The sequence below is a fragment of the Companilactobacillus miaonis genome (assembly GCF_036913615.1).
In the GTDB taxonomy this organism is placed as follows: Bacteria; Bacillota; Bacilli; order Lactobacillales; family Lactobacillaceae; genus Companilactobacillus.
In genome coordinates this window covers 1-106,136 of sequence record NZ_JAYKTX010000011.1, presented here as the reverse complement: position 1 = coordinate 106,136, position 106,136 = coordinate 1, and the positions used below count along the sequence as shown (strand labels likewise).

Below are 106,136 nucleotides of genomic sequence, written 5' to 3'. Positions count from 1 at the left end.
AAACAAAAGGTATGTCCCCCCGTGAATACAGGGAACATACCTTAGTAATTTAAAAAATATAATTTTGTCTAACTTTTCTGTTGCACTTCAAGGTTTCCCTTTTTGGAATCCTTATTTTTTTAAACTTCATATTCAATTTCATATGGCAACTGTTCACTATCATATGTTGAAATAGTATATTCAATTAAATCACCATTAATATTAAATCCTTTTCTAATACGTTGTAATGCTAGTGCATCATCTTTTTGAAGGATTTTTTTCTCTTCATTGTTTAAGTTGACTGCACAAAACGAATCTTTAAAACTATATGGTTCTTGACCATTATCCTTCATAAATTTATATAGTGACTGATATTCCAACTTAGCTGTATCTTCATCGATATTAATATCAGGTAAATAATGCTTCACAATGATAAACGGTTTATTATCAAACGAATACAGTCTTCTAATAAACGTTATATTTCTATTTTTAAAAACATTTTTAAGTGGTGTATCATTGGAATTCAAATTTTTAACTTCCAAAACTTTTTTTGTCAAATCTCCTTGTTCATTCACGATTGAAGAATATGATCTTGCTTTAGATAACTTATTAAATAGATTATTACTAATAACTCGAGTTCCAATTCCACTCTTTTTTCTTAAATAACCCTCAGCTACCAGTAACTCTACAGCCTTACGGACGGTAATTTTACTAACTTCGTAAGTTTGTTCTAATTCATTTTCAGTTGGAATTAATGATCCAAGTTCATAAGTACCTGATAAAATATTTTTCTTAATATCATCAGCAACTTTTTGATATAAAATTTGTGCTGCCATAATTATTGTCTCCATCTATTTGATATATTCATATAACATTATATTATTATTAATTTTATCAGAGCTACAAATTTATTAAAGTGTATCTGAACTAATATTGCAATAACGCTTATTCTACTAAAATATATCAATAGTGAAAAGGAAAACTAATTATATAAGTAGCGCTAATGGCTTTTTCGATTTTCTGATTGACCCGAATTTTCAAGATATCTGATTTTTCATCCAATAAAAATACCTCACCATTTATTTTGATGAGGTATTCATAATGCTTATTATGAATTTAGAGAATACAGCCAATTATTTATTGCTTATTAATAATATGAGTAAACTCATATTTGTTTTTATACAAAATCAACTTTAGTAGAACATTTTTATCTATCAAATACGCATTCTAGATTCCACGTACCTTTTCTTAATTATTTACTTTGTTGTTCCAATTTATAAGCTTTATTATCCATACGTTTGAACCATGGATACCATAGTAGCGGCGAAAGTACCAATTGAATAAGAAGTTGCATAACAATAATTGAGATACTTCCCTCCACAGCCGCATGGAATCCTAAAGGTAGCCCAAACACAGCCTGAGAGCCAATAAATCTAGAAACAATACCCATTTTAGTTAATACATAGGCGATAATTAAAGCAATTGAATTATTAGTAATAAAAGGAACTGCCAAATCAAAATTTAATACTAGAGGTGTACCAAAAATTACAGGTTCCGTAATACCGAATAAAGCTGGAACGATTGAAATACGTCCTAATTCTTTATATTGTTTACTCTTTGCGGTAAAGGTCATTAATAATACTAAGCCAAGTGCTAAGCCGCCCCAACAAACAATGTGGAAAAAGGCACCTCCAACAATATTGGGTAGTGGTTGACCCTTAGATGCAGCATTAAGATTTTGCATATCCATCGCCAACCATACGGGAGTTACAAGAGGATTGATTACATTTGTTCCATGAATACCAAAGAACCAAAGAATCTGCATTAACAAACTTACAAATACTGCAGACCAAATTGATCCACCAATATTATTCAATGGTGTTTGAATCAAAGAGAATATCATTTGATGAACGCTTCCCCAAGATGTCAATGCAAATAAGAAACTAATAACGCCAAACAGAGAACCAATTACAATTGCGGGAATCAAAGCACTAAAAGCCTGTGATACCATTGGTGGAACACTTGATGGCATTTTAATTGTCCAACCATGTTGTCTAATATAGGCATAAATTCTACCTACAATCAAACCAGTTATCATAGCAGAGAAAACGCCTTGTGCCGATAACCATGTGGTAGGAATAGCAGCAACACTACCACTCTTTTGTGTAATCTGACCTAAAGGAGTCAAAATCAAAAATGACATAATGGAAATAATACCAGCCATAGTACCATCATCATTTTTTAGAAAATAAGGTACTAAATATTTAGCCATTAAAAATGCAATATACAAGGCCATTGCACCAATTGTAAATGTATTAATTGCATTAAGGACATTAGTCAATGCTACAATCTTCAATTTAGAAGTTGCTAAATTTACAAGAATTGCAACGGAACCTAAAATAATAGGTCCTAAAGTGGCCATCATTGCAGCCATGATAGTTTGTAAATATTTATTTGCACTAATTTTTTCAAGTGTTGGCGTAATTTTTTCAAAGAATCCTTGAATTTTATCTTTCATTAATTTTCCCCCCAAATTACTGATTACTTAGTATTTATTAAAAACAAAAATTAATCGTATTATTGAATAGAATCATTTTAATCATGTATGAAAAAACATTTATTAAATAAAATTATTATTTAGAAAAGTTAAAATAATTAATTGCATTATTAACTGATATATCTTTTAAAATATTTCCTAAATAATCTTCATCATCTGGTAATTGACCTTCAATTACCCATTGTCCAATTAATTGGCAAAGAATCCTTCTAAAGTATTCATGTCTTGGATACGAGAGAAAACTTCTTGAATCTGTTAGCATTCCAACAAAGTTCCCCAATATTCCATTCTCTGCGAGTGTTATCAATTGCTTACGCATGCCGTAATACGTATCATTAAACCACCATGCAGCTCCTAGCTGTATTTTTCCTCTAACTTCAGACTGGAAACATCCAATTAAGGCAGCTAGAGAGAGCCAATAATTAGGATTTACTGAATATATAATAGTTTTAGGTAATTTTTCCTCATTATTGAGAGCATTAAGCAAATCTGAAATTGGATCAATAATATTTTCATCATTTATTGCATCACCACCAGAATCAGGTCCTAATTTAGTGAATAGACGTGTATTGTTATTTCGAGATGCTAACAGATGAATTTGACAAGTCCAATTAAACTCATGATAGATTCTCATCAAATCTACCAATAAACCGAGATGATATTTATCAATCATTTTTTGAGTAATTTCTTTATTATTTACTTTTAATGAGAAAATTTGATTCATTTCATCTCTAGATGGTATTTTTCCTTTAAGAGTTGAAAGACTGTGATCAGATAATCTACATCCCATTTTGTTAAAATACTTTACTCTTTCCTTTATGGCAGTAATCAAATCAGTATACGTTTCAATTTTATTTGAGACAGAATCACCGAGTTTTTCCATGTATTGATTAAATGAATCATTCTCAATTGAGATAATTCTATCTGGCCTAAAAGCTGGAAGGACATTAAACTTGATATTTAAATCTGCAATTTCTCTATGATAGTTCAAACTAGAAACCGGATCATCGGTTGTACAAATCGTTTTTACATTCATTTTTTCAATAATATCTCGTGGACATAAATCGGATTCTCTTAATTTTTTATTGGCTTTTTCCCATATCTGTGAAGCATTTTTACGGCAAAGACGTTCATCTATGTTGAATATTCTTTTTAATTCAAGATGAGTCCAGACATACAACGGATTCCCAATACTTGATTCAATCGTATCTGCCCAGGCGTAAAACTTATCATAGTCATCCGCTGATCCTGTAATAAGATTCTCATTAACACCATTTGCACGCATCAATCTCCATTTATAATGGTCTCCACCTAACCAAGCTTGAGTAATGTTTTTGAATGGTTTATTTTCAAAGATTTCTTTCGGTTCAAGATGACAATGATAATCAACTATTGGAAGTCCTTCAACATAATTGTGATAAAGTCTTTTAGAAACATCATTATCTAATAAAAAATCATCGTCTAAAAACATAATTCTCTCCTAACTATGTATGTTTATTACAAAGAATTACTAATTATTGGATTTTTCAATTGATTCCCATAATCCCAATAGATATGACGCCCCAAGCGCTCGGTCAAACAATCCGTATCCTGGTCTACCAGTTTCTCCCCAAATCATTCTTCCATGATCAGCACGAATATAACCATTAAAGCCATTGTCATACATAATTTTAAGTGCCCTGTACATATCTAAGGAACCATCCGATGAGAGATGAGATGATTCATAAAAATCCTTATCGTTTCCTAAATATTTAATATTTCGTACATGGGCAAATGGAATTCTATCTCTTTTACAAAATTCAGCTAATATTTTATATACATCGTTATTCGGATCTTCGGCAATAGACCCAGTACATAAAGCAATTCCGTTTGAAGGGCTATCAACAACATTGCAAATCCAATCTAAATCATCCCTATTTTTTACAATTCTAGGTAAATTAAAAATTGAATATGGTGGATCATCAGGATGAATTGCCATTTTAATTCCAACTTCTTCACAAACCGGAATAATCTCTTTTAAAAAATATGCTAAGTTTTCCCTTAATTTTTTATTATCAACATTTGCATATTCTTTAAATAGCTTTTTAACATGTGCCAATCTTTCTGGTTCCCATCCAGGAAGTGTATATCCATTACTTGAAGCTTCCACTTCCTTAATAATTTCTTCTGGCGATTTATCAACTCCTGCTTTTTCAAAGGCCATAGTAATTGATTTATCAGAAAGGACATAGTTGAGATCTGTTTTAATCCAGTCAAATATTGGCATGAAATTATAACAAATAACTTTAACACCGTATTGAGCAAGGTTTCTTATTGTTGTTTTATAATTTTCAATATATTTATCCCTTGTGGGAAGTCCAATTTTTATATCGTCATGAATATTTACGCTTTCAATCACTTTAAGCGTTAGACCAGCATCTTCTACCTCTTTTTTCAATTTAGCAATATCTTTTTTCTCCCACACTTCTCCTACCGGAACATCGAATAAGGTGCCTACGACACCTCTTACTCCAGGAATTTGTTTGATATCTTTTAAACTTATTTTGTCATTTTCTTTTCCGTACCATCTAAATGTCATTTCCATTGTTATCTATTTCCTTTTTCATTGAGAACCATATTTAATGTTTTACGTATTTCGCCTTTATTGGAATTCATTTTTTCAAAGTAAGCTATAATCTTTTTAGCAAGGCCTAGCTCCACTAAGTCACTTCCAAAAATCGAGTTATTTCTTAAAATCGAATTTAAAACAACTTGAATTTTATTATCATCGATGATTCCAAATTCAATTTTCTTCAATTCCTTACTCAAATCTTTAAGTAAAGGATCGGAACTAAGTTTCATTTCTTTTCCTTGATCGTCAATCGCCATTAAGTATCTAAACCAAGCAGCAATTACAAGCGGAATAAAATTCAGTTCATCTAGTTTTCCAATTTCTGAATATTTTTTAATAGTTTCACCAAAGCGAATTGATATTTTCTGAGAAGTATCTGTCACAATTCTTTGTGGCGTATCAGGAATGTATGGATTTGGCAACCTTTTATTGATTACCTCCGAAAGAAAATTCTCCGGATCAATTATTTCTGGACTAGTAACAACCGGAAGTCCTTCTTTAAAACCAATATTCTCTACCAGTCCTCGTAAATCATCATCCTTCATCTCTTCTGAAATTGAATCGTAATTTAATAGGCAGCCAAAGATAGCTAAGGCCGTATGTAAAGGATTTAAGCACGTTGTTACTTTCATGGCATCGGCTTTATCAACGGTTTGTCTGTCAGTCATTATTACCCCAGCTTTTTCCAAAACTGGTCGTCCATTCGGAAAATCATCTTCAATAACTAGATAATGTGTCTCTTCTGTATTTACAAAAGAAGCAATATTTGTTCCCTTTTTTGTATGAATTATTTTCGTATTCTTAATTCCTGAATCTTCTAGTATTTTTTGAACTTTTGTTGATGGATTAGGAGTAATTCTATCAATCATAGTCCAGGGGAAAGAAACTTTAGTTCTATCTTTAATAAAGTCTACGAATTTTATGCTAACAAGGTTTCTCTTGTTCCACTCACTAACGATGTGCAAAATACTCGTTCCCAATTTTTCTCCGTTATGGGAAAAATTATCAGTCGAAACCAGTGCTATTGGGTACCCACCAGCTTTAAAACGATCATAAAGTAATGATGCTAAAATTGACATTGTATGGTGAACATTGTCCGGACCAGCGTCCATATCCCTTTGAACGATTGGTAAAATTTTCCCATCGGCATCAGTAAGTGCATATCCTTTTTCAGTAATAGATATAGTAACCATCTGAAGACTTGGATTTTCAAAAATCTCTTTTACTTTTCTAAATTCATTCTTTTCTGATGGGTTTGCATAATAACTATCAGAGACTGAATTAATAAGTTTTTTTTCAACTTCACCATTACTTTTCATAACAACTTGCATAAATTCATTGTTCAAATTATGATAAGCTTTTTCTATGATTTCTTCGTCAAAAGTCTCACAAACGATAATTCCAGTATTTGAAAATTTATTTTCAATTAAATTCTGAGCAATTTCCGCATGGAATCCTCTAAATAAGTTCCCTCCACCAAAATGTACCCACTTCGGATTACGTCTGGAATTTTCTATAATACTTTTTTTATCGATCATATTTCCCTCGGATTCCCCTTTTCTTATCATTTAAATTAATTGACAATACACTACTTGCTTTAATCAAATATTTATCCTGATTTGTATAGATTTCAAAACAAATGATTTTCACTCTAATTTTTTGTTATTCAGACTAAATTTAATTCTTGTAATCGATTACAAGAATTATGCTATCATATCGATTGCCCATGTAATATAACTAAATACATCCATATAGCACAAAACCAACGATTTATATTTTCCTACCATTTTAAATTCATTTTCTTAAAGGATGGAAACTAAACCATACTGCTTTACACTTTAAAAAATATTATTGATTCTTTAGCAAAAAGAGAGAGCATCCCAAAGTTAAATTTTTGGGGTGCTCTTTTTAATTTTTATTATCCATTTTTTAGTTTATAAACGACTTTATTAATCTACTTATTATCTAGACAGTAATCTCTATATAAAAGTATAGGAAAACCGACAATTTCTAATCGCCATTTTCCTATGCTTTATAACTGCCATTTACATTTAATATCGTTAAATATTCTCCCACCGATCTTTTAGCAAAAATGCGGCTTCTTTAGGCTGTCTTTCTCTTGTGAAGATTCCTTTTTTATTACCATTAACTCTTCTGATACCTTGACTAGTTTGAAAGTCCGCAAAATTCCATACCAACTCACCTTGAATAAATGGGTATTTATCAAATACATCAAAATACATCTTTAAATATTCATTTTGATATTCTTGACTCCACATAATACTTGGCAATTTATGTTCACTAACAAGATTATCAGTCCCAAATTCAGTAAATACAAATGGTTTATTTAATTTCTCTTTTTTCCACTTATTCATCTCAGCTTCAAATTCTATCTGAGAATCATCTACGGCTTCCCCTCCATCAATATACCAGCCATAATATCTGTTCAAACAAATAAAATCACACAATGGATATACTTTACACGTATCTGGTTGACTATTTTTTTCTAGAGCACCAGTGCAAGGCCTTTTTTGAGGATCTGCTTTTCTAGCAACTGAAAAGATATCCTTAAAATAATCGTATGCTGGTTGACTAGTTGTTTCAGGTTCATTGAAAAGACTCCAAGAGAATACTGAAGGATGATTTTTATCTCTTTTTATCATTTCCTTTATTTGTTGTGAATGATTTTTCTTCAATTCAGGAATCGTTTTAGTTGAAAAGAAATTAGTGAATTTTCCTTTACCTGCATCAACAAAGTTTTGAAATGATCGCATCATTCCTACTGCAGGAACCTCATCAATGATTAAAAATCCTTCTTCATCAGCCAATTGATACCACTCTTCTGCATATGGATAATGACTTGTTCTGAAACAATTAGCATTTGTCCACTTCATACATTCAAAATCCCTTTTAACTATGCTCCAATTGAATGATTTTCCTAGAATATCAAAATCTTCATGCTTTCCAAATCCTTTTAAATAAACTGGCTTATCATTGATACATATCTTATCGTTTTTAATTTGAACTGTTCGCAGTCCAATTTTGCTCTCATACTGATCAATAATGATATTTTTTTCAGACAATATGATTTTAAATGTATATAAATAAGCATTTTTCACATTCCACAAATGCGGTGCCTTCACAAATAATTTACCACTAGCCCCCTTAGAAACAGCAACTATCGTTCCATCAGTTTCACAAAGTTCAACTTTAACATCGCCATCGTCAGCAACTATATTATAATTAATTTCTGCTACATTCTGGTTGAGTTTAATAGAAGTATCAAAATCTTTAATTGATTTATTTGGCAAAGACACTAACCATACATTTCTTTGAATTCCAGAATAATTAAAAAAGTCAAAATAAGGTCTTGCTATCTTACGCCCACTTTTTAAAACCTGTGTAGTCCCAACGGGCAAAGTATACTCACTTAACTCATTATTCATTTTGATAACTATTTTATTGATACCATTTACATTAATTGACTCACTAATATTTGCAACAACTGGTAAAAATCCTCCTTCGTGTTCGGTAATTTTTTTGCCATTACAATAAATAATTCCACGATGCGTTAAACTACCAAATCTTATAAAAGTTTTATTTTTCTCCCATCCTTTGGGCACATAGAAATCAATCTCATACCAAAAATCTCCAGTGTAATCGCGTTTTTCCTTTTGAGTAAATAAATCGGAAAAGCTTCCTGGAACGGGCATTTTAATTGCATCGTTGAGCCCTTTATTCCAATTTTCTTTAAGTCCAATACCATTAGGATCAAACTTAAAGTCCCACATACCATTTAAAGATTTACTTTCTCTGTATCTGTTATCACATGGATATAAAACTGATTCTGTCATATTACAATGCTCCAATTCGATTTATAATTACTTTTATATCGGCATTTCACTTGCTTTTTTACTTTCATAAAGACAGGCAATACAATGCTTTAAACTATTAATAATTGAGTACAAAGGTTATGCTATCATATCAATTGATGATGACATATGACTAAATATATTTAAATAGAATAAAATATATAATACTGAGAGGATGGTTCAATGAAATTAGAAGACGGATTAAAAATCATGGGAATCATATTAGATGTACCAATCAAATTATTGAATTCCTTTGAATCGCTTGAAAATGAATTACAATTAATATTTTCAAAAAATTTATTTGATGGTTTCAATTCCTTTGGAAAAAAAGAATATATTATGAATCAAGTTATGAAAGCAAATATTTCCTCCTCTATTCAGATTGAGAGCTATCTCAAATTAAAAATCTTAATCGTAAAATTGGAAGACAATATTTTTATTTTGTTAGGCCCCTATGTTGAAGACATTTTAAATAAATTTGAATGTTCCATGTTACTTAAAAATAATGAGTTAAATAGTAAAAAAAGAGATTCATTATTATTATGGAATAATAATTTCCCTGTACTTAATAAAAATTTTTTAAATGATAAGCTATCGCTCATCATAAAAAAAACTTCTACATTTGGTACTATCAAGGTAACAAATGATTTAATTCTGATCAATGATGACTACCAACCATCGGCGATTGATGAAGATGATGAATTCTATAAAAAATCTATAATTGGTCGATATGAACAAGAGAGGAAGTTTATGTCTGCAATTCGAAAAGGAAATAAAGAGATTGCTATTAAACAATGGCATATTTTGCATGACTCAGTTAGACCCATAAAAGAATCTGACGACGCTATCAAGATGGCTCAAGCCTCGGCAGCAGTTACTAGAACTATAATACGAATAGCTGCCGCTTCAGAGGGTATTTCTCCTGTATTAAACGATAAAATCACTCGTGAGAGTTCAAAAAAAATTAGAAACTCATCGTCCATAAATCAAATAAATAAAGAACATGTAAATTTGATTAATACATATTGTGAAATAATCAAAAGTAAACACGAAAATGACTTAAGTGTTTTAACTGTCAGCATATTATATTTTTTGAATAATAATTTTACACAAAAATTCGAAATAAAAACCATTGCACAAGAACTCAATATATCTGAAAATCATCTGATCCAACAATTTAAAAGAGAAATGAAAATGACCCCTAAACGCTATGTATTAAATAAAAGATTAAAACTATCAAAAAAACTATTACGGGAAACTCATAAAAAAATCGTTGATGTTGGTTATGTAGTAGGTTTTGAAGATTCAAGTTATTTTAGTAGAATTTTCAAAAAATATGAAGCTTGTACACCTACTCAATACCGTATTAAAAATCAATATCCTAATTATTGAAAAACTTTACTATAAATACAATTAATCATTTTAATAAAACACGTTGGTTTAACAAATTGATTCTTTATTGCCTATTTATTTCGACATATCTAATTTCTTTTAGATAAACTTCATCTAAATTATCATTGCTTTGTGCAAAATTGCCTAAGATAACTCCAGTAAAAGTACCTGAAATTTCTGACGATAATAAATTAGTATTTTGATAACCTAAATCAAATTTTTGAGCATCAATTATTGCTTCAAAATAATAGTTTTTCTCATCAGATTCTATTTTTAAATTAACATTTTTTATGGAATTCACCTTAAACGATTCTATGATTTGACTGATTGAACCGACACGAACCTTCAGATTAATTGTCGATTTCTTCATATCTACATATAAATCGTAATGATAATCTTTTGACATAAAAGCTGTTATTCCAAATTTTATAAAATTATTACTTCCAACTTCAAAATCACTTTCATATGATACTTTAAGTTCAGATTGTCTTATTCCCAGAAAAGTAACATCTTGAGTAGTATCTAATGTCCCCTTTGAGGCTTTTAATTTTAATCCCATTTTTTTGTTTAGAATATAATTTTCTGATTTTCTATCTCGCAAATAAATAAACCTAACTGGTATTTTACTTACCTTAGAGAAATCAATTAAAATATTATTGCTTTCTCGTTTTTGCGGGTTTAATAAAGGTCCTTCCATCTCCTTATAAACATGTCCATTCCCATTAACCGTCGGCCAATTATTATCCCATTCAACAGGTGCTAGTAGAGTTTCTCTTCCAATAAAATGGTAATAAGCATGATGCCCTATCCGTCTTATTCCCAATGCAACTAACCAATAATTCCCATAATTATCTTTAAAGAAATCAGCATGTCCTACACACTGAATCTTGATTCCTGTACTTCTATTACTTAAAATCGGATTTTGTTTATCCCCTTCATATGGACCATCAATATTTTCACTTCTAAAAATAGTAACCATATGTCCATATTCTGTACCCCCCTCTGCTAGAAGAAGATAATACGTCCCGTTCTTCTTATAAACATGTGGAGCTTCCGGTGATTTTCCACCAGTTCCTGTAGATATTAATTTTCTATTACTCAAAAGCTTTCCCGTTGTAATATTTATTTTTGCTTGATAAATTCCTTCCTTCTCATTTTTTCCAGAAGTCCCTTGTACATACACAGATCCATCATCGTCAAAAAATAACGATGGATCTATTCCTACCCAATTTTCTACCTCTATAGGATTAGACCAGCCAAGATTAGGATTCAATGTTGATACAATAAAGTTTCTCATAATTGATACATTTGTATAAATCACATACAATCTCTTTCCATCTGTTCTAATCGTTGGAGCATACACACCACCTGATACACCACTACTTTTTAAATCAATTTGTTCTCGTTTATTAAGAACATACCCTAACTGTTTCCAATTAATAACATCCTCACTAACAAAGATTGGAATACTTGGAAAATATCCAAACGATGAATTTACCAAATAAAATTTATTTTTGAATTTACAAACACTAGGATCAGGATAAAATCCCTTAATAATAGGATTCTCATATTTCATAATTTTCTTACCTCTATTTTCGTCTATTTTTAACTGATATTTTGTAATAAAAAAGACTCCTTATTCAGGAATCTTTCTCATTATTTCAAATTAAACGTTGCAAAGTCTTCCACATCACTGTTTGGACCAATGAATATATTAAATTCACCCGGTTCAACAGTTAGTTTATTATCCAATCCATAAAAGCTAAGCATCTTTTTGTTAATTTCAAAATTAACAGTTTTAGTTTCATTTGGATTCAAAGTAACTCGCTCAAATCCTTTCAAGCTCTTTACAGGTTGAACGACCGATGCAAATTTATCTTGTATGTACATTTGAACGACTTCCGTAGTATTTCTATCGCTCATATTTGTTACATCAATACTTGCAATTAAGTTATCTGTCATTTCCAATTCTTTAGAAGATAATCGTAAATTACTATATTTTACTTTACTATATGAAAGCCCATATCCAAATGAATATAAAGGATCATTTGGAATATCAATATACTTAGACATAAATCTACTGCTATGTGTTGACGTCTTCACAGATCTACCTGTACTAAATTGACTGTAATAGATTGGTAATTGTCCAACAGCGTATGGAAAACTCATTGATAATCTACCAGATGGATTTGATTTTCCAAAAATAATATCTGCCAAAGCATTCCCACCCTCAGTTCCAGGGAACCAAGCTTCAATAATGGCGGATACTTTTGGCTCTACGTCAGTCAGTATCAAGGGACGACCACTAATACAAATTAAAATTATTGGCTTATTCAACTTACTTAATTTATCTAATAGTTCCAATTGATTATCTGGAAGAGTCAAATTACCTCTACTACCTGCTTCACCACTCTCAATAGTATGTTCTCCTGCAGCAAATACAATGATATCTGCTTTCCTAGCTGTTTCAATAGCATCCTCATTATTCTTTTCCTCAATTTCTTTTGAAGATACTACATGATCAATTTGCTCGCTATTTAACCCCATACTTCTAAAAATAGATTTATTTCTCAAAATATCAGTACCCTTAGATGTAAATAAATTATCAGAGTTCAGATATTTTTTAAAACCATCTTCAATAGTAACGGTTGCTTTTCTATCACCATGTACAGCCCATAGTCCCAAAAGTTCATGTTCGTTTTCATAAGGTCCAATAAGAGCCACTTTCTTGTTCTTATCAAGCGGTAACATATTGTTTTCATTTTTAAGAAGAACCATTGCTTCTGTTGAAACTTTTTTAGCTAATTCTCTCTTCTCAGGAGTCATAATCAATTTTTTCTCTAATTCTTCAGATGAACCACGATATGGATCTTCAAACAATCCTAAGTCATTTTTTAATTTAAGTACTCTCCAAACAGCATTATCAATCTTACTTTCATCGAGTTTTCCTTCAGTAACTAGTGGCTTTAATTCATTTGCATAACATGGAGATTTCATATCAATATCAACAGTTGCTTCCAAAGCCAATTTAGAAGCTTCCTGGTTATCCTTTGCAAATCCGTGTGCAACTAATTCTGCAATGGCCGCATAGTCACTAATAATCACTCCATCAAAATTCCATTCTTTACGTAAAATATCTTTTAAAAGCCATTTATTACCAGTTACAGGAACACCGTTTAAAGTGTTAAAAGAGGACATCACCATTTTGGCACCAGCATCAACAGCTGCTTTATAAGAAGGCAAGTAATACTGTCTTAGTCTATTTTCTGACATATCTGTTGCATTATACTCTCGACCGGATTCAACTGCGCCGTATGCAGCAAAGTGTTTAACACAAGAGACTAATCCATACTTTGGTAAATCTTCCTGTAATCCTTTTACCATTGAGGCAGCAAATCTTGAATTAAGATATGGATCTTCACCCGTTGATTCCAAAGATCTGCCCCACCTTGCATCTCGGGCCAAATCAACCATAGGCGCAAATGTCACTTGATTCCCACTAGCATAGGCTTCCTCAGCAGTATTCCTATAAGCTTTTTGTATCAAATCTGGATTCCATGTTGCACCAAGTCCCAATGGAATCGGATAAATTGTTCGAAACCCATAGACAATATCCGACATAAATATCAATGGAATAGGGTGTTTCTTACCTTTTAAATATGCATCCTGAATCCTGTGTGTTTCCTTTGCTCCAACAACATTCAACACAGATCCACACAATTCAACTGCATCCTTCGTAATTCCAAGCTTTTTTTGTGGACCAACTGAAATATCCTTAGCACTAAAAAATTCACCAGACAATTGAATCAACTGACCAATTTTCTCTTCTATACTTAAACTATTCAATAATTCTCGTAACTTACTTTCTTCCATTCTTGAAACTCCTCAATTATTTACTTTGTTGCTCTAATTTATAAGCTTTATTATCCATATGCTTAAACCATGGGAACCATAGTAATGGTGAAAGAATCAACTGTATAAATAATTGTAAGATAATAATAGATACATGTCCTTCAACAGCCGCGTGGAACCCTATTGGTAGTCCAAATACTGCTTGAGCTCCGATAAATCTGGAAACGATACCCATCTTAGTTAACACATAAGCTACAATTAATGCGATCGAATTGTTGGTAATAAAAGGAACTGCCAAATCAAAGTTTAATACTAGGGGTGTACCAAAAATTACAGGTTCCGTAATACCGAATAAAGCTGGAACGATTGAAATACGTCCTAATTCTTTATATTGTTTACTCTTTGCAGCAAACATCATTAAAAGTACTAAACCAAGTGATAGACCACTCCAAGTAATAATATTAAAGAAAGCTAGTCCAACGATATTTGGTGGTGTTTGACCTTTAGCAACAGCGTTCAAATTTTGAACATCCATCGCTAACCATACAGGCGTCACAAGGGGATTAATTACATTTGTTCCATGAATACCAAAGAACCAAAGAATCTGCATTAACAAACTTACAAATACTGCAGCCCAGATGGAGCCACCAATATGATTCAATGGTGTTTGAATCAATGAGAAGACCATTTGGTGAACACTTCCCCAAGAAGTTAATCCAAACAAGAAACTAATAACACCGAATAGTGAACCAATTACAATTGCTGGAATCAAGGCACTAAAAGCCTGTGATACCATTGGTGGAACACTTGATGGCATTTTAATTGTCCAGCCATGCTGTTTGATATAGGCATAAATTCTACCTACAATCAAACCAGTTATCATGGCAGAAAAAACACCCTGCGCCGATAGCCAAGTAGTAGGAATAGCAGCAACACTACCACCTTTTTGTGTAATCTGACCTAAAGGAGTCAAAATTAAAAATGACATTATAGAAATAATACCAGCCATAGTACCATCATCATTCTTTAAGAAGTAAGGTACTAAATATTTAGCCATTAAAAATGCAATATACAAGGCCATTGCACCAATTGTAAATGTATTAATTGCATTAAGAACATTAGTCAATGCTGCAATCTTCAATTTAGCAGTCGCTAAATTGATAAGAATTGCGATGGATCCTAAAATAATAGGTCCTAAAGTGGCCATCATTGCGGCCATAATAGTTTGTAAATACTTATTAGCACTAATTTTTTCAAGTGTTGGCGTAATTTTTTCAAAAAACGCTTGAATTTTATTTTTCATTAATACTATCCCCCAAAAATAATATTTTATTACTAATTGCAGAAAGCTTACTATCTAATTTAACAACTGTCCCCCTTTATGTTATGTAAAAAAATGCTCTTGCTTATAGAAAGTATACCTAATTTTCAACATATCTTTTTAAAAGCTTTTTATTATTAAATATTTTCTCTAAGCACTGATATATATGTAATAATTTCTTAATTACAAGCATATTGTAAAACGATTTCATTAATGCAACAATGAAATTAGCAAACATAAATTATGTAATTTTTTGACATTAAGGAGGAATCTGCTATGACCTTAGAACATGAATTTATAAAAAAAGAAGGTCCTTTACCTTTCCATACATTTACTTTTCGTGCAAAAGATACTAAAAGGATTATTCCTCAACATTGGCATCAGAGCACTGAATTGCTTTATTGTATAGAAGGAAACTTAAGTGTATTGATTAATCAGAAATCATATCTACTGAAATCAGGAGACATAATCGTAATTAATCCTAATACTGTTCATTCCACACACAGTCCAACACATAATCACGTACTGTGTCTTCAACTCCAATACTCATTTTTAAGTGACTTAACCAATCATCAATTTAACCATGAATTTTTATTTTCCCTTAATACTGCCATTAGACCTTGCAATTCTGTCCTTTATATCCGTGAACAACTATTAAAATTAGTTCATTATGTAGAAAATCCAAAAGAAGATAGTGTCAATGGCTTAGCGGATTCCATAGAAGAAGAATCTATTGTATTTAAAATTATCAGTAACCTTATTCGATATAATTCATGTAAAATAAAAAATCAAAACAATAACAGTGTTTTACCTCCTCTAAAACTTATGAATGATTTAACCAACTACATTAACGCTCATTTTAAAGACAGAATCACTTTACATGGATTGGCAAAACATTTTGGTTATTCAGATAGTTATCTATCTCGTATATTTGCTTCTAATTTTGGAATGAATTTTCATGATTTTTTAAATTCTGTCAGAATGAATGAAGCAGTAAGCAAATTAAACAATCCTAATTACACTATCGATCGTATTGCTACTGAGTGTGGTTTTTCTACTTATCGAAATTTTTATAATACTTTTATTGGCATTTATCAAATCACTCCAACAAAATATCGAGATAGTTACTTATAATTTTTATTAAATTTCTCTTAATTGATTCTTTCAGAAAAAAATTTATTATTTAACGATATAAAAGCCAAAATAGATGCATTCTCAATTTCAGTAACTCAAAACTAAAAAGTATCTAAAAATGGATGACCCCCAAAGGGAATCATCCATTTTTATTATTCATTTAATTTCAAAACCAAACAACCATACTTCTCCAAATGAATCTCCGTCCCAACAGTAGATCCATCCTCAACATTAATACTTTCACATCTCGTATGAACGACCTGTTGATCCTCCGAGAAATTCATTAGGAAATAATACTTAACACCATTTTTGATTCTAACTTGGCAAGAAACTTCATATTTTGGATCTAGTACAAAATCATTTGCTAGATGTAGTTTCTCAATAATTGGACGATAAAATTCTTTCAAAAAGTCTCGTCCTAATCTAGTTGCTAAATAATAAGTAGTTCCTTGACCAAATTCATTTTTAACTACTGCAGGAGTACCTTGATAAAAATCATCCTGATACTTTGCTAAAACCTTGGCAGTAGTAGTTTCAATCACTTGATTGTAATCTTTTGTTACATAACTTTTATCTCCAAATTCAACATGATTATGTTGTTTGGGATAGAGGGTATCAATTTCTTTAGTTTTAATTCCAAATAGTTCACGTAATTTAGTTGGTAAGCCATTCAAGATAACTCGATCGTATTCATCAGCCATACCTGTAAAGTAACTGCCCACTAATGTACCACCGGCTTTAACGAATTTTTGTAGCTTCATAACGGTGTCATCGCGATACATATACATGATTGGAGCAATTATTAAATCATATTTAGTAAAATCATCCTCACCATTGACAATTTCACAGGCAATATCTTGTCCCCAGAAAACAGAATAGTGTTTTTGTAAAGTCTGGATTCCTAAACGAGTTGGCCGACCGAAGGCACCTCCACGATTGAAAGCCCAATTGCTCTCCCAATCATAATAAATTCCAACTTTTGGCTTTTTAATTGCACCTCTAATCTCTGCAATGCTCTCAAGTTTAGAACCATACTGAGCGACCTCTTGGTAAACTCGATTCTCACTAGAACCATCATGTCCAATCACGCCACCATGAAACTTCTCCGAATTGCCTTGTGCTTGGCGAATTTGAAAATAGAGCGTACTGTCCGAGCCATGAGCAATCTGCTGAAAACTACTCAAAATATTCATACCAGGCCGTTTTGCCTTGTTATATTGTTGTGAATTAATACAACTTGGTGTCGATTCCATAATCAAGAATGGTTTATGTTTCAAAGAATAGAAACAATCATGTGTATAGGCGGATTTCATGGCCGTTTCAGCCAGCGTTTCGTAATCGTTATGCCAAGCTGGATAACTGTCCCAGCTGACAACATCGACATGTTTAGCAAACTGACTATAGTTAAGGCCAGTGATTGGATAGTAATCACCCTTGTCTAATCCTTCTGCCATGAAGTTAGTCGTGATGGGAATATCCGGTGTAATCTCTCGAAGTGGTTTACATTCAGATTCGTAAAAATCAATCGTCATAGCGGTAACAAAACGCTTCCAGTCCAAATCCATTCCATGTACTTTCGTTTCCCCTAAGGGATTGGGTGGTAACACTTGACTCCAATCACTATACATTCCACTCCAAACCCTTAGATACCAAGCTTTATTCAAATTATCCAAAGTTTGATACTTATTTTGAAGCCATTTACGCCAGTTTTCTTGGCACAAGTCACAGAAACATTGCCCGCCGAATTCATTTGAAACGTGCCACATCAAAAGGGCTGGATGCTTACCGTAACGCTTGGCTAGCATAGTATTGATTTTTTGTGTTTCACGACGATAAATTGGTGATGAATAACAGTGATTTTGTCTGAATCCATGCGTATGACGACGACCGTATTCATCCACTTGATTAACTTCTGGATATTTTTGACTCATCCATTGGGGACGACCGCCACTTGGGGTTGCCAAGATAACGTGACCACCCATTTGATAAATGTCATCAAAAATTTTGTCCAACCATTCGAAATGATATTCGCCCTCATGCGGCTCAATTGAAGCCCAGGAGAAAGTTCCCAGCGTTACGGTATTGATCTTAGCTCTTTTCATCAATTCCAAATCTTGTTTGAGAATCTCTGGCTGATCCAGCCACTGTTCCGGATTGTAGTCGCCACCGTATAAAAATTTATCCATGACTTCCTCCTAACTCTTCAAATAAAACATGAATGATTGATAATCTCCGCTGACTTGAGCGGTCTCCAGATTGGCACCGTTAAATTCGAATGGCTCTAATAAACCAATATTCTTCAATACTCGTCCACTAATGTGTTCATTTCCAACTAAGTAATGTTTGTTATCACTCAAAAACGGAACTTTCAAATGTCTGATTACGGAAGAATTTGGACGTGCTAATTTACGGTAAAGGCCAATAAAGGTTTCACTTTGATCATCATTAACTACACCAAAACTAACTTCATTAGCATCTGGATCAACAGTTAAGAGTTGTTGGAAATGCCCATGCAACAACAATTGACGATTCTGTTTATAAAACTCAACATTTTCCTTGATAGCTTTTTTCTCATCATTGTCTAATTTGGTCAAATCTAACTCGTAACCTAGTGGTCCAAAATCACTGACCGTTTGACGAATTGCCAAGGGTGTGATGCGTTTTACTTGGTCATTTGGAACAGCAGAAACGTGATTACTAAACGTTGACAATGGATAAGCTAACGCAGTTCCAGTCAAAATATCGAGCTTCTCAATAGCGTCACTATCATCACTTGGCCAAATTTGAGGACTGTAAAAGAGAATCCCCAAATCAAATCTACCACCGCCACCAGAGCAGCCTTCAATTAAAATATTAGGAAAATCTGATAGAATCTTTTGATAGAGTGCATACACACCCAAGATGTATCGGTGGAAGAATTCACCTTGAGGGCGACCTAGTTTCTTCAAATATGGTGAATATGCCTCAGTAATATTACGATTCATATCCCACTTGATGTAATCCAATTTAGTAGCCGCAATAGTGGGTTTCATTTGCTTATAAACTGCATCAACTACCTCTGGATTAGCAAAATCTAAGACATACTGACCGCGGCCGATTCCCACACGTTTGTATGGATGACGGACGACCCAATCTGGATGTTCTTTGTACATTTTTGTGTCCGGTGAAACCATTTCAGGTTCAAACCAAAGGCCAAATTCTAAGCCCATCTTGTGAATCTTTTCAGCAAAAGGCTGCATTCCATCAGGGAATTTCGACTTATCTACCGACCAATTTCCTAGTGAAGAACGATCATCATCACGGTGACCGAACCAACCATCATCAAGCACGAAGCATTCCATTCCTAAATCCTTACCAGCTTTAGCCAAAGACAGTAATTTATCTTCATTAAAATCAAAGTAAGTAGCTTCCCAGTTATTGAAAACGATTGGACGTTTGGCATCTTTCCATTTGTGGTCAATCACATGATTTTCAGCGAAACCATGCGTTTCAGTCATCAAACCATTGAAGCCTTCCCCACTATAAAACAGCACTGCTTCAGGAGTTTGGAAAGATTGTTCCGGATCAAGTTGCCATTCAAAGTACTTGGGATTGATGCCAATTGATAATCTGGCCTTATCCCACTCGTTAACTTCAACTTGACTGAGAAAATTGCCCGAATAGATTAAATTGGCAGCATAGATATCACCCGAATTTGTGTCTGCGTGATTGCTAACTAAGGCGACAAACGGATTCTGTTGATGACTAGAGGCTCCTTTGAGTGATTCAACTGATGTAACGCCTTGTTCAATATGTCGACGTTTAATATGACGCTCTTTCAGCCAAGCTCCTGACAAACTCAGAAAATCATAATCAGCTGTTGGCAGCGTTATAACGCCACTCATCATATTCTTGATTGAAATTTTTTCAGAACCTAAGTTGATTAATTTTTGACTTCGAACAATGGCCCCATTGTCCGCAAAAATCGTAAAGTATTCTAATAGTCTTAATTGATGTTCAGTATCTTCTAACGTAATTACTAAGGTTTCAGAATCATTTCTTGCATAACTAGTAGGAAAACTTAAATCACGTTGCTTGGTATTTTCGATGGTATAACTTTGATAATGAAAGTCCAAATACCAAGGTTCATCTGCTTTAGAGACATCGATAGCGCCAATTCGATAATCAGACGATCCATAGACTGGATATTCTGACTCGTGATCAGCCAAAGTGAAATTCTTGATTTCTGGTGAATATTTAACCGTTCCGGCCGATTTACTATTATGTTGTAATAAGTATTTCAAATCATCTTCTTCTATGTCACCTAGGTTTTTTCCATAGTAGAGATGTCCTAATTGCTTATTTTCCATAATGTAAAATAGATAACTAACTTTGTCATTGTGCAAATGAAATATATTATTTGTTACATCAATCATGCGAAATACGTTCCCTTCTACTCTCATGCCCCTTAGTTAATTGCTAAATCGTCTAAATACTGCATTCTCTTTTTAACCCCACGGTTATAGAAAAATTTATAGAACAATTCTATTAACATGAAATTCGTCTGATTTCGTGCATTATTGAAAGTATTTTTTTCTGAATAGACCAAATATTTTTTACCGTGTTTATTAGTTTCAAACTTATATGTTTGTAAAATTGAGCCGTCAGGTTGTTCTGTTTCAAATTGAAAAAGCTTATTTTGCTCAATATCCTTAACAGTCATCGTATTTGTGGTAGCGAGTTTTTTCATCTTGGTCGTTAATTTTGCTTTAATACTAGTACCTTTTTCTAAGTGTCTAATTCTGGGATCCATACGTTGAAAGTACTTCAACTGTTCATCAATTAGTGTTTGGTATAGATCCGCTTGATCAGCATTATATGAATATTTAAATTTCAACGTATCGACTCTCATAATATCCTCCTAGTCAGTAGCGCCAGCTTCTTCTTGTTTAGCTGTTTCACGCTCTTCTTTCAAGAACTCATTATCCATTGTCTTCAAGAATGGAATCCAAATTAAAGTCATGACGACAACGTCAACAATTTGTAGAATAGCACCAGCAATTGATCCGGTTCCTAGCCAACCTGCTAAGAAGATAGGCGTCGTCCAGACAACTGTTGCACCAATTGGCCGTGGTACTAATCCAACTGCAATTGCAAAGTAAGAAATTGTTGTTGAAGCGAGTGGAGCTAAAATCCATGGAACTAACAAAACAGGGTTTAAAACAATAGGCAATCCATAAGTCATAGGTTCTGAAACATTAAAAATAGCTGGAGCAAAAACAGTTCTCATAGTAGTCTTCATACGAACTGACTTAGCTAAGAAGAAAGCAAAGACAATCGCACAACCTAGTTGCATACCTTGGTTAACGAAGACACCCATGAATGTTGTGTTGATAATATGTGGCAATTCTGCAGCACCGGCTTTGTAGGCATTGTAGTTTTCAATAGCCAAAGCACCCATAATAGGGTCAATGATTGAGTTAACAAGTAATGTACCATGAACACCAAACGACCAGAATAGTTGTGTAAAGAAGACGGCAACTAGAACAGCTGGAAGTGTACCACCTAATCCCATAAGTGGTTGTTGTAAAATTTCGTAAACAAAGTCAACAGCGTTACCCCATGAAGTGAAGGTAAAGATGTATCTAATAATATTGAAAAGAAGCAAAGGAGCTGCACCAGGAATGATAGCAACGAATGATTCAGCAATCATTGGAGGAACTGAAGCTGGCATCTTGATTGTGATGTGAGCTTTACTAATAGCACAATAAATCTTTGTAGCAACGATAGCAGTAATAATACCAACGAACATACCTTGAGCACCAAGGTCATTAATGGCAATAAATGAGCCTAATTTCTTATCAGTACCAATAGGTAGTAACATCAAGAAACTTGATAGTGAAATTGCACCGGCGAAAATCTTTTGTTGACCCTCATGTCCGGCTAGTTGATATCCAATACCAAAAACGATGAACAAAGCTGAAACTGACATTGTAGCGTTACCAACTGGTCCAAAGAAATTCGTTAGAAAATCGTTAAACCATTGTGGTAAGAATTTATCGAACGCAAATGTAGTTGGTAAATTTTGTAAAATAACCATGATTGATCCAAACATTGTGGCTGGAAAAGCTAACATGAATCCATCACGTAAACTTAGAAGATATTTATTGGCTCCGATTAACTCGGAAATCGGACCCATCTTCTTCTGGAATGCATCTAAAAAGTTTTTCATTCTTATGATTCCCCTCTTTAATGTTATGTAAACGTTTACAATGATTACTATAACTGTTTAGTTAACGTTTACACAAGTCCAAATAAAAAAATATTTGAAATTTTTTCTAAATCTCAAATATCTTCAAAATCATTTTCTAATTTTTGTTAAATCTAAAACTGAATCTCTAACTTTCAAGTCACTTGCACACACAATTTGAATTGGCATCTTTCGATTACCAATCATTTTCTCACGAGCTACTTTTACAGCAATTCGTCCCATCTCTTCTGAATCCATTTTAATACTAGAGAGTGTTGGAGTAAGATAGCGATTCATTTCAACATCATCAAAACTAACAATAGAGATATCATCAGGAATCTTCAAACCGGCATTGTTAATAGCCTTATAGACCCCCATAGCCATTGGATCACTGGCAACAACGATAGCAGTTGGTAGTTCTTTTTCTTGTAATAATTTACTTGTCATTTTCAAAGCATCTTCCGCTTCCCAATGCCCAATATTAGTATTGATATATCGATGCAACCCATGTAAATCCATCCAACTTTCATAAGCGACCGCCCGAACTTCACGACGACTGTTGATTCGACTACCATCAACATTAACAATACTACTGCGGCCACCCACGAAAGCAATGTTCCGATGTCCATACCGATACAACAAATCCAGAACCTTAAAGGTCTTATCAGTAAAATCTGTTTGAATTCGATCAAATCTTTCGTCACTAATATAATTATCCACTAGTACCAAATTTTTATTACGCTGCATTACCATATCCATAGCTTCTTCGGTCATTTGACCGACCATGATAATAGCTCCATATCGAGACAATTGATCCCAATCTTTATCAGTATCACGCATCCCAAAGACTTTGCTAACTTGCAATCGCCACTGGGCAGCTTCCTCTTCAATACCACGATGAATGGCTAGGAAATAAGGATCTCTTAATTCACTTTCGCTGTTGTGACGCAAAATTAGCCCAATCGACATTTCTGAGTTTGTCCGACGTGGACTCTTTAAGTTTTTCTCTTTTGAATAATGCAATCGATTAGCAATATCAATTACCCGTTTACGAGTGTTTTCATTGATACTAAAAGTTTTGTCATTATTTAAAATCCTTGAAACACTAGCAGCTGATACTCCCGCCATTTTAGCAATATCTCTTATACTTGCCATTTATTTACCTCAGTCATCAGTAATTGTTTACATATGTTTACTATATTCTTATTGTTGATCGTTTGCAAAGCTTTAAATAAAAATAACCATGATAAAAAAGTTCAAAGTAAAGATTCAATCTCTACTTTGAACTTTTTTAATTATTTGTCTTAACGCTTGTTAAAAACCTATATTTAAACAAATTTTTCCAATGGATAACTTAAGTCATAACTTCCTGCCTTTAGTCTTTCCTCTTCACCTGATTTAAATCTAATAATTCCAGTAGATTTAAATGGAACATCAACATGCAGCGAGATAACATCTTCGAAAACGGTCCAATCTAACTTTGCTAATCCATTTGGTGTAATGTGACTTACACTTGAATTTGTAATATTTCCACCAGGTCTTGGGGCAATTGAAAATTCTCTCCATCCAGGTTTAATTGCCTTTAACCCACCTACAGTACTATAAATCCAATGTGTAACTGAACCCAAAGCATAGTGATTAAATGACGTCATTTCTCCAGGGTTTACTTCTCCATTAGGAAGTAATGAATCCCATCTTTCCCAAGTTGTAGTTCCACCCATTTTAATTTGATACATCCAACTTGGACATTTATCAGATAAGAACAGCTCGTAAGCTCTGGAAATATGATTTGTTTTTAAAAGTGCATCTAATACATATGGTGTCCCTGCAAATCCAGTAGCTATAGTATTTCCAGCTTTTGAAATTAATTTATCCAATCTACTTCCAGCTATTTCTAATAATTCTGGAGAATCATCCAAAATACCAAATTCTATGGCCAAAGAATATGCACATTGTGTATCTGATGTCATATATCCATTAGATTTAAAGAATCTATTTTTAAACCCAATTTTTGATTTATCAGCAATCTTTTTATAATATTCTGAGTCTTTCAATCCCAATTGAACATTCATTTCGGACAGTATTGAACAACTATTAATAAAGAATGCTGTTGCAACTAGTTCCTTTTGTGTCATTGCTTTGACTGGTTCATCTGGAGGTGCTGTCGGATCCAGCCAATCTCCCAACTGCCCAACATCATAAGCTGGTTTTCTATCCCAAACTCCATCATCAGATAAATATGTAATAACTTCATCAACCCATTTTTTTGCTAATGGATAGTGACGTTTTAGTACTTCCTTATCCCCTGAATTCATATAAATTGCCCATGGAACGATTGTTGCTGCATCTCCCCAAATAGCAAGTGCGCTTATAACCTTCCATCCAGCAAATGGCATATACGGCGTATATACTGGTAAAGTACCAAATTTATCTCTCTCATAGCCAACATCTTCTAGCCAATTTGATAAGAATCCAGTTGTATCATAAAGATCACAAGCAGTTGGTGCAAATAAGGCTATATCACCAGTCCAACCTAATCTTTCGTCTCTTTGCGGACAATCTGTAGGAATTGAAACAAAATTAGATCTCATTGACCACAATGTATTATTGTGTAATTTATTTACCATATCATTTGAACAATTAAATTGCCCATTTTGTTTCATTTCAGAATGATAAACTTTGGCAACTAAATCATCCTCTGTTAAATCGCCTTGCCAACCAATAATTTGAGCATATCTAAATCCGTGCATTGTAAATTTAGTTTCCCATGTTGTATCTTTGCCAGAAGAAATAAATTTATCCTGTTGAATCCCACGTCTTAAAGGTCTAATTGCAGGTGTTCCATCTGGATTCAGCACTTCAACATGATTAATAATTAATTCTTGTCCTTCACTCAATCCATGAATATTAATACTAATCCTTTGAGTACAATTTTGACCAAAGTCAACTATCCATCCTTGATCATTTTTAATAATTGAAACAGGTTTATGAATGCCATCCATTCTAATTGGCAAGTCTTCCGCAAAACACATTTTCCCACGATCAAAAGGAACTTCTGCAACGTCCTGCCAATCATCCATTTCAAAATCAGAATCTAGCCAACCGTTTATATCTTTTCTTTGGTCAAACCATTCTCCCTCATAAATGTTTGATCTAGCAATTGGCCCTATTGTGGCTTTCCATTTTTCATCATAAGAATTAGAGGCAATAGTGTATTCATTATCATTCTCATCAATTACATGTAATTCAGCATAAACGCCGATTTTGTCTCCATAATAATTAACTTGTCCTCCAACTGGCCCCGTTCTACCACGATACCATCCATCTGCTAGCCAAAATCCTAAAACATTTTTCCCTTTATGCAAACTGTTCGAGATATCATATGCTTCTACTTTTAGACGATGATCATAATCTGTCCATCCAGGTGTTAAAACGTCTTCTCCAATTCTGTTACCATTTGCTTCAGCTTCTACTAAACCTAATGAAGTTAAATAAAGTCTTGCATACTTGGGGTTTGACGATAAATCAAATTCTCTTCTAATTATTGGTTGAGGTCGATGATCTGTTTTACCAGTACATTCTGGATAACCAATGAATCTTCCTTCAAAAACAAATTCATTTAATATACCAACATCAAACTGAAGTTTATCAGACCATTCATTACGGTCATCATCGACTTTTATACTAACATTTACCAATTCTCGATCTAAAAGTGGTTTTATTGGCCATGGTAAATAGTTATTTTTGTTCCCATCAACTTTAACAAATTCTTCTGTTACTTCTTTGCCAGGTAAATGATGATCAATTTTAATTACTACTTTAGTATCATCTTCAATATTCTCAGAATATTTCCATGATAACCGCGGTACATAAGTATTAATTCCTAATCTATTACCTAGATAATTTTCAACCTTTAATTCAATCGGCCTTACTCGATTATTACTCATAGCTATTACTCCTATCTTTTGAAATAACTACTCTTCAACACCATTGTTCTTTTGAGCTCTCATCATAATGATAGCTGCAATTAAGTATAGAATTACTAATCCTGAAAATACCCACATAGTAGTTTGAATTCTAGCAGGAATTACTAATGCTGGTGTAACAAATGCGAACAATGCACAGGCTAATCTTGAAGTACCATTAATAATACCTTGGATAGATGCTCTAACGTCAACAGGGAATGATTCTTGTGTCCAGACTTTATACATAGCTTCACCAGCTAGTGCACCACCAACAGTTGTGAATACATTGGCTGTAATAATACCAGTTAGATGAGTACCAAATAATCCTAAGATTACATATGCAACGAAACTAATAAGTGAACCAACGATAAAAGCAGGATTTCTAGACTTACCACTAGAAACTTTTGAGAACCAAGCTGTTACTAAAATACCAACGAATCCAATAACAACACCAGATCCTGTTGCAATACTTTGTGATGCATGTGCTTTAACCAACATAAATGTACCAAATTGTCCCCAAGTATTTGCTAATAAATTCCAAAGAACATAGAACAACATGATAAGTGAGAAGTAACGTAAATATTTCTTATCTGATCCAAATAGAACTTTAACAACTGAAGCTTTTGGCATTTCCTCTTTTTCATTCTTCAATTCATTCCAACGAGCATCACCAGCAATATGAAATTGTCTAAATGTAGGTGAGAAAGTTCTCCATGCCCAAGTAATCAGAGCTACTAATGTTAATACACCAAATACAATTCTAGCACCTAAATCACCTTGTACTTTTGACACAATGAAAGCGGCGGCGACGGAAGACATCGCACCAATTTGCCAATATACTTGTGTAAAGGCTACTAACTTATTAGAAATTTCTTTATCTGGTGCATCATGCGATACAACCGCTAAAGAGACTGGTAGATCCATACCTGATGTGAATCCACAAATCGTAACACCACAGACTAACATCCAAAATCCATTAGATAGTACACATAGTGCTGCACCAATAGCATAGAACAAATTAATCCAGTTAAACGATTTTATAAGTCCAATGGATTCAGCAATTTTCCCTCCAAAAAGTGATCCAAAGGCAATTGCAAACGTCAAGATACCTGAAATAATACCTACTTGACTATTTGTTAATTGAAGACCCTTTTGCCAAACTGTAATAGTTGAAGCTAAAGTTACGATAATACCGGATCCTAACATTGATCCAAATCCAGCTGCATTAGATAAAGGTCGATAATGTTTTAGTAATTGTGTTTCATTTGAATTATCCATAATTCCCTCCTAATTATTAAAATAATAATATTATCGCTTACTTTTAATAAATGATTTCTATTACTTTTTCCCTATAAATATCAAATATAATATAATCTGAATCTCGTTTTACAAATTTAATACCTGATGGTAAATCCGAACAAACTGCAGAATTATCGTATACAGGATTACCATTAATAATGATTTTTTCGTTATTCAATTCTTTTGGAACATTTATTCTCACTTTTTTTATTTCCGATGGAATCTTTACAATTATTTTTTTCGTTAAATCATTTTCTATTGATACTGAAAGTCGTCCTTTAGGTGTATTTATTGACCCTTCGAGTGATTTCAAACTTGCTAGATGTGGACGAATTTCTAATTCCTCATATCCTGGCTTTAATGGCGTTATCCCTAAGTTATACTTGTATGCCATAGTTAATGGGCTTCCAGTCCATGCATGATTTCGTGTACCCTGTGAAGCAGTCCAAAATTCCCAAAGAGTTGGAAAATAATCTAAAACCATTTCCTTATATCTTTTCTTAGTCCGTTCCATTGCTTCCTTATCAGCATTAAGTATATATAAGGCTTCTAGTACATATTTTTCCATATATGGACTTGATTCAAAACGATTTTTAAATATTTCGATTAAATCGTTTCTATGTTTACTTTCAAAAAGTCCAGTATACACAGCCAAAGCATTTGCCCGATCATCTAGAAGCTCATTATCAGTTTCTTTATAATAACCGTGCTTTTGCAAATTCCAATAATTTGATTCAAAATTTTGCTCAATAAGCTCAATTCTGTCCTTGATAAATGCATATTCTGGTTTATCTTCAATACCCAAAACTGACAATATTTTCAAAGTATTTTTACATGCAGCATAATACCAACATTGATCAATAATCTCAGTATCTGAATGGTAGCCCCAATCATCCCAATCCCAAGTTCCAGTTCGATGCTCAATTTTTTTGTTAAGAGAATCTACTTTCCACAGACTTAGATAATTTATTAATGATTCATATCCATCGATTAATGGCTGCTTATCTCCAGAATATTGATAGTATTGCCAAAAACTATGTACAAATGCTAATGATTGCATTGGTAATTCAAAACACTCAGTTAATTTCTTTTCCTTAGCTTCCAAAGTGAGAGTACCATTTTCATCTAAGATTTCACCATGTTCCAATCCATTTGGTACGGTAGATGGCAAAACGCCTGATTTATGCTTAAAGTGTAACGCTTGATTAATTGCCTTTTTAAATAGAAGACCCGCGTTTTTATCCATTCCATAAAATGCCATTTGCATTTCATTAACTGCATCGCCAATCCACTGGGCTCTTTCTCTATCTGGACAATCCATAAACGTATCTCTCATAGTTACCAACAGGGTGTCATAACATTTTCTGAATAACTTATTAATGAAATCATCATTACTCTTAAAAGTACCTGGATTCTCGATCCTATAAGTTGACGGTCTATATCCTAATTCAATAACTTTCACATCATTTGGTATTTCAAAATAAATTTGATATCCATTAATCCATCCCAACGCTTCAAATGATTGAATTCCTTTTTTAGTTACATATAAATGTCGAATTGAATCTCCATTATTTGCCATTTCATTCCATGTATCTGAGTACATTGAAATTCTTTTACCTTCTGGAGCATCTACTTTTAAAAATGGAGTTCCTTGTAAATTTGTCTTATTAGTAATCGTATATTTCGTAATACCCTTAATTGGATCATCGATACTCATTTTCCAAGTATTTAAACCATTTTCTTGATCTTTAAAAATAACTACATCTTTTACATCCAACTGTGGTATTGGTCGAGGCCATAACTCTTTAAATGGTCTAGGATGTGCAATTGAATTGTCCCATTTAGTTTCATCAAAGGTAATATCTTGCCATCCTTGTAAAGCATCTTCAGCATAATAATTAATATCAGGTTCCGCTAATCTATAAGACTTGTCTTTTTGAGGTATTGGTTCATGATAAGCAGGATTCTCAATAGCTTTCCATGATTCATTTGAAACAAGCTCCTCATATTGTGGTGAATCTACACTAAATAATAATCCCGGCGTACCACTGTCAAAGAAACCATATCCATTTTTTCCAAAATAAACTGCAAGAATTGCAATTGTATTTTCCCCTTGATTTAAATACTTACTAATATCAAATGAATCAAAATATATTCCTTGTGGAGATGGTCCATTTTTTACTTGACCCTCAAAAACAACCATTTGACCATTAATCCACAACCAATATTTTGAATCGACGGCAATTTTAACATTCAGGCTTTCAGGAATCTTATTTAATTTGAATGATTTTCTAAAATTTACCCATTGCCCTGGCTTTACTTTTACATTTGCCCAAATCCACTTTCCATTAATGTCCTCTTGAAGTGGAGATGCTAAATCATGGTTAACAGAAGTAATACAGTCATTCATACTTGATATCCTCCCAATTTAATTATCAGAACAAAGAATTTACAAAAATTCTTTATTTGGTTGAACAGAAAATCTTTTACTCAATTCAATAAGGTTATTATCATTGATGGAATTTATCATTCTTCCGCCATGCATTTTTATTATTGAATAAATGCTAGCGGCTTTTTCTACGGTCTCAATTAATCCAAAAGTCTCATCTAAGTCACTGCCAACTGCAAAAGCCCCATGATGTGGCCATAAAACAATTTTATATCGTGTAAGTTTATCTGCAGTTGCTCGTCCAATCTCATTAGTACCTGGTGTCATATATGGAATGATTCCAACACCTTCTGGAAAAACGACTATTGATTCAGCTTGCATTCTCCATAAAATTTGACTGAATTTTTTTTCTTGCAATGGTAAAGTAAACGACATTGCTATTAAATTCGTTGGATGACAATGCATGACACAACGTTTATCAGAATTATTTTTTTGAAGTTTACAATGCGTCATTAAATGTGCTGGAAATTCACTTGTAGGTTGTCCACCATCAGTGAAACCCCATAAAAGATCGACGCTCTTTCCATCTTTTGCAATTTGAACTAAACCTAAATCTCGTTCCGGAAAGCTTGAAATATTTCTAAAATATTTTCCTGTTCCAGTTACTAAATAGTACTGCCCAATTACCTCTCTTGCATCAAAACCAATTTTGATATTTCTGATAATAGTACTTACATCTGAGTAATTACTTAAATCTTTTGAATCAATTCTTAAACTGATATTCCCCCCATTCCTTTCATCCCAATTATGGTTATATGCTTGGGATGTTATATCTTTCATTTGGTTAACAAAATCTGATTCTAAAAATGGCTTCATGCTACTTTTTACCTTCGCCCTCTTCTAATTTCTTTTAGACAAAACATCATTGGTATAGTTCTTCACATCGCTTACCCAATCAGAACCTGCGGGTACTCCATTCAACTGACAGAATCTATCCCAAACCGCACTTACAGGATAAGTTTTGAGTTGTTCCGTAACAATTAATCTCTTCGTAAAATCATAATTAGATTCGGATTCCTTTAATTGATCCACTGGTGTAAGTAGTGATTGTAGTAGAGACTTTTGTGTTTGTCTTGCACCAACAATCCAAGCAGCAATTCTATTAATTGTTGCATCAAAGAAATCAAGTCCAATATGAGTTCTGTCAATATAATTATCACGAATCAACGAATCAGTAATTTTATGCAGCATATCATCCAAAATAACGACATGATCGCTATCCCAACGCATTGGTCTAGAGACGTGTAGCATAATACCTTTTCCAAATGGCAAATAGGAAGAAAACTTATCTGAAACATCTTCGGTAGGATGCCAATGACCGGAATCAATTGTCCATAATTTTCCTCTACTAATGGAATAATTATTATAAAGTAAATGAGATCCGACAGTGAAGGCTTCAATACCAGGGGCAAAAAGTTTTCCTTCGAACGATTCGATAGTATTTTCCTCAGGGTATTTTTCAGAAATAATTTCATCAAGTGAATCAATTAAACGCAACCTGTAAGACTCTTTATCAATTGGATTATCCTTAAATCCATCTGGAACCCAAAAATTATTAATAGATTGAACACCTAGGGATTTTCCAAAGTAGTTAGAAATTTCTCTAGATTTTTTACCTACCTCAATCCAATAATCTCTAATATTTTTATCTGGAGATGATAAAGTTAAATTATTTTTCACCATCGAACCTCTAAAGAATGTTGGATTCATATCTAAACCAATTTTTTCCTCTTTAGCCCAATCAACCCAATAACTAAAGTCATCTTTATCGACATCTACAAGGTTTTTTTGAGTATCCGTAACACCGTAAATACTATGTAACTGTACTTTTTTATTACCAGGAATTAACGATAAAGCTTCATGTAAATCAGAAGTTAATTGATCAGGGGTTTTTGCTACTCCCAGATAATTTCCGGTTACCTCTATTCCCGAAGATGAACTTTCATCAGTTTTTACAAACCCTCTAATGTCGTCGCCTTCCCAAGAATGAATTGAAATTGGAATTCTTTGTAGACGTTTAAGTGCGGCTTCTGTATCTACCCCAATTTCTTGATACTTTTGTTGTGCATCTTTATAATTTTTTTCAATAATTTCGTTGCTGATCATGTTCCTCACCTACTCTAAATAAAAAGCCTCTTCTAAGTTCTCTGTTATGGGTTCTTCATTATCTTTTACAGACATTATTGGTGCCATGTAGTGCCACCATTTTTTACAAATACTAGTTTTAGAAAACTCTTTATATTTGCCAACATCATTAACATCAAGTGTGCTAAAAACTACCCCATTTTGTCTGTCTATAGATATTTTATAGTCAGACACTCCGTACTCTTTTAGTCCTTGCTTCATTTCTTCCCAAATATTTTGATGTCTTTTGATATATTCATCTATATCGGACTTATTCACGAACATTTTTTGATATATTCTAGTCATTCAGATCACCTTTTTCTTTTAAAAATAATTGATATTTTTTTAAAATATCAGAATTAAAAGTAGCGGGTTTATATCTTTTTACAGGTAAAGAATTTACAATTAATTTCCTACCAGCAGTTATACTAGAAACTTCTTTAGTTTCGAGCATCTGTGTAATTATATTACCTGCAGCTGTAGCCTCTGAAGGCCCTGCAATTACTTCAATGCCAGTAACATCGGCAGTCAATTGATTAAGTAAATCAATATTGCATCCCCCACCAACAATAAATAAATTATTTATTGTTTTTCGCGATATCCTCTGAATTCTTTGAATTTCATTAGCGTAATAAAGTGCCAAGTTACTATAAATACACATCATTATCTCTCCCAGTTCTCTGGGTACTTTCTGAGATGTTCCTACACAATAATTTTTCAGAGTTAGTAACATGTTCTTAGGACTTAGAAAAACAGAATCATTTATATCTATAAACTGTTGAAATGGTAAGAATTTCTCTGCTTCATCGGCCATCCCTTGAAAACTAAAATTATTAAAATTTTCTTTTTTTATCCTTTGAACTATCCACATTCCCATAATGTTTTTTAGAAATCTGATTGAGTGATTGACTCCACGTTCATTTGTATAGTTCCCATCAAATGCCTCTTGAGTGGTGTTGGGAAACTTCTCTTCCGTTCCTAATAATGACCATGTTCCTGAACTAATGTATGCCCAATTTTTCCCAAAAGCTGGTATTCCAGCTACAGCAGATGCAGTATCGTGTGATCCAACACATACTATTTGAATTTTAGGAAGCTTATATTCTCTTCTATATTTTTCCTTTATAGTTCCTAAAACTGTTCCAGGTTCAACGATTTTTGCAAATTGTTCCTTTTTTAAACCAATAGCTTTTAATAGTTCTTCATCAAAATCCTCACTTGCTAAATTTACAAGTTGAGTAGTCGAAGCATTGGTTGCCTCTGTAACCATTTTGCCTGTTAATACATAATTTATATAATCTGGTATTAATAGAACCTTATCGACATCAGAAATGGTATTTTGGCTTTCACTAGACAATTGATATATCGTATTAAATTTTTGAAATTGTATTCCTGTTTTTGCATATATTTTTTCTTTTGTTAATTTATCTGTAATTTCTTGAAATTTCTTGTCTGCTCTTGAATCACGATAACAAACTGGATTAGATATTTTTTTGCCTTTATTATTTACAAAAACATAATCGACGCCCCAAGTATCAATGCCCAGAGTTACATTATTCATTTTTTGATAATTAATCATCGATAATCCAGTAAAAATTTCCTTGATCAATTCATCAATATTCCATTTCTTTAATCCGTTCTCTTCAAAAAAATCATTTCTAAAACGATAAACTTGTTTAAGAATTAATTTTTCATTTTCAATGTGTCCTAGAATAATTCGACCGCTAGAAGCGCCGATATCAACCGCAATATGAAAATTCATCGCCTCATCCTCTAAAAAAAATTATTGACAAGCTATATGAAAGCGCTAACATTTAACTTACGAGTATATGATATATGCTTGTGCTTAAGTGAACAATATCAAATAATCATGATTAAATTACATTTATACAGGTGAAGAATATGGATCAAAAAACTCTCGATATTTTAATGAAATACAGTGATATTGAGAAATATCAAAAAATAAATCATAAATTCAAAAATAATGTGCCTAACGCTGCCATCATTCAAGATGATGATTCATCCATAAACATTCCAAATATCAATGAGTACTTTTTTAAAAACCATGATATTTATATTAGTAAACATAATCGATTTGCATCTTATCCTACCCATAAACATAAATTTCTAGAAATGAATTATTGCTACAATGGTAATTGCACAGAAATTGTTGATGACGACAAGGTTTCTTTAAAAAAGGGTGACTTAATTCTTCTTGATGTCGGATGTTCCCATTCAGTTGATTATTTAGGGGAAAAAGATATTTTAATAAATATTTTATTTCGGGATCAAGATATTAATTTAGCTACCCTTAACGATTTGCGCGGAACAGAATCAGTACTCTTTGATTTTTTAATCAATCGGATAATTAAAAGTCATAAAAATCCTAAATCTATAGTTTTCAGAAAAACAAACAAGAACATGGAAATATCAGATACGCTTGAAAAAATCATTGACGAATATATCCTCAACAAAGAGTTTTCCAATACTATTATCAAAAGTTATTTGAATATTTTATTAATACAATTAGTTAGAAATTACAAAAACAAACGTTCCAATGTTTCTCAAACTAAAAGTTTAATAATCAGAATACTCCACGATATTACTGTCGATTACGCTAATATCAGTTTGGAAACTGTAGCAATGAAATATAACTACAATAAAAATTATTTAAGTAATTTATTTAAAGAAGAAGTTGGTGAAAATTTCATTAAAGTATTAACACGAGAAAGGATTATGAAAGCACATGAATTAATTCAAACGACATCACTTCCAATATGTGAGATAATAAATAGCGTTGGTATCAAAAATCTAAATTTTTTTTATTCAAAATATAAAGAACAATATGATGAAATGCCTAATCAAACTAGATGTAAATAATTAAATAGTGAGACTAAAGAAAAAAGTCTGATATACATATCATAAAAATGTATATCAGGCTTTTTTGCTTTTACTTAATTTAAATGCATATAAAAAACTGTTATACGAATCCATCAAAAATTTCAAAATGATGGTTTTTCAAATAATATTTTTGATTTCATTTCTTTCGGGAAAAATATTTCTCAACCAACAAGTGTGATTCTTTCAACTTGCGGATGTTATTTTGATAGTTTTTCTGCAAGAATAAGTAAAACAATAAATCAACTGTATATAACTGACTAATTAACGACGTCGTGGCGGCTGATCTGATTTTATCCCTAGGAACGGTATTACTAGTTAAGACTGTCAAAGTGGCTAATTTGGCTAAACTACTTTTAGGATTGGATGTTATACCTACCACGGTAATTTTAGCCTCAACTGCGGCTTTTGCTAGCGTGACAGTTTCGTTGGTCTCACCTGAATCAGAGATTAAAAATAAGAGTTGAGAATTTTGTTGCGTTAGGACATTGGACAGCAATAGATGAGTATCTTGGGTATGGACCACACTTTTACCAATTCGAGAAAATTTCTGCGTAAAATCTTCGGCTACTAGATTTGAAGCTCCTAGTCCGTATACTGAAATAGCGCTAGATTCAGCTAGTAAATTGACGACTTTTTTCAAAATTGTTTGATTTAATCCTTGGTTGGTCATCTCTAACGTGTGTTGAATTCTGACTGCCAATTTACGTTCCAAATCATTTATTCCATCGGTTGGCGAGATTTCATCATATAATCCAGTCACATTATCACTAGTCGCCCTGGCCAACTCCACTTTCAAATCTGCGAAACCATTTAACCCGAGACTTTTCGAAAATCGAACAATTGTTGCTTGGCTGACACCACTTCTATGTGACAGTTGGGCAACGCTCAAACTGGGAATCTCTTGCACATTATCCAAGATGCACTGACCGAGTGCTTTCTCAGCTTTACTTGCGTGTTCAATTGCTGTTCTAATTGTCAGTAAAACCGTATTTGCCATATCCTAACCTCACTTAATTGCTTGACGAACAAAACCACCTGCTTGACGTAATTTTTCTTGTGCGGCTGCTTTATCTGTTTCAGTGGCAATCATCACGATTGCATCTTTAACTGAATAATCAGCTTTCTTTAAAGTTTCTAAAGCTTTTGCTTCATCAACGTCAGTAACTTCACTGATAATATTGATTGAACGCTGAACTAACTTCTTATTGGTTGGTTTGACATCAACCATCAAATTACCGTAAGTCTTGCCAATTCTCACCATTGCTGCTGTTGAAAGCATATTTAAAACCATTTTTTGAGCAGTTCCTGATTTCAATCGAGTTGAACCAGAAAGAATTTCCGGACCTGCAACAATTTCAATAGCTGTTTGCGCGTGCTGACTAATTTCTGAACCGTCATTACAAGATAATGCAACAGTTGTTGCTCCAATACTATTGGCATAATCCAAACCACCTATTACATAAGGTGTACGACCACTAGCTGCGATACCAACGACCACATCATTCTCATTCAAATTATGAGCTTTTAAATCATCGGCACCTTCTTGAACGCTATCTTCAGCACCTTCAACAGCTACAGTCATAGCTTTACTACCACCGGCAATCAGACCTTGGACCATTTCTGGTTCAGTTCCAAAAGTGGGTACACACTCAGCGGCATCGAGTACACCCAAACGTCCACTAGTACCCGCCCCGGTATAAAAGAGACGACCACCTTTCTTGAAGGAATCGGCAATTTTATTAGCAGCAATTGATATTTGAGGTAACTGCTTTTTGACAGCTAGAGCAACCTTTTGATCCTCGGAATTCATAACTGTGACGATTTCTTCTGCAGTCATTTCATCCAAATTCATAGTTTCTGGATTACGCCCTTCCGTCGATAATTTCTTAATGTCCATTTACACATCCCTCATTCCTATCAATTAACTCAATTGCCTGATTAGCTTGACAATACTGTAATAATTTCAAATCTGTAGCTAAAACTTGCCCGATAACATTAACCGTCGCATCAGCCGGCAAATCCGTTTTAACTAGCTGCAGCTCCCCTTGATAACGACCAGAAAGACAATTGTCTAAGGTAATTGCACCAATTTTTCTAGCAAAATTATTTTTTGGAGAAATCACGCTTTGGTTTAAACTCCTACCTTCGCGTAATCTGACCACATCCCTGGCTACATCCGCTCTTTGATGAAAAATATTTCTCAAATAATTAGGTACGGTTTCATCAAAATGAACATTAATTTGCAAAATATTATTTACGAAATAATTTCTAAATTGCTCAAATGTCGCCTGCTTTAGTGCCGGGTCCCCAACATAAATTCGATCAACTTTCAGTTGTTTAAAATCAAGTGCAGCAACTAAAGGATTCTCATAACGATGTTCCTCTAACGTTGGTAATCCCTTATAAACTGGAGCACGTAAATTAGCATCTCCAGGAATAAAAGCCATTACTTTAAAATGGTTATTTTGAAGCCATTGATTCTTTTGAACAAACCAATTCTTCTCCAATCCAGTATTTTCACGAGGATAATAATTATGCCAAGCTTCCAAATTATCAAAATCAGCTTGAGCTGCATTCAATTCATCGATATCATTTTGTTCAATCGTACTAGCATTTAAAGCAACTTTCATTCCGTGAGTTAATCGTGCGATTCTACTATTGTCGATTCCGTCATCGATTCGTAGCATCGTCACATGCATATTTTTGAAGACCTTCAAATCATGATCTAGATTCAAATTCAAACGTTTCAAAGCACTAGATGAAATATCCAGAGTCAATTCCAATCCGTGATTTGCACATAAACTACCTAGCTCACTTAAATTTTTCAACAAAACTTGAGGGTCATCTTCTGGTAAATTAATTGATGTAAAAACCCCTTTGAAACCAGCCTCGACAAAACGTTTAAACATTTCTAAATCTTTTTTCGTCAATGAATTGTGTAGATAAGCTGAAAATCCTAACATAATTTTCTCCTTTATTCTGGATAAATTTCGTTAATTCTATCTTCATCGACACCGAAGAACCACGTTACGATAAATCCTCCAGCATAGGCGACTAAGAGTGCCAACAAGTAGATCCACTGTTGTCCTGGTTGCATGATCAACAGACCGAACAATCCAGAAACACCTTGAGAAACGGCACCTAGATGGAATAGTGAAGCGACGATACCACCAAATCCAGCACCGATACTTGCAGTGATAAATGCTCTACCTAGTGGCAAAGTAACAGCATACATCAAAGGTTCACCAACACCTAAGATAGCAACTGGAATAGAACTCATAACCATCTTTCTAAATCTCTTGTTCTTTGATTTGAAGTAAAGTGCAAAACCAGCACCAACTTGGCCACCACCGGCCATCATCAAAATAGGTAGTAAGTAGTTAATACCTTTTGTTGGACCTGTAGGATCATTCAAAAGCACGTGAATTGGTGTTAAAGCTTGGTGTAAACCAACAGAAACTAAAGCTAAGAAAGTTGATGATAGTAAGAATCCACCAAAGACACTGAGTTTTGTATAAATGAAATCCATAACTGTATAGATTGCAGTTGTCAACCAAGCACCGACTGGTTGTAGGAAAACAACAGCTAATAGTGAACCGATAATAACTGTCAAAAGTGGTGTGAAGAAGGTATCCAACACACTAGGCATGATCTTACGCAAATTCTTTTCCAAGAAAGCAAAGAAAATACCCATTAATAAAGCTGTGATCAAACCACCAACACCAACTGTATAAGGTGCATTAGTGAATGGCATTGAAATGGCTTGAGAACTGAGTGGTGAACCAGTAATTGTAACTCCTAAACAAAGCGTACCACCGATACCACCAAGAATGGCGCTACCTTTAAATTCACGAGCCGCATTCATTCCAACGAAAATTGGTAAGAAAGTAAACAATCCCCAACCAATTGTCTTGATAGTCATATACCACCAATCAGTTACAAAAGCTGATCCAGTTTGATAATCAATAACATTAGCTAGACCATTGATTAATCCAGCAGCAATGATACCTGGTAACAATGGAATAAAGACATTAGCGATGTGTTGCAGACCACGTTGAAGCGGCTTGTCATGTTTAGCCTTATTTTCTTTTTTATTTTCCTTAGCAATATCTTTTACATTGTCGTCATCTTCATCATCTGAGTCACTCCCCAAAGCAACTCCAGTCAAATCAGCGAAGGGTTCAGCAATTTTATTAACCTTACCTGGTCCTAAAACAACTTGAAGTGTATCAGCTTGAACAACCGCTAAAACACCGTCAATTTGTTTCAAAGCATCAACATTAACTTTGTCATTGTCTTTAATGCCTAATCTCAATCTCGTCATACATGCAACGTTAGCAGTGACATTTTCTTTGCCACCGACGTTTTTCAAAATTTCTTTTGCTGTACTTTTTGCGTCCATGCTAGTTACCCCCTATTTAAATTCTTGCATCAACCAGTTGTATGATTTCGGAGTAGCTTTCGTCCAAAATGTCCAATTGTGATTATCTCCAGTATCCTTAACGTACTTAACTGAGAATTTATCTTTCTTCAAAGTCTTCACAAATCTATTAACGTTCTTAATAGGAACAGTTGTATCGTCCGAAGTTGTTTCAACATAGAATTTAACCGGTTTGGTCTTCTTGTTGATATATTTAGTTGGGAACAAACTGTTATAAACCTTATCAGACCAATTAGTCTTACCGTTTGTGAAAGCATGCATATTCATTCTGATAGGATTATCTTTTGGTAAGCTGTACCAAACAGATGGTGAAATTAATAAAGCCTTTGAAAAGTACTTAGAATATTTCAATGAAAGTCTTGCAGCGGCGTAACCACCCATTGAGATACCACCAACAGCGTGATCCGCTCTGGATGATGAAATTTTATAAGTGGAATTGATTTTTGGTACTAAATCTTTCATGATGGCACTTTCCATTTGCATGCCACCCTTTTGGTTAACATAAAAACTGTTAAAACCATCAATGAAAACGACAATTGCCTTTTGACCATTACGCTTCATTGCCCCGTCGAGCATTTGTTGAGAATTGAATCTCTCAAGTAAATTTCTATGATTTCCATATAATCCGTGCATCATATAAAGAACTGGATATTTTTTCTTTCCGTTAGGATTGTATCCACCCGGAACATAAACATCGTAATTCCAATCAAGATGCAATTTCTTGGAATACATTGTTGTAGTTGCCACTGTACTAGTTGGAGAAACTTTGGTTGCAGCTTCAACTGTATTTCCAGTAAACGTAGCTATGCCGAGCATTGTAATTACGCTAGCAGCAATAACTAAAAATCTTTTGACACATGATTTCATAATAATTACCCCCAAATATATTTTTGTCACCGCTTACAACTAGATAATACAACAATCGAATTTAATTTCAATATCCTTATTAATAATTAAAAAATTATAAAACATAATTTCATAATTTATGATTTCTTTTTACAAAAAAAGCCAAATTTATTATGAATTTACAATAAGTATGATTTTTGTAAGCGCAATCTTTATAATTGACTTATAAATAAAAAATCTCAATAATTAAAAGTGTGATTAATAAATGGAGGCTTTGTAATGAAACAACGTTATATAGGTGAAACCAGCTGGAAAACTTCAGCTGTAGCTTTAGGTATCATGAGAATGGACAAATTAAATCCTGCCCAAGCTGCTAAAGCTATCGACACGGCTTATGACAGTGGTATTAATTTTATTGACTCCGCTGATATTTACGGTGGTGGAAAATCTGAGGAAATCTTCGGCCAAGCTTTAAAACAAAGCAATGTCAAAAGAAGCGATTTGTTCATTCAATCTAAAGGTGGCATCGTTTCCGGAAAGAGATATGACTTTTCAAAACAACATTTGATCGATGCAGTTGACGGCTCTTTGAAGAGAATGGGAATCGATTATCTTGATTCATTCCTACTTCACAGACCTGATCCATTGATGGAGCCGGAAGAAGTTGCTGAAGCTTTTGATGAATTGCAAGCTGCTGGTAAAGTTCGTCACTTTGGTGTTTCTAACTTCAATCCTCAACAATACTTATTAGTTCAAGAAGCTGTTAGCCAAAGATTGATGATCAACCAATTGCAATTCAGTATTATGCACTCTGGAATGATTGATTTCGGCCTACACACTAACATGACTGACACACGTTCAATCAACCACGACGGAGGTCTTTTAGAATTCTCCAGAAGAATGGGCGTAACCATCCAAGCTTGGTCACCATTCCAATCTGGTATGTTTGCTGGAACATTTATCAACAACGACAAATTCCCAGAATTGAACAAGAAACTCCAAGAATTAGCTGACAAATACAATGTAAGTAAGAATGCTATTGCAACAGCCTGGATTCTCAGACATCCTGCTGATATTCAAGTTATCATCGGCACAATGAATCCTGAACACATTGCTGATAGTGCTCAAGATAGCGACGTCGATCTTACTAAACAAGAGTGGTACGACATTTACTTCGCTGCAGGCAATGATTTGCCATAAAATTTAACGTCAAAAAGCCCAAACCAAATTTTGGTTTGAGCTTTTTTAGTCTCTACTTACCAATGTTATAATTTTCATCAGACAAACAAAGGATTCGAGGATTATCATGCCATCAGAAAAAAACACTGCCACTGAAGTAATCGAAGCAATGAAATGGCAGATTGTACATACACAAAAACAAATCAGATCACTGAATCGAGCTATTACTCAAATCGGTGACGTAGAAGTTCTAAAAACTAGAGGTACTCTGTTGAAAACTTATGCTAAAGACGTTGACCTTCAAAAAGGCTATGTCATCCTTCCCGATTATCAAAAAAATGACCAACAGTTGACTATTTATTTAGATGTCACGCAATCGGTCATGGATAACGCTGAAAAATATTTCCATCAATATCGCAGAGATAAACGTGGTCTGGAGACGATTCAACATAATCTCGACCAGGCTAACGAAAATCTAAAAAAGCAAGAACAACGTCAAAAAGACTTTGATCCTGAAAATGATGAATTAGTACAACTAGTTAAACAACAACTCATCGACGAAGGTGCTCTGAAGACTAAGGTTCTTCACTCTTCTAAAGCTCCCGAGCCAGCTCATCCACGACGTTTCTATACAACTGACAAAGTTTTAGTTGAGGTCGGTAAAAATAGTGACCAAAATGATCACTTGACCTTAACCGCCAACAAAACTTATTACTGGATGCACGTTAGTAAGTTAGCTGGTTCACACGTTGTAATTCACAGTGCTGATCCTTCCGAATTGACTCTTCTACAAGCAGCCAATTTAGCAGCTTATTACAGCAAAGGTCGTGGGCTCAAACAAGTTCCTGTTGATGTTTTAAAAGTGGGCCAACTTTTCAAGCCTAAAGGAGCTAAGTCGGGACTAGTTGAATTTACTGGTCACGCAAAAACTTTGACCGTTACACCAGATGGTAATCTAGCTAAAAAACTTTCTGAAAAAGACTGAGAAATCAGTTTTTTTTATTTGAGTAAATAAACCTTACTTTCATAAGCTCTTAAACGAGTGTGCTTATCATCTGCATAGTTACTAATCAATAATGCGCCGCTATCTTGACCGTAGTCACGAATGACATCTTGATTCGTGAAATTATTGATTACAAGTAAAGTCTCATCGTTATAACGGCGACGATAAGTAAATACCTCTTCATCATCCATATCAAGCACTTCATAATCGCCATAGACGACTAAATCACAGTTGTGACGTAATTCGATCAATTTTTGATAATAGTAAAAAATTGAGTCAGGATTAGATAAATCATTTTCGACGTTAATTTCTTGATAATTATCGTTGATAGTAAACCAAGGTGTACCATTGGTAAAACCACTGTTAACAGAACTGTTCCACTGCATTGGCGTTCTAGCATTGTCGCGTGATCGGAATGCCAAATATTTCAACATTGTCTCTTTATCCACGATTTTTTCAATATCGACATATTCTTGATAGGCATTCAATGATTGGACGTCCTCGTATTGCGATAACTTGGTAAAGTGGGCGTTGGTCATGCCAATTTCTTCACCTTCATAAATATAAGGTGTACCTTGCAGCATGTGGAGTGTGGTTGCTAGCATCTTGGCTGCTTTCACACGATATTTAGGATTATCAGTTGCAAAACGAGAAACTGCGCGAGCTTGGTCGTGATTACTCCAGTACAGACTATTCCAGCCTTTACCATTGAGCATTACTTCCCACTTGCTGAGAACTTTTTTCAAATCGACTAAGTTGATTGGTTCATCATTCCAATGCCCTAAACGTTTATCCTCATTTGGTGAGATATTGACATGCGTGAATTGGAAGACCATATTAAGCTTATTTGCTTTCAACCCAGCATAGTCGATTGCATTCTTAGGTGATGAACCGGGCATCTCTCCGACCGTCATAACGTCATACTTTGACAAAACTTTAATATGCATTTCATCAAGAAACTCTGCTAATCGAGGTCCATTGGCAACTGCACCGGTACCTCCAAATTTTGCTCCTGGCTTCACTGGGCCATCTGGTAACCCTGCTGGCTTAGAAATCAGATTGATGACATCCATTCTAAAACCATCGATTCCCTTATCTAGCCAAAAGCGCATCAAATTCCAAACTTCCTCTCGAACTTTAGGATTCTCCCAATTCAAATCAGGCTGTTCTTTGGCATACAAATGCAAATAATATTGAGCTGTTCTTTCATCAAATTCCCAAGCGGAACCATCGAAACGTGACCCCCAATTGTTAGGAGCGTGCCCGTCGACTGGATCACGCCAAATATAGTAATCGCGATATGGATTATCCTTTGATTTACGGCTCTCTTGAAACCATTTATGTGAATCAGACGTGTGATTGACCACTAGATCCATCATAATTTTTAAATTCAGAGCATGTGCTTTTTCCAACATCTTATCAAAATCAGCCATCGTTCCATATTCAGGCTGAATAGCTAAATAATCGCTAATATCATAGCCATTATCGTGATTCGGTGACTTGTAAATTGGATTTAACCAAATCACATCCGCACCTAATTTTTTAACGTACTCCAAGCGACTCGTAATTCCATTCAAATCACCAATTCCATCATTATTGCTATCCTGAAAACTCATCGGATAAATTTGATAAACTACCGATTTCTTCCACCATTCATTGTCATTGGCCATAATTTTCCCTCAACATTCAGTCAATTTAAGTTACGCCAAAATTCTACTAAAAAACCCTGATTTTTAGCAATAAAATCAGGGTCTTAGAAAAAAAGAAATTTATGGTCAATGAAGCCAGTATTCACGCGATTCTGACAGTTTTAGCTTCAAAATATAAAAATAAAAATATCGGTTACTTCTTTCTTTTGCGATAAACCAAATACGAAGTAATTGGAACCGTCAAAATAACCCCAATCGTACAGATCAACGTTGTTAAAATTTCAGCAACTAGTAACTTATCATTTAAAATATCACCGAATTTGTAACCTAATGAATGGATCAAAAAGAACAATGGAAAAGTTGCAGAAAAGAAATTGAACAAGAGCGTATTAGTTTGAGTATTTAGAATTTTATTTCCAACTGAAAAACCATCACCAAAGATTTCTCTCGGGGTCAAAGTTGGCTTATTCAATACTATTTCATTCAACCCACTAGTGATTGCCACACTAGTTTCCGAAATAACGCCTAAACTATTGATCACGATAATGGCGATTGCTAACTGCGGAAAAGAAATCCCTGCTGCCAACGAAAAGGCTTCTAGTTCATCTTGATTTTCAGCTCCCATTCCTTGTGCCGAAGCCCAATATTCAAGAGGAATCGTCAATAACAAGATAACGACCATGATCAAAATCGACGTTGTAAAAGCAGTACTAGCAGTTTCACTATTTTCCACATTCATAAAAATAGCTACTACTAGGATAATAAGAGCAATCACGCCAGTCGTAATCAGGATATTGAAGCCGTCAGCAATTAAAATCAAAAGTGCAATTACAGAAATAACATTGATTCCCAATCCGAAAAGTAACGTTAACCCTCGGGTACCTGCTACTAATAGTAGTAACACTACGAATGTCGCAAATAAGTACAACATTATTTCACCTTCTTCGTGATAACTTTGCTAGCGATGAAGCTAGTTATTGGAACCGTTAAAACAATCCCAATGGCACTGATCAATAATTGACCAATTCCCAGACTCAAAGTCATATTCAGGGTATAACTGATTGAATTGCCATTACTCAAGTACAATAGAACGACATTCAAGTTTTGCGCTATAACGATGAATAACAAAATATTAATTAAAGGACCGATTAATTCTCGCCCAATATTGATTCCAGATTTAAAGAGTTTCTTTTCTGAAATGTCTGCTACTTCTTTCTTCATTTCAATCAACGAGGAGGAAATATCCATCGTTTCATCCAAAATAACTCCTAAAACGCCAAAGATAACTTGTGATAAAAAGACACTCAAATATGGTTGCAATTCAAAATCATTTAACTCCAAATGCATCCCACTGTAACCAGTCATTCCTAAAACAAAAGTACTCAACAACAACGCGGCCGTTGTTGCTAAAACAGTACTCGAGTAAGCCATCACTGCCGAATAAGTTGGTCCTAGAATGACTAATAATGCCGTTGCAGAAATCAGTAACGCTGTTATAACGGTGGATGGCAATAATGCACTATTGTGTGTCCCGATGATCAATTGTAAGTAACAAAAATAAATTACAAGATTGATCAAGACACTGACAAATAATTTTCTGCGATCAAATTTCATACAATACAGCAAGAAGATGACGATACCTAGCGTGAATACTACTGAGGTATCACGCTTAATATTTTTTGCCGTGTAATGTTTCCCGGACTTTGACAAGATTACTTGCTGTCCTGCTCGATATTTGTCGTCAGTCAATTGTGAACGATAATACGTATTTTTAAACGAGACGCTTTGGCCTCTTTTTTCAGTATTCAATAACTTTCCGGTAACTTTTTGGGTCACCTGCGTATCGGTATTTTTATACTCATCCGTCGAAGTTTGCTTATTGGTGACTTGTGTCTGTTCCACTTTGATGATTGGATCATGATACAAGAAACTGTCAAAATGAGTAAACGTCGTGGCTAATAGTACCAACAAGCCCACGATTATTAGCAAGCGAATATTTTTTTTCATGAGAATTTCTCCTAGCTTGGCTTATTCTTACATTATATGTTTTTTCAGAAAATTTTTAATAACTAAGGTATTATTAATTTGCAGTTGACAAGTTTTAAATTATGAAATATATTTGAAACATCAAATTCGTTAGGAGATTTCAATTATGAAACATACATATATACTTCTCATCGCGAATATTCGTTGGCAAAGCCGATAACTCAGATTGATCCGATATGGATTCAGTCTGAAAGGATTGTATCCATGTCGGCTTATTAAACTAGGAAAATTTTAGAGCCCACATGGAATTTTTATCAAAAGACCATGTGGGTATTTTATTTTTAGACAATCCCACAAACTCTGGGGTTGTCTTTTTTATTTGGGGGAATATAACGATGAAACATACTAAGAGACTATACGCGACACTTGTATTATTATTTGGATTTTTAGTTTTCGCATTCTTTTACACCAACCACGCCGATGCCAAAAAGGAAAATGCCATTCCTAAAGTCGGAGTCCTGCAATTAATGTCACATCCAGCACTTGACCAGATCAATCAGGGAATCGACGACACCTTAAAAAAACACGGTTATATTGATGGCAAGAACATAAAAATTGAATTTCAAAATGCTCAAAATGATCAGAGTAATCTTCGTACTATCAGTAAGCAATTCGTCCAGGATAACGTTGACGTAGCGGTCGGAATTGCGACTCCATCAGTCCAATCATTGAAAAATGCGACTAACAAAATCCCTATCGTCATGGGTGCTGTGACCGATCCAGAAGGTTCCGGCATCATCTCTAACAACAAAAAGCCTGGAGGAAATATCACAGGTGTCTCCGATCAAGCACCACTAAAAGCTCAATTGAACTTGATGAAACAAGTCATCCCCAATTTGAAGACAATCGGTATCATTTATACTTCCAGCGATGCTTCAGCCACTAGTCAAATGAAGAAAATGAAAAAACTGGCTCAGCAAGATGGAATTCACGTACAAGTATCCAGTATTAATTCAGTCAACGATATTCAACAAGTAGCTAGCTCACTGATTGAAAAGTCGCAGACCATTTATGTTCCCACCGACAATACCGTTGCGAGTGGTATGAAATTGTTAACTTCAATTGCCGCTAAACAAAACAAAGCTGTCTTCCCAGCCGCTACAACGATGGTCAAAGATGGTGGTTTAGCCACAGTTGGTTTGAGTCAATATGAACTTGGCGAAAAAACCGGTGAACACGTCGTCAGAATCCTTCAAGGTAAAGAAAAAACAGCTACAACCCCTGTTACCTTCATGGAAAAAGGTCATCTGATGTTAAACGAAAAGATGGCGAAAAAACTCAAAATTCAATTCTCCGATTCACTTATCAAAGAAGCTCAAAAGAAAGGACAGATTATAAAATGAATTTAATCGTTTCTACTATTAGTCAAGGTTTCATCTGGTCAATAATGGCCATCGGTCTTTTCATAACTTTTCGAATCCTCGATTTCCCCGATATGACCGTTGAAGGGAGCTTCCCACTTGGTGCCGTTACGGCTGTCAGTCTAATTCAGGCCGGACACTCAACTTTATTTTCACTGTTGATTGCCTTCGTTTTCGGTTGCCTAGCAGGTTTTGCTACCGCCTTTTTATACGCTAAGTTAAACGTACCAATTCTGCTAGCCGGAATCTTGACGATGACTGCTATGTATTCGATCAACTTGCGTATCCTCGGAAAAGCCAACATGTCCTTAACCAAACCGAACAACATTTTCAATCAATTTGGTCTGGACAAATTGCCAACCAATTTCAACGGTATCGTTCTAGGTGTCGTTATCATAACGATCATTATTTTCCTATTGATCATCTTCCTCAACACTGAAAAGGGCCAGGCTGTCATCGCAACCGGTGACAACGAAACCATGGCCGCATCCCTTGGTATCAACACGACTGTTATGAAATTTATTGGTTTGATGGTTTCTAACGGAATCGTTGCCCTAACTGGTGGTTTGATTGCTCAACAAAATGGTTTTGCAGACGTCAACATGGGTATCGGAGTCATCGTTATCGGACTTTCTGCCATCATCATTGGTGAAGTTATTTATCCTGATGTTCCTTTGAGTGTGCGCTTAATCACCATCGTCATCGGCAGTATCGTTTACCGGCTAATTCTGATGATTGTCCTTCAATTAGGCTTCAACACAAACGACTTGAAACTGATTTCCGCCATCATCCTGGCACTCTGCTTGGCATTACCAACAATTCGCGAGCAGTTCTTAAAAACTATGAGAAACGGGGTTAAAACAAAATGACACCATTACTAGAAATTAAACATGCCGTCAAAACAATTTACAATGACGACGACAATCTCAATATTTTGAATAACATCAATTTGACCATCAACCCCAAAGATTTCGTGGTTGTTTTAGGAACCAACGGCGCTGGTAAATCAACTTTACTCGATGCTATTACTGGAACAAATGAGTTAACCTCGGGAAAAATTTTATTGAATGGCAAAGATATCACGGATGAAAATCTCGCCAAGAGAAGCCGCCACATCAGTCGTGTTTATCAAGACCCTAAATCCGGCACCGCACCCAGAATGACTGTTGCCGAAAATCTTCTCTTAGCTAAACGTCGTGGACTTCCCAGAAGACTACACTTACGCCATTTAAAAGAAAACATGCCCGAATTTCAAAAGCTGATTGCCAATTTACCAACCCTAGACAATCGTTTGAACACTTTCACTGAAAAATTATCCGGTGGTCAACGCCAAACTTTGAGTTTTCTAATGGCAATTATTCAGAAACCTGAATTACTACTATTAGATGAGCACACCGCCGCTCTTGATCCACAGACAAGCAAAGACTTGATGGAACTAACTAACAAAGTAATCCTAGAAAAAGAATTAACTTGTATGATGATCACCCATGATTTGTCAGACGCCATGAAATATGGCAATCGCTTGTTAGTTTTGAAAAAAGGTCAAATTATTTTAGATCTTGATAAAGATGAAAAAGATAAATTGAAAGAAAAAGATCTCTTACAATATTTCTAAACAAAAAAGACACCCTTCAACAGGATGCCTTTTTATTTGGAGAACTATTTTACGTCAACAGCTTTTAGCCATTCGTTTGTAGCAACACGATACATTTTTTCACCTTGGATCAAAGCAACTTTATCAGTCATCCACTTTGTTCCAGCGGCAAGTCCACGGTTACTTACAATGTTACCCTTTGAATCAAATAACTTCTTGTAGTTACCAGCAGCAGTTTCAACTACAGCGTTACTTACAGTATATTCGTAAACGTCACTAGCCTTAACCCATTCGTTCGTAGCAACACGGTAGTATTTAACACCATCACGAACCATAGTCTTGTCAGCAGCCCAGTTTGAGTCACCGGCTAGACGTCTGCCAGCAATAGCTTTACCTTCGGCGTTGTATAGAGTTACGTATTGGCCTGGGTTTGTGGCTACTGTGCCTTTGAAGTCTTTTGTTATTACTTTGTTTGTTGGTGTTGTTTGGTTTGAACTGTGGTTTTGGTTGTTGTTTACTGTGTGGTTTGATGAACCGTTATTTGTATTAGCCTTCTTGATTGATACAGTAATGCTCTTACCATCTTTGTTAAAAGGAATATCTTTGTCATTTACAAGTTCATATCCAGTTGGAATATTCACTTCATTTGCTTTTACAGAAGTTGCATCCGCCGCAATAACCATATTTTTGGCAGGGAAAGTTGTTTTTTTGTTACCTTGAACTTCAAAATTAACTTTAATAACTTTTGTTTTTTCAACATCAACTTGAACTTTTCCATCTACAATTTTGATAGGTTCTTCAGCATTTTTTAAACGGTAGTTTTCAGGTAATTTAATTTGTAAATCATTAAGATTTTCCATTTTTGGAGTCAATTCAAAATCTTTACCTATCGAGCTAAAATCTTGGTCAATAGTGGTACTATTAGTTCCTTTAAAAGATAATGTAACTTCTTTATTTTGTAAGTTAACAGCAACAGTATTATTGTTTCCAGCAGTAACTTTATCTTCTACTATAAATTCCTTATATTTTGTTAAGTCATCCTTACCAAATTCATGAGTAGATGGCATTTTAATACTTTCAGTTCCAATAATTTCATTATTGTACATATAACTAACTCTAACAAATACAGTTGTCAACTGCACTGTCACTGTGTTATTTTCAACATCTATATTAATAGCATTATCAGCGTTTTCTAGGCGATAACTTTTTCCGTAATCAGGTAATTTTTTAGCAATTTCCGATTTAGACAGATTGTTCATATTTACATCAATCTTTTTTTTGTCATCGATTACTTGATAATTTTCATCAACAACTTTTAAGTCAAATTGTTTCATTTCTTCATCCAACGTGACTGTAATTTTATTATTTGATACACTGCTAACATCCTTAAGCACGTAATTATAGGGAATTTTAATAGAGTTACGATCTACTACATTCTCTCCCTTAACTTCTAGATCTTGTTTAGCTAAATTAGGTGCGCTTATGATTTTCCCATCTTTACTTCCAACGAATTCAACTTCTACAGTTTTTTTTGTTGGCGTTTCGTTAACATTTGCACCTTCATTGCTTGCCGCATAAGAAACAACGTTGTTTACATTCATCCCACCTAAAATACTTGAAAATAGTAATCCCGTTACAATAATAGATTTGCTTAATTTCATTTTTAATCCTCCAAAAAAATATTTTATTAATAAGACACAGCTAATGTATACAAATCGTAAAATTTTAGCAATAGAAAAATGTCAAAATTTTATTTCGTTAAGATTTTTATTAATATAACAGTATTTATACAATTTATATTTTATTCATTATTTTTCTATTTATATTAGTTTTTTGTTATGCAAGCGGATACTAATAATTATTTTCTAATTATTCTTTTCATATTTATTTGTGTGATGGGACATTAAATTATAAATCTATAAAATTTTGCAAAAAAAAACTGCGAATCTTTCGACTCACAGTTTTTATTGAATATAAATTACTTAATTTCAGAAACCTTTAACCATTCATGAGTTGCTACACGGTACATTTTTACTCCGTTAGTTGTCTTCATCAAATCTGTGGCCCATCTTGTGTTTGGTGACAATGAACGACTAGCTATCAATTCTCCATTATCGTCATATAGATGTGCAAGTCCACTATTCTTGGTTTCTACAACGCTACGATCTGCTTTAGTTGCATCCTTATTAGTATTTGTATCGGTATTGGCATCTTCTGAACCTTTTTCGTTTTCAACGATGATATCAGAAGCCTTCAACCATTCTGTTGTTGATACTTGATAGTATGTAACGCCATTTAAGACCATCTTGTTGTTTGTTTGCCATCTAGTTTGATTACTTAATGAACGGCTCAAAACTTTACCGTCTTTGTCATATAAGTGAGCCAATTCAACGTTTACTCTGACAACGCCTTTAATTGGCATAATGCCATCTGCAGCGTTCTTTGTAACTGTAACAAATTGTGTATTGCCTTCGTTTTGAAGTGTCAATGTATCATCAGAAACTGTATATCCTTCAGGCAATTGATCCTTGTCTAAGGTAACGCTATCTCCAGCTTTTTCTCCAAAGATTTGTGTTCTTCCCACTTCGGTATTATCAGATGTCTTAAAGATAATTGTATTTGAAACCTTTTTAGTTACAGGAATGTTGTATTGTTCATTCTCAGCAATTTTAATAGTTTTTTCAGCATCATTGTTCCAGCTGCATCCGGCAGGTAAATTAGTTAGTTCAACAACATTACCAATTCCACCATCAACGTTTTGTGATGAAACTAGATTATTATTTTGATCAACAAAATTTACGGTAACGGTCGTCAATGGTGTTACTGTTACTGTCTTATTAGAACCGTCAGCACCAAAAGTAGCTTCACTGCTGTCAGCAACTACATAACCATCTGGAGCGCTTGTGATCTTCTCACCCTTTGTTCCAGAAATCTGGTTATTAAAATCTTCAATCGTGTTGCCTTCAGTATCGATGTAACCAACTGTATTTGTTACTGTTTCTGCAGCTTGAGTAGTAGCAGGTGCAGCATTGACAACGGTTGCTGGTGTAACGACTGTACCTAAAACCATGCCTGAAACTAAAATCCCACTAAGCAATAATGATGTACTTTTTTTCAAAATAATCCCTCCGTTATTTGTCATACTTTTCTTATTGTATTATTCAATTAAAATTCTAATTAAAACAAACATACGTTTCAAGGTTTATTCAGTAAACTTATCAAAACGTTTACAATTACTTCCTTATTTACAGAATTTTTCCCGGATTATTTAATAAAAATAATAATAAAAGTAGTACTATTATCTACATAAAAGCAATTTGAGGGAGATAACAGATATGTTTAAAAAGGGAAAGAACATATTCAGTTTATTAGTCATAATCCTGTCAGTTTTCATGAACAGCTCAATTACTACTGTCATGGCAGCAGATAATAGCACTGATTATGGTGATCAATTTATTACTAGTGTCAATTTGAAAAATTTGACTACTAATGAGGAACCAGTTACTTCTAGCAACATTAACGATTCTTTGCAGGCCACTTGGAACTTTGCCATTCCTCAAGGCAAAGGAATTAAGGCTGGCGATACGATGACGGTCAAGATTCCTGAAGCTTTAGTTCTGAATAACGATATTTCAGGTGTTTCGATTGAAGATAAGAAAACTAACAAGCAAATTGCTACCTTGTCTGCCACTCGAAGCGACAAAAAGATCCGTCTAACTTTTACCGATTATGCTCAAGAAGCTGACAATACGAGTGATATTTCCGGTAGTTTCCAGTTAACCACTGGTTGGGATAAGAATTTCATCACTACTCAAAAAGACGTCCCGATTGTTTGGACGTCTAACGGTTCTACTTCTGATCCCAATACCGGAACGACAATCAACGTCGACACTGGTACGGGTCCTGACAAAAATGAAGTACTTTATAAATGGGGAGCATACGAAGAAACTGGCTCGAATAAAATTCTTTGGCAAATTCGTGTAAATTACAAAGGAAATTCAAGCCCAAATACAATCAATAACGCTGTCTATACGGATATTGTTGGAGCTAATCAAAAATTAGTTCCAGATTCAATTCACGTCTACAATATTAAGTATCATCCTAATAGCTATAACTACGACCTAGGTTCTGAATTAGATTCTAGCGTTATAACGGACACCTCGGATTCTGGATTCAAAGTCAATTTTGGGAATATTTCTAGTACGTACTTCATTGAATACGAAACTGAGCAAACTGATAACGGCGTTTCGTACAATTACTCCAACACCGGTGTTTTAAATGGTAACAATCAAACTTTAGCTACTATTCCAATTACTTCGCCGGATAATAATGCTTCTGGTAGTGCCAATACTTCAGAAAATACTGTTAATATAACCGGTACCAAGAAATGGGTTGGTGACACCGAAGCAGACCGTCCTGATAATATTCAAATCGATCTTTATGCCAATGATGTCAAGGTTCAATCGACAACAACTGATCAAACTAAGAACTGGCAATACAGTTTCTCCAATCTCAAGAAATTTGCGACAAATGGTTCCCAAATAGTTTACTCAGTCAAAGAAGCTAATACTCCAAAAAATTACACTAGTTCTAGCAGTGGCTATGATATTACCAATACCTATAAAAGCGTGACACCACCTGCTGAAACTACTGATTACAAAGTTTCCAAAGTTTGGGACGACGACAACAATATTGATAAAATTCGTCCAACATCGATTAATGTGCAATTGCTCGACAGTAACAATAAAGTCGTCGATACGGCCACTTTGAATGAAAAGAACAATTGGACTTACACCTGGAAAAAATTAACGAAAGCCGATTACCATGTCGCTGAAACCAAAGTGGATGGCTATTCAACAAACATTAATACCAATGGTAATAGTGCCGTTATAACGAATACTCATAAAGTTACAACTAGTTTTACCGTTACAAAGAAATGGAGCGGTGATACTGATACAGATCGTCCCAAATCTGTTATCGTACAATTAACTGCTGATGGTAAAGACTCCGGTAAACCAGTAACTTTAAATTCTGATAATAATTGGACTTATACTTGGAACAATTTAAGTAAAGATAGTAAATACTCAGTCACTGAACAAGCTGTCTCTGGTTATACTTCTAATATTGATATCACGGATAATCAACATGCGATAATTACGAATATCAAAAAATCTTCAACAGTCGTTCCGACTGTCCCCGCAACTCCAGAGGAACCAAAGAATCCAGAGCCTGCCACTCCCGCAACGCCTGAAACACCAGTGACACCTGATAATCCTTTGCTTCCTGACCCAGAAACAGAGACTCCAAGTACTCCATCCACATCTGAGAATCACAATCCACTTTTACCACAAGTACCTGATACCTCAACTAATCAGACTCATCAAAATAGTCACGATACCTTGCCACAGACTGGTTCATCAGCAACTTGGTTCTACACTATTTTGGGATTGATCTTATTAGATTTGATTGGAATTTTCATTTTAAATAGAGCTACCAAAAAAGCCTAGTCGATTGACTAGACTTTTTTTATTGGTTTTCACGATTATATTTTTCACGTAACGCGTTAACTCGTAATTCTACTTTTTCGTTTTGATTGATCTTGGCAAATGCTAAAGCCTCACTTAAAAGATTATCGATTGTTTCATGCGATTCCTCTTCATACATTGCAATTTCCGCTGCCAACAATTTTAATCGTGGTAAGTAATACGTGATGTGTTGCTCAGAACACAACTTGATTCCGCGTTTGACCAAATCATCGCTCTTTTTGAATTCGCGTTGGTTAATTAAAAATTCAGCTGTGTAGAAAACTAGTGTCAGGATTCTCAAGTAAACGTTCACGCCACTTTTTTGGAAGGTCTCATCTTTGTGAATATCGATGTAATTCCAAACTTTGCCGAAGAAGAACTTTGCTTGTTGCTCCTTCTTCATATTCTGATACATCTTGCCCAACCCGATATATGCCAAATAGCTATAAATGCTTTGATGGCGTTCATCCAAATCATCTAAAATTTGGGCAAAGTTAAAGAAGACTTCTTCTGGTTTGCCTTTGGTCAATGCAAGGTAGAGCCCTTTTTGATAGTAAAATTGCATTTTCAAGGCATCATTATTTATTTCATCGATTTTAATTTCAGTTAAACTTTGAGCGACCTGTGAATAACTCTCCATCATCAATTCACTTTCAATTCTATCTAAAACCATTTTCATATGGGTAGTTGATTCAATTGAGTTGCGATACAAGTCATCAACTGACAAACCTAAACGTTCACATAGCTTGCTTAATATAGCAAGAGAAGGGATTCGACCGTTGTTCTCAAACTTACTGAGCGTTGATTGTGTGCAGATACCCTTGCATAACTTCACTTGGGATATTTTCAACGATTTCCTTCGTTCAATAAAAATATTAATATCCATAATTTTTTCCTATATTCTGAATCCAAGAAATATTTTATGCGGGATAAAAGCTAATATTCCGCACTTATTTGAATGCAAAATGTTCCTTTACTGATACTATTTATTATCTAATTTATATCATTATTTGTAAATACATATTACGATATTTATATTGAAACAAATTTTCATAAATTATGTGTTAAATTTTAAGCAAATTATTCGTATAATGCTGATTTCATTCACATTTGACCATTTTCATAATTAAATGAAAAAAACCATGACATTTTTCCAAGACTGCGGTATGATATATCCCATGCTACAAATACAGTTGTTCACGAATCGTGAACAAAAGAATTGAGGTTAATATGGCTAAAGATAATTTGAGCCGTAGTTTGTCATCACGACAAATGCAAATGATCGCCCTCGGGGGAACAATTGGTGTTGGTCTATTCATGGGTTCAGCTTCAACAATTAAATGGACTGGCCCATCAGTTTTACTCGCTTATGGATTAGCAGGTTTAATCCTTTATATGGTAATGAGAGCTCTAGGTGAAATGTTATACGTTGATCCTTCGACTGGTTCTTTTGCCAAATATGCCACTGAATATTTACATCCGGTAGTCGGTTTTTTAACTGCTTGGAGTAACGTCTTCCAATACTTAGTAGTAGGAATCAGTGAAGTCATCGCGGTTGGAACTTATCTCGAGTTTTGGTTCCCAACGATGCCAAAATGGATTGCCGGAGTTGTGGTAGTTATAACATTATGCCTGGCTAACCTCTCATCTGTCAAAGCATATGGTGAATTGGAATTTTGGTTTGCATTAATTAAAGTTTTAACCATTATTATGATGATCATTTTAGGATTCTTCGTAATCGTTTTTGGAGTCGGAAACCACGGTAATCCCGTTGGTATCAGTAACCTTTGGACTAATGGCGGCTTCTTTACTGGTGGTCTGAAAGGATTCATCTTTGCTCTGTCGATTGTCGTTGCTTCCTATCAAGGAATCGAAGTCATCGGAATCACTGCTGGTGAAGCTGAAAATCCACAAGAGAATATCGTTCGAGCTATTCGTTCAATCGTCGGTCGTATTTTGATTTTCTACATCGGAGCAATTTTCGTTATCGTTGCAATCTACCCTTGGAATAAATTAGGCGTTATGGGTTCACCATTCGTCGAAACGTTTGCCAAAGTGGGAATTACCTTTGCGGCAGAAATCATCAATTTTGTGATGCTAACAGCTGCTATGTCAGGCTGTAATTCAGGAATTTTCAGTTCCAGCCGAATGCTTTATACTCTCGGTTTAGAAAATCATTTACCGAAATCATTCGTTAAACTGTCACGCCATAACGTTCCGTACATCCCTGTTTTAGCCATTTCAATCGGTATTTTGATTGGTCTAGTTTTGAATTATGCTCTTCCTGTCTTTTTCCATACTTCCAATAATATTTTCGTAATCGTCTACAGTTCAAGTGTCCTACCTGGTATGGTGCCTTGGTTCGTCATCTTGTTCAGTGAATTGCGTTTTAGAAAAATTAATAAAGAAAAGATGAGAGATCATCCCTTCAAGATGCCGCTATTTCCAATCAGTAATTACTTGGCAATCTTTGCTTTAATTGTTATTTTGATTTTTATGTTCTTGAATCCGGAAACTACTTTATCGTTGTTAGTCGGAGTTGTTTTTTTAATCGTTATGACGGTAATTTATTTTGTTAAAGAACGGAAAAAAGTTTAAAAAAGAGAAATCCTTTTTTTTGAGGGATTTCTCTTTTTTTTTGCGTTTCTTTTTTTGGATAACCATGGTTCTTCGCGATATAGCTAAAACGCGTTCCAGCCAACAGGAGTCAACATATAGCTATGCTTCCCAAATCGCCCGCAAAGTACGGCGGGCAATTCGTGAAGCTAGGCTATCTGCTGACTCCTAACCGTTGGCTTCCACGCTCTATAGAAATGTACTTACATCCCTCACATCATAACGAACTGACTTCGTAAATTCTCCATCTGGTTTACCAATAGCAATTGATGTAATCGGAATATATCTGTCCGCATCCAATCCCAATGCTGGTACTACTTTATCAAAGTAATATCCTGACATAGCATTAGCTTCATAACCATGTGCTCTAGCTACTAGCATCAATTGCATTGCGGCCATACTGGCGTCGATAGTTGCGTCTTTTTCTAGGAAGCTTCTGTCAGCTTTTTCATACAGAGGCAAGAAAGTGTTGAAAATCTTATCACGTTCCTGTTCGGTAATTCTGCCATCTTCACAAGCTTTATTCCAAACATCACGATACTTCAAATGTGATTGAGTATCACCTAATACGAAGATCAAGGCTGAACAAGTATCTGTTTGTGGGTAATTGAATGGCATCATAACTGAACGGGCTTTTTCTTTGCCTTCTTTATCATCACAAACTACAAAATGCCACGATTGCAAGTTACAAGCCGATGGTGATGTGATTGTTTCTTCCAACATCTCAGAAATTTCTTCACGACTGATTTTGACATCACTCTTGAATTTTCTATATGAGTGACGGTTCAACAAAATATCCTTAAAATCATTATTCACTAAGTTTCTCGTTGCGTCCATAAAATTACTCCTCCAATCTAACTCTACTTAAATTCTAACGTTTTAAAGTTAGTTTGTAAACGATTTCACAATGTACCTAAGCTATATTGGTAGTTAAAAGTGCCGTCTTCCGCACAAGTCCTGTGATGGACTGGAACGCTGCCGGCACAGGTTTTGTACTCCAGGCTAGATCCTTGTATTTCAACGACTTCTAGTTGGGATACAGCATCTATTCATATTAAGTACTTAATTGTTTTAAAGTCTGGATACATTCCGATATTTCAATATATTTACTTGTATTTCTAATCAAAAAGAACAGAAAATATTCTTTTTTTATATTATTACTCTCATATCCAAATAGAAAATTCACAATAGCAAATTAATACTCCAAATTCCACATCAGAATAGAACAACTATTCCCACCCAAACGGAAAGCCAATAAAAAATAGATCCGTTATTCAATCCGGAGCAACAGCTCTGGGAAATTCAGCTGCGAAATTCTTGTTAATGCTTTAGCATTTACAAGAAGGCCAATCTTGAAGACAATTCCCGCTTTTGGAATTGGCTCCAAGTTGTGCCCAGAGCATTCCAATTTTCCAGAGCTGTTGCGGAGGATGGCATACTTCACCCACCAAACAAAAAAAATACCCCAACCATTTCTGATTGGAGTACTCATCAAAATCTATTTATCTGTTTTCTTAGATTTTTTATCTAAACCATGCTCACGCATCTCATGCCACTGTGTCAAACTGATCAAACCTGACATTGTAACTGGCAATGCGAATACTAACACGATCAAACCAATGATTACACCTAGAGCAACTTGGATCAAAGTTGTAACCCCACTTGGAATCAAAGCGGCGAAGGTACCACTCAAGATAATAGCGGCACTGATAACAACCGCACCGATTGCCGTAGCGGCCCGAAGCATTTGTTTCTTCAAGTCGGTTCCATCATGATCATCCTTATAACGAATCATCAAGAAGATACTGTAATCAACACCTAAAGCCATCAACATGATGAAGGTGAAGAATGGTGTGTTCCAACTCAACAATGGTCTGCCTAAGAAGGTTGAAGAAATGATTCTTGTCAAACTCATTGATACCGCGTATGCAGCTAACAAAGTAGCGATAATTGTCATTGGTTGTAATAGTGATTGGATAACCACGATCAAAGCAATTCCAATACCGATTACCATAATGATAGCTGTCCGCTTGAAGTCACCGTTAGCTAATGTTCTCAAGTCGTTATCTTGTGATGTTTGGCCACCTAGAGCAACTTGAGCACCATCCAAGGCACCATGTTTAACTTGTGCTTTGATATCTTTTTGAAGACGTTTGAATTGCTTATTAGCTTTTTCAGAGTTTGGATCACCTTTTAGAACAACTGTCATTGTAGTGATCTTATTGTTGTCAGCCATGTAAGTATCAAGTGCTGGCTTGAAGGCCTTAGAATGAATAGTTGCTTTTGGTAGATAGAAATCATCACCGATGTATGACTTTTGTAATTCTGTTAGATAGTCATTCATCGTATCGTTACCTTTAGCAAGAGTAGTCAATCCACTTGAAGCACTGCCTAAACCATTTTGAAGTTCTTCAACTTGTGAAGACATAGCTTGTAACTTAGTATTCAATGTTTGAACACCGGTATTCACTTGTTGTGAAGCTGAGTTAACTTGACTAGCACCACTGTTCAAAGTTGAACTAGACGAATCCAAAGTACTTGTTCCACTAGCTAAAGTAGAAGCACCACTAGCGATTTGTGAGTTAGCACTAGCTAGAGAACCGGCACCAGATGCCAACTGACTTGAACCGCTAGCCACTTGATTAGCTCCACTAGATAGAGTTTGTGTTGCACTGGATAATTGACTGATTTGGCTAGTCATACCAGGCAAAGCACTTGTAAATTGATTGATACCACCATTTAAGGTTGAGGCACCTGAATTTAATTGATTAATACTACTTACTAATGTAGCAATCTGATTAGTATCTAATTGACCGTTAGTCATCTGACTCAAAGCCGAATTTCCTTGCATTGCGGCAAGTAGTGGTTTGAGTTGGTTGACAGCAGTTGTTAACTCATTCATTTCCTGAGCTAAAGTATTGCTACCAGAACTTAGTTGTTGAACTTGACTTGATAAAGCAGGCAAACTAGATGCTGCACTACCCACACTAGATGCTAATTGACTGGATCCACTTGCTACTTGGTTAGCTCCACTTGCCAAAGTTTGTGAACTAGTTGCTAACGTATTAGCACCAGTAGCTGCTTGACTTGAACCAGAAGCTAATTGTTGAGCACCTGAATTAGCACTTGAAACTCCAGCTGTGTATGTACTCAAGCCAGATTGCAATTCTGCAGTTCCACTAGCTAGTTGTTGAGTACCATCAGCTAGTTCTTGAACCTGGCTCATACTGCCACTGATATTGGCATTTTGTAATTGAGTATTAGCACTGTCTAAACCAGATTTGATCTTGTTCAAACCTTTCTTAGAAGTATCTAATCCTTTAGTAATTGTCTTAAGTTGATCACGCAAATACATTGAACTGATCTTGCTGCCACCTGGTTCAGTTACTGAAGCAACTGTTTTAACACCGTCTTCTTTTTGCAAATACTGTGTCAATTGGTCGATGGCCCCAAGGCTAGCTTGTGTATCTAATTTTTTATCACTCTTAATATAAACCGTAATTGGGGCGGTCATCCCTTTAGAGAAGTGATCTTGAATTACTTCATAACCAGCTTTTGACTGGTAACTACTTGGTAACTCATCAGCATTATTAAAGTTTAAGTCACCATTCATCGTCATAGCGAACGGAATAGCAATCACAGCTACGACTGCCAGCATAATTGCAGGTTGTGCCAAAGCTGCCTTTGATAATCCGTGCCATAGGCGACTAGAACTGCTACCATTGGAAATCTTGCTTGGCCAGAACATCTTTGGTCCAAGTGTTGCCATGAAGAACATGTTTAGAGTCAATAGAACTGGCAATAAGACTACGACACCAATAGCAACGGCTGAAGCACTTTGATAGAATGAGAACTTCGCTAACCAGAGAACGGAGAAACCAATTAGAACAGAGAGTCCGGAATAAAGAACCGTCCGACCACCATGTTTTCTAGTCTCTCGCATCGCGTCTACCGGATCTAGGCCTTCTGCAAGCGCTCCTTTGAAGTAATCATAAAGTAAAATATTGTAATCAGTCCCAATACCAAACAAGACTACGACCAGGAAGACTTGTGTAAAGTTAGAGATTGGGAAATTCAAATGTTGAGCCAAATTCATGACTACACTCAAACTGGTAATAAATGCCACACCAACGTTCAATAATGAAATGATTGGAACAATTGGTGAACGGAAGACTAAGATCAAGACGATAAAGATGAAGATAACCGCAATAACCTCAGTCTTTTGGATTCCTTTTTCAGTAACAGTTGAGAAGTCATCGTTCAACGGATCAACACCGGTGATATAAGTCTTCACACCTGCTACCTTTAATTGTTTTGTCAAAGCATCGACTTGATGTTTAACCGAACCATTTTGTTTAACGGTAATTTGGGCTAACTGAGTCGTTTTATCCTTAGAAATCAATTGTTTTTTGGTTTCAGCATTATCAGTTGGACCCATTACGTTAGAGATATCTAATCCTGATTGATCATCAAGATTTTTTAAACTATCTTTAATATCAAGCGATTGTTCAGAAGACAACTTACTGTTTCCATTACTGAAAACAGCAGTATAAGTCCGAACCGACTTATTATTGTTAGCCTTCTTTTGAATTCGATTGGCAACTTCACTTTCGACATAATTGGGTAGATTAACTCCACCATTTTCACGAACTAACTGTGAAACATTTGGCATTGCAATCAACGCAACTACAATGATTACAAGCCAAGCAATCAATGCCGGCCATTGTTTCTTACGAAAATTATTCATAATAACCACATTCCCTTAATTAAAATCAGATATCCATACTTGGACAGTTGTCAAAATACAAATGTAATGATAAAGTGAAACCGAAAATAGAGCAAGAGACAAGTCTTAGAGATTGTCTAGATTTTTACAAATTATGAAAAATGTCCAGAATTGAGGCGCTTACATTTTGAAATATGATCCTAACAAGAAACAATCACGTGGTATAGAACGCACTCAACGCGCGTTTGCGGGTGCAATGTTTAATTCTTTAGCCGAAAAGCCGTTCGATAAAATTACAGTAAATGAGATTTGCCAAAGAGCTGATTATCCTCGGGCAACTTTTTATAATTACTTTAATGATAAGTTCGATTTGCTAGATTTTTGTTGGTATAAAATTGCTCAAGATATTAATATAGAGATTCCTAATCCCAACATGGACAAATCGACCATCATTCAAAATTTTGCCCAAATTTATAAATTATTCGATCAATATCATATCTTGTTTCAAAATATTATCGACAATAACCCTATTGATAGTCAGCTAGTTAATCACTTTATTCACTACTTCACGGCGGTGATTTATGAGTCGATCAAATCCAATTTGAATTTGAAAGCTATCAAGACCCCGGCTGAATTAGTGGCGCAACATTGTAGTACAACGATTATTGAAGTTTTGAAGTGGATCTTTTTAGGGAAGCACGATGTTAGTTTGGAAGATGCCGAAGATTATTTGAATGAATTGTTAAGCGGACCAGTACATGTTTAGAGAGCGTGGAACAGGGGCGCTCAGCTCCCGGAGGATAGTGGAACGCGTGTTGACTATTCCGCATATAACCATGGTTATAAAATAAAAGAAATTTGGTATTAAAAAAGAGGAACTTTTCCGAATTTAAAGAAAAGTTCCTCTTTTTATATTGCGTGATTTCTATTCCTAATTACCAAACTTCCTTAGTTTGATCGTAAACGCGTTCCACAGGCCAGGACTTGGACATATAGCTACGCTTCCCAAATCGCCCGCAAACCCCAGCGGTCAATTCGTGAAGCTAGGCTATCTGCCAAGTCCTAAGCGGCCTGTTACACGCTCTTAAAAAATAGCCAGTCCCCCTGCTGGATTCCCCCAGTCAGGTTCTTGTGCTGTAACGACTAACTTCTCGTTAGTAAAAGCGTTCAATCCCAATTGACTAAGTTCTCTACCATAACCGGAACCTTTAACACCACCAAATGGCAATTCTGGAAGTGAAACCAAGAATGAGTTAACAAAGACCATTCCGGTTTCAATCTTTTCAGCAACTCGATGTCCATGTTGAGCATCCTTTGAAACTACGATTCCGCCTAAACCTAATTCAGAATCATTAGCTAAATCGATTGCCTCTTGATCAGAGCTCACTTTAAAGACTTGAGCAACTGGTCCAAACAATTCGTCATAAAACTCAGGATTGTCTTTTTCAATATCCGTCAAGATAGTAGGTTGAATAAATTGACCTGGTAGGTCGATTGGTTGATTGCCATAGTAAACTTTCGCACCATTTTCAACGGCTGTATTGATTTGTTTTTGTAACTTCTCTTTAGCACGTTTGGAGTTCATTGGAGCAACAGTAGTATGCTCATCCATTGGATCTCCTGGAACTAATTTTTCAAAGTTATCCTTTAATTTCTTCAAAAATTCATCGTATAAATTGTCTGCCACGATAAATCTCTTAGCAGAGGTGCAAACTTGACCGGCGTTATACATTCTAACCCGCCAAGCTAAATTAACTGCTTGATCAACGTCAGCGTCAGACAAAACTACAAAAGCATCGGAACCACCGAGTTCCATTGAATTTTTCTTCAAATATTTACCGGCTGTTTGGGCAACCGATTGTCCACCACGTTTTGATCCAGTTAAAGCTACACCTTGAACCCGAGGATCAGCGATGATTTCACTAACTTGATCGTAACTGGCAAATAGGTTTGTCAGACTACCAACTGGAGCCCCTGCTTCTGAAACAATCTTCTCAAAAGCTTGAGCGGAAGCTGGAGTGTTTGAAGCGTGCTTTAAAATCATTGGATTACCAACGATAAAGTTCGGTGCAAAGACACGCATAATTTGATAGTACGGAAAGTTCCAAGGTTCGACCATCATCAAAACACCTGTTGATTGATGAAGAATCTCCGCATCACCAGTATTGCGACTAGAAATTGGAGTTGGTTTCAACATTTCCTCACCATTGTCAGCGTAGTAGTCGGCGATAATCGCACACAACTCAACCTCACCCTTAGACTCTGACAAAAGCTTTCCCATGTCGATTGTAGCAATTTTAGCCAATTCAGTTTCGTTTTCTCGTAACAAAGCAGCTATCCGGTGCAAAATTTTACTCCGGTCACTGATTGGTTCGTCGCGCCATTTCTTATAAAGTGCTTGCCCGTTGCTTAAGGCTGTTTCTATTTCATCGGCCGTTGCATCAGGAAAGGTTTTTACTAGTTCGTTATTATATGGATTGACTGTTTTATATGCCATTTCTAATCCTCCTAATTTAATTCTCACTTTCAATTTTAATGTAAACGTTTTATTTTACAAGTATTTAATCCGTCCACAAATTAAATTGGTACTGTCCAATTTGGGAAATAAATCACGAACTTTCAAAATATAATAAAAAAAGAGTACTATAGAGGTTATATATAATGAAAGGTGTCTACTTATGGGCGTTTTCTTCTCCAGTATTCAAGGAATACTAATAATTATCGGACTGATTGCCGTGGGTTATGGTCTAACTCATCTCGGTTGGTTTTCTGAAAATACAACTAAAATGATTGCTAAGTTGGTTACGCAAGTTGCTTTGCCAGCTTATATGATTTCTACGATCACCAAAGATTTCACGGCTAAAAAATTAATTAAATTGCTACCTGACCTAGCTGTACCGGTCTTATCGATGACTATTTTGATTTTCATTTCAATTTTGCTGATCAAAATTTTGAAAATCGATCCTAAACACAAAGGTTTATTTGCTTCAATGTTTTTCAATTCCAACACTGTCTTCGTCGGCCTTCCCGTCAATATGGCTTTGTTTGGTGAAAAGAGTTTACCTTACGTTTTGGTTTATTACATGGCCAACACGACTTTCTTTTGGACTCTAGGAACTTACTTAATTCAAATGGATGGTGAAATCAAAGGTAAATTCAAACTAAAAACGACTTTGAAAAAAATCTTCTCACCACCACTGATGGGTTTTATCATCGGATTGATCTTAGTCATTTTCCATATTCAACTACCTAACTTTTTAATGTCCGATTTTGAATATTTAGGTAATCTAACGATTCCACTTTCGATGATTTTCATTGGTATTTCTATTTACAATGCTGGTTTGAAAAACATCTCCTTCCACAAGGATAATTTGGCAATTCTCTTCGGAAGATTTATCTGTGCTCCACTTCTAATGGCTGCACTCTTCTTATTTATCCCCTCAACTCCATTGATGCGACAAGTTTTCATTGTCCAAGCTGCCATGCCAGTTATGACCAACGCTCCCGTTGTTGCCAAACTTTATCACGCTGATTCCGACTACGCTGCTATCATGGTTACTGAAACAACATTATTGAGTTTGATAGTAGTCCCAATCATTATGGTTTTAATTAAGTAAAAATTTCACAATATAAAGCTAGATAAAACATAGGATTCTCTCCAATTTTTTTCACAATATTGTATCTTCAAAGTATGAAAGGGATTACAATATTCCTATACAGTTGAAAAGGGAGTGGAATTCTATGTTTTTTATTGATACATCAAGAAATGGGAAACCTGTTTACAATGCCATCGTTAATCAATCGCTAGATAACTATTTGGTCAACGATTTACGTCTCAAAGGACACGGCTTAATTTTGTATATTAATAACCCTTCTGTCATTGTCGGTGTGCATCAAAATGCCTACGCCGAAGTGAACTTCCCTTACCTCAAGGAAAAGAACATCCAGTTAGTCAGAAGAACTTCCGGTGGGGGTGCCGTTTATCACGATTACGGCAATTTCATTTTTGAAAATATCGTCATCGGAAATGATGAACACTTTGGCGACTACGGTTACTTTGCTAAACCAATCGTCGACGCCCTACACGAAATGGGTGCCACTGGTGTCGAGATGCGTGGCCGAAATGATATCGTCGTTGATGGTAAGAAATTCTCCGGAATGACGATGTTCAAAGTCGGTGATTCTTTTGCGGCCGGAGGAACTTTAATGTTTGATCTCGATATGGACACTGCCAGCAAAGTCCTAACACCTGAAAAAGATAAATTGGAATCAAAGGGTGTCAAATCCGTCAACAAACGCATCACTAACATCAAATCATACCTCGACGAACCTTATAGAAGCATGACCGCTGATGAATTCAAAACTGAATTGCTTAAACACATCTTCCACGTCGATAAACTATCCGACATCGAAACTTATACTTTAACTGATCATGATTGGGAAATTATCGATTCCCGCTTGAAAGACAAATATGATACCGATGCCTGGAACTACGGCAAGAACCCCGGTTTCACACATTACGTTTCCAAGCATTACGATATCGGTACCGTTGCCTTCAACTTCTCACTTAAAGACGATAAAATCTCAGCTGTAAAAATTTATGGAGACTTTATTACTGGAGGAGATATCACTTTAATTGAACAAGCCTTACTAGGAGCTGAATTCACCAATGAAGGATTGAATAAAGCACTCGCAAAGATTGATTTAGCGGCTAATTTAGGTAAAATCGAACCCCAAGTTCTCGTTGATCTGTTGCTTTCAAAGTAAAAAAAATAACCGTTATAACGATGTTATAGCGGTTATTTTTTTATCTATTCTTGAACTTTTCAATTCCATCCTTCAAACGTTTAACAGCATCTTCAACATTACTTCTTGGCGTAGCCAGATTCATTCTCAAGAAGCAGTTACCATTACCTTTATATTTAGTGCCTTCTGCCAAATACAAACCTGTTTCATCACGTAAAAATTGATTGAATTCATCCGACTCATCAGTTAACTCAACACAATCAATCCAAGCTAAATAGGTTGCTTGAGCAGGAAGAACTTTAATTTCAGGAATATTCTCACTAACAAATTTTTCCAAATATTCACGATTACCGGCAACGTATTTCTTCAAACCATCTAACCAGTCAAAACCTTTAGTATAGGCAGCAATTGAACCACTAATAGCCATAGCTCCTGGCTCATTCAGACCATCACTGACAATTCCTTGTTCAACTCTTTGACGAATATGCGCATTTGGAATAATCAACGTCGAAGCATGTAAAATTGCTAAATTAAAAGTCTTACTTGGTGAAACTAAAGAAATACTGTTCTTAGCAATTTCTGGGTCCAATGAAGCAAATGGTGTGTAATCATGACCCGGCATCATGATGTCACCATGAATTTCATCAGAAATTATTAAAACATCATGCTTTTTAGCAAGTGTACCAATCTTGGTCAATTCGCCTCGAGTCCAAATATAGCCCGTTGGATTATGTGGATTGCAGACGATCATCGAAGTAGTTCTAGGATCAGCCATCTTCTCTTCCAAGTCTTTCCAATTAATTGAATACTTCCCATCATGGTAGTCCAATTCACTATTTAAAATATGATGACCATTATTGTTTATCGCTTTATAAAATGAGTTGTAATTTGGTTCTTGTAACAAAACATTGTCACCAAAGTCAGTCACATGACGTAAAATTGAGCCAATCGATGGCATAACGCCGTTACTAAAGACTAACCAATCTAATTTCGGTTCAAAATTATGTTCACGCTTGTACCAACCAGCAACGGCTTGGTAATATTCCTCTGGCACATATTGATAACCAAAAATTCCATGTTCAACATCTTTTTTCATTGCTGTCAAAACTTCAGGAACAGTTTGGAAATCCATATCAGCGACCCACATAGGCAATTCATTTTCGCCAACGTTCCACTTACTGGAATTACTATGACGACGATCATTTATTTTATCAAAATCAAATGACATATTTTCACCCCTCAATTTATTCTTCAATTTGAATATATCATTAATTTCGTAAAATAGCATAGACGGTCACTTTTATAGAGGTAATTCTTAATTTTGGGTGGTGGTTAACTGCCGCCTTCCGCACAAAACCTGTGATGGACTGTATTTCAATGATTTCTAATTGGGATATAGTATTCTATTCATATTAAGTACTTAATTGTTTTAAAGTCTGGATAGATCGAATTCTAAAAATAGAAAAACAAAAAATCCCCGATTCTTTTGCCATTGTTGCCACTATTTAGAACGTGAAGAAACGCAATAACGTATTAGCATGCAAGCCACACTTTAGAATAGAAATCCTATTCCTAACCAAATGGAAAGCCAATAAAAAATAGAACCGTTATTCAGTCCGGAGCAACAGCTCTGGGAAATGCTCAGCCGTGAAATTCTACTTAGCGCTTTAGCGCTTACGTAGAAGGGTGAGCTTGAAGACAATTTCCGGTTTTGAAATTGGCTCCAAGTCACCCCACAGCGTTCCAGCGTTTCCCAGAGCTGTTGCGGAGGATGGCATACTACCCCAAAGAACCAAATCATTACTGTAAATTTAACTTTATTAATGGTATTTTAATTTTCTTAATGGCATAATAATAACAATTAATGGAGGGTTTTTATGCCAAAACTGTTTAGAAAAAAAGATATTGTTAAAGACCTATCAGAAGACAATGCTAATTTGAATCGAACTCTGACCGCCAAAGACTTAATCATTATGGGAGTCGGTGTCATTGTTGGTTCTGGTATCTTCATCACTCCCGGAATCATTGCCGCTAATTACGCCGGTCCTGGAGTTATTTTGACATACTTGTTAGCAGCGTTAGTTTGTATCGGAGCAGCTTTTTGTTACTCGGAGTTCTCTTCGACAATTCCTCTAGCTGGTAGTGCTTATACTTACTCATATTCAGTTTACGGCGAAATCGTTGCCTGGATCGTTGGTTGGTCGTTAGTTTCAGAATATTTATTTGCGGCTTCTTCAACCGCAGTCAGTTGGTCGGCTTATTTCCGAAATCTCTTGGCTGGTTTTGGAATCGAATTGCCAAAAGCACTTCAGTCGGCACATGGAACAGCTGGTAATACTCAAGGACGTTTTGATCTAGTAGCCTTTATCATCGTCTTAGTTGCAACGGTTTTACTTTTGCAAGGTCTGACGGAGTCGATGAAAGTCAATACGATCATGGTTTATGTGAAAATCTTCGTGATTCTACTATTCGTTTTGGTAACAGTTTTCTACGTGAAACCGAAAAACTATGATCCATTCTTGCCTTTTGGTGTCGGAGGAATCGGCCGTGGTGCAGCGGTCGCCTTTTACGCTTTCTTAGGTTTTGACGTGGTCTCCTCGGCTAGTGAAGAAGTTAAAAACCCCAAGCGTAACATGCCAATTGGAATTATTGCTTCACTTTTGATAGTAGCAATTCTTTACAGTTTGGTTTCGCTAGTGCTCGTTGGCGCGGTCAACTATAAACAACTGAATGTGGCCGATCCGGTGTCACACGCGCTAAATCTCCTAAACTTGAATTGGGTGTCAGGAATCGTTTCTCTTGGAGCTATCATGGGTATGACGACAGTGTTGTTGGTCGTAATCTATGGTGGTACCAGATTGATTTTCTCCTTGAGTCGTGATGGTTTACTTCCTCAAAGATTCAAAAATCTCAGTCGCCAAGGAGTGCCGATTGGTAGTACCTTTTTAGTTGGTTTAGTCGCCGCTACAGTTGCGGCTGTTGTTCCGATCGAGAAGATCACCGAATTGGTTAATATTGGTACTTTGTTAGCTTTTGCGGTGACTTCAATTGGCGTTATTTTCTTACGTCACAGTAAAAATACTAAAGATCTCAAACCAGCTTTTCGGGTTCCGTTTTATCCTGTTTTCCCACTGATTTCATTCGTTGCCTGTGTTTACTTGATGACACAGTTACAGAGTTTTACTTGGAAGATGTATGTTATTTGGACGGCTTTGGGATTAGTTATTTATTTCGGTTATGGGATTTGGCATAGTCGGGAGAAATGAGATTTTAGAGTATAGAAAAAGACCTGGAACTTTTGTGTTCTGGGTCTTTTTTTGGTGTTTTCTATTTTTTAATAACCATTGTTTCTGGCAATATAGCTAAAACGCGTTCCAGCCAACAGGAGTCAACATATAGCTACGCTTCCCAAATCGCCCGCAAGTTCGGCGAGCAATTCGTGAAATTACGTTATCCTCCGGGAGCTTACCGCCCCTGTTCCACGCTCTATTTTACTGAATAATTAGGTGCTTCCTTAGTAATAGTAACATCATGTGGATGTGACTCTCTTAATCCGGCATTTGAAATCTGTACGAATTGGGCATCTTGTAATTCTTTCAAATTATGTGCTCCAACATAGCCCATTCCGGAACGTAATCCACCTAACAATTGATAAATTACATCGCCAACGGCGCCTTTTGCGGCTACACGGCCTTCGATTCCTTCTGGTACTAACTTGTTAGCTTCGTTAACGCCACTTTGGAAGTAACGATCTGATGAACCGTGGGACATAGCGGCTAAACTTCCCATTCCACGATATGTCTTAAATCTTCTTCCTTGATAAATTTCAAATTCACCAGGGGCTTCATCTGTCCCGGCTAACATTGAACCAAGCATAACGGCGTTACCACCACCTGCTAGTGCTTTAACAATATCACCTGAATACTTGATACCACCATCGGCAATGATTGTCTTACCGTATTCATGGGCAACACTAGCTGCATCATAAACGGCTGTTAATTGAGGAACACCGACTCCGGCAACGATTCTAGTTGTACAAATTGAACCAGGTCCGATACCTACTTTGACGACATCAACACCAGCATCATACAAAGCCTTTGTACCTTCAGCTGTAGCGACGTTTCCGGCAATCAAAGTTGCTTCTGGGAACTTGTTTCTGATTTCAGCAATCTTTCTCAAAACTCCAGCAGAATGTCCGTGAGCTGTATCGATGATAATTGCATCAGCGCCGGCTTTTAACAAGGCTTTAGCACGTTCGAAAGTATCGCTTGTGACACCAACAGCGGCAGCGACCAACAAACGACCATATTTATCTTTAGCGGCATTAGGGAACTCTTTTACTTTTTCAATATCTTTAATCGTTACAAGACCGCCAAGACGACCGTCATTGTCAATCAATGGCAACTTTTCAATCTTGTGCTCTTGTAAAATTTGTTCAGCTTCTTTTAGGCTTGTGCCAACTGGTGCAGTGATTAGTTCCTCACTAGTCATCACGGTACCAATTTTCACTGAATAGTCAGCAATGAAACGTAAGTCTCTGTTAGTAATAATACCGACTAATTTTAGATCCTTAGTATTATTTACGATGGGAACACCACTAATACGATAGGTACTCATCAATTTCTCTGCTTCACTCACTTGGTCATCAGCTGTTAAATAAATTGGATCAATGATAACGCCGTTTTCAGAACGTTTTACTTTTGAAACCTCATCAGCTTGTTGTTCAACACTCATATTCTTGTGAATGACACCTAATCCACCTTGACGTGCCATTGCGATTGCCATTGGAGCTTCTGTAACTGTATCCATACTTGCACTCAAAATTGGTGTATTAAGCTTGATATTCTTAGCTAATTGAACTGATAAATCTACCTCATTTGGTAAAACATGACTCTCCGCTGGTATTAATAAAACGTCATCAAACGTGAATCCTTTTTTATCAAATTTTGTATCCCATGCCGACATGATATTCCTCCTAGATTTTTTGTTTGCCCCTATTAGGGTAAAATTTATACACATGTTATCTAATTTTTTCTAGATAGTCAATGCAAGTTGACGAAAAGAAAATAGGGTAATCGTTATAACGGTTACCCTATTCATACATTTTTATTGCAATTACTTTATAGTTCCATAAATTTTGTTTTTCCAAATAAAAATCAAAGCGTCGTTTCTTTAAGTACAATTTGTACAAAATAGTTTTGTTATTCTTCACAATGTAACCTTCGATCCGATGTAATTCGTGATCACAATTGCGGTTCAAATACTCAGCCGTTTTACTATCAACTGCTGTCCGAACCAGTTCAGCCTTATTTTGTAACGTCGTTTTACAAGCAAATTCCATTCTTTTACGAATTAAATCATGTATGACTAATAATATAATTATTACAATCATAACTAACAATAGTAAACCACCATATATTTCTGTAAGTTCCACACTAGAAACGTTCATAACACTCAACACTTTTATATTTATTTTAATTAAATACTATCATGATGATATTATCATTATCAAATACTGCGCTTACAACTTTTTATGTGGTAATATTTTTCTACAGACGTTTTAGAGTTCTTATTATTTATTAGTTGTTGTAAAATGCCGTCTTCCGCACAAGTTCTGTGATGGCTCAGCCGTCACAGAACTTGTACTCCAAACTAGATAGATAATTTTATTATTATCCTATTTGATTCAAAAATAATGAAGCTGTTTTTTTATAACTAAACTATGACAAGAACCTATTTAGGGGGAAATATATATGAAAAAATTGGTTAGGGACAAAATACCCGACATCATTCACGGTGATTTTAAGTTTGAAGTTCTTTCAAATGAAGACTATCGACTCTCTTTACGTGAAAAAATTGTTGAAGAGGCACAAGAAGTCAAAGCGGCTGACACTCGGGCAGGTCTAGTCGAAGAATTAGGCGATTTAGAAGAAGTTATCCGTGCAATTTTAGATGACGCTTCAATTACATACGAAGAAATGGACAGTTTACGCCAAGCTAAAATCAATCAAAAGGGTAAATTTGCCGAAAAATTTGTTATGATAAATACCAAAGAAGAATCCTAAACGGAGGCTTTTTTATTTAGGTAGTTTTTAATTGCCGCCCTCCGCACAAGCCCTGTGATGAGCTGGAACGCTGCCGGCGCAACTTTGAGCTTTTGCACAGTTCGCAAAATCTCAAAGCTTGGCCTTCTACATAAGCGCTAAAGCGCTAAGTAGAATTTGGCGGCTGAGTCATCACAGGGCTCGTGCTCCAGGCTAGATAACATCTTTTATAGATTATTTCGCTTAATTCAGAGATAAGAATAGTACTTTCTATTTTAAATAACCATACGTACTATATTTAAATAGAGATAGTTATTTCTTTAAGAATGGAAGAAAAACAAAAGATAGAACCGTTATTTAGTCCGGAGCAACAAACTCGCTTTGGCTCAGTGGTGAAATTATTCTTAGCAATTTATTGCTTAGAATAAGGCCGAGCTTGGAGACTTTTTCCGGTTTTGAAAAAGACTTCAAGTCGTGCCCACCACGTTCCAGCCAAAATCGAGTTTGTTGCGGAGGACGGCATACTAACACCACATAAAAATAGAAAGAAGATTATAATGCAAATCTTAACTTTGTTTGTCGTCGCATTAGTAGCTTTAGAACATATCGGAATCGCTGGTTTGGAAATGTTTGCCAAACCTGAACAACAGGCTAATGCCTTTGATATGCCACTAGATTTTGTCAAAAATCCACACGCCAAGGTAGCCTTAGCTAACCAAGGTATTTACAATGGTCTTTTAGGAATTTTAATTTTAATGATGATTCTCTTTTTCACAGGTACAACTCTTAAAATAATTTTGATCATGTTGATGCTTTACGTGATAATCGTCGCTGTTTACGGCGCTATAACGGCTAGCAAAAAAATTGTTTTTCTCCAAGGATTGCCTGCTTTAGTTGCTTTGATTTTGGTGCTCTTCTTTTATCGTTAATCAAAGTCTTCTATAATATAAGTAATTTTATAAAGAATGGATAAAAAAATGAAAAAAGATTCATTACTCAAAAGTTCACTCTGGATCTCGATCAGTGGAATCATTTCCCGAGTTCTAGCAGTCGTTTACATTATTCCTTGGAATATTTGGATTGGCCCCCTAGCAGTTAATGCGGCCAATGCGATGTACGGAAAAGTTTATAACATCTACAATCTTTTCTTGATTATCGCAACCGCCGGGATTCCGTCCGCAATTTCTAAAGAAGTTGCCGCTCACAATGCTTTAGGGCGTTACGATCAAAGTGAAAAGCTCTTTAAAAAATACAGTATCTATATGACTTTAGTCGGTATCGTCTGTGCTGCCGTGATGTTCTTCGGAGCAAAATATGTGGCAATTGTTTTGGCTGCCGGCGATATGCGAGTTGTAACGCCGATCAAATATCTTAGTGTCGCAATGTTGATCATCCCGGCTCTTGGTATTTTAAGAGGTTACATCCAAGGTTATGCTTTCATTTCCTACTCGGCTTTTTCACAAGTTATCGAACAAATTGCCCGTGTCACTTACATGCTTTATGCCACTTACACCATCATGATTTTGCAAAAAGGTAATTACGTTTCCGCCGTTAACCAGTCAACTCTAGCTTCATTTATCGGGGCAACTCTGGCTTATGTATTTTTACTTTGGATCAGAGTTAGAGTTAGAAAATCGACTACGATTGAGGATATCAAGACGAGTCCTGAACCAACTGAAACGAATCTTGATATTAATTTCAGTTCCATGTTACGCTCGGCTATTCCGTTTTTGTTAGTCGATACGATCATGACCGTTTTACAATTGTTTGACCAAACAACTTTCACTTGGATTTATCAATTAATTCTTCACGCTAGTGAAAAAACAATCGACAACTTGTACGCTATGTTTGGCTTCCAGGCTAATAAGATCATCATGGTCTTGGTATCGCTCGCCATTTCCGTATCAGCTTCAGTTATTCCAGCTCTTTCAGCAATGGTCAGCAAAAAAGCTTCCAATGAAGAAGTCCAAAACTTCATGCGTAAGATCGTCCAATTTACTTTCTTTATCATTGTGCCAGCCACTTTCGGCGTGATTGCTATTAGTCGTCAACTCTGGACTGCGTTTGTCTTTTATGACCAAAGTATTCTCGGTTCAAAAGTGTTGATTGTTTCTTGTTTCGAAGCGTTCTTCTACTGTACCTTCATGATTCTAGAAAACATTCTACAAGTTACACGCCACATGAAAAAATCGATGGTCTACTTAGCAATTGCTTACTTACTAAAGGTTGTTCTTCAACTGCCATTGACGCTTGCCTTGGGTGTATACGGACCTGTTACCGCAACCGGAATTTCCTTCACTATCATGAGTTACTTTGCCTTTAGATTGATCAACAAACAGTTCCAAATCATTGACCAAGTTCTGGCTAAGAAACTGATTCGCATCTTAATCGATGGAATCATCATGTTAGTAGTCGTTGGGGTCGCTAATTTCTTAGTCGTCAAAGTAATTTCTGACGCTACTAAAGTCGGTGCAATCATCGTCATTATCATCTGTGGAATCCTCGGCATACTCGTTTACGGAATCCTCAGTTACAAAGACGGTTCTTTGAAGATTATGAAAGAGATTCGTGATACTAAAATTTATTAATGTTATCTAAGGAAAGCTGCGGCTTTCCTTTTTTGATACAAATAGTCTTGTATAGAAGTATTCCATAATTTTTATTAACAAAAAAATTGAATTATACTGAAACTATATTCAAATTTGTTAGGACTGAAATTTTATGGCATACGAAAAGAAATTCATGGAACTAGCTGCAAAAGAAGCAGAAAAAAATGTAGGTACACAAGTCGGTGGCCCCTTTGGAACAGTCATCGTTAAGGATGGTCAAATTATTGCTAAAGGACGTAATCACGTTTTAATCAATCGTGACCCTTCAGCGCATGGCGAAATTACTACCATTCGCAAAGCTTGCCAAAAATTAGGCACCCACGACTTATCTGGTTGTGAACTTTACACCAATGCTTATCCTTGTCCAATGTGTTTGGGAGCTATCATCTGGTCTAATATCAAGACTTGTTACTACGGCAACACCGCTACCGATGCAAAAGACATTGGTTTCAGAGATGATTTCATTTATAAATTTTTAAATGACGGTTTAAAAGATAAAAAGGTTCTCGACTTAGAACAACATGACCGTGATATGACTATCAAAGCATTTGATGACTTTAAAAACGATACTTCACATACTATTTATTAAACATGAAACAGAGCGGGACATAACAGGGTCATTCGAGCATTAAGGCAAATAGCACCGGGTAATCAAAGAGCAATTACCCGGTGCTATTTGTTTTAAGAAGAAATTGCTATGTTATGTTCCGCTCTTTGTCTTCAGTGTACAAAAAAGTTCTAAGTAAAGAAATTAATCTTTACTTAGAACTAATCTTAGGTTGTTTAAATTAAAATTTTACAGCTTCTTTATCTAGTTTATACACTACAACAGACACATCAGTACTATTCTTGGAAACTACATTTAATTGTGCCTTATCAGCGTAAAACCTTTCAGTGAATGTTCTTTCTCCATTGTTAACAAAAATTTCAACCGAACTTGTATCGACAAATAAATGAAGCTCCAAATGATCACTTAAATTGACTGTGGCTTCTCTTTCACTATCTTTGCCACCTCTATTTAAAATCATTTTTCCATCAAAATATTTCAAGTCTAAAATCAAATTATCGTCGGAGTCTTTTAATTCAATTCCAGTCCCATTTAAATCACTAGAATCAAATGATAATAATGCCTCATATTGTCGATCATTATTAACAATTGTTTTTTCACCAATAAACGAAATATCACTATCTAGTAATTTTCGTTCACGTAGTCTTTCCAGTTCTTTGATAGGTCTCATTTGTAAAATATTATTTTCATAAATTAATTCTCGAGGAATAGTTAATGCACCGGCCCAGCCATCGTTACTTTCTGGCATCTCACTGCCCCACATATCCATCCAACCGATGACGATTCTTCTTCCGTCAGGTGTCAACGTTGTTTGACTAGCATAAAAATCGTGTCCGTTATCTATTTCAGAAAAACCACCACGTTGGTATTCATTTTTTTCATAGTTATACTTGCCAACCATATAACCAGTTTCATTTTCATTCTTGAATTTACCATTATCTTCAAGAATCCCCTGGGGCGACATTAGTAGAAAGTCAAAATCTCCTAGATGGAAAAAGTCGGGACATTCCCACATATAACCTTCCTTACTAATTTCAGAAGATTTAGTAACAGGTCCTACCAAATTCCAGTTAATCAAGTTTGGTGATTTATATAACAATACTCTACCTAATTCATCTTTACCTTGACTCCCTAAAATTAAATACCAAATTCCATTGTTATACCAAACTTTAGGATCTCTAAAATGTTGGGTATTATCTTCTGGCGCTTGAGCGATTATCGGATTATTCTCATACTTTTTAAAATTAATTCCGTCTTCACTAATGGCCAAATTTTGATTTTGCCAAAAATGATCAGGATTCCCATCACCAATATAATGATGTCCTGTGTAAATGAGATACATTTTATCGTTATAGACTACGGCGCTTCCTGAGAAACAGCCATCTTCATCTTCCTTATCTCCTGGAGTCAAAGCGATTGGCAGTGTTTCCCAATGAACTAAGTCCTTACTTCTAGCATGTCCCCAATGCATTGGGCCCCATTGTGCATCATTTGGATAGTGTTGGTAAAAAATATGATAATATCCCTGAAAATAACAAAACCCATTGGGATCATTGATCCATCCAGAAGGTGCCATAATATGATATCCCAATCTATATCTCATATTACTTAATTGTATTTTATCCTTTACATATTCTTTCATGATTATCTCCTTAATTTTGAACGTGCGCATTTGTAGAACTTGTATTAGCTAAAGATTCATTCCCTTTCTTCAACGTAAATACTGCAACAACAGCAAATACACAGACAAAGATACCTAAATATAAATAAGTCGTTTTAAATCCCAAAGTATCGTACATTTTACCAACTACTGAAGATAAGAGAATCGTTCCTATTTGACCGGAAAATTGATATCCAACTAGATAAAGGATTGACGATAATCTAGCCTCAAAATTGGCGTCTAAATATTTGAATACCGCTACTAATAGGATTGGTAATTCAAATGAGTGAATGAGTTTCATAAGTGAAATCAAAATTGGTCCATTAACTAATCCAGACCCTGTAATACGAAATGCCATTAAGAAACCGGCGACTAATAAAGAATTGCGTGCTCCTAATTTATTAACAATTTTAGGAGCCAAGAACATCATTCCAGCTTCCAGAAAAACTTGAAATGAGTTCAAATAACCGAACATCTGATTACCCAATTTAACCGTTGCAAACTGTTCCGCAAAGTATCTTGGAAATTGTTGATCATAGACTCCGTATACACAAGTAACACCTAAAACAAATACAATAAAGAACCAAAAATCTTTTAATTTGAATAAGTTAAAGACATCCTTAATTGACACTGATTCAGCTTTTTTAGCTTCATCATCAGTAACTTCAACTTTAGTTGTCAAAATAATCAGGAACATAATAATTGCGGCTACTGAAGCTATCCAAAAGTTATAACTAGGATTAATATTGAAAAGTTGTCCCGCAAAAAATGTCGTTACTGCCCAACCTAATGATCCCCACATACGTGAACGACCATATTCGAAGTTATATTTAAGACTGATTTTTTCGATATATGACTCAACAGCACCACACGATGCTAAATATCCAATACCCAAAAATAGTCCTCCGACTATTGCTCCTAAAACAACATTATATTTAAGCAATGGGCCATAAACGTAGATAAAGAATGGTCCAGTAAAAATCAAAATACCACTTAAATAAACAAGTAGATCTTTTCTAACACCGAGCTTATCTGAAATAAAGCCATACAATGGTTGCATTATCAGTGTAAAGGCAGCATTCACACCAAAAATTATTCCTGTCGCTTCACCGTCTAAATGGATTTCTTGTCCTAACCAGATAGCAAATAAAGAATAGCAAGCAGACCAACTTACAAAGAAAAAGAAGAAAAAAGCACTCAATTTAAAATATGCACTCTTACGCATTATGTAATTACTCCTCATCGTGTGTCAACCGGTTGACATTTAATTATAAAAAAATAAGCACTTAACAAAAATCATTGTAAGTGCTTTCACAGAATATGTCAACCGGTTGTCATATTTTTTTATACTGTCTTCCCACGATGCAATTTAACTGGTATAACCTTATCCCTGCCTGCTCCATTATCTATCATTCTTTCGATAAGCATCTTAACTGCTTCCTCAGCCATTTTATCAATTGGTTGAACAATTGTAGTCAAATCAGGCAATAGAATTCTAGTCGTATCTGCTCCATCATACCCAACTATCTTTAAATCGTTGGGTATTTGATAGCCTAATTCACTAGCAATATCTCTTACTTGGGCCGCATCCATATCGTTAGAGAGAAACATTCCGTCTACATTGGGATGTTCTTTAAAAATATTTCTAAAGAATCTATCTTTTTGATCATATCCAATATTGAAATCCAAAGTATAAACTATTGGTTTTAATCCATTCTCCCGCATAGTTTTTTCATAAGCTAAACGCCTGTTTTGAGCCGGTGTCTTTAATTCTTGTGGACCGTTTGTGTGAATTATTACCTTGCAATTATTATCAATTAATAACTTGGTAGCTAAAATACCACCTTGATAATTGTCAGATGAAATAACTGGTATATCATCATTTACAATCCTATCGATTGAAACAATTGGCAAATTTGCATTGTCATATTCACTAATTCCTTGATTATGTGCACCAACAATAAGCCCATCAACTTGATGTGCCATCAAATCACGCAAGTATTTCTTCTCTTTTTCGGAATCGTTCATCGAATTACCGATCAAGGTCTTAAAACCATTCTTAAAAAGAATTTTTTCCATTGATGCAATTAATTGTCCAAAGAAAGGATTATCCACCGTAGGAAAAATCAATCCCACTAATTTTGTCTCTTGCTTAAACAATTGTCTTGCGACCACATTTGGTCGATAATTTAATTCTTCCATCGCATCATGAACTTTTTTTATGGTCTTATCACTCAAATAACCACGCTTATTCATTACTCTAGAAACAGTTGTTTTTGAAACACCCGCTAATTTAGCGACATCATCAATTTTTGCTCTCATTATTTCACCACAATCTCTATAATATGCATATTATAGCATGTTAATTTTAACGCTATATTTTCAGTAATTCATCAATTGATTTTTATATTTTCATAATTCCAATTTGACGTTGAAAACAAATAATAGTATCTTATTTATATTGAAAACGATTACTGAAAATGAGGAGAGATAACTTTGCTAGTAGGAAGTATTGAAGCAGGCGGAACTAAATTTGTTTGCGCCGTAGGTGATGAGGATTATCGTATTAAGGACAGTGTCCATTTCCCAACAACTACACCGGAAGAAACATTACAAAAGGCTATTGATTATTTTAAGAAATTCGACATTGAAGCTCTAGGAATTGCATCATTTGGTCCTATCGAACAACGTGTTAACTCACCAAAATATGGCTACATTACATCAACTCCTAAGCCAGGTTGGAGAGATACTGACTTCGTTGGTAAGATGAAAGAAGCTTTTGACATCCCAATGTTCTGGACAACTGACGTTAATGGTTCAGCTTATGGTGAATATGTTATGTCAACTCTATCCAATGAAAAAATCGACTCACTAGTTTACTACACTGTTGGTACTGGTGTCGGTGCTGGTGCCATTGATAAAGGTACTTTTGTCGGTGGTATGGGTCATCCAGAAATGGGTCACACTTTTGTTAAACGTCATCCTGACGATCTTGATTTCAAAGGTGTTTGTCCATTCCACGGCGACTGTCTTGAAGGATTAGTTGCTGGACCAACTTTTGAAGCACGTCTAGGTATCAAAGGACAAGATGTTCCTTTGACAAATCACGTTTGGGACATCATGGCTTACTATGTTGCCCAAGCAGCTTTACAATCAACACTTATTCTAAGACCAGACAAGATCGTCTTCGGTGGCGGTGTCGTCAGTGAAGCCTTCTTAGTTAAGGTTCGTGCTCAATTCAAAGAACTATTGAATGACTACGTTGAAGTTCCAGATCTAGAAAAATACATCACAATGCCAACCATCAAGAACAACGGCTCAGCTACTTTAGGTGACTTTGCCTTGGCAATTCGTGAATTACAAAAATAAAAAAATCAGCATCGCGTTCTCATATTATGTGAGGATGCGATGCTTTTTTAACCTTGCCGTCTTCCGCACAAGCCCTGTGATGGACTGGAACGCTGCCGGCACAACTTTGAGCTTTTTCAAGCTCGGAAAAATCTCAAAGATTGGCCTTCATGTAAGTGCTAAAGCACTAACATGAATTTGGCGGCTGAGCCATCACAGGGCTTGTGCTCCAGACTAGATCCTATTCTTTGCAGTATTTCTGTAATTTCTAGTTATGGTATAGTGTCCTATTCAAATTAAATCATTAACTTCTTTAAAATCCAGAATTTCTATAGTTTGACATGCGTTCCCAACAAAAAATAATCGGGGCTTTCCTTCTTTCTCCTATTACTATTCCTATATTTGAATAGAAAAAGCACAACAACGAATTAGTTTTCCAAATTCCACATCAGAATAGAACTACTATTCCCAAAAGAATGGAACGCAAATAAAAAATAGAACCGTTATTCAGTCCGGAGCAACAGCTCTGGGAAATGCTCAGCCCTGAAATTCTTGTTAATGCTTTAGCATTTACAAGAAGGCCGAGCTTGGAGATTGCGCGCACTTTGCGTAAGCTTCAAGTCGTGCCCAGAGCTGTTGCAGAGGACGACATACTTCACCAACCTCAAAAGCAAATAAACATCGTCATCACTAATAAATTGATATAATAATATTATGATTCTCAATATGGAGGTAAATAATGGAATTCAAAAAATTAAGTAATGGTGTAGAAATCCCAATGTTAGGATTTGGAACTTATCAAATTGATAACGCCGATGTCCCTGCCGCAATTCAAGGTGCCATCGATGCTGGTTACCGTCACTTCGACTGTGCCCACATTTATGGTAATGAAAAGGCAATCGGAAAAGCTTTCAAAGATCCTGGCATTAAACGTGAAGATCTTTTCATCACTTCCAAAGTTTGGAACGCTGATCAAGGCTACGACTCAACTCTCAAGGCTTTCGACCAAACATTGAGTGATTTACAAATGGACTACCTGGACCTTTATTTGATCCACTGGCCAAACGAAGAAAACTTCCAATTGACACTGGACACTTGGAAAGCTTTGGAAACACTTTATGATCAAGGTAAGGTAAAGGCAATCGGTGTTTCTAACTTTTCAGAAAAACAACTTCAAGAAGTCTTTGACATGGCAAAAGTTAGACCGATGGTCAATCAAATCGAGCGTCACCCATACAAGACTCAAGTGGAACTGGCAAAATTCGATACAGATAATGACATTGTTAACGAAGGTTACTCACCAATTGGACATGGTCATTTGATTCTTCAAGATAAGACTATCAATGAAATTGCTAAAAAGCACAACAAGACTGCTGCTCAAGTTGTACTACGTTGGCACATCGACACTGGCTTTGTTATTTTCCCTAAGTCATCTAAAGTTAGTCGTGTGAAAGAAAACTTCGATATTTTTGATTTCAATTTGACTGATGATGAAATTAAAGCTATTGGTGCTTTAGATCAAGATAAACATCTTAATTACTAATTAATTGCTAAAAAAATGCCCTTCGACCAGATTTTATGGTTGAAGGGCATTTTTTCTTATTTTGATAACCATGGTTCTTGGCAATATAGCTAAAACGCGTTCCAGCCAACAGGAGTCAACATATAGCTACGCTTCCCAAATCGCCCGCAAAACCGGCGGGCAATTCGTGAAGCTAGGCTATCTGCTGACTCCTAACCGTTGGCTTCCACGCTCTAAAAATCACGCTCTATCTTTTTCTAAATATAATAAACTTACTAAACACGTAATTCAAAACGACTACCACGACATTAGCTATCAGCTTAACGACAAAGCCATTGCCATGCATCAGTTCCATTCCAATAAACATTGTTCCTTGGTCAAATATCCATGATCCTCCTCTGAATAAGAAGAATGATCCCATTTCTTGGAAAAAGGCTTTCCAGGTTTTGGTGTGGGAATTGAAGACCCATAATTTATTAGTTACATATGCGAATAAGACCGAAATTAAATAAGCAATTGCATTGGCAATTTGGGAATTCATCCCTAACACTCGCCACAAAACTGCGAATCCAACGTAATTTACTACTGTTGTTAAGACTCCGAAAAATAAATACGGAATCGCATCTTTATACTTGCTCCACAATTCTTTTATCATATTAACGTCCTTAATGGTTTAATTTCCAATTTTTATAGCTTAATCCAAGAAAATAAGCAATTACTTCAAAGGCTGAAATAAAGAAAGTAACTGGCCAGTTGGTGACAAACGCTAGATATAACCCTAGCCAAACTCCAGCAAGCGACAATCCGACTGAAACCATAATCAATTTTGGCACCGAGTGGACTATGTACTTGGCTGTTGCTCCTGGTAAAGTCAGTAAAACAAAAACTAACAATGAACCAACGATTTGTGCACCGATACTGACGCTGAGTGCCAAAGTTACTAAAAAGGCAATCGATAGTAATCGCGTTTTCAAACCGGCTGCACGGGCGCCAATGTGGTCAAATGAGTCAAATGACAGTGGCTTGTAGAAAATGATGAAGACAAAAATTACAAACAGCGCCAAAATCATCAACTGATTAACTTCTTTGGAACTGATTCCGACGATACTTCCGAAAAGGATATTTGTCGCATAACTACTCGATTCAGACGACAACGACAAAAACAGGATTCCCAAACCAATGAACAGCGACGAAATTGCACTGATCGACGCCTCTCTTCTGGACGACTCCGTACTGAGGCTGCCGACTGCAATCGAACTGATCAAAGTGAATAAAATCATTCCGGCCAAAGGCGAAATCCCGATTAAGATGCCAAATGAAGCGCCGGCGAAGCCAATTTCCGATAACGTGTGAGATAGAAAAGACATATTCCTAGAAACGACAAAAACGCCTACTAATCCAGCTGTTATTGCAATAAAAGTACTAGCAATAAAAGCCTCTCTCATAAATTCGTATGCAAACATTTTTATCCTCCCATATCAAACATATCTTCAGAAACATCAGCCACATCAACTTCCTTGAGCGTTTGGTCTTTAAAGAAGAGTGCTCGATGAGTGTATTTCTTAGTTAAATCATAAACGTGCGTGATGAAGATGACCGTCAAATTCTCTTTTTCATTCAATTCTTTGACAAGATCCATCAACTGCATTTTTACTTCTACATCAAGACTGGCAGTTGATTCATCCAAAATCAAAACTTTTGGTTCATTCAATAAAGCTTGAGCCAAATAGGCTTTTTGCTTTTCACCGCCAGAAGCTAACCCAAGGGGTCGGTCCTTTAATTTTGATAAACCAGTTTTTTCTAAAATTGTTTTGATCAATTCATTATCCTGGCGACGTTTCTTTCGACTAAGTGTGAATTTCAAATTCAAGCGGACAAATTGTTCGATATTCAAAGGATAATCGATATCAATATTTCTAAATTGGGGAACGTAACCAATCACTTGTTTGTGATCAACAAGTAATTCACCACCGGATTTTTTCTCCAAACCCATAATAATTTTGACAAGCGTCGTTTTACCAGAACCATTTGGACCAATCAAACTTAGAAAATCCCCATCATTGATAGTGAAATTCACATTTTGAAAGACCAATTGATTTCCAAAGCGCTTCGTTAAATTCTTTGCTTGAATCACTTTTTCACTTTCCCTTCAATTTCTAAATCCAACTTTAATAATTATCACACTAATCGCCAATTTTCGTTGAATTAACATCTCATTTTAAATTATTTTTCTTAAAGATAACTTTATGAGTGTAAGATGCCATTAACAAAGCTTTCCTGTATTTTCTATAACCAAACTCGGCTCAAAACTAACTTGCGTCCACAAAAATAACAGCATCCCTCAGAAGATATTACACCAATAAGTGTCTTCCCTCCTTTATATAGATGCTGTTATTTGATTATCTAGTAAACACCCTCTAAGAATATAACCAATTCTTATACTAAAGGCAAGTTATCAACTATTACCAAATTTGGAAATATTGACCATTTGCTGGTACTAAATAACTGCCTACTGGTGAAGTAGAGTCTTTACTATAAACATTGATTTGATAACCATTGACATTGTTCCAAGTTACTTTTCCGTTAGCTACATATTGAGTCTGTGTCTTATCATAAGTAGTACTCAATTTGTCAGCTAAAAATGAAACGGCTTGGTCACTTGTAGTAATGTTAGTTGTTTGTGTTTGACTGTCATCACTACTATTTGAAGTAGTTGATTGATCATTTTGTGTTGCTTGATTTGTATTTTCTGATTGTTGTGAATCTGTGTTTGAATCTGTATCTGATCGTAAATCTGCACCAGAATTCTTTGAATCATTTGTTTGTGACTTGTCTGTATCGTCTTCATCTGTGGAAGCATCTGATTTATCAGTCGTATCAGATTTTTCGGGAGTTTCTTTTTTATTTTCGCTAGTTTTGGATTCAGATCTAGTATTAGTACTTGATTCTGTGCTTGCCGATTGACTGCTACATCCAGCCAAAAGGATCCCCATTAAAAGCATCGTGTAAAGCGATAATCTCTTAAACATAGTACATTTCCTCCTTGTACCAGAACATTATATCGAAATTCAGTAAACTTTAATAGATTTACTGACAAAACGAAAGAATAGTTTAACTTTTTTGGAGGGGTGAAATATGCCGTCCTCCATAGCAAAGCTGATTTGTGCTGGAACGCTGTCGGCACTATTTTGAGCCTTTGCAAAGTACGCAAAGTCTCAAAACTAGGCCTTTCACTAAGCGCTAAAGCGCTAAGTGAAATTTGACGGCTGAGCCAAATCAGCTTTGCTATTCCGGACTGAATTTCACATTTATTTTTTATTTACTTTCCATTTATTTAGAAATAGTAATTCTATTCAAATTAATGTTTTGATATTTTAATAACTGGAATTGTTCCTCCTTAATTAAAATAGAGATAATAGTAACAAAAGAAGGAGGATCTTACTTATTACAGCACTTCACTGCAGTTTTAGTAAGATTCTCAATTATTTTTCTATTAAATTAATTCAATTGAACTATTGAAACACAATAACGTATCCAAACCATAAACCAGTTCTCAACTTATCCCGAATAGAACTTATTCCCATTCAGAATTCATTGAAATAACGCATAGATCCTCATTCTAGTCTGGAGCAACGGCTCTGGGAAATGCTCAGCCCTGAAATTTTTGTTAATGCTTTAGCATTTACAAAAAGGCCAATCTTGAAGACAATTCCCGCTTTTGGAATTGGCTCCAAGTTGTGCCCAGAGCGTTCCAGCGTTTCCCAGAGCTGTTGCGGAAGACGGCATCTATCTACTACCCAAACAAAAGAACAAAACCATACAAAAAAATAGCATCTATCAAAATAATAGATACTATTTATTCAATTAACCATAAATTTTATTGTAATCAATCGTTTCACCGTTACGGATCTTTTCGCCTAATTCGATTGATTTATCGACGATAATGCTTTGACCATCGATAGTTTTGAATGGATGATCTGGAGCTTTTTCTTGAGCTAGTGACAACTCAGTACATCCCAAAACAATCACGTCGCAGTCAAACTTATCATGCATCGTTTGTAAAATTTTGTGATACTTTTTGGCGTTAACTTGACCTTTGATTTTGATGTCATCGTAAATCAAACTTTCGACTTCATCTTGGATTTCTTGGTCACCTAAACTCAATTCAAAACCAGCATTTTTAATTTCGTCTTCATAAATATGATCGGCAATGGTTCCTTTAGTAGCAATCAAACCAATTCGTTTGGCATTTGGATATTGCTTTTTCATCACGCTGATTGCCATGTGTGGCATGTGGATGATTGGAATATCAGTTGCGGCTTGTAGTTCTTTATAGTAATAATGTGCGGTATTGCAAATAATTACCATGAACTCTGGATTAAGTGCGCTCTGTTGTTTGATATCCTCTGTTAGTGGGGGTAAAAAACTAGGCTTGCTGTGATCCAAAATGTGCGCTGTCCGATCAGGAACACTGGAATGATTGACTAAGATGTAGTCTAAATAGTCTTGGTCATTTTTAGTTGGTGTTCGTTCATTTAACAAGTGCACGTAGCTTTCTGTGGCTAAACTTCCCATACCACCAATTACTGTAAAGAATTTCCTCATACTTCTAACCTTCAATATCCTTCAAAATTTTCTTAGCGACTACTGGGTCACTAGGATATGGTACATCGACGCCCTTAGTCTTTTGATAAGGGTCGTTGCCTTTGGCAGCTAGGACGATAATATCATCATTGTTGCTGGAAGAAATCATTTCTTTGATTGCTTCTTGACGATCCAAAATCGTTTTGACATTAACCTTTGTGTGATCGATACCTTCATCGATCTGTTGACAAATTTTGGCCGGATCTTCAAATCCTGGATCATCGGTTGTTAAAATAGCTGAATCAGCTAGCTCTGTTAAAACTTTAGCAAACCCTTCGCGTCTATCGACACCTTTGTCTCCTGGGCTTCCAACGACTACCTTGATTTTAGAATTTGGATATTCGCGTTTCAAAAAACTCAACAAGGCGTTCATACTGGCGTAGTTGTGGGCGTAATCTACAAAGATTGTCCCGTGGTTCTTGGTGTTAATGTGCTCCATTCTCCCCGGGACGAATGCTTTTTTTAGGCTATCAGCAATCACCGAGTTATCGATCTTCATAATTTTGGCGGCAGTAATGGCAGCACCGGCATTTAATTCATTAAAATCACCGACTAAACTCAATTCATAAGTATATTCGCCGTGATCTTGTAGGTCTTCAGCCTTATCACTTTCAGCAGTGTAAGTGAAGACAGAATCATTTAAATTCGATTCCTTGTTACGGATACTGAAGTCGGTGTCACCAACTTCGTTCTTGGCAAAGCGATAAATTTCTTTGTCAGGACTAGTTTGTTTGGCAGCGGCATAAACTGTATCGTAATCGTTTGTTTGACGGTTGATGATGTTGACCTTAGAATTAATCATCAATTGCTTCTTGCAATTCAAGTAATCGGCGTAAGTTGGATGTTCATTTGGTCCGATGTGATCTGGAGTGATATTCAAGAATCCACCAATATCAAACTTCAATCCGTAAACGCGATTCTTCTTATAAGCTTGTGAAGAAACTTCCATGACTAAGTACTTCATTCCATTGTCGACAGCTCTTCTCATATCACGGAACAATTCCAATGATTCTGGAGTCGTCAAATCAGACTTGAACTTGTCTTCTGGCTTTGGTCCAACGATCCGATCAACAGTTGAGAATAGCGCCACCTTGCCTGGATAAGCACTGTTTAAAATATCATATGTGAAATAAGATGTGGTTGTTTTACCTTTAGTTCCGGTAAAGGCCACGATAAATAAATCATCTTGAGGATTACCAAAGAACTCAGCACTCAAAAGTGACAAGGCTTTGGAAGCATCCTTAACGATCAAACGGTCGATGTCTTTGCTATATTCTTTTTCAGAAACATAGATCTTGGCACCGTTTTTTATAGCTTGATCTAAATATTCTGCTTTAAATTGGTTTCCCTTGCAGAAGAAGATTCCATTGGATTGGTCTTCTTTTGAGTTATAACTAATGTTTGTGACTTCGAGATTTTCATCGCTTACTGAATCACTTACCAATAAGTCGTCTTTTTTCAAAATCTCAATAGCTTTACTTATTTTCAAACTCATTTTTTCACCTGCTCCTAAAATAGACGATTGAATAGATTGTCAAAAAATTCAACGATTGAATCCCACCAAGACTTCTGGCTAGTCTTCTTGTGTACTTTTTTAACATCTGCCTTTTTGAACGGAAGATAACCACTAGCAGTATTAGCAGCAATTAATTTTACCGTTTGCTTTTTGTGGGTCGCAGTAAAACCTAAGTCGTTACTACTTTCATTATAACTTAAATTTTCAACATTAGAATTTTTTGGTACCCAAAGATAAACAGATTGATTAACTTTATATTCTTTTTTATTAACAGTTACCTTTTGGTCCTTTTGCAAAACTTCCTTGTGTTCAAAATTATCCTTCACGTAATGGATCAAAGTTTGAGTACTGCGGAATCGTTTATCCACATCACTCTTCTCGCCTTGCGCATCCATGATAATCGTGACGATTCTGGTATTTTCAAGTGGGAGTGTTCCGACAAAAGATTCCCCCGCTTGCTGCGTTGTACCAGTCTTTAAACCATCAAATTCATAACCTTCTTGATAGTCTCGACCACCTTTTAACAATAGATTCAAAGAATCATAGGTTTTTGTTTCATTATCAACCGGAAAACTCAACTTAGATTGTGAAGTGGTTTGTAGAATTTCAGGATACTTATCTAAAACATGTTTGACGATCACACCGATATCATTGGGAGATAATTTATTCTCACCATCAGCGCTACCTAAGTACATATCTTCTTTTAAATCTGAATTATTTAAACCAGAAGCATTGTAAATTTCTGCATCTTTAATGCCCCAATCTTTCAGCGTTTGCCGCATCATTTTCACAAATTCTTTTTGACTTCCGGCTACTTTATCAGCCAACATCATCGCTGCCGAATTTGACGAAACGATCCAAGCAGCATTGTATAAATCTTTAACCGTATACGATTTGTCCACGTCTAATCTGACATTGGTCAATTCGTTATCTTTAGTCATGTCAGCTTGTTCTTGAGTGGGTTTAACCGTATCTTGATCTGTAAATCGGTTCTCCTTCAAGGCTTTCGTAACTAAATAAAGCGTGATTATTTTCGTGATTGAACCGATGGCAACTTTTTGATCAGCATTTTTTGAATAAATAACTTGACCAGTCTTTTCATCGAACGCTAATCCAGCTTTGGCTTCAATATTTACTGTCGTATCAGCTTGCACAGTTGTCGTAAATATTGGTAATGTCAAGATTATCACCGACATTATCAATACAATTTTCTTACAGAATCTCATTTCAAAACCTCACAAATCATTCTTGGTTAAGGATAGGAAAATGACTAATAAATGAAGTCTTATCCTTATCCGAAGTAACGGCAATCGTGCCACCGTGTAATTTCACCATGCTTTGCGCAATGGCAAGTCCTAAACCTGTTCCACCGGTCTGTTTGGAACGTGAGTCCTCAACTCGGTAAAAACGGTCAAAGACGTGTTTGAGTGAATCTTCTGGTATCGGTTGACCATTATTAGCGACTGTTACGACAACTTCTTTTTCTTTTTGCTCAGCTGTCAACCAGATATGGGTCGCACCTTTACCATATTTCAAGGCATTCATGATCAAGTTATTGAAAACCCGGCCGAGTTTTTCAGTATCGCCCTTCATCATGATCTTGTCTGGAGTGGAATTAACAATAATCTCCATCCCTCGTTTATTAGCTTCCAACTCAAAATCAGCCGACAATTGATCAAGCATCTGAGCCATATCAAACTTTGTCATATTCATCCGACTAGTGGCATGTTGAACATTAGCGAATTCAAAGAGTGAATTGACCAAATCTTGCATTTCCAACGACTTTTTATAAGCAATGCTAGTATATTTCAAAATTTGATTCAAATCAGTGTAACTCTTACTTTCAATCAAACCTAAGTAACCAATCACCGACGTCAATGGTGTTCTAAGATCATGACTGACATTGCTGATCAACTCATCTTTACTCTTTTCCGATTGTTCTTGTTCTTTAGCCCGACGATTCATATTCTCAATTAAAAGATTGAAACTTTCAATAATACCTTGCAAATTTGGATTAACTTTAGTTTCAACTGGTTTGACCAAATTAGCATCGGCACTTTCTTGGAGAATTTCTTTGATTTGACGTAATTCGAGTCGATGATACAAAGTCATCACAAACAATCCTGTCAAGATGAGTTCAAATACGATAACTACAATCAACTTTTCAGGGCTATGTGTCAAAAGTTGCCAGTTTGCTTGCAAGTTTGTCGTAAAACTGCTTTTGCCGATAAATCCTATTAAAAAAATATTGATTATCTGAAATAAAAGAAAGGTGCCTATTCCTTCTAAAAGGAGGACACCTCTTTCTTTTGCATTCAGTTTGATTCTCTTATTCAAAAATCAAACCTCCACTTTATAACCGACGCCCCAAACGGTTTCGATAACTTTTTCGCCGTTCGTGGCTTCTTCTAATTTGTCACGCAGATGGCTGACGTGGACCATAACTGTTTTTGCTGACACGACGCTCTCTTGTTTCCAAACGCGTTCAAAGATCTCATCGGCGGAAAATACCCGGTTAGGGTGACTAGCTAGTAAATAAAGCACTCCAAATTCAAGTGCCGTCAACTGCACTTTTTGTCCGGATTCGGTCACTACTTCATGTGAATCTTTATAGATAGTAATTGGTCCAACTTCCAATTTGTCGGGCACATTTTTAGCTGTTTGTTGCGTACTGCGACGCAATAGTGAACGAATTCGAGCCATAATTTCCAATGGATTGAATGGTTTAGTTACGTAATCATCCGCTCCGGTAATTAGTCCCTGAATCTTATCCATATCAGTCGTCTTGGCAGACACAATAATTATCGGAATTTGGGAATTCTTACGAACTCGTTTGACCACTTCGATCCCATCGATTCCAGGCATCATAATGTCCAAAACCATCAAGGCAATGTCACTGTGGGCAGCCAATTGGTCCAAAGCTTCCTGGCCGGAATTAGCTGTAACCGGTTCATAACCCTCATTCTTAATATAAATACTAAGTAGTTCTACAATCTCTTTATCATCATCGACCACTAAGATTTTCATTTAATAGACCTCTCAAGCGTACATATATTTACAAGTATACAACTAGTTAGTATTATACAATAAGATAGAACTAGATTACTAATTAGACTACGAAAGTGAGTTTTTATGGACTATTTAAAGAGGCGCATGAAGTTTGTATTGATAATGATTTTTTCGGTGGCGATTATTTTGTTTGTTCAATACGAGTTGCATTTTGATTCTAATATTGATATTAAAAAAGTTGGTTGGATGATGACTCTTTTGCAGGCTGCTGCTGGAGGGTATGGTTTGTACGGTTTGGTGCAGTTTTTCCGGGTTAAATAATTTTAATTAGTTAGTTGGTGTTTGGCTGTCTTGTGCTTCCTACTATAGTTTGGTGGGTGGTTGATTGCCGTCTTCCGCAACAGCTCGGGGAAACGCTGGAACGCTGTCGGCACGACTTGAAGCCTTTTTCAAGCCCGGAAAAAGTCTCCAAGCTCGGCCTTCTAGTAAGCGATAAATCGCTAACTAGAATTTGACGGCTGAGCATTTCCCCGAGCTGTTACTCCAGACTAGGTCCGGTTCTTTGCGGTTGCTTTGTAAATTCTGAATGGATACGGTTCTATTCGATGATGACGCAAATTTGATTTATGGTCTGAATACGTTTATCGGCCTTTAACTAAATATCACAAGAAATTTTGGTAGTTTTAATTTAGATGATTTAAAAAATAACAGCATCTATTCAGGTTTTCTGAATGGATGCTGTTTTGGTTTTAATTCTATATCTGTTTAGTTCTTCTTATTTTCTTGTTTCTTTTCTTCTTGTGCGCGGTGTTCGTTGATGTTGCAGCCTTCTGGGCCACAAACAGCACTTTCATCGCTGCCTAGGCTTTGGAACGTATTTTTCTTGTCGTCCATAATTATCCCTCCTTGGCTTGTACTTGTTGTAGAGCTTGGACAAAGGTTTCGTATGGTTGGGCTCCAGAAATTCCGTATTTGTTGTCGATAACGAAGAATGGGGCGCCTTGGATTCCTAATTGTTGAGCTTCCATTTGGTCAGTCCGAACTTCCTTTTCGAATTGTCGGCTGTTGAGTACTTCGTCGATTTTTTCGGCGTCTAGACCTGCTGTTGTAGCGGCTTTTTTCAAGACGTCGTGGTCGGCGATTGATTCACCATTACTGAAGTACACTTGGTAAAAAGCGTCGATAACTTTTTCAGTTAGATCCCGATCACCCAATGAATCTGCCAGTTTGATCAAACGGTGAGCATCGAGGGTGTTGGTTGGTACAGCGTTTAGTAGGTCAACTTTTAATCCGTCGGAAGCTCCCATTTTTGAAATCTGTTCGATTTGAGCGGTTGCTTGTTCAGTTGTCATTCCATGTCCGGATGAGAAGTTCTCAAGCATTGTTTTATCTGTTGTGGTTGGTAAGGTTGGATCTAGTTGAAATGATTTGAATTCTAAAGGTGTGTCGTCATATAGATTTAATTCTTTTAAAGCTTTTTTCATTCTTGTTGAGCCGATATAGCAAAATGGACAAGCAATATCTGACCAATATTTAATTTCCATAAATTTTATCCTCTAATCTTTTCTATTCAACCAGTTGATTGAATAGCTTTATACTAGCATGATTCAGCAACATGTCAATTTGCTTGCTCACTGACAAATTCACGCCAATCATAATAGCTCTCGTTCAAACTGTATGCGTGATGGCCATTCTCATTTAACAAGTGTGCTGCTTGATTCGTTAAAGCACAGAGGTGTCCTCGACAATAAACGATAATGTCCTTTTTGGCATCGAGTTGTTGCAGCTCTTTTTTCAATTCGTCAGCGGGAATATTGATAGCTCCTTTGATATGACCAGCATCAAATTCCTCTTTTGGCCGGACATCTAGTAACTGAACGTCATCTCTGGCCAGTAATTTGAGTGCTGCTGGCAAATCAAGTGTCTGGACTTTTTGTTCGAGATTGAATTGACTTTGGAGCTGTTTCATCTCTGATAGTTGGTTTTCACCGACATCCCGCAATAAATAAAACAATTGTTCCACTTGTGGGGACGCCAATTGATAAATTACGTAGTTACCTTGCTTTTTATACTTAACTAAATTGGCTTCACGTAAATTTTTTAAGTGTCTGGAAGTGTTGGCAATGGTCATCCCTGACTGTTTTGATAGGGATTCGACGGTTTTTTCACTTTGGGAGAGCAAATCTAGTATTTCTAAGCGACGATCACTGGATAAACTTTTACCGATTTTTGACAATTCGCTGTAGAGATTAGTTTTGTATTCATTGGCTATTTTGTTCATTTTTTTGGTTCCTTTGATGGTATTTGAGTAATTGATTGAATAGCTTTAGTTTAATTAGTTTTTATGGATTGTCAATTTTTGTGTATTTTTGATTGTCTTGATAATAGTAAAAAAGCCTCAATAGAATTTTTCAGTGAATTCTATTGAGGCTTTTTTGTTTTTAACCATGGTTCTATGCGGTATAGCTAAAACGCGTTCCGCAGGCCAGGACTTGGACATATAGCTACGCTTCCCAAATCATCCGCAAAGTGCGCGGATAATTCGTGAAGCTAGGCTATCTGCCAAGTCCTAAGCGGGCCTGCTACACGCTCTCTAGAAAAATGTTCTTTCCTTAATTCCCATATACTTTCTAAAGCCAAATCTAATCGCATATGCGATAGCGGCTGAGACGAAGTATCCTACTGAATTCAAGGTTGGATTGATGGTTGTTGGTACGAATGCCATTGCTCCTAGGAACAAGAACATTCCGACCATTCCTACTAATAAATAGGCAATTGTCTTTCCCCAACCTGGTCTTTGTGATTTTGGCAGGCGCATTTGGTCGTTGAACCATGTTAACAATGCACCCCACATTAATGACAAGACAATCAAAGTTAAGATACCGGTTTGATTATTTGGATCGGCCTTCTTAGATGTTAAGGCAACGATTCCGTATAGTAATCCAAACAAAGCAAAGAATAGTAAAGCTGTATCGATCCATAGTCCCCAGAATGGTGTCTTCTTAGGTTTCTTGACTGGATGGGCGATTTCTTGGGCCTTTTGAGTAACCGGTCCGTAAAGTTGATTGGCAGGTATACCTTTGATTTGATTTTCAACCATTTCTGGTAATAATCCGTCAATGACTTCTTTGGCTTCTTCTTCCTTAAAACCATTTTCAAGCAAGTGTTTGTTCAACTTAAAAACGTATTCAGCATTTTTGTTACTTAGTTTTTTGTGCAAGTCATCTGCGTTGGCACTATAAATCTGACTTGTCACTTCTTCTTTTTTATCGCTCTTAGCTGACGCGGCTTGTTGCTTTTGTGCAGCCTTCTTATTCTTTTCTCTTAAATCCTCTGACATTTTGCTCCCCCTGGACTAAACGTTGAAACGGAATTCGATAATATCACCGTCTTGAACTTCGTAATCTTTACCTTCGACACGTAGTTTACCGGCTTCTTTGACAGCTTTTTCACTGCCTAATTCATCTAAATCACTAAAAGACATAACTTCGGCACGAATGAAACCACGTTCAAAGTCAGAATGGATGATTCCGGCTACTTGTGGTGCTTTCATACCTTCATGGAATGTCCATGCACGTGTTTCCTTACCACCTGCAGTAAAGAATGTTCTAAGACCTAACAATTTGTAACTAGCTTTGATAAGTTTATCCAAACCAGATTCAGAAACACCTTCAGCTTCAAGGAATTCTTTCTTTTCGTCGTCATCTAGTTCAGCAATTTCTTCTTCAGTTTTAGCAGAGACGCCAATTACTTGGGCTCCTTCTTTTTGAGCGTAATCTTCAATTATTTTGTAGTACTTAGAACCTTCTGGATCAGCCATATCGTCTTCAGCAATGTTTGCAACATACAAAACTGGTTTTGAAGTTAACAAGAACAAGCCTTTAACGATCTTTTGTTCTTCTTCGTTAAAGTCAATCGTTCTAACGGCTCCACCTTGTTCAAGGACTGGTTTGATCTTTTCAAGGACAGCAAATTCAGCTTGAGCTTCCTTATCCTTAGCACTCTTAGCAGCTTTTTCAACTTTTGTATAACGTTTGTTGATGCTATCTAGATCGGCAATCCCTAATTCTAGGTTGATTGTTTCAATGTCATCTAGTGGATCAACTTTTCCCGTAACACTAGTGATATCGTCATCGTCAAAAGCACGGACAACGTGGACAATGGCATCAACTTGTCTAATATTTTCCAAGAACTTGTTACCAAGTCCCTCACCTTTACTAGCACCCTTTACGATACCTGCGATATCAGTAAATTCAAAAGTTGTATGGATCAGCTTTTTAGCAGGAATCAATGAATCAATTCTAGCCAATCGTGAATCTGGTACTTCAACCATCCCCACATTAGGTTCGATAGTAGCGAAAGGATAGTTAGCCATTTCGGCACCAGCCTTTGTAATAGCGTTAAATAAAGTTGACTTACCAACGTTTGGTAGTCCGACAATTCCGGCAGTTAAAGCCATTAGTTATTCCTCATTTCTTTTCATAATATTAGGTGGCATTAGTTGATCTTTTCTCAAGTAATGTTGCTCGTTTTCCGTTTTCACCTGGTCAGCTTGGGTCAATACCTTTTTGAATTTCTTGTTAAATTCAGCCCGTGGAATCATAACGATGTGTCCACAACCTAGGCATTTGACTTTAATATCCGCACCCATTCGGATAACTTCCCAGCGGTTTTCCCCACAAGCATGAGGTTTTTTCATTCCAATAATATCTCCAAGTTTAAACATACAATTCCTCTAATCTAAATGGATTCCTAATATGTCTAAAATACGGTTCAAATCATCCGTATTCGAGAAATCAATTTCGAGTTTTCCATGACCACTACGAGTCTCTTTCACTGAGACCGGTGTGTCAAATCTTTCCACCAATTTTTCCTCGGTAGCTTTGATAAATGGTGACTTTTGAACAGCTTTTTTCTTCTTCTTGCTGTTGTGCTTTGACTCAGTAGCTAATTGTTCAAGTTGACGAACCGTTAAATCTTCATTCACAGCTCGTTTGGCTAGTTGGTCGATTTGATCCTTATCTTTCAAACTCAACAACGTTCTAGCTTGCCCCATTGATAATTTACCACTTTGAACCAATTTTTTAGTTGCTTCTGGCAAATTCAATAGTCGTAAATAGTTAGCGATGTAAGGCCGACTCTTACCCAATCTTTGGGAAACTTGTTCTTGCGTTAGATTCAGCTTGGTAATTAACGTCTGATAAGCATCAGCTTCTTCCAGCGGAGTTAAGTCTTCACGTTGTAAGTTTTCCAAGACGGCGATTTCCATCATCCCGGATTCACTCAAAGGACGAATGATTGCCGGGATAGTCGTCTTTTTGGCGATCTTACTAGCACGAAATCTTCTTTCACCAGCAATGATTTCAAAACCATTGACACTTTCACGTACGATAATTGGTTGAAAAACACCATTTTGTTCGATTGAGCGTGCTAATTCGTTTAAGGCATCCTCATCGAAGGTTTTTCTAGGTTGGTATGGATTAGGACGAATATCATCGATAGATAAGTCAACAACTGTTTCACTGTTTTCGTCAATTGCTTCAAATTCGGAAAAAATTGCATCGATTCCTCTGCCTAAACCTTTTTTATTTTTGCTTGATGCCATTACGTTTTAACACCTCCTTAGCAAGATCACGATAAGCTTGTGCACCCCTTGATTTATCATCGAAATCAACGATTGGTAGACCATAACTTGGTGCTTCGGCTAAACGTGTATTTCTAGGTACGATTGATTTATAAACTGAATCACCAAAGTAAGACTTCACTTCATCAACAACTTGAGCACCCAAGTTAGTCCGAGCGTCAAGCATAGTGATCAGGACACCTTCAATCGCTAAATTAGTGTTGAAGTGCTTTTGAACTAGGCGAATGGTATTCAACAATTGACTCAAACCTTCCAAAGCGTAATATTCACTTTGAACCGGGATAATAATCGAATCACTTGCAGTAAACGCATTAGTTGAAAGTTGTCCTAAAGATGGTGGACAGTCGATCAAGATAATATCGTACTCATCATCAACTTCTTGTAGTCCGGCTCTCAAGCGAGTTTCTCGGGCCATCATTGAAGTCAATTCCATTTCTGCACCAGCCAATTGGATTGTTGCTGGCACAATATCAAGATTTTTATGTTTAGTATGAATAATTGTCTTCTTCAATGGATATTCGTTGACCAAAACGTCATAGACATCTTTTTCAACATTAGCCTTCTTGATTCCCAAACCACTAGTAGCGTTTCCTTGTGGATCAGTATCGACTATCAATACCCTTTGACCAAGATCAGTTAAACATGCTCCCAAATTGATGGTGGTTGTAGTTTTTCCGACACCACCTTTTTGATTTGCAACAGATATTTTTCGTGCCATTTTATTCCCCTATCTCTAGAAATTGTCTTACAATCTCACAAAATATTATCTATGGTAATCACTTTTTGGCGCTTTTGCCATAACTATATAATCTTATCATTTTTACAGTATTCTTTAACAGTTACAACATCACTTCACGAGTGGCTTCTTTGCAGGTGTACCAGGCTTTCGAGGGTATTTTTTCGGTGTCTTAGAAATTTTTTCAACAAAGATAAAGTTTCTAACTCCCGCTTCATTAGGAAGTTCAACTGACTCTTGTTGAGTTATCTTGCCACCTAAAGTTTTGATGGCAAATTCAGCGTTTTGCACTTCTTCAGGAGCTTTTTCCGACTTCATAGCTACAAACTGGCCACCAACTTTGGCTAGTGGCAAACAAAACTCTGTCAACACATTCATAGCTGCAACCGCTCTAGCCGTTACAACGTCAAATGATTCACGAAATTGACTATTTTTGCCAACTTCTTCAGCACGACCATGAACTAAAGTAACGTCGTCTAAATTTAATTTTTTAACTAAGCTATCCAAAAATTTAATTCGCTTGTTCAACGAATCAACAATCGTTATCTTGAGTTTGGGGTTGATGATTTTCAATGGCAAAGATGGAAAACCAGCTCCCGAACCAACATCACAGAGTGTCAATTCTTGATTTAAGATTTTTTCATCAACAAAACCGAGGACGATTGAATCGTAAAAATGCTTCAAATAAACTTGATCTTCTTGCGTTATCGAAGTCAAATTCATGACCTTATTCGTCTCGACCAATTCATGAAAATATGTCGCAAATTGTTCTTTTTGAACATCACTCAATTCAATACCTTTTTGAGCTAAAGCTTTAAAAAATTCTTCCGGTTTCATTCAATACCTCCACTCGTGAAACAAGATGTTTCACACTCTTTAATCCTATATTAATGAAGCGTTTAATTCAATGCTGTTTTTGATTTGTATTTTCTAATTTTTAAGGTATTAAAAAATATTATAATTAATAATGAATACACTTAATTTTAGGAGTCAAAAAAATGATAATCATTAAACATACCAATGAACTCAAACCAAACGAATTAGTCGAAATTTTTAAACAACGTACCGCAGTCTTCGTCGTTGAACAAAATTGTCCCTATCCCGAAGTAGACGATGACGATTTTAACGACCTCCACGTCTGTTTAGTCGAAAATGGCAACCTACAAGCCTATGCCCGAATCATTGACAAAAAGACACACATCACCTTTGGACGTGTGCTAGTAGTTAAAAAGTTTCGTGGTTCTGGCTTGGGAAAAGAAATAGTGGCGGCGACTTTAAAAGAAATCACACAACGTTTTCCCAATGTAAAAATTAGAATCCAAGCTCAAACATACCTACAAGACTTCTACAGCAGCTTTGGCTTCAAGACCATCTCAGAAACTTATTTAGAAGATGGTATCCCACATATTGACATGATCTTAAAATAAAGAAAAACCGTTCGAATTAAAAATTCGAGCGGTTTTTTAGTGCCCCTGCCAAGGAACTTAATTATAACGCTTCTAACACATATGGTCACACCCATCGGGCAAGCAATCACAATTTACTTTTTCCGGAGCGGTTTTTATCTTTTCATCCAAAGTTTTTTGAAGCGTTATGATATCGTTACGACTGATCTCGAGCGAATCAATTAGTTCATTTAAAACTGTACCCGTCTTGTGAGCGCAAAAGTCGTTGAACAAACTCTTAGCGTATTCATCCATCGTGTCTTGTTCAGAAACGGTCGCTGAATAAATATAGCGGCCACCTTCTTTTTTACGGCTGAGAAACTCTTTTTTAGTCAAACGTGTAATTAAAGTTTTAATGGTCGAATCTGACCAAGTTTGTTTTTGTTGCATTAAGTTAATAATTTCCGTACTCGTCACGTGATTTAAAGTCCAAACGATACGCATAATTTGCCATTCAGCTGAAGAGATCTCTTTTTTCTGTTCTTTTTTAGGTACTACAGTATCCATCAAAATCTTCCTCTCTTGATGCATACAATTATATAACATAAATCTTTTGTTTGGGTGGAAGATTAAGTATGTCGCCCTCTAATATGATTCTCCATCCAAGCCCTATCTTCCCATCACAGCCTTTTTCTCATCATATACTTCCACACAGTAGTCTTTCTTGCCGCAAGCTGGACAAGTCAATTTTCGAGCTTTTGGATTGTGCTTAGCAAAAAATGCTTCCTTGAAATTCGGTTTGAATTCAGTTCCACAATTTGGACAAATATAATTCGTATTTTTAAAATAATATATTGATATCCAAGTAGCACCAATAATAGCTATTCCAATCGTGATGATAAACGGCCACCATTGGTGACGGGTGAATCCCCAAAATAGTGTCCCAAATTCTACTAAATCTATTAAAAATCCATAACCAAGCATTCTTAGATGTACTTTACGTAATTTACTTTTGTTGTCCATTATTTTTTCTATGTCATCGATCGTCGTTAGATTTACTTTCTCCATTTGTGGTAAATGATTTTTTAGTTCTTCAACGGTTTTTAACTGTTCCTTAGTATCTTTCAATGAATCTTTAAGCGCTTTTTGTTGTTGCTCCAAGAGCAGTTTTAAAACTGTGATGGAATTATCACTTTCAATGATTTCGGAAATTGCTTTGAGTGATAACCCTAAATTTTTGAGTAGTAAAATTAATTTTAATTTTTGTAAATCATTATCGGTGTAAATACGACGACCGTTGCCAACTATTTTACTGGGTTTCAACAAAGCTTTATCATCATAGTACTGTAGAGTTCTGACAGAAACATTAGTTAGCTTTGCTAATTCACCAGTGGTGTATTCTGACATAGATTTTCACCTCTTTCTATTCTTGTTTTACTTCATTACGTTGGGGGATGTGCAAGTACTTTTGCCATATAACGGCGTTATATTTTACAATACTGTTGGTATAGACCTTGTGATTAAAATTACATATCAATTAATTGCTATACGTTTTAAAAAGTCATAAAATATGGCTTTGGAAATGATAAATATTTTTTTGAAATAGGAGGATAGACTTACGAAATATAGTTTTTTTGTTCAACCGCAAGTAAATAAAAGTGATAATTCCGTTTTTGGGTATGAGGTTTTGTTACGTAAAGAGGATAACGGGACTTGGCATTTACCTGATGATTTCACCGAGCTTTCTATTGCAGAGCAAACTAAGTTGGTCGAAGAAACTGCGAAGTCTTTAAAGAAAGCCACCGGCTCAATTGATCGCGTGATTTCTTTTAACCTCAACAGGGAACAAGCTTTGGACCCTTTAACTCTAGGAGAAATTATCGCCTTGAAAAAAAGGATCTCTCCTATTTCATTGACGATTGAATTGACTGAATCGATGCCTTTAAACATTATCAAGGAATATAGTTCTTTGTTGCATCAATATGATATTGCCTTGGTACTCGATGATGTAGGAACTGGTTCAAATACGTTTGAAAATATTAAGCATACTTTACCATACGTTGATCGTATCAAATTTGCGATGCAAAATTTCCGTATGGCAGGAAAGCCTGAAAAGATTCCAGAATGCTTATCTTTTTGGGTCCATCAAGCTAAAAAGTACTGTCTAGGTATGGTGCTTGAGGGTGTCGAAGATGGTAACGACCAAGTTTTGGCGAAGAAATTTGGAATCAATATTCAGCAAGGTTATCTTTATGGTAAGCCGGCTGAAGTTGTGGCTTAAATTTAATTTTAGTATATAAAAAGACGAACCTGTTGTCTCCTGTTTGATTGGGAGGTTGGGTTCGTCTGTTTTTTTGGTTTTGTAATTTTTTCTATTTTAGATAGTTGTTGTTCTTTTGGGTATAACCATTGTTCTATGCGATATAGCTAAAACGCGTTCCGCAGGCCAGGACTTGGACATATAGCTACGCTTCCCAAATTGCACGCAAAGTGCGCGCGCAATTCGTGAAGCTAGGCTATCTGCCAAGTCCTAAGCGGGCCTGCTTCACGCTCTGCTCTAAGCTAATGCATCCCAAGCTGGTAACAACTCTGGTTCTTTCTCTAAATCTTTACGTTCTTCATCACTGAGGAACTTCTTATTGATAACTACTTCGTATACATTGTCTTCAAACCACTTTTGGTCCATCGTGTAATATCCATGATTTCCGTTCTCTTCGCCCCATGAATTTTCGACTTTCCAACGGTTTGGTTGGCCTTTTTTCAAATTAACTCCAGTGATTGTCATGGCGTGTGATACTTCTGCTTCGCCATAATCTAGTCTCAATCCTTTATCAAATTGACTGTCGATACCAAAGAGTTCGTCGTATTGATACAAGTCGCCTAACAAATAACCATTCTTACGATCTGATTGCTTTAAGACATCGTTTCCGAACCAAACTAATTGATTACCTTTCAATTGTTGGATCGTCAAATCATTGAGGCGTTCCATTGGTAGATTCAAGAAAGTATGAGGTTCTTTTCCGACCATGTTATTTTGAGTATCAATTGCGTAAACTTGATGATACTTCTTACTCTTTTGTGGTGAATTCTCAATTGTGACATAATCATCCAAGTTAGTGGTAAAGTAATTCTTATAGAATTCTTTAGGTGTGATATTGTCAGCTTCGATCAATTTGCCATCATCAGTTCTAAGAGATAATTCAAAGTCCTTTGGTGGTTGGCCAAATGAGTAAACACACAGTTTATAAACTTGGCTAAGCATTTCTTCAACTCGTTTGTCGATTGCTTCTTGGCTAGTCTTCTTTTGAACTAAACTACGCAATTCAATACCGTTTTTACGCAATAATTTACCTAAAACGTCATCGAATTCATTAGTATGTTCAGAAGGTTGTGTTTCTGGCATTGCATATGTTGGTACGACACCATATTTGGCAATCAAATTAGCTGCATAATCCCAGAAGCCACCGTCTCCATTGGGACTTTCGAACAGATTATTTACTTTTCTATCAGTAACTGGTAATTCAGCTGTCTTTAAGACTTCTTGATAAAAATAATTGGATTTTTCTAGACGATCATAAAATGATAAATAATTTTGTGACAACTCGAAATCCTTTAAATTGTTACGCAAAGCAAATTCAGTTCTCAATGTATTCAAAGCTGCAAACAACCAGCAACGTCCAGATTGCTTTTGATTAGAAACTTTGCCAGTCTCAACTTCGAGATTAAAAGTTGGATTCAACTTTGTTTTTACTTGAGGATTTTCAGAAGCTTTGTAAATACCCACTTGTGCTACAGAATTTTTAAGAACATTATTACTTGCATCTTGATTTAAGTTCTTATTAAAATCTGCTAAAATTTCATTATTGATTTCCTTAGTCAATTTCATCACCTCGTTATTAAACTATATTACAATTATTTAACTAAATTACAACATTTCTAATCAAATTGGAGAAATTATGTCAGAAATTATTAAAATCGCTTATTTATACGAAGATCTCATGAACACTTACGGTGACAGCGGTGATGTCAAGATTCTCAGTTTCCTTTTAAAAGAAAAAGGTTATGAAACGCAGGTTGACAATATCAGCCTTGGTATGAAATTTAACGCTTTCGATTACGATTTCGTATTCTTCGGTGGGGGCCAAGATTTCGAACAATCCGTTGTCGCAACCGATATAAAGCGACACCGCCAAACTATCAAAGACTACATCGAATCCGATAAACCAATGCTTTGCATCTGCGGTGGCTACCAATTTTTAGGTAAATATTATGAAACCAGCAGTGGGAAAACTATTCAGTGCTTGGACATATTGCCCCTTCACACAGTCTTTAAAGCTGATAGTAGAATGATCGGTGACACGGAATACAAGACCCAATGGGGAACTGTCAAAGCTTTTGAAAATCACAGCGGCCGAACTTATTTCGATGACAAAACCAAACTAAAACCTTTCGGTGAAATGGTCGAAGGCTACGGCAACAATCCTGACGACGGTCAAGAAGGTATGCGCTACAAGAACACCATCGGTAGCTATTCCCACGGACCAATTCTAAAAAATGAAAACGTCGCTCGTGGTATCGCCGACGAAATCATCAAAGCTCATAAAGAACGCATGAAAGAAAGTGCAAAATAAAAACCTCGGCAAGCCGGGGTTTTTTTGTATAAAAATAGACATAAAATCACTACTATAAGTCTTCTTTAAGTAAACTATATAGATTTTCATCATGGAAACCATCGTCTAATAGTTCGTTTTGGCGTAATGTTCCTTCCAAAATAAAGCCAGCTTTCTTAGCCACTGCATTACTTGCTTTATTATCAACAGCTGCTTGAATTATGACACGATTTAACCCATAATCTTCAAAACCTAAGTTAGCCATACACTTCACTGCTTGTGTCATAATTCCTTTCCCTTGAAACTTCTTATCCAACCAATAGCCAATATCAGCACTAGCTCGTAAATGATCAAAATGATTAAAACTAATCATCCCGGCAATTTCGTCTTGATACCAAATTATAAGGTTTAATGAATCATTCGTTCCCATATGGCGATTAGTCATTTGTAAAAACTCAATTTCATCATCCGACACTTTAGTTAACTTTAACCATGGTAAATAATACTCAAAATATTCTCGTTGCCCATCTAACAATTTGAATAACTTAGGACCATCAATTTCAGGCCTCGGTACTGCTAGTTTAATATCATCCGACACTTTGCAAGATAACACTGTACTTACCTTCTTTACCTTATATCGTTTATGCAGATTAAAACTTTAATTATCCAGAAATCGATTAGTTTTAAATATCGCCGTTGCAATTGCTGGTGCAACGATAATTGCGACAATCATTTCCGGAATTCCGTTAGTCCCAACAATGACTAATAATACTTTATTCAAAAGATCAGTTTGGGTTGCGTATGCTTGTGCCATTGTGCTAGCGTACATCAAACGCATCAACCCTAATACTAAGACTGTATTGACTAGGGAACCGACTCCGGCGGCAATTGCCATCCCTAAAACTTTTTTACTAGTGTGCTTTTTAAACCAAAGATAAATAAAACCAGCAATCAATCCGACACAAATTCTCGGTAAAACGGCGACGACTGGATTGGTGAAAACTGTCGTATCGATAATTGACGTTGGACTCGTGAAAGCACGAATAACCGTACCAATTCCCCAAACTAGTCCTACTATTGCACCACTTTTAGGTCCTAAAACAATGGCAGCCACGATCACAGTAATGTGAATAATCGTTATGTTAATGAATCCTGTGGGAATGTAACCCAAAAAAGGAACCATCGATTGCACAAAAATAATGGCAATTAAAATACCCAAGATGGCAGTCCGATATGCCTTCCGTTTTTGCAAATTCCTCACGTCCTCAAATTAATTTTTCTTAATTTTACCCGAATATGTTAAAAAGGACAAAAAAAGAACCCCACCACACAGGGAGGCTGCTGAAAAAGTAGTTTCTTTGATAGAAAGCGCATCTAATCGTTCCAAAGATTAGATAGCGCTTTCTTTTTTGTTATAATTTAAG

87 protein-coding genes and 1 pseudogene are annotated in these 106,136 nt (G+C 35.7%); 24 read left to right on the top strand and 64 right to left on the bottom strand.

Annotated elements, in window-relative coordinates:
• Positions 1-119 precede the first annotated feature (119 nt).
• The 6 genes from U8521_RS10245 to uidA all read right to left on the bottom strand — a co-directional run bounded on the left by U8521_RS10245 (position 120) and on the right by uidA (position 9,001).
• Positions 120-815, bottom strand: a complete 696-nt coding sequence (locus U8521_RS10245; RefSeq protein ID WP_334352666.1) for a GntR family transcriptional regulator — start codon at positions 813-815, stop codon at positions 120-122.
• A 416-nt stretch (positions 816-1,231) separates the two neighbouring features.
• Complete coding sequence (locus U8521_RS10240) at positions 1,232-2,497, bottom strand: PTS sugar transporter subunit IIC (RefSeq protein ID WP_334352665.1); 1,266 nt, start codon at positions 2,495-2,497, stop codon at positions 1,232-1,234.
• Between the two features lie 115 nt (positions 2,498-2,612).
• The gene (gene uxaC, locus U8521_RS10235; RefSeq protein WP_334352664.1) at positions 2,613-4,007 is read right to left on the bottom strand and encodes a glucuronate isomerase; all 1,395 of its coding nucleotides are present in this window, start codon (positions 4,005-4,007) and stop codon (positions 2,613-2,615) included.
• A gap of 39 nt (positions 4,008-4,046) precedes the next feature.
• On the bottom strand, positions 4,047-5,120 hold the full coding sequence (gene uxuA, locus U8521_RS10230) for a mannonate dehydratase (protein ID WP_334352663.1): 1,074 nt from the start codon (positions 5,118-5,120) through the stop codon (positions 4,047-4,049).
• Between the two features lie 2 nt (positions 5,121-5,122).
• Positions 5,123-6,685 (bottom strand): mannitol dehydrogenase family protein, encoded by a 1,563-nt coding sequence (locus tag U8521_RS10225; protein ID WP_334352662.1) that lies wholly within the window; start codon positions 6,683-6,685, stop codon positions 5,123-5,125.
• A gap of 522 nt (positions 6,686-7,207) precedes the next feature.
• A complete protein-coding gene (uidA, locus tag U8521_RS10220) occupies positions 7,208-9,001 on the bottom strand; it encodes a beta-glucuronidase (RefSeq protein WP_334352661.1) in 1,794 nt (597 codons plus the stop codon).
• A 201-nt stretch (positions 9,002-9,202) separates the two neighbouring features.
• Between uidA and U8521_RS10215 the strand changes: the two genes are divergently transcribed.
• Positions 9,203-10,411, top strand: a complete 1,209-nt coding sequence (locus U8521_RS10215) for a helix-turn-helix transcriptional regulator (RefSeq protein ID WP_334352660.1) — start codon at positions 9,203-9,205, stop codon at positions 10,409-10,411.
• Between the two features lie 64 nt (positions 10,412-10,475).
• On the opposite strand, the gene U8521_RS10210 is transcribed toward U8521_RS10215, so the two are convergent.
• The 3 genes from U8521_RS10210 to U8521_RS10200 all read right to left on the bottom strand — a co-directional run bounded on the left by U8521_RS10210 (position 10,476) and on the right by U8521_RS10200 (position 15,566).
• The gene (locus U8521_RS10210; protein WP_334352659.1) at positions 10,476-11,987 is read right to left on the bottom strand and encodes a glycoside hydrolase family 43 protein; all 1,512 of its coding nucleotides are present in this window, start codon (positions 11,985-11,987) and stop codon (positions 10,476-10,478) included.
• 80 nt (positions 11,988-12,067) lie between these two features.
• Complete coding sequence (gene bglX, locus U8521_RS10205; protein WP_334352658.1) at positions 12,068-14,284, bottom strand: beta-glucosidase BglX; 2,217 nt, start codon at positions 14,282-14,284, stop codon at positions 12,068-12,070.
• Between the two features lie 16 nt (positions 14,285-14,300).
• Positions 14,301-15,566 carry a PTS sugar transporter subunit IIC gene (locus tag U8521_RS10200; protein ID WP_334352657.1) on the bottom strand — a complete coding sequence of 422 codons (1,266 nt, stop codon included), beginning with the start codon at positions 15,564-15,566 and terminating at the stop codon, positions 14,301-14,303.
• A gap of 294 nt (positions 15,567-15,860) precedes the next feature.
• Between U8521_RS10200 and U8521_RS10195 the strand changes: the two genes are divergently transcribed.
• Positions 15,861-16,718 carry an AraC family transcriptional regulator gene (locus U8521_RS10195; protein ID WP_334352656.1) on the top strand — a complete coding sequence of 286 codons (858 nt, stop codon included), beginning with the start codon at positions 15,861-15,863 and terminating at the stop codon, positions 16,716-16,718.
• A 152-nt stretch (positions 16,719-16,870) separates the two neighbouring features.
• On the opposite strand, the gene U8521_RS10190 is transcribed toward U8521_RS10195, so the two are convergent.
• The 12 genes from U8521_RS10190 to rhaB form a co-directional block, all read right to left on the bottom strand.
• A complete protein-coding gene (locus tag U8521_RS10190) occupies positions 16,871-18,904 on the bottom strand; it encodes a beta-galactosidase (RefSeq protein WP_334352655.1) in 2,034 nt (677 codons plus the stop codon).
• A gap of 9 nt (positions 18,905-18,913) precedes the next feature.
• Complete coding sequence (locus U8521_RS10185; protein ID WP_334352654.1) at positions 18,914-21,133, bottom strand: alpha-galactosidase; 2,220 nt, start codon at positions 21,131-21,133, stop codon at positions 18,914-18,916.
• Positions 21,134-21,165: 32 nt separating this feature from the next.
• Positions 21,166-21,609, bottom strand: a complete 444-nt coding sequence (locus U8521_RS10180) for a DUF3284 domain-containing protein (protein WP_334352653.1) — start codon at positions 21,607-21,609, stop codon at positions 21,166-21,168.
• 9 nt (positions 21,610-21,618) lie between these two features.
• A complete protein-coding gene (locus tag U8521_RS10175; RefSeq protein WP_334352652.1) occupies positions 21,619-22,929 on the bottom strand; it encodes a PTS sugar transporter subunit IIC in 1,311 nt (436 codons plus the stop codon).
• Between the two features lie 129 nt (positions 22,930-23,058).
• On the bottom strand, positions 23,059-24,102 hold the full coding sequence (locus U8521_RS10170; protein ID WP_334352651.1) for a LacI family DNA-binding transcriptional regulator: 1,044 nt from the start codon (positions 24,100-24,102) through the stop codon (positions 23,059-23,061).
• 173 nt (positions 24,103-24,275) lie between these two features.
• Positions 24,276-26,894: a family 78 glycoside hydrolase catalytic domain gene (locus U8521_RS10165; RefSeq protein ID WP_334352650.1), complete on the bottom strand. Its 2,619-nt coding sequence runs from the start codon at positions 26,892-26,894 to the stop codon at positions 24,276-24,278.
• Between the two features lie 27 nt (positions 26,895-26,921).
• Complete coding sequence (locus tag U8521_RS10160; protein ID WP_334352649.1) at positions 26,922-28,190, bottom strand: MFS transporter; 1,269 nt, start codon at positions 28,188-28,190, stop codon at positions 26,922-26,924.
• 43 nt (positions 28,191-28,233) lie between these two features.
• Positions 28,234-30,621 carry an alpha-L-rhamnosidase-related protein gene (locus tag U8521_RS10155; RefSeq protein WP_334352648.1) on the bottom strand — a complete coding sequence of 796 codons (2,388 nt, stop codon included), beginning with the start codon at positions 30,619-30,621 and terminating at the stop codon, positions 28,234-28,236.
• A gap of 39 nt (positions 30,622-30,660) precedes the next feature.
• On the bottom strand, positions 30,661-31,476 hold the full coding sequence (gene rhaD / locus U8521_RS10150) for a rhamnulose-1-phosphate aldolase (RefSeq protein ID WP_334352647.1): 816 nt from the start codon (positions 31,474-31,476) through the stop codon (positions 30,661-30,663).
• Between the two features lie 24 nt (positions 31,477-31,500).
• Positions 31,501-32,766 carry an L-rhamnose isomerase gene (locus U8521_RS10145; protein ID WP_334352646.1) on the bottom strand — a complete coding sequence of 422 codons (1,266 nt, stop codon included), beginning with the start codon at positions 32,764-32,766 and terminating at the stop codon, positions 31,501-31,503.
• 9 nt (positions 32,767-32,775) lie between these two features.
• The gene (gene rhaM, locus U8521_RS10140) at positions 32,776-33,090 is read right to left on the bottom strand and encodes an L-rhamnose mutarotase (protein WP_334352645.1); all 315 of its coding nucleotides are present in this window, start codon (positions 33,088-33,090) and stop codon (positions 32,776-32,778) included.
• A complete protein-coding gene (gene rhaB, locus U8521_RS10135) occupies positions 33,083-34,546 on the bottom strand; it encodes a rhamnulokinase (protein WP_334352644.1) in 1,464 nt (487 codons plus the stop codon). The genes rhaM and rhaB overlap by 8 nt, the downstream gene beginning before the upstream one ends.
• 140 nt (positions 34,547-34,686) lie before the next feature.
• On the opposite strand from rhaB, the gene U8521_RS10130 reads away from it, so the two are divergent.
• Positions 34,687-35,664 (top strand): AraC family transcriptional regulator, encoded by a 978-nt coding sequence (locus tag U8521_RS10130; protein WP_334352643.1) that lies wholly within the window; start codon positions 34,687-34,689, stop codon positions 35,662-35,664.
• A 157-nt stretch (positions 35,665-35,821) separates the two neighbouring features.
• Here U8521_RS10130 and U8521_RS10125 read toward each other — a convergent pair whose 3' ends face one another.
• Genes U8521_RS10125 through U8521_RS10105 form a run of 5 tightly spaced genes read right to left on the bottom strand, consistent with a single transcriptional unit; the run spans position 35,822 to position 40,993 of the window.
• On the bottom strand, positions 35,822-36,682 hold the full coding sequence (locus U8521_RS10125; RefSeq protein ID WP_334352642.1) for a MurR/RpiR family transcriptional regulator: 861 nt from the start codon (positions 36,680-36,682) through the stop codon (positions 35,822-35,824).
• A gap of 9 nt (positions 36,683-36,691) precedes the next feature.
• Entirely contained in the window at positions 36,692-37,582 is an 891-nt protein-coding gene (murQ, locus tag U8521_RS10120) for an N-acetylmuramic acid 6-phosphate etherase (RefSeq protein ID WP_334352641.1), read from the bottom strand.
• Positions 37,572-38,648, bottom strand: a complete 1,077-nt coding sequence (locus U8521_RS10115) for a MupG family TIM beta-alpha barrel fold protein (protein WP_334352640.1) — start codon at positions 38,646-38,648, stop codon at positions 37,572-37,574. The genes murQ and U8521_RS10115 overlap by 11 nt, the downstream gene beginning before the upstream one ends.
• 11 nt (positions 38,649-38,659) lie before the next feature.
• A complete protein-coding gene (locus tag U8521_RS10110; protein ID WP_334352639.1) occupies positions 38,660-40,087 on the bottom strand; it encodes a PTS transporter subunit EIIC in 1,428 nt (475 codons plus the stop codon).
• 12 nt (positions 40,088-40,099) lie between these two features.
• On the bottom strand, positions 40,100-40,993 hold the full coding sequence (locus tag U8521_RS10105; protein ID WP_334352638.1) for an alpha/beta hydrolase: 894 nt from the start codon (positions 40,991-40,993) through the stop codon (positions 40,100-40,102).
• Between the two features lie 258 nt (positions 40,994-41,251).
• Here U8521_RS10105 and U8521_RS10100 point away from each other — a divergent pair, with 258 nt between their 5' ends.
• Both U8521_RS10100 and U8521_RS10095 read left to right on the top strand, forming a co-directional pair.
• Positions 41,252-42,172, top strand: a complete 921-nt coding sequence (locus U8521_RS10100; RefSeq protein ID WP_334352637.1) for an aldo/keto reductase — start codon at positions 41,252-41,254, stop codon at positions 42,170-42,172.
• A gap of 106 nt (positions 42,173-42,278) precedes the next feature.
• Complete coding sequence (locus U8521_RS10095) at positions 42,279-43,136, top strand: NFACT RNA binding domain-containing protein (protein WP_334352636.1); 858 nt, start codon at positions 42,279-42,281, stop codon at positions 43,134-43,136.
• Between the two features lie 14 nt (positions 43,137-43,150).
• On the opposite strand, the gene U8521_RS10090 is transcribed toward U8521_RS10095, so the two are convergent.
• The 3 genes from U8521_RS10090 to U8521_RS10080 form a co-directional block, all read right to left on the bottom strand.
• Positions 43,151-44,824, bottom strand: coding sequence for a glycoside hydrolase family 13 protein (locus U8521_RS10090; RefSeq protein WP_334352635.1), 1,674 nt, complete (start codon positions 44,822-44,824; stop codon positions 43,151-43,153).
• Positions 44,825-44,996: 172 nt separating this feature from the next.
• Positions 44,997-45,734: a YibE/F family protein gene (locus U8521_RS10085; RefSeq protein WP_334352634.1), complete on the bottom strand. Its 738-nt coding sequence runs from the start codon at positions 45,732-45,734 to the stop codon at positions 44,997-44,999.
• Positions 45,734-46,810 (bottom strand): YibE/F family protein, encoded by a 1,077-nt coding sequence (locus U8521_RS10080; RefSeq protein WP_334352633.1) that lies wholly within the window; start codon positions 46,808-46,810, stop codon positions 45,734-45,736. The genes U8521_RS10085 and U8521_RS10080 overlap by 1 nt, the downstream gene beginning before the upstream one ends.
• Before the next feature lie 374 nt (positions 46,811-47,184).
• Here U8521_RS10080 and trpX point away from each other — a divergent pair, with 374 nt between their 5' ends.
• From trpX to U8521_RS10065, 3 genes are read left to right on the top strand one after another with little or no spacing between them, the layout of a single operon-like run.
• On the top strand, positions 47,185-48,192 hold the full coding sequence (gene trpX / locus U8521_RS10075; protein ID WP_334352632.1) for a tryptophan ABC transporter substrate-binding protein: 1,008 nt from the start codon (positions 47,185-47,187) through the stop codon (positions 48,190-48,192).
• The gene (locus U8521_RS10070; RefSeq protein ID WP_334352631.1) at positions 48,189-49,079 is read left to right on the top strand and encodes an ABC transporter permease; all 891 of its coding nucleotides are present in this window, start codon (positions 48,189-48,191) and stop codon (positions 49,077-49,079) included. The genes trpX and U8521_RS10070 overlap by 4 nt, the downstream gene beginning before the upstream one ends.
• Positions 49,076-49,825, top strand: coding sequence for an ABC transporter ATP-binding protein (locus tag U8521_RS10065; protein ID WP_334333119.1), 750 nt, complete (start codon positions 49,076-49,078; stop codon positions 49,823-49,825). Before U8521_RS10070 ends, U8521_RS10065 begins: the two co-directional genes overlap by 4 nt.
• Before the next feature lie 44 nt (positions 49,826-49,869).
• Here U8521_RS10065 and U8521_RS10060 read toward each other — a convergent pair whose 3' ends face one another.
• Together U8521_RS10060 and U8521_RS10055 are read right to left on the bottom strand one after the other, a co-directional pair.
• Positions 49,870-51,465, bottom strand: a complete 1,596-nt coding sequence (locus U8521_RS10060) for an SLAP domain-containing protein (RefSeq protein ID WP_334352630.1) — start codon at positions 51,463-51,465, stop codon at positions 49,870-49,872.
• Positions 51,466-51,782: 317 nt separating this feature from the next.
• Positions 51,783-52,922: an SLAP domain-containing protein gene (locus U8521_RS10055; RefSeq protein ID WP_334333121.1), complete on the bottom strand. Its 1,140-nt coding sequence runs from the start codon at positions 52,920-52,922 to the stop codon at positions 51,783-51,785.
• Between the two features lie 217 nt (positions 52,923-53,139).
• Between U8521_RS10055 and U8521_RS10050 the strand changes: the two genes are divergently transcribed.
• Positions 53,140-55,311, top strand: a complete 2,172-nt coding sequence (locus tag U8521_RS10050) for a Cna B-type domain-containing protein (RefSeq protein ID WP_334352629.1) — start codon at positions 53,140-53,142, stop codon at positions 55,309-55,311.
• A 19-nt stretch (positions 55,312-55,330) separates the two neighbouring features.
• Here the strand turns inward: U8521_RS10050 and U8521_RS10045 are convergent, their stop codons facing one another.
• On the bottom strand, positions 55,331-56,215 hold the full coding sequence (locus U8521_RS10045; protein ID WP_334352628.1) for a helix-turn-helix domain-containing protein: 885 nt from the start codon (positions 56,213-56,215) through the stop codon (positions 55,331-55,333).
• A 344-nt stretch (positions 56,216-56,559) separates the two neighbouring features.
• On the opposite strand from U8521_RS10045, the gene U8521_RS10040 reads away from it, so the two are divergent.
• On the top strand, positions 56,560-57,927 hold the full coding sequence (locus U8521_RS10040; RefSeq protein WP_334352627.1) for an amino acid permease: 1,368 nt from the start codon (positions 56,560-56,562) through the stop codon (positions 57,925-57,927).
• A 207-nt stretch (positions 57,928-58,134) separates the two neighbouring features.
• Here U8521_RS10040 and U8521_RS10035 read toward each other — a convergent pair whose 3' ends face one another.
• Both U8521_RS10035 and U8521_RS10030 read right to left on the bottom strand, forming a co-directional pair.
• Positions 58,135-58,782 carry a nitroreductase family protein gene (locus U8521_RS10035; protein ID WP_334352626.1) on the bottom strand — a complete coding sequence of 216 codons (648 nt, stop codon included), beginning with the start codon at positions 58,780-58,782 and terminating at the stop codon, positions 58,135-58,137.
• 661 nt (positions 58,783-59,443) lie between these two features.
• Entirely contained in the window at positions 59,444-62,692 is a 3,249-nt protein-coding gene (locus U8521_RS10030; protein ID WP_334352625.1) for an MMPL family transporter, read from the bottom strand.
• 166 nt (positions 62,693-62,858) lie between these two features.
• Here U8521_RS10030 and U8521_RS10025 point away from each other — a divergent pair, with 166 nt between their 5' ends.
• On the top strand, positions 62,859-63,437 hold the full coding sequence (locus U8521_RS10025; protein WP_334333127.1) for a TetR/AcrR family transcriptional regulator: 579 nt from the start codon (positions 62,859-62,861) through the stop codon (positions 63,435-63,437).
• Positions 63,438-63,755: 318 nt separating this feature from the next.
• Here U8521_RS10025 and U8521_RS10020 read toward each other — a convergent pair whose 3' ends face one another.
• Complete coding sequence (locus U8521_RS10020) at positions 63,756-65,168, bottom strand: NAD-dependent succinate-semialdehyde dehydrogenase (RefSeq protein ID WP_334352624.1); 1,413 nt, start codon at positions 65,166-65,168, stop codon at positions 63,756-63,758.
• A gap of 181 nt (positions 65,169-65,349) precedes the next feature.
• Here U8521_RS10020 and U8521_RS10015 point away from each other — a divergent pair, with 181 nt between their 5' ends.
• Together U8521_RS10015 and lplA are read left to right on the top strand one after the other, a co-directional pair.
• A complete protein-coding gene (locus U8521_RS10015; RefSeq protein WP_334333129.1) occupies positions 65,350-66,288 on the top strand; it encodes an AEC family transporter in 939 nt (312 codons plus the stop codon).
• Positions 66,289-66,412: 124 nt separating this feature from the next.
• The gene (gene lplA, locus U8521_RS10010; protein ID WP_334352623.1) at positions 66,413-67,438 is read left to right on the top strand and encodes a lipoate--protein ligase; all 1,026 of its coding nucleotides are present in this window, start codon (positions 66,413-66,415) and stop codon (positions 67,436-67,438) included.
• A gap of 40 nt (positions 67,439-67,478) precedes the next feature.
• Here the strand turns inward: lplA and U8521_RS10005 are convergent, their stop codons facing one another.
• A complete protein-coding gene (locus U8521_RS10005) occupies positions 67,479-68,645 on the bottom strand; it encodes a MalY/PatB family protein (RefSeq protein ID WP_334352622.1) in 1,167 nt (388 codons plus the stop codon).
• Between the two features lie 649 nt (positions 68,646-69,294).
• Here U8521_RS10005 and U8521_RS10000 point away from each other — a divergent pair.
• Positions 69,295-70,683: an amino acid permease gene (locus tag U8521_RS10000; protein ID WP_334352621.1), complete on the top strand. Its 1,389-nt coding sequence runs from the start codon at positions 69,295-69,297 to the stop codon at positions 70,681-70,683.
• 220 nt (positions 70,684-70,903) lie between these two features.
• Here the strand turns inward: U8521_RS10000 and guaB are convergent, their stop codons facing one another.
• Positions 70,904-72,382 carry an IMP dehydrogenase gene (guaB, locus tag U8521_RS09995; protein WP_334333133.1) on the bottom strand — a complete coding sequence of 493 codons (1,479 nt, stop codon included), beginning with the start codon at positions 72,380-72,382 and terminating at the stop codon, positions 70,904-70,906.
• A gap of 127 nt (positions 72,383-72,509) precedes the next feature.
• Positions 72,510-72,818 (bottom strand): hypothetical protein, encoded by a 309-nt coding sequence (locus U8521_RS09990; RefSeq protein ID WP_334333134.1) that lies wholly within the window; start codon positions 72,816-72,818, stop codon positions 72,510-72,512.
• Between the two features lie 352 nt (positions 72,819-73,170).
• Between U8521_RS09990 and U8521_RS09985 the strand changes: the two genes are divergently transcribed.
• The 4 genes from U8521_RS09985 to U8521_RS09970 all read left to right on the top strand — a co-directional run bounded on the left by U8521_RS09985 (position 73,171) and on the right by U8521_RS09970 (position 76,659).
• Entirely contained in the window at positions 73,171-73,482 is a 312-nt protein-coding gene (locus U8521_RS09985) for a nucleoside triphosphate pyrophosphohydrolase (protein WP_334333135.1), read from the top strand.
• A 536-nt stretch (positions 73,483-74,018) separates the two neighbouring features.
• Positions 74,019-74,390: a DUF1304 domain-containing protein gene (locus U8521_RS09980; protein WP_334352667.1), complete on the top strand. Its 372-nt coding sequence runs from the start codon at positions 74,019-74,021 to the stop codon at positions 74,388-74,390.
• A 48-nt stretch (positions 74,391-74,438) separates the two neighbouring features.
• Complete coding sequence (locus tag U8521_RS09975) at positions 74,439-76,049, top strand: putative polysaccharide biosynthesis protein (RefSeq protein ID WP_334352620.1); 1,611 nt, start codon at positions 74,439-74,441, stop codon at positions 76,047-76,049.
• 133 nt (positions 76,050-76,182) lie between these two features.
• A complete protein-coding gene (locus U8521_RS09970; protein ID WP_334352619.1) occupies positions 76,183-76,659 on the top strand; it encodes a nucleoside deaminase in 477 nt (158 codons plus the stop codon).
• Positions 76,660-76,858: 199 nt separating this feature from the next.
• Here the strand turns inward: U8521_RS09970 and U8521_RS09965 are convergent, their stop codons facing one another.
• The 3 genes from U8521_RS09965 to U8521_RS09955 form a co-directional block, all read right to left on the bottom strand.
• Entirely contained in the window at positions 76,859-78,280 is a 1,422-nt protein-coding gene (locus U8521_RS09965) for a glycoside hydrolase family 32 protein (protein WP_334352618.1), read from the bottom strand.
• Positions 78,281-78,290: 10 nt separating this feature from the next.
• Positions 78,291-79,523, bottom strand: a complete 1,233-nt coding sequence (locus U8521_RS09960; protein WP_334352617.1) for an MFS transporter — start codon at positions 79,521-79,523, stop codon at positions 78,291-78,293.
• A 119-nt stretch (positions 79,524-79,642) separates the two neighbouring features.
• Positions 79,643-80,620: a LacI family DNA-binding transcriptional regulator gene (locus U8521_RS09955; RefSeq protein ID WP_334352616.1), complete on the bottom strand. Its 978-nt coding sequence runs from the start codon at positions 80,618-80,620 to the stop codon at positions 79,643-79,645.
• Positions 80,621-80,794: 174 nt separating this feature from the next.
• Between U8521_RS09955 and scrK the strand changes: the two genes are divergently transcribed.
• Together scrK and U8521_RS09945 are read left to right on the top strand one after the other, a co-directional pair.
• Positions 80,795-81,667 carry a fructokinase ScrK gene (gene scrK / locus U8521_RS09950; RefSeq protein WP_135374287.1) on the top strand — a complete coding sequence of 291 codons (873 nt, stop codon included), beginning with the start codon at positions 80,795-80,797 and terminating at the stop codon, positions 81,665-81,667.
• Positions 81,668-82,385: 718 nt separating this feature from the next.
• Complete coding sequence (locus U8521_RS09945) at positions 82,386-83,189, top strand: aldo/keto reductase (protein ID WP_334352615.1); 804 nt, start codon at positions 82,386-82,388, stop codon at positions 83,187-83,189.
• A gap of 226 nt (positions 83,190-83,415) precedes the next feature.
• On the opposite strand, the gene U8521_RS09940 is transcribed toward U8521_RS09945, so the two are convergent.
• The 9 genes from U8521_RS09940 to U8521_RS09900 form a co-directional block, all read right to left on the bottom strand.
• Entirely contained in the window at positions 83,416-83,823 is a 408-nt protein-coding gene (locus U8521_RS09940; protein WP_135374291.1) for a GtrA family protein, read from the bottom strand.
• 10 nt (positions 83,824-83,833) lie between these two features.
• Positions 83,834-84,637 (bottom strand): metal ABC transporter permease, encoded by an 804-nt coding sequence (locus tag U8521_RS09935; protein WP_334333232.1) that lies wholly within the window; start codon positions 84,635-84,637, stop codon positions 83,834-83,836.
• Positions 84,634-85,302, bottom strand: a complete 669-nt coding sequence (locus U8521_RS09930) for a metal ABC transporter ATP-binding protein (protein WP_334352614.1) — start codon at positions 85,300-85,302, stop codon at positions 84,634-84,636. Before U8521_RS09930 ends, U8521_RS09935 begins: the two co-directional genes overlap by 4 nt.
• A gap of 328 nt (positions 85,303-85,630) precedes the next feature.
• On the bottom strand, positions 85,631-86,197 hold the full coding sequence (locus U8521_RS09925) for a hypothetical protein (protein WP_334352613.1): 567 nt from the start codon (positions 86,195-86,197) through the stop codon (positions 85,631-85,633).
• Between the two features lie 835 nt (positions 86,198-87,032).
• The gene (locus tag U8521_RS09920) at positions 87,033-87,773 is read right to left on the bottom strand and encodes an aspartate/glutamate racemase family protein (protein WP_334333142.1); all 741 of its coding nucleotides are present in this window, start codon (positions 87,771-87,773) and stop codon (positions 87,033-87,035) included.
• A 4-nt stretch (positions 87,774-87,777) separates the two neighbouring features.
• Positions 87,778-89,307, bottom strand: a complete 1,530-nt coding sequence (locus U8521_RS09915; RefSeq protein WP_334352612.1) for a UDP-N-acetylmuramoyl-L-alanyl-D-glutamate--2,6-diaminopimelate ligase — start codon at positions 89,305-89,307, stop codon at positions 87,778-87,780.
• A 14-nt stretch (positions 89,308-89,321) separates the two neighbouring features.
• Positions 89,322-90,554, bottom strand: coding sequence for a D-alanyl-D-alanine carboxypeptidase family protein (locus U8521_RS09910; RefSeq protein ID WP_334352611.1), 1,233 nt, complete (start codon positions 90,552-90,554; stop codon positions 89,322-89,324).
• Positions 90,555-90,570: 16 nt separating this feature from the next.
• A complete protein-coding gene (locus tag U8521_RS09905; protein WP_334352610.1) occupies positions 90,571-91,665 on the bottom strand; it encodes a sensor histidine kinase in 1,095 nt (364 codons plus the stop codon).
• 3 nt (positions 91,666-91,668) lie between these two features.
• A complete protein-coding gene (locus tag U8521_RS09900) occupies positions 91,669-92,355 on the bottom strand; it encodes a response regulator transcription factor (RefSeq protein ID WP_334333145.1) in 687 nt (228 codons plus the stop codon).
• Positions 92,356-92,460: 105 nt separating this feature from the next.
• Between U8521_RS09900 and U8521_RS09895 the strand changes: the two genes are divergently transcribed.
• On the top strand, positions 92,461-92,658 hold the full coding sequence (locus U8521_RS09895) for a hypothetical protein (RefSeq protein ID WP_334333146.1): 198 nt from the start codon (positions 92,461-92,463) through the stop codon (positions 92,656-92,658).
• A gap of 444 nt (positions 92,659-93,102) precedes the next feature.
• Here the strand turns inward: U8521_RS09895 and U8521_RS09890 are convergent, their stop codons facing one another.
• The 9 genes from U8521_RS09890 to rsmG form a co-directional block, all read right to left on the bottom strand.
• Complete coding sequence (locus U8521_RS09890; protein ID WP_281275468.1) at positions 93,103-93,231, bottom strand: hypothetical protein; 129 nt, start codon at positions 93,229-93,231, stop codon at positions 93,103-93,105.
• 2 nt (positions 93,232-93,233) lie between these two features.
• Complete coding sequence (locus U8521_RS09885; protein ID WP_334333148.1) at positions 93,234-93,881, bottom strand: DsbA family oxidoreductase; 648 nt, start codon at positions 93,879-93,881, stop codon at positions 93,234-93,236.
• 74 nt (positions 93,882-93,955) lie between these two features.
• Positions 93,956-94,618: an ArsR/SmtB family transcription factor gene (locus U8521_RS09880; RefSeq protein WP_334352609.1), complete on the bottom strand. Its 663-nt coding sequence runs from the start codon at positions 94,616-94,618 to the stop codon at positions 93,956-93,958.
• 312 nt (positions 94,619-94,930) lie between these two features.
• Positions 94,931-95,677, bottom strand: a complete 747-nt coding sequence (locus U8521_RS09875) for a DUF1129 family protein (protein WP_334333150.1) — start codon at positions 95,675-95,677, stop codon at positions 94,931-94,933.
• Positions 95,678-95,692: 15 nt separating this feature from the next.
• Entirely contained in the window at positions 95,693-96,796 is a 1,104-nt protein-coding gene (ychF, locus tag U8521_RS09870; RefSeq protein ID WP_334333151.1) for a redox-regulated ATPase YchF, read from the bottom strand.
• A gap of 3 nt (positions 96,797-96,799) precedes the next feature.
• A complete protein-coding gene (locus U8521_RS09865) occupies positions 96,800-97,063 on the bottom strand; it encodes a DUF951 domain-containing protein (RefSeq protein WP_334333152.1) in 264 nt (87 codons plus the stop codon).
• Positions 97,064-97,072: 9 nt separating this feature from the next.
• Positions 97,073-97,942 carry a ParB/RepB/Spo0J family partition protein gene (locus U8521_RS09860; RefSeq protein WP_334333153.1) on the bottom strand — a complete coding sequence of 290 codons (870 nt, stop codon included), beginning with the start codon at positions 97,940-97,942 and terminating at the stop codon, positions 97,073-97,075.
• Positions 97,923-98,699 (bottom strand): ParA family protein, encoded by a 777-nt coding sequence (locus tag U8521_RS09855; protein ID WP_135373568.1) that lies wholly within the window; start codon positions 98,697-98,699, stop codon positions 97,923-97,925. Before U8521_RS09855 ends, U8521_RS09860 begins: the two co-directional genes overlap by 20 nt.
• 129 nt (positions 98,700-98,828) lie before the next feature.
• On the bottom strand, positions 98,829-99,554 hold the full coding sequence (gene rsmG, locus U8521_RS09850; protein ID WP_334352608.1) for a 16S rRNA (guanine(527)-N(7))-methyltransferase RsmG: 726 nt from the start codon (positions 99,552-99,554) through the stop codon (positions 98,829-98,831).
• 161 nt (positions 99,555-99,715) lie between these two features.
• On the opposite strand from rsmG, the gene U8521_RS09845 reads away from it, so the two are divergent.
• A complete protein-coding gene (locus U8521_RS09845; RefSeq protein WP_334352607.1) occupies positions 99,716-100,144 on the top strand; it encodes a GNAT family N-acetyltransferase in 429 nt (142 codons plus the stop codon).
• Between the two features lie 72 nt (positions 100,145-100,216).
• Here U8521_RS09845 and U8521_RS09840 read toward each other — a convergent pair whose 3' ends face one another.
• On the bottom strand, positions 100,217-100,669 hold the full coding sequence (locus tag U8521_RS09840; protein ID WP_334333156.1) for a CopY/TcrY family copper transport repressor: 453 nt from the start codon (positions 100,667-100,669) through the stop codon (positions 100,217-100,219).
• A 102-nt stretch (positions 100,670-100,771) separates the two neighbouring features.
• On the bottom strand, positions 100,772-101,509 hold the full coding sequence (locus U8521_RS09835; protein ID WP_334352606.1) for a MerR family transcriptional regulator: 738 nt from the start codon (positions 101,507-101,509) through the stop codon (positions 100,772-100,774).
• Positions 101,510-101,726: 217 nt separating this feature from the next.
• Here U8521_RS09835 and U8521_RS09830 point away from each other — a divergent pair.
• Positions 101,727-102,383 (top strand): annotated as a pseudogene (locus tag U8521_RS09830) (EAL domain-containing protein); the annotation flags it as partial.
• Positions 102,384-102,659: 276 nt separating this feature from the next.
• Here U8521_RS09830 and U8521_RS09825 read toward each other — a convergent pair.
• Positions 102,660-103,988 (bottom strand): C1 family peptidase, encoded by a 1,329-nt coding sequence (locus tag U8521_RS09825; RefSeq protein ID WP_334352605.1) that lies wholly within the window; start codon positions 103,986-103,988, stop codon positions 102,660-102,662.
• A gap of 70 nt (positions 103,989-104,058) precedes the next feature.
• On the opposite strand from U8521_RS09825, the gene U8521_RS09820 reads away from it, so the two are divergent.
• On the top strand, positions 104,059-104,733 hold the full coding sequence (locus U8521_RS09820) for a type 1 glutamine amidotransferase (RefSeq protein ID WP_334352604.1): 675 nt from the start codon (positions 104,059-104,061) through the stop codon (positions 104,731-104,733).
• 52 nt (positions 104,734-104,785) lie between these two features.
• Here U8521_RS09820 and U8521_RS09815 read toward each other — a convergent pair whose 3' ends face one another.
• Both U8521_RS09815 and U8521_RS09810 read right to left on the bottom strand, forming a co-directional pair.
• On the bottom strand, positions 104,786-105,325 hold the full coding sequence (locus U8521_RS09815) for a GNAT family N-acetyltransferase (RefSeq protein ID WP_334352603.1): 540 nt from the start codon (positions 105,323-105,325) through the stop codon (positions 104,786-104,788).
• Between the two features lie 45 nt (positions 105,326-105,370).
• Positions 105,371-105,964, bottom strand: a complete 594-nt coding sequence (locus U8521_RS09810) for an ECF transporter S component (RefSeq protein ID WP_334333161.1) — start codon at positions 105,962-105,964, stop codon at positions 105,371-105,373.
• Positions 105,965-106,136 lie beyond the last annotated feature (172 nt).

Bases quoted from the DNA above. Each gene is read 5' to 3' on its own strand.
- U8521_RS10245 (WP_334352666.1), bottom strand. From the start codon at position 815: ATGGCAGCACAAATTTTATATCAAAAAGTTGCTGATGATATTAAGAAA.
- U8521_RS10240 (WP_334352665.1), bottom strand. From the start codon at position 2,497: ATGAAAGATAAAATTCAAGGATTCTTTGAAAAAATTACGCCAACACTT.
- uxaC (WP_334352664.1), bottom strand. From the start codon at position 4,007: ATGTTTTTAGACGATGATTTTTTATTAGATAATGATGTTTCTAAAAGA.
- uxuA (WP_334352663.1), bottom strand. From the start codon at position 5,120: ATGGAAATGACATTTAGATGGTACGGAAAAGAAAATGACAAAATAAGT.
- U8521_RS10225 (WP_334352662.1), bottom strand. From the start codon at position 6,685: ATGATCGATAAAAAAAGTATTATAGAAAATTCCAGACGTAATCCGAAG.
- uidA (WP_334352661.1), bottom strand. From the start codon at position 9,001: ATGACAGAATCAGTTTTATATCCATGTGATAACAGATACAGAGAAAGT.
- U8521_RS10215 (WP_334352660.1), top strand. From the start codon at position 9,203: ATGAAATTAGAAGACGGATTAAAAATCATGGGAATCATATTAGATGTA.
- U8521_RS10210 (WP_334352659.1), bottom strand. From the start codon at position 11,987: ATGAAATATGAGAATCCTATTATTAAGGGATTTTATCCTGATCCTAGT.
- bglX (WP_334352658.1), bottom strand. From the start codon at position 14,284: ATGGAAGAAAGTAAGTTACGAGAATTATTGAATAGTTTAAGTATAGAA.
- U8521_RS10200 (WP_334352657.1), bottom strand. From the start codon at position 15,566: ATGAAAAATAAAATTCAAGCGTTTTTTGAAAAAATTACGCCAACACTT.
- U8521_RS10195 (WP_334352656.1), top strand. From the start codon at position 15,861: ATGACCTTAGAACATGAATTTATAAAAAAAGAAGGTCCTTTACCTTTC.
- U8521_RS10190 (WP_334352655.1), bottom strand. From the start codon at position 18,904: ATGGATAAATTTTTATACGGTGGCGACTACAATCCGGAACAGTGGCTG.
- U8521_RS10185 (WP_334352654.1), bottom strand. From the start codon at position 21,133: ATGATTGATGTAACAAATAATATATTTCATTTGCACAATGACAAAGTT.
- U8521_RS10180 (WP_334352653.1), bottom strand. From the start codon at position 21,609: ATGAGAGTCGATACGTTGAAATTTAAATATTCATATAATGCTGATCAA.
- U8521_RS10175 (WP_334352652.1), bottom strand. From the start codon at position 22,929: ATGAAAAACTTTTTAGATGCATTCCAGAAGAAGATGGGTCCGATTTCC.
- U8521_RS10170 (WP_334352651.1), bottom strand. From the start codon at position 24,102: ATGGCAAGTATAAGAGATATTGCTAAAATGGCGGGAGTATCAGCTGCT.
- U8521_RS10165 (WP_334352650.1), bottom strand. From the start codon at position 26,894: ATGAGTAATAATCGAGTAAGGCCGATTGAATTAAAGGTTGAAAATTAT.
- U8521_RS10160 (WP_334352649.1), bottom strand. From the start codon at position 28,190: ATGGATAATTCAAATGAAACACAATTACTAAAACATTATCGACCTTTA.
- U8521_RS10155 (WP_334352648.1), bottom strand. From the start codon at position 30,621: ATGAATGACTGTATTACTTCTGTTAACCATGATTTAGCATCTCCACTT.
- rhaD (WP_334352647.1), bottom strand. From the start codon at position 31,476: ATGAAGCCATTTTTAGAATCAGATTTTGTTAACCAAATGAAAGATATA.
- U8521_RS10145 (WP_334352646.1), bottom strand. From the start codon at position 32,766: ATGATCAGCAACGAAATTATTGAAAAAAATTATAAAGATGCACAACAA.
- rhaM (WP_334352645.1), bottom strand. From the start codon at position 33,090: ATGACTAGAATATATCAAAAAATGTTCGTGAATAAGTCCGATATAGAT.
- rhaB (WP_334352644.1), bottom strand. From the start codon at position 34,546: ATGAATTTTCATATTGCGGTTGATATCGGCGCTTCTAGCGGTCGAATT.
- U8521_RS10130 (WP_334352643.1), top strand. From the start codon at position 34,687: ATGGATCAAAAAACTCTCGATATTTTAATGAAATACAGTGATATTGAG.
- U8521_RS10125 (WP_334352642.1), bottom strand. From the start codon at position 36,682: ATGGCAAATACGGTTTTACTGACAATTAGAACAGCAATTGAACACGCA.
- murQ (WP_334352641.1), bottom strand. From the start codon at position 37,582: ATGGACATTAAGAAATTATCGACGGAAGGGCGTAATCCAGAAACTATG.
- U8521_RS10115 (WP_334352640.1), bottom strand. From the start codon at position 38,648: ATGTTAGGATTTTCAGCTTATCTACACAATTCATTGACGAAAAAAGAT.
- U8521_RS10110 (WP_334352639.1), bottom strand. From the start codon at position 40,087: ATGGACGCAAAAAGTACAGCAAAAGAAATTTTGAAAAACGTCGGTGGC.
- U8521_RS10105 (WP_334352638.1), bottom strand. From the start codon at position 40,993: ATGAAATCATGTGTCAAAAGATTTTTAGTTATTGCTGCTAGCGTAATT.
- U8521_RS10100 (WP_334352637.1), top strand. From the start codon at position 41,252: ATGAAACAACGTTATATAGGTGAAACCAGCTGGAAAACTTCAGCTGTA.
- U8521_RS10095 (WP_334352636.1), top strand. From the start codon at position 42,279: ATGCCATCAGAAAAAAACACTGCCACTGAAGTAATCGAAGCAATGAAA.
- U8521_RS10090 (WP_334352635.1), bottom strand. From the start codon at position 44,824: ATGGCCAATGACAATGAATGGTGGAAGAAATCGGTAGTTTATCAAATT.
- U8521_RS10085 (WP_334352634.1), bottom strand. From the start codon at position 45,734: ATGTTGTACTTATTTGCGACATTCGTAGTGTTACTACTATTAGTAGCA.
- U8521_RS10080 (WP_334352633.1), bottom strand. From the start codon at position 46,810: ATGAAAAAAAATATTCGCTTGCTAATAATCGTGGGCTTGTTGGTACTA.
- trpX (WP_334352632.1), top strand. From the start codon at position 47,185: ATGAAACATACTAAGAGACTATACGCGACACTTGTATTATTATTTGGA.
- U8521_RS10070 (WP_334352631.1), top strand. From the start codon at position 48,189: ATGAATTTAATCGTTTCTACTATTAGTCAAGGTTTCATCTGGTCAATA.
- U8521_RS10065 (WP_334333119.1), top strand. From the start codon at position 49,076: ATGACACCATTACTAGAAATTAAACATGCCGTCAAAACAATTTACAAT.
- U8521_RS10060 (WP_334352630.1), bottom strand. From the start codon at position 51,465: ATGAAATTAAGCAAATCTATTATTGTAACGGGATTACTATTTTCAAGT.
- U8521_RS10050 (WP_334352629.1), top strand. From the start codon at position 53,140: ATGTTTAAAAAGGGAAAGAACATATTCAGTTTATTAGTCATAATCCTG.
- U8521_RS10045 (WP_334352628.1), bottom strand. From the start codon at position 56,215: ATGGATATTAATATTTTTATTGAACGAAGGAAATCGTTGAAAATATCC.
- U8521_RS10040 (WP_334352627.1), top strand. From the start codon at position 56,560: ATGGCTAAAGATAATTTGAGCCGTAGTTTGTCATCACGACAAATGCAA.
- U8521_RS10035 (WP_334352626.1), bottom strand. From the start codon at position 58,782: ATGGACGCAACGAGAAACTTAGTGAATAATGATTTTAAGGATATTTTG.
- U8521_RS10030 (WP_334352625.1), bottom strand. From the start codon at position 62,692: ATGAATAATTTTCGTAAGAAACAATGGCCGGCATTGATTGCTTGGCTT.
- U8521_RS10020 (WP_334352624.1), bottom strand. From the start codon at position 65,168: ATGGCATATAAAACAGTCAATCCATATAATAACGAACTAGTAAAAACC.
- U8521_RS10015 (WP_334333129.1), top strand. From the start codon at position 65,350: ATGGGCGTTTTCTTCTCCAGTATTCAAGGAATACTAATAATTATCGGA.
- lplA (WP_334352623.1), top strand. From the start codon at position 66,413: ATGTTTTTTATTGATACATCAAGAAATGGGAAACCTGTTTACAATGCC.
- U8521_RS10005 (WP_334352622.1), bottom strand. From the start codon at position 68,645: ATGTCATTTGATTTTGATAAAATAAATGATCGTCGTCATAGTAATTCC.
- U8521_RS10000 (WP_334352621.1), top strand. From the start codon at position 69,295: ATGCCAAAACTGTTTAGAAAAAAAGATATTGTTAAAGACCTATCAGAA.
- guaB (WP_334333133.1), bottom strand. From the start codon at position 72,382: ATGTCGGCATGGGATACAAAATTTGATAAAAAAGGATTCACGTTTGAT.
- U8521_RS09985 (WP_334333135.1), top strand. From the start codon at position 73,171: ATGAAAAAATTGGTTAGGGACAAAATACCCGACATCATTCACGGTGAT.
- U8521_RS09980 (WP_334352667.1), top strand. From the start codon at position 74,019: ATGCAAATCTTAACTTTGTTTGTCGTCGCATTAGTAGCTTTAGAACAT.
- U8521_RS09975 (WP_334352620.1), top strand. From the start codon at position 74,439: ATGAAAAAAGATTCATTACTCAAAAGTTCACTCTGGATCTCGATCAGT.
- U8521_RS09970 (WP_334352619.1), top strand. From the start codon at position 76,183: ATGGCATACGAAAAGAAATTCATGGAACTAGCTGCAAAAGAAGCAGAA.
- U8521_RS09965 (WP_334352618.1), bottom strand. From the start codon at position 78,280: ATGAAAGAATATGTAAAGGATAAAATACAATTAAGTAATATGAGATAT.
- U8521_RS09960 (WP_334352617.1), bottom strand. From the start codon at position 79,523: ATGCGTAAGAGTGCATATTTTAAATTGAGTGCTTTTTTCTTCTTTTTC.
- U8521_RS09955 (WP_334352616.1), bottom strand. From the start codon at position 80,620: ATGAGAGCAAAAATTGATGATGTCGCTAAATTAGCGGGTGTTTCAAAA.
- U8521_RS09945 (WP_334352615.1), top strand. From the start codon at position 82,386: ATGGAATTCAAAAAATTAAGTAATGGTGTAGAAATCCCAATGTTAGGA.
- U8521_RS09940 (WP_135374291.1), bottom strand. From the start codon at position 83,823: ATGATAAAAGAATTGTGGAGCAAGTATAAAGATGCGATTCCGTATTTA.
- U8521_RS09925 (WP_334352613.1), bottom strand. From the start codon at position 86,197: ATGTTTAAGAGATTATCGCTTTACACGATGCTTTTAATGGGGATCCTT.
- U8521_RS09920 (WP_334333142.1), bottom strand. From the start codon at position 87,773: ATGAGGAAATTCTTTACAGTAATTGGTGGTATGGGAAGTTTAGCCACA.
- U8521_RS09915 (WP_334352612.1), bottom strand. From the start codon at position 89,307: ATGAGTTTGAAAATAAGTAAAGCTATTGAGATTTTGAAAAAAGACGAC.
- U8521_RS09910 (WP_334352611.1), bottom strand. From the start codon at position 90,554: ATGAGATTCTGTAAGAAAATTGTATTGATAATGTCGGTGATAATCTTG.
- U8521_RS09900 (WP_334333145.1), bottom strand. From the start codon at position 92,355: ATGAAAATCTTAGTGGTCGATGATGATAAAGAGATTGTAGAACTACTT.
- U8521_RS09895 (WP_334333146.1), top strand. From the start codon at position 92,461: ATGGACTATTTAAAGAGGCGCATGAAGTTTGTATTGATAATGATTTTT.
- U8521_RS09890 (WP_281275468.1), bottom strand. From the start codon at position 93,231: ATGGACGACAAGAAAAATACGTTCCAAAGCCTAGGCAGCGATGAAAGT.
- U8521_RS09885 (WP_334333148.1), bottom strand. From the start codon at position 93,881: ATGGAAATTAAATATTGGTCAGATATTGCTTGTCCATTTTGCTATATC.
- U8521_RS09880 (WP_334352609.1), bottom strand. From the start codon at position 94,618: ATGAACAAAATAGCCAATGAATACAAAACTAATCTCTACAGCGAATTG.
- U8521_RS09875 (WP_334333150.1), bottom strand. From the start codon at position 95,677: ATGTCAGAGGATTTAAGAGAAAAGAATAAGAAGGCTGCACAAAAGCAA.
- ychF (WP_334333151.1), bottom strand. From the start codon at position 96,796: ATGGCTTTAACTGCCGGAATTGTCGGACTACCAAACGTTGGTAAGTCA.
- U8521_RS09865 (WP_334333152.1), bottom strand. From the start codon at position 97,063: ATGTTTAAACTTGGAGATATTATTGGAATGAAAAAACCTCATGCTTGT.
- U8521_RS09860 (WP_334333153.1), bottom strand. From the start codon at position 97,942: ATGGCATCAAGCAAAAATAAAAAAGGTTTAGGCAGAGGAATCGATGCA.
- U8521_RS09855 (WP_135373568.1), bottom strand. From the start codon at position 98,699: ATGGCACGAAAAATATCTGTTGCAAATCAAAAAGGTGGTGTCGGAAAA.
- rsmG (WP_334352608.1), bottom strand. From the start codon at position 99,554: ATGAAACCGGAAGAATTTTTTAAAGCTTTAGCTCAAAAAGGTATTGAA.
- U8521_RS09845 (WP_334352607.1), top strand. From the start codon at position 99,716: ATGATAATCATTAAACATACCAATGAACTCAAACCAAACGAATTAGTC.
- U8521_RS09840 (WP_334333156.1), bottom strand. From the start codon at position 100,669: ATGGATACTGTAGTACCTAAAAAAGAACAGAAAAAAGAGATCTCTTCA.
- U8521_RS09835 (WP_334352606.1), bottom strand. From the start codon at position 101,509: ATGTCAGAATACACCACTGGTGAATTAGCAAAGCTAACTAATGTTTCT.
- U8521_RS09825 (WP_334352605.1), bottom strand. From the start codon at position 103,988: ATGAAATTGACTAAGGAAATCAATAATGAAATTTTAGCAGATTTTAAT.
- U8521_RS09820 (WP_334352604.1), top strand. From the start codon at position 104,059: ATGTCAGAAATTATTAAAATCGCTTATTTATACGAAGATCTCATGAAC.